General features: G+C 64.7%; 112 protein-coding genes, 2 tRNA genes and 1 other RNA gene (2 of these 115 running past the window's edge). 44 read left to right on the forward strand and 71 right to left on the reverse strand.

Translation table 11 applies throughout. The features are described 5' to 3' along the window. Positions 1 to 1153: the 3' portion of a glycosyltransferase family 4 protein gene (locus CH305_RS24535; RefSeq protein ID WP_094705098.1), read on the forward strand. Its footprint begins 95 nt before the window's first position; only the last 1153 of its 1248 coding nucleotides appear in the window; its start codon lies beyond the left edge, outside the window; its stop codon occupies positions 1151 to 1153. 54 nt (positions 1154 to 1207) lie between these two features. Here the strand turns inward: CH305_RS24535 and CH305_RS24540 are convergent, their stop codons facing one another. Beyond that, positions 1208 to 1969 carry an acyltransferase gene (locus CH305_RS24540; protein ID WP_032403132.1) on the reverse strand — a complete coding sequence of 254 codons (762 nt, stop codon included), beginning with the start codon at positions 1967 to 1969 and terminating at the stop codon, positions 1208 to 1210. Positions 1970 to 2117: 148 nt separating this feature from the next. On the opposite strand from CH305_RS24540, the gene CH305_RS24545 reads away from it, so the two are divergent. Next, complete coding sequence (locus tag CH305_RS24545; RefSeq protein WP_094705100.1) at positions 2118 to 3440, forward strand: PQQ-binding-like beta-propeller repeat protein; 1323 nt, start codon at positions 2118 to 2120, stop codon at positions 3438 to 3440. Here CH305_RS24545 and CH305_RS24550 read toward each other — a convergent pair. The 5 genes from CH305_RS24550 to CH305_RS24570 are packed head-to-tail and all read right to left on the reverse strand — an operon-like array spanning position 3428 to position 8260. Further along, complete coding sequence (locus CH305_RS24550) at positions 3428 to 4600, reverse strand: SAM-dependent methyltransferase (RefSeq protein WP_094705102.1); 1173 nt, start codon at positions 4598 to 4600, stop codon at positions 3428 to 3430. The genes CH305_RS24545 and CH305_RS24550 overlap by 13 nt on opposite strands. 34 nt (positions 4601 to 4634) lie before the next feature. Beyond that, entirely contained in the window at positions 4635 to 5687 is a 1053-nt protein-coding gene (locus tag CH305_RS24555; protein ID WP_094705104.1) for a class I SAM-dependent methyltransferase, read from the reverse strand. A 58-nt stretch (positions 5688 to 5745) separates the two neighbouring features. Beyond that, the gene (locus CH305_RS24560; RefSeq protein ID WP_032403128.1) at positions 5746 to 6525 is read right to left on the reverse strand and encodes an enoyl-CoA hydratase/isomerase family protein; all 780 of its coding nucleotides are present in this window, start codon (positions 6523 to 6525) and stop codon (positions 5746 to 5748) included. 26 nt (positions 6526 to 6551) lie between these two features. After that, the gene (locus CH305_RS24565) at positions 6552 to 7367 is read right to left on the reverse strand and encodes an NUDIX hydrolase (protein ID WP_094705106.1); all 816 of its coding nucleotides are present in this window, start codon (positions 7365 to 7367) and stop codon (positions 6552 to 6554) included. 50 nt (positions 7368 to 7417) lie between these two features. Next, complete coding sequence (locus CH305_RS24570) at positions 7418 to 8260, reverse strand: ABC transporter ATP-binding protein (protein WP_032403580.1); 843 nt, start codon at positions 8258 to 8260, stop codon at positions 7418 to 7420. A 49-nt stretch (positions 8261 to 8309) separates the two neighbouring features. On the opposite strand from CH305_RS24570, the gene glgX reads away from it, so the two are divergent. Further along, positions 8310 to 10457, forward strand: a complete 2148-nt coding sequence (gene glgX / locus CH305_RS24575) for a glycogen debranching protein GlgX (protein ID WP_256983988.1) — start codon at positions 8310 to 8312, stop codon at positions 10455 to 10457. A gap of 672 nt (positions 10458 to 11129) precedes the next feature. Here glgX and CH305_RS24585 read toward each other — a convergent pair. The 3 genes from CH305_RS24585 to ctaD all read right to left on the reverse strand — a co-directional run bounded on the left by CH305_RS24585 (position 11130) and on the right by ctaD (position 15107). Next, positions 11130 to 11951: a peptidyl-tRNA hydrolase gene (locus CH305_RS24585; protein ID WP_094705110.1), complete on the reverse strand. Its 822-nt coding sequence runs from the start codon at positions 11949 to 11951 to the stop codon at positions 11130 to 11132. Then, positions 11948 to 13174, reverse strand: coding sequence for a phosphoserine phosphatase SerB (gene serB / locus CH305_RS24590; protein WP_032403126.1), 1227 nt, complete (start codon positions 13172 to 13174; stop codon positions 11948 to 11950). The genes CH305_RS24585 and serB overlap by 4 nt, the downstream gene beginning before the upstream one ends. Before the next feature lie 142 nt (positions 13175 to 13316). Then, the gene (gene ctaD / locus CH305_RS24595) at positions 13317 to 15107 is read right to left on the reverse strand and encodes a cytochrome c oxidase subunit I (RefSeq protein WP_032403125.1); all 1791 of its coding nucleotides are present in this window, start codon (positions 15105 to 15107) and stop codon (positions 13317 to 13319) included. 313 nt (positions 15108 to 15420) lie between these two features. Here ctaD and CH305_RS24600 point away from each other — a divergent pair, with 313 nt between their 5' ends. The 4 genes from CH305_RS24600 to CH305_RS24615 all read left to right on the forward strand — a co-directional run bounded on the left by CH305_RS24600 (position 15421) and on the right by CH305_RS24615 (position 18202). Then, a complete protein-coding gene (locus tag CH305_RS24600) occupies positions 15421 to 16494 on the forward strand; it encodes an iron-siderophore ABC transporter substrate-binding protein (RefSeq protein ID WP_094610653.1) in 1074 nt (357 codons plus the stop codon). A 4-nt stretch (positions 16495 to 16498) separates the two neighbouring features. Continuing rightward, on the forward strand, positions 16499 to 16972 hold the full coding sequence (locus tag CH305_RS24605; RefSeq protein ID WP_032403124.1) for an NUDIX domain-containing protein: 474 nt from the start codon (positions 16499 to 16501) through the stop codon (positions 16970 to 16972). Between the two features lie 111 nt (positions 16973 to 17083). Next, positions 17084 to 18001: an SPFH domain-containing protein gene (locus CH305_RS24610; protein ID WP_032403123.1), complete on the forward strand. Its 918-nt coding sequence runs from the start codon at positions 17084 to 17086 to the stop codon at positions 17999 to 18001. 3 nt (positions 18002 to 18004) lie between these two features. Continuing rightward, a complete protein-coding gene (locus CH305_RS24615; RefSeq protein WP_094705112.1) occupies positions 18005 to 18202 on the forward strand; it encodes a hypothetical protein in 198 nt (65 codons plus the stop codon). A gap of 24 nt (positions 18203 to 18226) precedes the next feature. On the opposite strand, the gene nrdF is transcribed toward CH305_RS24615, so the two are convergent. The 7 genes from nrdF to CH305_RS24650 form a co-directional block, all read right to left on the reverse strand. Next, positions 18227 to 19192 (reverse strand): class 1b ribonucleoside-diphosphate reductase subunit beta, encoded by a 966-nt coding sequence (gene nrdF / locus CH305_RS24620; protein WP_008717549.1) that lies wholly within the window; start codon positions 19190 to 19192, stop codon positions 18227 to 18229. Between the two features lie 159 nt (positions 19193 to 19351). Next, positions 19352 to 20776 (reverse strand): DUF2252 domain-containing protein, encoded by a 1425-nt coding sequence (locus CH305_RS24625; protein WP_371828257.1) that lies wholly within the window; start codon positions 20774 to 20776, stop codon positions 19352 to 19354. A gap of 66 nt (positions 20777 to 20842) precedes the next feature. After that, on the reverse strand, positions 20843 to 23008 hold the full coding sequence (nrdE, locus tag CH305_RS24630; RefSeq protein ID WP_032403122.1) for a class 1b ribonucleoside-diphosphate reductase subunit alpha: 2166 nt from the start codon (positions 23006 to 23008) through the stop codon (positions 20843 to 20845). Positions 23009 to 23043: 35 nt separating this feature from the next. Then, on the reverse strand, positions 23044 to 23505 hold the full coding sequence (gene nrdI / locus CH305_RS24635; RefSeq protein ID WP_032376963.1) for a class Ib ribonucleoside-diphosphate reductase assembly flavoprotein NrdI: 462 nt from the start codon (positions 23503 to 23505) through the stop codon (positions 23044 to 23046). Between the two features lie 24 nt (positions 23506 to 23529). Next, positions 23530 to 23763 carry a redoxin NrdH gene (locus tag CH305_RS24640; protein ID WP_032403121.1) on the reverse strand — a complete coding sequence of 78 codons (234 nt, stop codon included), beginning with the start codon at positions 23761 to 23763 and terminating at the stop codon, positions 23530 to 23532. Between the two features lie 414 nt (positions 23764 to 24177). Further along, entirely contained in the window at positions 24178 to 24300 is a 123-nt protein-coding gene (gene ykgO, locus CH305_RS24645) for a type B 50S ribosomal protein L36 (RefSeq protein WP_027496600.1), read from the reverse strand. A gap of 43 nt (positions 24301 to 24343) precedes the next feature. After that, the gene (locus tag CH305_RS24650; protein WP_032378164.1) at positions 24344 to 24910 is read right to left on the reverse strand and encodes an NAD(P)H-dependent oxidoreductase; all 567 of its coding nucleotides are present in this window, start codon (positions 24908 to 24910) and stop codon (positions 24344 to 24346) included. A gap of 105 nt (positions 24911 to 25015) precedes the next feature. On the opposite strand from CH305_RS24650, the gene CH305_RS24655 reads away from it, so the two are divergent. Beyond that, positions 25016 to 25615 carry a TetR/AcrR family transcriptional regulator gene (locus CH305_RS24655; protein ID WP_032376961.1) on the forward strand — a complete coding sequence of 200 codons (600 nt, stop codon included), beginning with the start codon at positions 25016 to 25018 and terminating at the stop codon, positions 25613 to 25615. Between the two features lie 10 nt (positions 25616 to 25625). Here CH305_RS24655 and CH305_RS24660 read toward each other — a convergent pair whose 3' ends face one another. Next, positions 25626 to 26414, reverse strand: coding sequence for a fructosamine kinase family protein (locus CH305_RS24660; RefSeq protein ID WP_094705114.1), 789 nt, complete (start codon positions 26412 to 26414; stop codon positions 25626 to 25628). A gap of 61 nt (positions 26415 to 26475) precedes the next feature. Here CH305_RS24660 and nadE point away from each other — a divergent pair, with 61 nt between their 5' ends. Next, complete coding sequence (nadE, locus tag CH305_RS24665) at positions 26476 to 27321, forward strand: ammonia-dependent NAD(+) synthetase (RefSeq protein ID WP_032403119.1); 846 nt, start codon at positions 26476 to 26478, stop codon at positions 27319 to 27321. A 34-nt stretch (positions 27322 to 27355) separates the two neighbouring features. On the opposite strand, the gene CH305_RS24670 is transcribed toward nadE, so the two are convergent. Together CH305_RS24670 and moaA are read right to left on the reverse strand one after the other, a co-directional pair. After that, entirely contained in the window at positions 27356 to 27640 is a 285-nt protein-coding gene (locus CH305_RS24670; RefSeq protein ID WP_080730459.1) for a MoaD/ThiS family protein, read from the reverse strand. Continuing rightward, on the reverse strand, positions 27633 to 28694 hold the full coding sequence (moaA, locus tag CH305_RS24675; RefSeq protein ID WP_373454586.1) for a GTP 3',8-cyclase MoaA: 1062 nt from the start codon (positions 28692 to 28694) through the stop codon (positions 27633 to 27635). The genes CH305_RS24670 and moaA overlap by 8 nt, the downstream gene beginning before the upstream one ends. A 180-nt stretch (positions 28695 to 28874) precedes the next feature. Here moaA and glp point away from each other — a divergent pair, with 180 nt between their 5' ends. The 3 genes from glp to CH305_RS24690 are packed head-to-tail and all read left to right on the forward strand — an operon-like array spanning position 28875 to position 31478. Beyond that, the gene (gene glp, locus CH305_RS24680) at positions 28875 to 30065 is read left to right on the forward strand and encodes a gephyrin-like molybdotransferase Glp (protein ID WP_037155685.1); all 1191 of its coding nucleotides are present in this window, start codon (positions 28875 to 28877) and stop codon (positions 30063 to 30065) included. Beyond that, positions 30053 to 31072, forward strand: a complete 1020-nt coding sequence (gene moaCB / locus CH305_RS24685) for a bifunctional molybdenum cofactor biosynthesis protein MoaC/MoaB (protein WP_094705116.1) — start codon at positions 30053 to 30055, stop codon at positions 31070 to 31072. The genes glp and moaCB overlap by 13 nt, the downstream gene beginning before the upstream one ends. Then, positions 31065 to 31478 carry a molybdenum cofactor biosynthesis protein MoaE gene (locus tag CH305_RS24690; RefSeq protein ID WP_094610582.1) on the forward strand — a complete coding sequence of 138 codons (414 nt, stop codon included), beginning with the start codon at positions 31065 to 31067 and terminating at the stop codon, positions 31476 to 31478. The genes moaCB and CH305_RS24690 overlap by 8 nt, the downstream gene beginning before the upstream one ends. Before the next feature lie 5 nt (positions 31479 to 31483). Here CH305_RS24690 and CH305_RS24695 read toward each other — a convergent pair whose 3' ends face one another. Both CH305_RS24695 and CH305_RS24700 read right to left on the reverse strand, forming a co-directional pair. Beyond that, the gene (locus CH305_RS24695) at positions 31484 to 32557 is read right to left on the reverse strand and encodes a GTP-binding protein (protein WP_094705118.1); all 1074 of its coding nucleotides are present in this window, start codon (positions 32555 to 32557) and stop codon (positions 31484 to 31486) included. Positions 32558 to 32568: 11 nt separating this feature from the next. Next, entirely contained in the window at positions 32569 to 33666 is a 1098-nt protein-coding gene (locus tag CH305_RS24700; protein WP_094705120.1) for an N-acetylmuramoyl-L-alanine amidase, read from the reverse strand. A 519-nt stretch (positions 33667 to 34185) separates the two neighbouring features. Here CH305_RS24700 and CH305_RS24705 point away from each other — a divergent pair. Then, positions 34186 to 34530, forward strand: coding sequence for an Lsr2 family protein (locus CH305_RS24705; protein WP_032378160.1), 345 nt, complete (start codon positions 34186 to 34188; stop codon positions 34528 to 34530). Between the two features lie 120 nt (positions 34531 to 34650). Here the strand turns inward: CH305_RS24705 and CH305_RS24710 are convergent. The 19 genes from CH305_RS24710 to prfB form a co-directional block, all read right to left on the reverse strand. Beyond that, a tRNA-Ala gene (locus tag CH305_RS24710) sits at positions 34651 to 34723 on the reverse strand. 127 nt (positions 34724 to 34850) lie between these two features. Further along, on the reverse strand, positions 34851 to 35597 hold the full coding sequence (locus CH305_RS24715; protein WP_094705122.1) for a DsbA family protein: 747 nt from the start codon (positions 35595 to 35597) through the stop codon (positions 34851 to 34853). Positions 35598 to 35622: 25 nt separating this feature from the next. After that, complete coding sequence (locus tag CH305_RS24720) at positions 35623 to 36780, reverse strand: MFS transporter (RefSeq protein ID WP_052058884.1); 1158 nt, start codon at positions 36778 to 36780, stop codon at positions 35623 to 35625. A 77-nt stretch (positions 36781 to 36857) separates the two neighbouring features. Beyond that, complete coding sequence (pgm, locus tag CH305_RS24725; RefSeq protein WP_094705124.1) at positions 36858 to 38498, reverse strand: phosphoglucomutase (alpha-D-glucose-1,6-bisphosphate-dependent); 1641 nt, start codon at positions 38496 to 38498, stop codon at positions 36858 to 36860. Positions 38499 to 38584: 86 nt separating this feature from the next. Further along, positions 38585 to 39376 carry a DUF1295 domain-containing protein gene (locus tag CH305_RS24730; RefSeq protein ID WP_094705126.1) on the reverse strand — a complete coding sequence of 264 codons (792 nt, stop codon included), beginning with the start codon at positions 39374 to 39376 and terminating at the stop codon, positions 38585 to 38587. Further along, positions 39373 to 40698 (reverse strand): cyclopropane-fatty-acyl-phospholipid synthase family protein, encoded by a 1326-nt coding sequence (locus tag CH305_RS24735; RefSeq protein WP_052077617.1) that lies wholly within the window; start codon positions 40696 to 40698, stop codon positions 39373 to 39375. Before CH305_RS24735 ends, CH305_RS24730 begins: the two co-directional genes overlap by 4 nt. Beyond that, complete coding sequence (locus CH305_RS24740) at positions 40695 to 42008, reverse strand: cyclopropane-fatty-acyl-phospholipid synthase family protein (RefSeq protein WP_256983981.1); 1314 nt, start codon at positions 42006 to 42008, stop codon at positions 40695 to 40697. The genes CH305_RS24735 and CH305_RS24740 overlap by 4 nt, the downstream gene beginning before the upstream one ends. Next, on the reverse strand, positions 42005 to 42784 hold the full coding sequence (locus tag CH305_RS24745) for a DUF1365 domain-containing protein (protein ID WP_094705128.1): 780 nt from the start codon (positions 42782 to 42784) through the stop codon (positions 42005 to 42007). The genes CH305_RS24740 and CH305_RS24745 overlap by 4 nt, the downstream gene beginning before the upstream one ends. Further along, the gene (locus tag CH305_RS24750) at positions 42775 to 44064 is read right to left on the reverse strand and encodes an NAD(P)/FAD-dependent oxidoreductase (RefSeq protein ID WP_373454587.1); all 1290 of its coding nucleotides are present in this window, start codon (positions 44062 to 44064) and stop codon (positions 42775 to 42777) included. Before CH305_RS24750 ends, CH305_RS24745 begins: the two co-directional genes overlap by 10 nt. Continuing rightward, on the reverse strand, positions 44043 to 44702 hold the full coding sequence (locus tag CH305_RS24755; protein WP_094705130.1) for a S9 family peptidase: 660 nt from the start codon (positions 44700 to 44702) through the stop codon (positions 44043 to 44045). Before CH305_RS24755 ends, CH305_RS24750 begins: the two co-directional genes overlap by 22 nt. Before the next feature lie 119 nt (positions 44703 to 44821). Beyond that, positions 44822 to 45192, reverse strand: a transfer-messenger RNA (tmRNA) gene (ssrA, locus tag CH305_RS24760). A 65-nt stretch (positions 45193 to 45257) separates the two neighbouring features. Beyond that, complete coding sequence (locus tag CH305_RS24765; protein WP_052058839.1) at positions 45258 to 46718, reverse strand: SDR family NAD(P)-dependent oxidoreductase; 1461 nt, start codon at positions 46716 to 46718, stop codon at positions 45258 to 45260. A 31-nt stretch (positions 46719 to 46749) separates the two neighbouring features. Further along, positions 46750 to 47604: a DMT family transporter gene (locus tag CH305_RS24770; protein ID WP_094705132.1), complete on the reverse strand. Its 855-nt coding sequence runs from the start codon at positions 47602 to 47604 to the stop codon at positions 46750 to 46752. A gap of 8 nt (positions 47605 to 47612) precedes the next feature. Continuing rightward, the gene (gene smpB, locus CH305_RS24775; RefSeq protein ID WP_032397704.1) at positions 47613 to 48086 is read right to left on the reverse strand and encodes an SsrA-binding protein SmpB; all 474 of its coding nucleotides are present in this window, start codon (positions 48084 to 48086) and stop codon (positions 47613 to 47615) included. Positions 48087 to 48169: 83 nt separating this feature from the next. Further along, positions 48170 to 49075, reverse strand: coding sequence for a permease-like cell division protein FtsX (gene ftsX / locus CH305_RS24780; RefSeq protein ID WP_032403112.1), 906 nt, complete (start codon positions 49073 to 49075; stop codon positions 48170 to 48172). 63 nt (positions 49076 to 49138) lie between these two features. Next, on the reverse strand, positions 49139 to 49828 hold the full coding sequence (ftsE, locus tag CH305_RS24785) for a cell division ATP-binding protein FtsE (protein ID WP_027496574.1): 690 nt from the start codon (positions 49826 to 49828) through the stop codon (positions 49139 to 49141). Between the two features lie 86 nt (positions 49829 to 49914). Then, positions 49915 to 50361, reverse strand: coding sequence for a hypothetical protein (locus CH305_RS24790; protein WP_037155700.1), 447 nt, complete (start codon positions 50359 to 50361; stop codon positions 49915 to 49917). Continuing rightward, a complete protein-coding gene (locus CH305_RS24795; RefSeq protein ID WP_037155702.1) occupies positions 50358 to 51257 on the reverse strand; it encodes a mechanosensitive ion channel family protein in 900 nt (299 codons plus the stop codon). Before CH305_RS24795 ends, CH305_RS24790 begins: the two co-directional genes overlap by 4 nt. A gap of 5 nt (positions 51258 to 51262) precedes the next feature. Beyond that, entirely contained in the window at positions 51263 to 52375 is a 1113-nt protein-coding gene (gene prfB / locus CH305_RS24800; RefSeq protein ID WP_027496571.1) for a peptide chain release factor 2, read from the reverse strand. 215 nt (positions 52376 to 52590) lie between these two features. On the opposite strand from prfB, the gene CH305_RS24805 reads away from it, so the two are divergent. Beyond that, positions 52591 to 53082, forward strand: coding sequence for a carbonic anhydrase (locus CH305_RS24805; protein WP_037155704.1), 492 nt, complete (start codon positions 52591 to 52593; stop codon positions 53080 to 53082). Between the two features lie 59 nt (positions 53083 to 53141). Beyond that, the gene (locus CH305_RS24810; protein ID WP_094705134.1) at positions 53142 to 53933 is read left to right on the forward strand and encodes an inositol monophosphatase family protein; all 792 of its coding nucleotides are present in this window, start codon (positions 53142 to 53144) and stop codon (positions 53931 to 53933) included. A 7-nt stretch (positions 53934 to 53940) separates the two neighbouring features. Here CH305_RS24810 and CH305_RS24815 read toward each other — a convergent pair whose 3' ends face one another. Next, entirely contained in the window at positions 53941 to 54309 is a 369-nt protein-coding gene (locus CH305_RS24815) for a DUF1304 domain-containing protein (protein ID WP_037155706.1), read from the reverse strand. A gap of 142 nt (positions 54310 to 54451) precedes the next feature. Between CH305_RS24815 and CH305_RS24820 the strand changes: the two genes are divergently transcribed. The 4 genes from CH305_RS24820 (at position 54452) to CH305_RS24835 (ending at position 58953) form a co-directional block, all read left to right on the forward strand. Continuing rightward, the gene (locus CH305_RS24820) at positions 54452 to 55861 is read left to right on the forward strand and encodes an acyl-CoA dehydrogenase family protein (protein WP_032403565.1); all 1410 of its coding nucleotides are present in this window, start codon (positions 54452 to 54454) and stop codon (positions 55859 to 55861) included. A gap of 44 nt (positions 55862 to 55905) precedes the next feature. Then, the gene (locus CH305_RS24825; RefSeq protein ID WP_032403106.1) at positions 55906 to 57129 is read left to right on the forward strand and encodes an acyl-CoA dehydrogenase family protein; all 1224 of its coding nucleotides are present in this window, start codon (positions 55906 to 55908) and stop codon (positions 57127 to 57129) included. A gap of 185 nt (positions 57130 to 57314) precedes the next feature. Continuing rightward, a complete protein-coding gene (locus tag CH305_RS24830; protein ID WP_094705136.1) occupies positions 57315 to 57659 on the forward strand; it encodes a YciI family protein in 345 nt (114 codons plus the stop codon). 16 nt (positions 57660 to 57675) lie between these two features. Further along, on the forward strand, positions 57676 to 58953 hold the full coding sequence (locus tag CH305_RS24835; RefSeq protein WP_255182759.1) for an RNA polymerase sigma factor: 1278 nt from the start codon (positions 57676 to 57678) through the stop codon (positions 58951 to 58953). On the opposite strand, the gene CH305_RS24840 is transcribed toward CH305_RS24835, so the two are convergent. Beyond that, positions 58926 to 59471 carry a GNAT family N-acetyltransferase gene (locus CH305_RS24840; RefSeq protein WP_037155710.1) on the reverse strand — a complete coding sequence of 182 codons (546 nt, stop codon included), beginning with the start codon at positions 59469 to 59471 and terminating at the stop codon, positions 58926 to 58928. The genes CH305_RS24835 and CH305_RS24840 overlap by 28 nt on opposite strands. Before the next feature lie 69 nt (positions 59472 to 59540). Here CH305_RS24840 and CH305_RS29200 point away from each other — a divergent pair, with 69 nt between their 5' ends. Further along, positions 59541 to 59711 carry a hypothetical protein gene (locus tag CH305_RS29200; protein WP_165430209.1) on the forward strand — a complete coding sequence of 57 codons (171 nt, stop codon included), beginning with the start codon at positions 59541 to 59543 and terminating at the stop codon, positions 59709 to 59711. Positions 59712 to 59718: 7 nt separating this feature from the next. Beyond that, positions 59719 to 60324 carry a hypothetical protein gene (locus CH305_RS24850; RefSeq protein ID WP_218828614.1) on the forward strand — a complete coding sequence of 202 codons (606 nt, stop codon included), beginning with the start codon at positions 59719 to 59721 and terminating at the stop codon, positions 60322 to 60324. 8 nt (positions 60325 to 60332) lie between these two features. On the opposite strand, the gene CH305_RS24855 is transcribed toward CH305_RS24850, so the two are convergent. Together CH305_RS24855 and CH305_RS24860 are read right to left on the reverse strand one after the other, a co-directional pair. Next, positions 60333 to 60848, reverse strand: a complete 516-nt coding sequence (locus CH305_RS24855) for a putative immunity protein (RefSeq protein WP_094610593.1) — start codon at positions 60846 to 60848, stop codon at positions 60333 to 60335. A gap of 56 nt (positions 60849 to 60904) precedes the next feature. After that, positions 60905 to 60981, reverse strand: a tRNA-Met gene (locus CH305_RS24860). A 502-nt stretch (positions 60982 to 61483) separates the two neighbouring features. Here CH305_RS24860 and CH305_RS24865 point away from each other — a divergent pair. Next, a complete protein-coding gene (locus tag CH305_RS24865; RefSeq protein WP_032376935.1) occupies positions 61484 to 62041 on the forward strand; it encodes a transglycosylase family protein in 558 nt (185 codons plus the stop codon). Between the two features lie 104 nt (positions 62042 to 62145). On the opposite strand, the gene CH305_RS24870 is transcribed toward CH305_RS24865, so the two are convergent. Beyond that, positions 62146 to 65106, reverse strand: coding sequence for a UPF0182 family protein (locus tag CH305_RS24870; protein ID WP_176457632.1), 2961 nt, complete (start codon positions 65104 to 65106; stop codon positions 62146 to 62148). 276 nt (positions 65107 to 65382) lie between these two features. On the opposite strand from CH305_RS24870, the gene CH305_RS24875 reads away from it, so the two are divergent. Then, entirely contained in the window at positions 65383 to 65961 is a 579-nt protein-coding gene (locus CH305_RS24875; protein ID WP_094705332.1) for a PPA1309 family protein, read from the forward strand. A 6-nt stretch (positions 65962 to 65967) separates the two neighbouring features. Here CH305_RS24875 and CH305_RS24880 read toward each other — a convergent pair whose 3' ends face one another. After that, entirely contained in the window at positions 65968 to 66993 is a 1026-nt protein-coding gene (locus CH305_RS24880; protein WP_037155721.1) for a PDZ domain-containing protein, read from the reverse strand. A gap of 190 nt (positions 66994 to 67183) precedes the next feature. Between CH305_RS24880 and CH305_RS24885 the strand changes: the two genes are divergently transcribed. The 3 genes from CH305_RS24885 (at position 67184) to CH305_RS24895 (ending at position 70988) form a co-directional block, all read left to right on the forward strand. Continuing rightward, positions 67184 to 68599: a zinc-dependent metalloprotease gene (locus tag CH305_RS24885; protein WP_032403098.1), complete on the forward strand. Its 1416-nt coding sequence runs from the start codon at positions 67184 to 67186 to the stop codon at positions 68597 to 68599. A gap of 122 nt (positions 68600 to 68721) precedes the next feature. After that, positions 68722 to 69606 carry a hypothetical protein gene (locus CH305_RS24890; protein ID WP_032403097.1) on the forward strand — a complete coding sequence of 295 codons (885 nt, stop codon included), beginning with the start codon at positions 68722 to 68724 and terminating at the stop codon, positions 69604 to 69606. A 71-nt stretch (positions 69607 to 69677) separates the two neighbouring features. Further along, positions 69678 to 70988, forward strand: a complete 1311-nt coding sequence (locus CH305_RS24895) for an AarF/ABC1/UbiB kinase family protein (protein ID WP_032376930.1) — start codon at positions 69678 to 69680, stop codon at positions 70986 to 70988. Positions 70989 to 71022: 34 nt separating this feature from the next. Here CH305_RS24895 and CH305_RS24900 read toward each other — a convergent pair whose 3' ends face one another. The 3 genes from CH305_RS24900 to CH305_RS24910 all read right to left on the reverse strand — a co-directional run bounded on the left by CH305_RS24900 (position 71023) and on the right by CH305_RS24910 (position 74075). Next, positions 71023 to 71283: a WhiB family transcriptional regulator gene (locus CH305_RS24900; RefSeq protein ID WP_170944861.1), complete on the reverse strand. Its 261-nt coding sequence runs from the start codon at positions 71281 to 71283 to the stop codon at positions 71023 to 71025. Positions 71284 to 71511: 228 nt separating this feature from the next. After that, the gene (locus CH305_RS24905; RefSeq protein WP_094705140.1) at positions 71512 to 71817 is read right to left on the reverse strand and encodes a hypothetical protein; all 306 of its coding nucleotides are present in this window, start codon (positions 71815 to 71817) and stop codon (positions 71512 to 71514) included. A gap of 143 nt (positions 71818 to 71960) precedes the next feature. Further along, complete coding sequence (locus CH305_RS24910; protein WP_371828256.1) at positions 71961 to 74075, reverse strand: ATP-dependent DNA helicase UvrD2; 2115 nt, start codon at positions 74073 to 74075, stop codon at positions 71961 to 71963. Between the two features lie 59 nt (positions 74076 to 74134). On the opposite strand from CH305_RS24910, the gene CH305_RS24915 reads away from it, so the two are divergent. Continuing rightward, complete coding sequence (locus CH305_RS24915; protein ID WP_052058841.1) at positions 74135 to 74434, forward strand: mycoredoxin; 300 nt, start codon at positions 74135 to 74137, stop codon at positions 74432 to 74434. 7 nt (positions 74435 to 74441) lie between these two features. Here the strand turns inward: CH305_RS24915 and nudC are convergent, their stop codons facing one another. Both nudC and CH305_RS24925 read right to left on the reverse strand, forming a co-directional pair. Next, positions 74442 to 75344, reverse strand: a complete 903-nt coding sequence (gene nudC / locus CH305_RS24920; protein ID WP_094705142.1) for an NAD(+) diphosphatase — start codon at positions 75342 to 75344, stop codon at positions 74442 to 74444. 24 nt (positions 75345 to 75368) lie between these two features. Beyond that, on the reverse strand, positions 75369 to 76436 hold the full coding sequence (locus CH305_RS24925) for a TrkA family potassium uptake protein (protein ID WP_032378149.1): 1068 nt from the start codon (positions 76434 to 76436) through the stop codon (positions 75369 to 75371). Between the two features lie 105 nt (positions 76437 to 76541). Between CH305_RS24925 and CH305_RS24930 the strand changes: the two genes are divergently transcribed. Then, positions 76542 to 76928: a membrane protein gene (locus tag CH305_RS24930; RefSeq protein ID WP_032378148.1), complete on the forward strand. Its 387-nt coding sequence runs from the start codon at positions 76542 to 76544 to the stop codon at positions 76926 to 76928. Here the strand turns inward: CH305_RS24930 and CH305_RS24935 are convergent. Together CH305_RS24935 and CH305_RS24940 are read right to left on the reverse strand one after the other, a co-directional pair. Next, entirely contained in the window at positions 76891 to 80310 is a 3420-nt protein-coding gene (locus CH305_RS24935) for an ATP-dependent helicase (protein ID WP_094705334.1), read from the reverse strand. The two genes, CH305_RS24930 and CH305_RS24935, sit on opposite strands and share 38 nt — an antisense overlap. Further along, positions 80307 to 83618: an ATP-dependent DNA helicase gene (locus CH305_RS24940; RefSeq protein WP_094705144.1), complete on the reverse strand. Its 3312-nt coding sequence runs from the start codon at positions 83616 to 83618 to the stop codon at positions 80307 to 80309. Before CH305_RS24940 ends, CH305_RS24935 begins: the two co-directional genes overlap by 4 nt. Positions 83619 to 83726: 108 nt before the next feature. On the opposite strand from CH305_RS24940, the gene CH305_RS24945 reads away from it, so the two are divergent. The 4 genes from CH305_RS24945 to CH305_RS24960 are packed head-to-tail and all read left to right on the forward strand — an operon-like array spanning position 83727 to position 87083. Then, a complete protein-coding gene (locus tag CH305_RS24945) occupies positions 83727 to 84503 on the forward strand; it encodes an alpha/beta hydrolase (protein ID WP_094705336.1) in 777 nt (258 codons plus the stop codon). Next, positions 84504 to 84845: an MGMT family protein gene (locus CH305_RS24950; protein WP_094705146.1), complete on the forward strand. Its 342-nt coding sequence runs from the start codon at positions 84504 to 84506 to the stop codon at positions 84843 to 84845. Further along, on the forward strand, positions 84842 to 85288 hold the full coding sequence (locus CH305_RS24955) for a PaaI family thioesterase (RefSeq protein WP_256983982.1): 447 nt from the start codon (positions 84842 to 84844) through the stop codon (positions 85286 to 85288). Before CH305_RS24950 ends, CH305_RS24955 begins: the two co-directional genes overlap by 4 nt. Positions 85289 to 85301: 13 nt before the next feature. Next, a complete protein-coding gene (locus CH305_RS24960) occupies positions 85302 to 87083 on the forward strand; it encodes an NTP transferase domain-containing protein (protein WP_256983983.1) in 1782 nt (593 codons plus the stop codon). Here the strand turns inward: CH305_RS24960 and CH305_RS24965 are convergent. The 6 genes from CH305_RS24965 to CH305_RS24990 all read right to left on the reverse strand — a co-directional run bounded on the left by CH305_RS24965 (position 87040) and on the right by CH305_RS24990 (position 94927). Continuing rightward, entirely contained in the window at positions 87040 to 87771 is a 732-nt protein-coding gene (locus tag CH305_RS24965; protein WP_037155745.1) for a sirohydrochlorin chelatase, read from the reverse strand. The genes CH305_RS24960 and CH305_RS24965 overlap by 44 nt on opposite strands. After that, entirely contained in the window at positions 87771 to 88982 is a 1212-nt protein-coding gene (locus CH305_RS24970; RefSeq protein WP_032403089.1) for a uroporphyrinogen-III synthase, read from the reverse strand. The genes CH305_RS24965 and CH305_RS24970 overlap by 1 nt, the downstream gene beginning before the upstream one ends. Beyond that, a complete protein-coding gene (gene nirD / locus CH305_RS24975) occupies positions 88979 to 89356 on the reverse strand; it encodes a nitrite reductase small subunit NirD (protein ID WP_032376922.1) in 378 nt (125 codons plus the stop codon). Before nirD ends, CH305_RS24970 begins: the two co-directional genes overlap by 4 nt. Before the next feature lie 121 nt (positions 89357 to 89477). After that, a complete protein-coding gene (gene nirB, locus CH305_RS24980; protein ID WP_037155751.1) occupies positions 89478 to 91973 on the reverse strand; it encodes a nitrite reductase large subunit NirB in 2496 nt (831 codons plus the stop codon). Positions 91974 to 92034: 61 nt separating this feature from the next. Next, on the reverse strand, positions 92035 to 93444 hold the full coding sequence (locus tag CH305_RS24985; protein ID WP_094705342.1) for a NarK/NasA family nitrate transporter: 1410 nt from the start codon (positions 93442 to 93444) through the stop codon (positions 92035 to 92037). A 214-nt stretch (positions 93445 to 93658) separates the two neighbouring features. Next, entirely contained in the window at positions 93659 to 94927 is a 1269-nt protein-coding gene (locus tag CH305_RS24990) for a CynX/NimT family MFS transporter (RefSeq protein ID WP_371832134.1), read from the reverse strand. A gap of 54 nt (positions 94928 to 94981) precedes the next feature. Here CH305_RS24990 and CH305_RS24995 point away from each other — a divergent pair, with 54 nt between their 5' ends. Beyond that, complete coding sequence (locus CH305_RS24995; protein ID WP_094705148.1) at positions 94982 to 95671, forward strand: FadR/GntR family transcriptional regulator; 690 nt, start codon at positions 94982 to 94984, stop codon at positions 95669 to 95671. Here CH305_RS24995 and CH305_RS25000 read toward each other — a convergent pair. From CH305_RS25000 to CH305_RS25010, 3 genes are all read right to left on the reverse strand, one after another. Continuing rightward, positions 95661 to 96515, reverse strand: a complete 855-nt coding sequence (locus tag CH305_RS25000; protein WP_032403554.1) for a TIGR02569 family protein — start codon at positions 96513 to 96515, stop codon at positions 95661 to 95663. The two genes, CH305_RS24995 and CH305_RS25000, sit on opposite strands and share 11 nt — an antisense overlap. 60 nt (positions 96516 to 96575) lie before the next feature. After that, positions 96576 to 97742, reverse strand: a complete 1167-nt coding sequence (moeZ, locus tag CH305_RS25005; protein ID WP_094705150.1) for an adenylyltransferase/sulfurtransferase MoeZ — start codon at positions 97740 to 97742, stop codon at positions 96576 to 96578. Between the two features lie 93 nt (positions 97743 to 97835). Then, positions 97836 to 98915 (reverse strand): DUF3152 domain-containing protein, encoded by a 1080-nt coding sequence (locus CH305_RS25010; RefSeq protein ID WP_032403086.1) that lies wholly within the window; start codon positions 98913 to 98915, stop codon positions 97836 to 97838. Between the two features lie 299 nt (positions 98916 to 99214). Between CH305_RS25010 and CH305_RS25020 the strand changes: the two genes are divergently transcribed. After that, positions 99215 to 99868, forward strand: a complete 654-nt coding sequence (locus CH305_RS25020) for a TetR/AcrR family transcriptional regulator (protein WP_032378141.1) — start codon at positions 99215 to 99217, stop codon at positions 99866 to 99868. Positions 99869 to 99945: 77 nt separating this feature from the next. On the opposite strand, the gene CH305_RS25025 is transcribed toward CH305_RS25020, so the two are convergent. Further along, positions 99946 to 100173, reverse strand: coding sequence for a DUF3107 domain-containing protein (locus CH305_RS25025; protein WP_170944847.1), 228 nt, complete (start codon positions 100171 to 100173; stop codon positions 99946 to 99948). 131 nt (positions 100174 to 100304) lie between these two features. Further along, on the reverse strand, positions 100305 to 101024 hold the full coding sequence (locus tag CH305_RS25030) for a ferritin-like fold-containing protein (RefSeq protein ID WP_032376916.1): 720 nt from the start codon (positions 101022 to 101024) through the stop codon (positions 100305 to 100307). 303 nt (positions 101025 to 101327) lie between these two features. On the opposite strand from CH305_RS25030, the gene CH305_RS25035 reads away from it, so the two are divergent. Both CH305_RS25035 and CH305_RS25040 read left to right on the forward strand, forming a co-directional pair. After that, positions 101328 to 102989 carry a DEAD/DEAH box helicase gene (locus tag CH305_RS25035; protein WP_094705152.1) on the forward strand — a complete coding sequence of 554 codons (1662 nt, stop codon included), beginning with the start codon at positions 101328 to 101330 and terminating at the stop codon, positions 102987 to 102989. 9 nt (positions 102990 to 102998) lie between these two features. Further along, complete coding sequence (locus CH305_RS25040; protein ID WP_094705154.1) at positions 102999 to 104252, forward strand: hypothetical protein; 1254 nt, start codon at positions 102999 to 103001, stop codon at positions 104250 to 104252. Positions 104253 to 104274: 22 nt separating this feature from the next. Here the strand turns inward: CH305_RS25040 and CH305_RS25045 are convergent, their stop codons facing one another. Continuing rightward, entirely contained in the window at positions 104275 to 105069 is a 795-nt protein-coding gene (locus CH305_RS25045; RefSeq protein ID WP_094705156.1) for a ParA family protein, read from the reverse strand. Positions 105070 to 105128: 59 nt separating this feature from the next. Then, on the reverse strand, positions 105129 to 106595 hold the full coding sequence (locus CH305_RS25050) for a DHA2 family efflux MFS transporter permease subunit (RefSeq protein ID WP_094705158.1): 1467 nt from the start codon (positions 106593 to 106595) through the stop codon (positions 105129 to 105131). 191 nt (positions 106596 to 106786) lie between these two features. Between CH305_RS25050 and CH305_RS25055 the strand changes: the two genes are divergently transcribed. Next, a complete protein-coding gene (locus tag CH305_RS25055) occupies positions 106787 to 107428 on the forward strand; it encodes an acid phosphatase (protein WP_094610669.1) in 642 nt (213 codons plus the stop codon). Next, entirely contained in the window at positions 107425 to 107901 is a 477-nt protein-coding gene (locus tag CH305_RS25060; protein WP_032403083.1) for a GNAT family N-acetyltransferase, read from the forward strand. Before CH305_RS25055 ends, CH305_RS25060 begins: the two co-directional genes overlap by 4 nt. A gap of 9 nt (positions 107902 to 107910) precedes the next feature. On the opposite strand, the gene CH305_RS25065 is transcribed toward CH305_RS25060, so the two are convergent. Then, positions 107911 to 108342, reverse strand: a complete 432-nt coding sequence (locus CH305_RS25065) for a hypothetical protein (protein ID WP_094705160.1) — start codon at positions 108340 to 108342, stop codon at positions 107911 to 107913. A gap of 162 nt (positions 108343 to 108504) precedes the next feature. On the opposite strand from CH305_RS25065, the gene CH305_RS25070 reads away from it, so the two are divergent. After that, positions 108505 to 109458, forward strand: coding sequence for a diacylglycerol kinase family protein (locus CH305_RS25070; RefSeq protein WP_032403551.1), 954 nt, complete (start codon positions 108505 to 108507; stop codon positions 109456 to 109458). A 266-nt stretch (positions 109459 to 109724) separates the two neighbouring features. Then, a complete protein-coding gene (locus CH305_RS25075) occupies positions 109725 to 109979 on the forward strand; it encodes a WhiB family transcriptional regulator (RefSeq protein ID WP_032366305.1) in 255 nt (84 codons plus the stop codon). Positions 109980 to 110087: 108 nt separating this feature from the next. On the opposite strand, the gene CH305_RS25080 is transcribed toward CH305_RS25075, so the two are convergent. Both CH305_RS25080 and CH305_RS25085 read right to left on the reverse strand, forming a co-directional pair. Next, on the reverse strand, positions 110088 to 111566 hold the full coding sequence (locus CH305_RS25080; protein WP_032403081.1) for a sensor histidine kinase: 1479 nt from the start codon (positions 111564 to 111566) through the stop codon (positions 110088 to 110090). A gap of 21 nt (positions 111567 to 111587) precedes the next feature. Continuing rightward, on the reverse strand, positions 111588 to 111803 hold the full coding sequence (locus CH305_RS25085) for a biotin/lipoyl-binding carrier protein (protein ID WP_008717734.1): 216 nt from the start codon (positions 111801 to 111803) through the stop codon (positions 111588 to 111590). A 119-nt stretch (positions 111804 to 111922) separates the two neighbouring features. Between CH305_RS25085 and CH305_RS29775 the strand changes: the two genes are divergently transcribed. Beyond that, a complete protein-coding gene (locus CH305_RS29775) occupies positions 111923 to 111997 on the forward strand; it encodes a 50S ribosomal protein bL37 (RefSeq protein WP_370878772.1) in 75 nt (24 codons plus the stop codon). Positions 111998 to 112099: 102 nt separating this feature from the next. Here CH305_RS29775 and rsrA read toward each other — a convergent pair whose 3' ends face one another. Then, complete coding sequence (gene rsrA / locus CH305_RS25090; protein ID WP_032376909.1) at positions 112100 to 112396, reverse strand: mycothiol system anti-sigma-R factor; 297 nt, start codon at positions 112394 to 112396, stop codon at positions 112100 to 112102. Continuing rightward, the gene (locus CH305_RS25095; RefSeq protein ID WP_094610605.1) at positions 112393 to 113175 is read right to left on the reverse strand and encodes a sigma-70 family RNA polymerase sigma factor; all 783 of its coding nucleotides are present in this window, start codon (positions 113173 to 113175) and stop codon (positions 112393 to 112395) included. Before CH305_RS25095 ends, rsrA begins: the two co-directional genes overlap by 4 nt. 90 nt (positions 113176 to 113265) lie before the next feature. On the opposite strand from CH305_RS25095, the gene ybaK reads away from it, so the two are divergent. The 3 genes in view from ybaK to rsgA are tightly spaced (at most 6 nt apart) and all read left to right on the forward strand, a layout consistent with a single transcriptional unit that may run on beyond the window. Further along, positions 113266 to 113757: a Cys-tRNA(Pro) deacylase gene (gene ybaK, locus CH305_RS25100; protein ID WP_094610606.1), complete on the forward strand. Its 492-nt coding sequence runs from the start codon at positions 113266 to 113268 to the stop codon at positions 113755 to 113757. A gap of 6 nt (positions 113758 to 113763) precedes the next feature. Beyond that, positions 113764 to 115080: a 3-phosphoshikimate 1-carboxyvinyltransferase gene (gene aroA / locus CH305_RS25105; protein WP_094705162.1), complete on the forward strand. Its 1317-nt coding sequence runs from the start codon at positions 113764 to 113766 to the stop codon at positions 115078 to 115080. Continuing rightward, on the forward strand, positions 115032 to 115343 hold the beginning of the coding sequence (rsgA, locus tag CH305_RS25110; RefSeq protein ID WP_052077613.1) for a ribosome small subunit-dependent GTPase A. 723 nt of this gene lie beyond the right edge of the window; 312 of the gene's 1035 nt are visible here — the first part of the coding sequence; its start codon is at positions 115032 to 115034; its stop codon lies off the right edge, out of view. Before aroA ends, rsgA begins: the two co-directional genes overlap by 49 nt.

Genomic DNA, 115343 nt, shown 5'->3' on the forward strand with positions numbered 1-115343 from the left:
CGGACACGAGGTCGTCGTCCTGTCGCGTCGACCCACCGGAACCGACGCCGCCACGCACCCGACCTCGCATCACATCGAGGACGGCGTGCTCGTCGTTGCCGTCGCGGAGGACCCGGCTCACTTCGTCTTCGGGGAAGACATGCTCGCGTGGACCCTCGCGATGGGTCATGCGATGGTCCGGGCCGGTGTCGCGCTGGGTAAGCCGGGGCTGGGCGAGGGCTGGCAGCCCGACGTCGTCCACGCCCACGACTGGCTCGTTGCGCACCCCGCTATCGCTCTGGCCGAGTTCTACGACGTACCGCTCGTCTCGACCATCCACGCGACCGAGGCCGGACGTCACAGTGGCTGGATCTCCGGTCCCGTCAACCGTCAGGTGCATTCCGTCGAATGGTGGCTGGCCAACGACTCGGATGCGGTCATCACCTGCTCGGCGTCGATGCGAGACGAGGTGACCGCGTTGTTCGGTGTGTCCGAGTCGGCAGTCTCGATCATTCGCAACGGAATCGACGGATCCACCTGGAGCTTCCGAAGACGAGAGCCCCGATTCGAGCCCGCGAAGCTGCTCTACGTAGGCCGGCTCGAATACGAGAAGGGCATCCAGGACGCAATTGCCGCCCTACCCCGTATTCGGCGCAGCCACCCGGGCACCACTCTGCACATCGCCGGTGAGGGAACGCAGTTCGCTTGGTTGGCGGGGCTGGCGCGCACGCACCGGGTGAGCCGGGCAGTGTCGTTCCTGGGCAACCTGGACCACACCGAGTTGCTCGGTTGGCTGCACGGAGCCGACGCCATCGTCCTGCCGAGCCGATACGAACCGTTCGGCATCATCGCCCTCGAGGCCGCGGCCGCAGGCACACCGTTGGTCGCGTCCACCGCAGGCGGACTCGGCGAAGCAATCGTCGACGGTGTCACGGGTCTGTCCTTCGCGCCCGCGGACGTCGCTGGACTGGCCGCGGCCGTGCGGAAGGTGCTCGACAACGCCGACGCCGCGCAGGAACGGGCGGTAGCGGCTCGAGAACGCCTCGATGTCGACTTCGACTGGAAACACGTCGCCGAGTCGACGGCGCGGGTCTACCTGGAAGCCAAGCGTAAGGTTCGCCATCCGCTGGGCCGTCCGCACATAGTCGAACGCGCTCTCCCCGGCCGTACCTGAGCCGCCCGACGTGCACGGAACTTAGTGGGCGACGAAGTTCCGTGCACCTCGGTGTCAGCTCTCCCGCGCCGCCTCGGCCTGACCGAGGGCCTTCTTGCGTGCAATATCCTCCAGCGCCGCAATGTATTTCGCGCGATCTGCAGCACCGGCTTCCCACGCGTCCTTACGGTTGCGGACAACTTTGGCCGGTGCACCGACGGCGATGCTGTAATCGGGGATCTCGCCCTTGACCACGGCATGGGCACCGAGCACGCAGCCGCGCCCGATCCTGGTCTCACGCAGAATCGTCACCTTGGCGGCGATCCAGGTGTCGGGCCCTATTCGCACGGGCCCCTTCACGATTCCCTGGTCCTTGATGGGCATGTTCACATCGTCCATCCGATGATCGAAATCGCAGATGTAGCACCAGTCGGCCACCAGCGTCGACGCGCCGATCTCGATGTCGAGGTAGGTGTTGACGACGTTGTCCTTGCCGAACACCACCTTGTCACCGATCCGCAGCGAACCCTCGTGGCATCGAATGGCATTGCCGTCGCCGATGTGTACCCAGCGTCCGATCTCGAGACGCGAGAGCTCGGGGGTGGAGTGGATCTCGACGTTCTTGCCGAGAAACACCATGCCCCTCAGAATCACGTGCGGATTGGCCATCTTGAACTTCGCAAGTCGGTAGTACCGCACGAGATACCAGGGCGTGTACGCCTTGTTCGCGAGCACCCAATCGAGGGACGCACGCGTCAGGAAACGCGCCTGCTCGGTATCGCGTCGTCTCGACCCGCGCCAGCGTGTCCGCAGCGGCGCGTTCCACATACTCGTCATGGTCGTTCACCCTAGTTTCTCGTTCGCCCGCTCTCTGCCGGCACCCGTCGGCGGGCTAGGGTTGCCTGTCGACTGTTGCCAGTCGGCGCAGGAGAACAGGACGCCCCGGCACCGCGTCGGGCACGGAAGACCTCATGGGGAGCGATCGATGCACGGCGTCAGGGCCCACGGCAGGACCGGCAGAAAGGTCACTGCGTTCGCCGCTGCGGTTGTGCTGGTGACCCTGAGCGGCTGCAGTTCCGACACCGCTGCCATCGAACCGCTCTCACCCGATTCGTGGCCCGCCTCCCACGCGAACGCGCACAACAGTGGATCGACCGCAGTGTCGGTCGACTCTCCCCTCACGTTGGACTGGACCCGGCCCACCGGCGGGACCGTGAGCTCTCCGGTGTCCATCGGCTCGACCGGCCAGATGTTCGTCACCGCAGCCACCGAATCCGGGTGCAACCTCTTCTCCTTCGAGATCGACTCCGCTCGCAAGCGCTGGTGCAATCGCGTCGGACCATCGGTCGTGACGGCAACGCCTACCGTCGACTCCGCGATCAACGTGTACATCGGTGACGACGGCGGCATGAACTCGTACAACGATCACGGGCAACTTCGTTGGCGGACACCGGTGTACGGGGTACCGAAGTCGGCTCAGTTCCTCGGCGACGGGAGCGTGCTCTCGGTGACCCAGATGGGTCAGGTCAGCGTTCTGGACACCCAGAACGGGCAGCTTCGAGTGCCCATCCTCGACCTCGTTCCGACGCCGAACTTCCTCACCGATCCGAACTCCGATTTTCAGCCGGTCGACACCGGGCTCGCCGAGTGCAGTGCGGGAGGGTCGGAGTGCGTCGTACCAGCAGCACCCGCGGTCGACACCGCAACCGGAGCGATCTATCTCACACTGTGGCGTCCGGGTTCGATTGCGCCGCAACTCGTTTCACTGCAGTACAACCGCGATGGCTCCCCCGGACTCACCGAACGCTGGTCCTCGGACCTCTTGCCCGCAGGAGTCGCGTCGTCTCCGGTGCTGTCCGAGGACGGGTCGACGGTCTACGTGGCCGACGTCGACGGCCGGTTGACCGCGTTCGACACCGCGGACGGGCGGCAGAAGTGGACCGAGGGCACCGGACTCGGAGTCGGGGCGTCCCCGTCGATCGCCGCGGACGGCACCATCGTCCCCGCCGGCGGTGACGGCACCTTGGTCGGATTGCGCGACAACGGCGATTCCGTCGAGCGGGTGTGGGTGCGCGACGACATCGAACAAGCGGGAACAGCAGCACAATCCGCAGACGGCCGCGGCCATACCGTCGTCCGCGACGGCGACGGACTGGCACTGCTCACGTTCGATTCGGCTACCGGCAACACGGTGGACTCGCAGCCTGTTCCCGACGTCGTCGGCGGCACCGTCGGCACGTCCATCGGGCCGGACGGACAGGTCGTCACCGCGAGCTACCTGGGTGAGATCTTCACCTACACCGGCTGATCGATCGCCCCGGGCGCGCAGACGAAGGACACCGCGGACCGATCGATGCGGGTGATGACCACCGAGAGTGCGACGCTTCCGCGAAGCTTGAGCTTGGGCCGCAGTATCGCGGGATCCACGTCCACTCCGCGCACGAGCATCTCGACCGAGCCGCAGTCCATCCGATTCAGTTGCTGCCGAAGCACTTTCTCGGAGAACTTGGACTGCTCCAGAACCCGAAAGCCGCGTACCCCCGCCGGTACCGTATCGCCGGTCAGGTATGCGATTCTCGGATCGAGTTGCCACAGACCGAATCTGGCACCGTAGTGACGAACCAGACCGGCCCTGACCACTGCCCCGTCGGGGTCGACGATGTACTGCCCTGGCGGCCGTACCGGAATGTCGTCGGATTCGGCATCGGTGATGTCCAGTGCGCTGCCATCGGAGCGAAGAACTGCCGCACGACGCCGAATGCCCTTCTCGCTGAGCCCTTCCGACCACAGGCAGGCTTCGCGCACTCCCCCGTCGAGCGAGACCACCTCTATCTCGCCGGGCCAATCGACAGCGTCGAAGTCGAGACCGGGCGCGCATTTGACGACCAGATCTCGGCCGCGATAGGCGTCGAACAGTTCCGGTAGCGGAGGTTGCAGCGCTGCCGGATCATGGCGTCGCCGCCCGCCCGCTCGGCGGCCGGGATCGGCCACGACGACGGTCCCCCGCGTCGTCGGTGTCAGTGCGTCGGCCCGCAGCAGGGTGGCAGCAGGCACGTTGTGTGCGGCCATCCGAAGCCGGATCGGGTCGAGATCGCTCCCGACCGCCAGCTCGGCTGATCCGACCAGCACGGCCAGTTCACTGCCGATGGAGCACGTGACATCGTGCACTCGACGACCGGCCAGTCGCTCGGCACGCCTGCGCGCCACGAGTGTCGGAGTGGCTTGCTGGACGGCGTCGTCGGTCACCAGCCAGTGATCGGACTCGAACAACTTCACCCGGGCCTTGCGGCGGACAGTGACGGTTTCGATCAGGGCACTCGCGTGGTCGGGGAAGCGAGTGCGCACCGAGGCTGTGTCGCGCACCGAGGTTCGAGCGTTCAGCTCGAGATGGTCGACCGCAGCAAGAGCTCCGGCACCGGCCTCGCTTCGTAGGAAGTCGAGGTCGGTGCCGGTGAATTCGTAGCCCACTAGCGGTCTCGGAGTCTGCGGCGGTCCGAGCCGATCAAGCGCGAGGAGCAGGTTTGGTGCCGGTGATCATCACGTTGTAGAACAGCCCGCGCGGCACCACGTGCTGCAGCACGTTCTCGTCGACCCAGCTCAGTGTCTTCCAACCGCCGAAGGCGAACTTCGCCCAGTTCCAGCCCAGCTTGCCCGCCGGAACGGCAGCCTCGAAGGTCCGCACCGGCCACCCGAGCAGGGCGGCGGCGAACTCTTCGGTGTTCGCCTGCACGCGCTCGGCACCGGCCGACAGCGCGATGTTCTCCAGGTCGGTGGGATCGAATGTGTGGAGGTCGACGACGGCCTCGAGCGCAGCGGCTCGCGAAGACTCGTCGAGCTCTTCCTGCGGCTTGCGCCAACTCGCCAGGAACGGCAGCTTCGTCACGCGAGTGGTCGTTTCCCAGGTGATGCGTCCGAGCCAGCGAGCGTAGAAGTTACCGACGGTGGTGGGTTCGCCTGCGAAGACGAATCGCCCGCCGGGCTTGAGCACGCGCAACACCTCGCGCAAGGACTGCTCGACGTCCGGGATGTGATGTAGCACAGCGTGTCCGACCACCAGATCGAACGTGTTGTCGTCGTAGGGAATGGTCTCGGCATCGGCAACTCGGCCGTCCACGTCGAGACCGAGGTGCCCGGCGTTACGCAGTGCAACCTTCACCATTCCCGGTGACAGGTCGGTGACCGACCCCTTGTCGGCAATACCCGCCTGCATCAGATTGAGCAGGAAGAAACCGGTTCCACACCCCAATTCCAAGGCGCGGCCGTACGGCAGAGCGGACTGCGCGTCGGCATCCCCGGAGACAGCCTGATCGAACCTTCCGCGGGCGTAGTCGATGCAGCGCTCGTCGTAGGAAATCGACCATTTGTCGTCGTAGGTCTCGGCTTCCCAGTCGTGGTAAAGCACCTGCGCCAGTTTGGTGTCCGATCGCGCGGCCTCGACCTGTTCGGCAGTGGCGTGCGGGTTCGGGGCGGGATCGACCGTCCGGTCGTCGGCCTCGGCCGGGGCCGTCACACTGGAGATCGATCGATTCACACCGTCGTGGGGGCTTGCAGTCATCAGGCGAGCCTACTATCCGGTAGCCGTGAAACAACTCCGTCGGTCGACGGGGATTGCGTCACCGGCCGGTGAAGGTCGCTTTGCCCGGGCCGTCGGCCACGAAGGACTCCATCCCGATCGTGCGATCGTCGGTGGCGAACAGCGCCGCGAACTGCTGGGCCTCGATCCGAAGGCCGTTGGTGAGATCGACGTCGAGTCCCTGGTCGATCGAGGCTTTCGCGGCGGCGAGCGCCCGCGATGCTCCCGTGGTGAATTGCATGGCCCACGCCCGCGCCGCGTTGTACACCTCGTCGGGGGCCACCACCTCGTCCACCAGACCGATCCGCAGGGCCTCCTCCGCTCCGACGAAGCGGCCGGTGAAGACCATGTCCTTTGCTCGACTCGGACCGATCAGCCGCGCGAGTCGTTGAGTGCCGCCGCCGCCGGGAATGACACCGAGGAGCACTTCGGGGACACCGAACTTGGCGTTGTCGCCGGCAATTCGACGATCGGCGCCGAGGGCGACCTCGAGTCCACCGCCGAGCGCGTATCCGGTCACGGCAGCGACGACCGGCTTGGGGATGGTGCTCAGCGAGCCCAGAGCGGACTGCAGGTCTCCGGCGATCTCCGCCATTTCCGCCGCCGACAGCGCCACCATCTCCTTGATGTCCGCACCGGCCGCGAACACCTTCTCGCCGCCGTACACGACGACAGCCTTGACGTCGGTGTTCACGGTCGCTTCCCGAGCCGCCGAACGAATCTCTTCCTGCATCTGACGATCGAGTGCATTCATCGGCGGTCGGTCCAGGCGGATGGTGCCGATACCGTCGGATACTTCGAGATTCACGAACTCAGCCATGGGCCGAAAGGCTACCCGGCGACAGTTCAGCGATCGGCCCAGGGATGTCGCGCTCCGGCGTAGTACGCGTCGTCCCCGTCGAAGATCACCCGGACCGCGCCGTCCTCACGGGTGAGAATCGGCAGGATCGGGGTGATGTCACGTTCGTGATCGACAACGTCGGCGACGGTGTCGAACCGAGACAGTGCGTCCAACTGGCTCCAGGTCGGTGGGAGCAGGATGGTGTTTCCCTTTCGCCAGTCCGCCAATGCATCATCGGTCGAACGCCAACTCACCGATGCTGCTTCGCTGGTTTCCCCGTCCGCCTTCTGGCCTTCCGGAAGCACTGCGACGAAGAACCGGGTGTCGTACCGTCGCGCTTCGCCCACCGGCGTGATCCAGTGCGACCATGGCCTGAGCAGGTCCGAGCGCAGCACCAGGTCGTGTGCGGTGAGAAATTCGGCGAACGAGAGTTCGCGGCGCTCGAGTCGACCTCGCTCGGCGGCGAACGGAGCAGTGTCGGCAACGATGGAATCCGGTGCCGACCCGGCCAGGAGTACACCGCACTCCTCGAACGTTTCGCGCGCCGCGGCGCACACCAGCGCTTGCGCCTTGCCCTCGTCGGTTCCGAGGCGTTCGGCCCACCACGTCGGCGGTGGACCTGCCCATCCCACGTCGGCCGCAGCGTCCGATGGATCGACTCCGCCTCCGGGAAATACCGTCATTCCGCCCGCGAACGCCATTCCGCCCACCCGTTCGAGAAGAAATACTTCTATCTCGGAACGGAGGCGTCCGTCACGGATCAGGATGACTGTCGAGGCGTCACGCGCAGGTACGTGATCGGCAGCACTGTTCGAGCTCATGAAAGGCAACGTACCGCTGAGCAGCTCAGCGAGATCGGGGTGGTCCAGCGCTAGCGTCGGTGCGCACCGGCAGCCCGAGTGCGACGGGCGAAGAAGCGGCCATCGACACGGTCGAGAGCGATCGACTGGCTGAACGCCTCGGTGAGGTTCTCCGCGGTGATGACATCGTCCACCAGCCCCTGGGCCACCACACCGCCTTCCTTGAGCAGCAACGCATGACTGAAACCCGGGGGGATTTCCTCGACGTGATGGGTGATCAGCACGGTGGCGGGGGAATCCGGGTCGGCGGCGATATCGGCAAGACGTGACACCAGTTCTTCGCGACCGCCCAGGTCGAGACCCGCCGCAGGCTCGTCGAGCAGCAGCAGTTCGGGGTCGGTCATCAACGCACGCGCGATCAGAACCCGCTTGCGTTCGCCTTCCGAGAGGGTGCCGTAGGTGCGAGTGGCGAGATGCTCGGCACCGAGACTTTCCAGCATCTCCACAGCGCGCTCGGTGTCGATTGCGTCGTATTTCTCGCGCCAGCGTCCCAGCACGGAGTATCCGGCGGAGACCACCAGATCGGACACGAGCTCGTCGGCCGGAATGCGGTGGGCCAGCGAGGACGACGACAACCCGATCCGTGGCCGGAGTTCGGAGACGTCGGCTTTGCCCATGACCTCGCCGAGAACGTGGGCGACACCCGATGTCGGATGGATCTCGGCTGCCGCGATACGCAGCAACGACGTCTTTCCGGCACCGTTCGGTCCGAGGACGACCCACCGTTCGTCCAGTTCCACCTTCCAGGTGACGGGCCCCACCAAGGTCACACCACCTCGGCGAACGACGACATCGGTGAAATCTACGAGCAGGTCGGGATCCGGTTCAGACACGACGCCTATCTTCCCGCACATCGACCCTGCATTCACGGCAGGATGTGCACGCGTGTCGCCCAATCACGATCTGCCCGCCAGCGCCCATCGAACAGAGGACCAGGAAACTGGCTCCAATCCACCTGGATCGCCGTTCCCCCTCGGTGCCACGGTGATGTCGACTGGCACTCAATTTGCAGTCCACGCGCCCGAGGCCGACGGCGTCGAGGTGTGCCTGATCGATCCCGACGGTGGCGAACGGCGAGTAGAACTGACGACCAGCACGTTCGGAGTTCGACACGGCTTCGTTCCGGACGTTCGACCCGGTGACCGATACGGCTTCCGAGCGCACGGCCGGTGGGATCCGCACGCGGGGCGTCGATTCAACGGTGCGAAGATTCTGCTCGACCCCTCCGCCCGTCAGGTCAGCGGAGAATTCGGAGACCCGTCGGCTCTGTTGGCCTACGAAGACGATCCGTTCGGGGTGCCGAGCACTCGTGATTCGCTCGGGCACCTCCCCCTCGCCGTGGTTCGCGCACCTCTCGCTCACGCCGGCCGACCGGCGCGCCCGTCCGTGCCCTGGGACCGTACCGTTCTCTACGAGCTGCACGTGGGATCGTTCACTGCTCGTAATCCTGCTGTCCCCCAACATCTTCGCGGCACCTACCTGGGACTCGCTCACCCCGCGGTGCTCGAACATCTCGCGCGTATCGGCATCACGTCCGTCGAACTGCTGCCGGTCCACACCACCTTCACCGAGCCCGGTGTACGCGCCCGCGGAATGCGGAACCACTGGGGTTACTCGACGGGGGCGTACTTCGCGCCGGATCCACGGTTCGCCGCCGTTCCCGGCGACGAGGTCGACGAGTTCCGCACCATGGTCGACGCGTTGCACGGCGCGGGGATCGAGGTGATCCTCGACGTCGTCTACAACCACACGTGCGAGTCCTCGGTCGACGGGCCGTCGATCAGTTGGCGCGGCCTCGATGCTCCCGGCTACTACCTTCTCGACGGCCGCGGATCGGACGTCGACCTGACCGGCTGCGGCAACACTCTCGACTCGGCGTCGCCCGCGGTCGTGCGCATGGTGTGCGACAGCCTGCGCTACTGGGTCGACGAGATGGGCGTCGACGGGTTCCGGTTCGACCTCGCGAGTACTCTCGGCCGGCCCGGTGGTTGGCGATTCGATCCTCGCGCACCGCTACTGACCGCGATAGCCGTGGATCCCCTTCTGGCCCAGGTCAAGCTGATTGCCGAGCCGTGGGACGCCACCGGTGCCGGCTACCAGGTCGGAAACTTCGAAGTGGCGTGGTCGGAATGGAACGATCGCTACCGCGACACGGTTCGAGGCTTCTGGGCGGGCCAGCACGGCGTCCGTGAACTGGCCTCCCGCCTGGCCGGTTCCGAGGATCTGTTCGCGGGTAGCCACCGACTGCCGTGGGCGTCGATCAACTTCGTCACCGCACACGACGGATTCACCGCCCGCGATCTGGTGTCGTACGAACGAAAGCACAACGGAGCCAACGGCGAAGAGAACCGAGACGGAACCGACAACAACTCCTCGGTCAACCACGGTGTCGAGGGCGAGACCGACGATCCGTCCGTACTCGACGCGCGTGGTCGCCACGTGCGCGCTCTCCTGGCCACGTTGACCCTCTCGACAGGCACGCCGATGCTGCTGGCCGGCGACGAACTGGGCCACACGCAGTCCGGCAACAACAACGCGTACTGCGTTCCCCAGGACGCACCGATCGAGGACTCCTGGGCAATCGACTGGAACAGCGCCGATCAGGACATGATTCGATTCGTCGGTCGGTTGCTCCGTGTCCGAGCGAGCGCTCCGACGCTGAGACAGCAGGAATTCTTCACCGGCCGCGCCACTCCGACCGGTCGACCGGACCTGGTGTGGTTCGACTCTGCCGGTAGGGAATTCGATACGGATCGGTGGAACGACGACTCGGTACGCACGATCACGGCGTGGGTCGACGGTTCCGACGTCCGCTCCTACGACTCGGACGGCGGGCAGGTCGACGATGCGAGTTCGCTCTTGATCCTCCACTCGGGCGGACCCGCTGAGATCACCCTTGCCTGCCCGAGCTGGTCGACGTCCCGGTTCGTCCCGGTACTCGACTCCTCGTTCCCGGACGGAGTGCCGCCGAATACGGCTGCGCTGGAGGCAGGTTCGACGATATCGGTGGCCGGCTCCACGGTGCTGGTGTTCCGCAGCGCGGGCAGGTAGGTCATGAACAGCTGCACGAGCGGACCGACCCCGAGTGCGTAGAGCACCGTTCCCAGCCCCAGCGTGCCGCCGAGCAGCCAGCCGGTGAGCACGACGGTCAACTCGATTCCGGTACGGGTGAGCCGGATCGACCACCCGGTTCTGGCCACCAGACCGGTCATCAAACCGTCACGTGGGCCCGGGCCCATTCCGGCACCGATGTACAGGGCCGTGGCGAAGGCGTTCACCACGATTCCCGACACCATGGCCAGCGATCGAATCACGAGTCCGTCGAGATGCGGTAACAGTGCCGACGTCGCATCGACGGCCACTGCGATCACCACGACGTTGCTCACGGTCCCCAGACCCGGACGTTGCCGCAGCGGAATCCACATCAGCAAGACGGCCACTCCGGTGATCGCGGTGATGGTTCCGAAGCTGAGCGAGACGTGGCTTTCGAGGCCCTGATGAAACACATCCCAGGGATTGACACCGAGACCACCGGCGATCATCAAGGACATGGACGCCCCGTACAGCCACAGCCCGACGTAGAGGGCAGCCAACCTGGACGGGAGACGACGGCCGACGACTGCGCGAAGTGGTGAGGTGAACATGCTCCCAGTCTCCGGCAGTACTGGATACGTTATGGATAGCCAGTTCCGCGACAGTGGACCCCCAACTGAAACACGCGACTCAGCGAACGGCGATCACCGTCGTCGAGCCCGGGGCCACTTCGGTGAAGCCCGCATCCCGCACCGCGACGGCACGCCCGCCCCGAACCTGGTCCAGTGCACGGGCCCACTGCTGCGGATCGGCCGGACGCACCGAGCACGGGTAGCCTGCCGACGCCCACTCTCGGCACTCCTCCACGCTCATCGCGCCGGCCAGCAACATCGAGGCATGCCCCACCTGAGCGGCAGCCTTGCCCACCGTCATGGACAACGAAGTATCGACCCACAGCACCGGACCCGCAGCGGGCGACGGTGCTTCGTCGGATGGAACGTCGGTGCCACCGATCTGCAGGCGTTTGATCCTCGGATCGAGATCACCGACGCGACCGGGAACCAATGCCCGTGCCGATGCACCGCCCACATCGACCGTGACCCCCGGGACGTCCTGTGCGGCAGTCCATTGCGCACCCCGTGCCCGACGGGCAACTTTGCGAATTCGAGCCGACGTCCATTCTGTGAAGGCATCGTGCCACGAGGCACCCGAACCCACACGCGGGTCGAGGCACAGCATCACCGTGGCCCGGGCGGCTGCCTCGAGCAACTCGCTGCGCAACGGCGAATCCGTCTTCGGGATGTGCAGGACCAACGGCATGGCCAGTACATCCGCCGGGTCCGATGGATCCTCGGCTCCCCCGTACCCACGGGCGAGTTCGGCGTGACGCGAGTCGAACGTGTTCTCGGCCGAGAACACTTCGGCATCGTTCTCGCCGGTCACCTCACCTGTTGCGCCCTCGACTTCGGGATTGCCGACTTCGGGATTGCCCGCCGGGTGCTCGCCGATCATGGGATCGGGACGCGACGGACTCCCCCGTCGACAGCATCCGCAGCTTCGATCTCGTTGCGAGTGACGCCGAGGATGAACAGCACCGCGTCCAGGTACGGATGCGAAATGGCGGTGTCGGCAATTTCGCGCAAGGCAGGCTTGGCGTTGAAGGCGACGCCGAGGCCGGCCGCAGTGAGCATGTCGATGTCGTTGGCTCCGTCGCCGACCGCCACCGTCTGCTCCATCGGTACTCCCGATTGCGCTGCGAATTCGCGGAGTGCTGTCGCCTTGGCCGCTCGGTCGACCACTTCGCCGATCACCCGGCCGGTGAGTTTGCCGTCGACGATCTCGAGAGTGTTCGCCTTGACGTAATCCAGTTCGAGCTCGTGGGCCAGACCTTCGATGACCTGCCGGAAACCTCCGGAGACAACCCCACACGCGAACCCGAGTCGACGAAGAGTCCGAATGGTGGTCCGTGCCCCCGCCGTCAGCTCCAGGCTCTCTCCCACCTCGTCGATGACAGATTCGTCGAGACCAGCCAGTACGGCGACCCGCTGTTCGAGCGACTCCGTGAAGTCGATCTCGCCGCGCATCGCCGCTTCGGTGACAGCCCTGACCTCGTCCTCGCGGCCGGCTCGTGCAGCCAACATCTCGATGACCTCGCCCTGGACCAGCGTGGAGTCGACGTCGAACACGATGAGCCGCTTCGATCGACGCGCGATGCCGGCCCTCTCCACCGCGACGTCCACACCGATTCCCGCTGCGATCGCCGCAAGACCGGTACGGAGTGCGACATCGGCGTCCGGCGACGTGTCGGTTGCAGTCACCTGCAGTTCGAGCCCCGTCACGGGGTAGTCGGCAACTCCGCGAATGGAGTCGATGTTCGCGCCCTGGCGGGCCAACTCGCGCGAGATGGTGCTGAACGCTCGCGCGGTCACGGGTCGCCCGAGAACGACGACGACATGCGTTCCCAAACTCCGACCACCACTCTGCGCAGCGCCGATCTCGACGTCCACATGGACCCCGACCGTGGCCATGGCGTCCTCGAGCTCCTCCTGCAGCGCTTCGGGATCGCGCGGACAGGTCAACAGGACACCGAGGGTCAGCCTGCCGCGAATGACCACCTGCTCGACGTCGAGAAGGCTCACCTCGTGCCGAGACAATGCCGCGAAGAGCACCGAGGTGACGCCCGGCTTGTCGGGTCCCGTCACCGTCACCAGCACTGCGGTGTCGTTCGACTTCACCGGATCTCCCTTTCACTCGGCCACCGGCCGAATACGTCTTGTTGTCACCTCGCGATGGACGGGCGAACCCGACCGCGCCACGAGATTGTCGCAAGCGAAGAGCCCCACCCGGTAGCCGGGAGGGGCTCTCGCTGTGCTGTGACTACCTGGGGTCGGGGTCTCCGGACCCTTCGTGATCGCTGGTGGCGATCGGAGCCCGGCGGGCCTGCTCGAGGACAGCAGTCGTTTTACCGCCGTGTGCACCCGGCCCCACGTGAGCTTCCGCGCGCATCCGCTCGACCATGTGCGGGTAGTGCAGCTCGAATGCCGGACGCTCGGACCGGATACGCGGCAGCTCGGTGAAGTTGTGCCGCGGCGGCGGGCACGAGGTAGCCCACTCCAGCGAGTTGCCGTAGCCCCACGGATCGTCGACCGTGACGACCTCGCCGTAGCGGTAGGACTTGAAGACGTTCCAGACGAACGGCAATGTCGAGGCACCGAGGACGAAGGCACCGATGGTGGAGATGATGTTCAGTTCGGTGAACCCGTCGGAAGGCAGGTAGTCGGCGTAGCGACGCGGCATTCCCTCGTTTCCGAGCCAGTGCTGGACGAGGAACGTGGCGTGGAAGCCGAAGAACGTCAGCCAGAAGTGCCACTTGCCGAGGGCCTCGTCCATCATCCGGCCCGTCATCTTGGGGAACCAGAAGTAGATGCCGGCGTACGTTGCGAACACCACCGTGCCGAACACCACGTAGTGGAAATGCGCGACGACGAAGTAGGTGTCGGTGACCTGGAAGTCGATCGGCGGCGACGCCAGCAGAACGCCCGTCAATCCGCCGAATACGAACGTGATCAGGAACCCGATCGCGAACAGCATCGGTGTTTCGAGTGTCACTTGACCGCGCCACATGGTGCCGACCCAGTTGAAGATCTTCACACCTGTGGGCACCGCGATCAGGAACGTCATGAACGAGAAGAACGGCAGCAACACTGCACCGGTGGCGTACATGTGGTGCGCCCACACCGCAATGGAGAGGGCTGCGATCGCGATCGTCGCGTAGATCAGTCCCGAGTAGCCGAAGATCGGCTTACGGGAGAAGACCGGGAAGATCTCGGAGACGATTCCGAAGAACGGCAACGCGATGATGTACACCTCGGGGTGACCGAAGAACCAGAACAGGTGCTGCCACAGCAGCACGCCTCCGGTTGCCGGATCGAACAGGTGCGCACCCAGGTGGCGGTCGGCCGCCAGGCCGAGCAGCGCCGCCGTCAGCAGGGGGAAGGCCAGCAGGATCAGGATCGACGTCACCAGGATGTTCCAGGTGAAGATCGGCATGCGGAACATCGTCATACCGGGGGCACGCAGGCAGATCACCGTGGTGATCATGTTGACGCCACCGAGGATGGTGCCGAGACCGGCGACGGCCAGACCCATGATCCACAGGTCCGCGCCGACACCCGGCGAATGCAGAGCCGAGGTGAGTGGGGTGTACGCGGTCCAACCGAAGTCGGCTGCGCCACCGGGAGTGATGAAGCCAGCTGTGGTGATCAAGGCACCGAACAGGTACAGCCAGTACGAGAACGCGTTCAACCGTGGGAACGCGACGTCGGGTGCACCGATCTGCAGCGGGAGGATGTAGTTGGCGAACCCGAACACGATGGGCGTCGCGTACAGCAGCAGCATGATGGTGCCGTGCATGGTGAACAGCTGGTTGTACTGCTCGTTGGACAGGAACTGCATTCCCGGCACGGCCAACTCGGCGCGCATCAGCAGCGCCATCAGTCCACCGACGAGGAAGAACGCGAACGAGGTCGCGATGTACATGATCCCCAAGACCTTGGGATCGGTCGTCGTCACCGCTTTGTGCAGGAACGAACCCTTCGGTCCCATCCTCGGCGGGAACGGCCGAGCGGCATCCACCGCGGGAGCGGGCCTAGGCGCTAGGGCAGTCACAGATCCTCCTGATTGCGCGTCCGACCCCGAACCACGAGGCGACGTCATCTAGTCGTGCGCTCCTCGAATCGTAGACCGTCGGACCGACACTTGCCGAACCGGTCCTACCGTGTGTCGTATTGGGCAGATTCGACACCGCCCGGATCGGGCGATCTGCCTGCGCTGTGGGCCTTTCCGCCGCAGCGGGCACGGTGCGAACGCGGTCGATTCCGTGGCCTCGCCGGTGCCCGTTCGAGTGTTCTGCGAGAACGGCCTTCCGATACTGTGTGAGACCACCCGACCCGTCGAAGGAAGTCCCGCGTTGCCACTCCATCTGCGAGTCCCCCGTTCGTATGCACCGCGCAGGAGCGGCGCTGTCGTTGCGGCATGCCTCGCCGTGGCTGTGACCTTGGTCGGCTGTTCCGATTCCGAGGCACAGGACGACGCATCCACCATCGTTCGGAGCACCACGAACATCGCCGGAGCGGGAGTGGTCGGTAACAACCGGGACACCGTAGGACTGTGTCCGGCACTGGCCCCACTGGACCGGACCGGAGTCGAAGGCGATACCCGCCCCGTCGGGCACGCCGAGGGAATCAGCGCCATCCCTGCCGATCCACAGCGCATCGTCGTTCTCGACGCTGCAGGCCTCGACGCCAGCTGCGCGGTCGGGATCTGGGAACGCGTCGTCGGCGCGGCGACGCTCGACCCCGATTTCCGGGGAGACGGAGATCAACCGTTGTACCTGGGTACGGGCTTGGCGTCCGTTCCGTCGGTCGGCCCGGTCGGAGCTCCCGACCTCGGAGCGATCGCCGCGCTCGACCCCGACCTCATCCTCGGTGCCGATTCTCTCGGCACCGAGACCTACGACTCCCTGAACGCCATTGCGCCGACCGTGTTCACCGGGACCGGTCAGGGCTGGAAGGACACCTTTCTGCAGTCCGCGGCAGCATTGGGTCGAGGGCAAGCCGGTTTCGAACAGCTCGCATCGTTCTCTGCGGATGCCGAGCGGGTCGGTCGTGAGATCGACTCCACTCAGACACAGGCGTCGGTCATCCGGTTCGGCGCGGACACCATCGAGGTGGACGGTCCGAACTCCTTTGCCGGCCAGGTCCTCGCCGAGGTGGGTGTCGCGCGACCCCAAAGCCAGCGCGATGCCGATTTCTCCGTAGCGTCGGACGACCTCGATTCGGTCGAAGGCGACATCGTGTACGTGCGATTCGCCGGCCCCGATGGCGAGACCTTCGGCCGCGAGGTGATGGACAGCGACGCATGGCACGCTCTCGGCTCGGTCACCGACGGGCGAGTGTTCGCGGTGAACGACACGGTCTGGTCCGGCAGTGGAGTTGTCGCGGCGCGCGCCATCCTTGCCGATCTGTCCGCTTCCCTGAACGCCTACGTGTCCTGACGCAATGCCCATTCCAGAATTCGTGCAAGCTCTCCGCAGCGTCGTCGGTACGTCACCGCTGTGGTTGTCCGGTGTCAGTGCGGTCGTTCTCGACGACGACCGTCGAGTGCTGCTTACTCTGCGAGCAGACAACAACACCTGGGCCGTGGTCTCCGGAATCCTCGAGCCCGGCGAAGAACCTGCACCGGCCGCGCTTCGAGAGATCCGCGAGGAGACCGGCGTGGAGGCCACGATCGAGCGGCTGACGAGTGTCGACGTGACGGAGCCGATCACGTACCCCAACGGCGACGTCGCGCAGTACCTGGACATCACGTTCCTCGCCCGCTACATCGGAGGCACCCCACATGTCGCCGACGACGAGAATCTCGACGTAGCCTGGTTCGCGCTCGACGGGCTACCCGACAACCTCACGGCCACTTCACGATTGCGAATCGAGAAAGCCATCGCCGACGACCCGTCGGCGTGGTTCAGGCGCTGACTCCCCCACCGCACCGAGGACACCGCACCGAGGACACCGCTCCACCGAACCGCCCCTTTTCGATCCATAATGTGATATCACTGTAGTATCAACATCGAGAGGGAGGTTCTCATGTCCGCACCCGCTACCGTCGCCGAGAAGCCGACGGGTACACCGACCACGACCATCGCCGAGCGCACCGGTTGGGATCTGCCCGGTTGGTCGATGCTCGGCATCGGTCTCGCGCTGTTTCTCGGCGGAATCGCCGCGTTCGCTCTCGGACTCGTCTTCTCCGTGGTGGGGCTTGTGGTCGGCGGAGTGGTGCTGTTCGTGCTCTCACTGCCGGCACTCATGGGATTGACTCTGGTGCAACCCAATCAAGCTCGCGTTCTGCAGCTACTCGGCAGTTCGTACAGCGGGACGCTGCGTACACCGGGGCTACGCTGGACCAATCCGTTGACGTACCGCAGGGCCATCTCGACGCGAATCCGCAACCACGAGACGGGCCAGTCCAAGGTCAACGACGCCGACGGCAATCCGATCGAGATCTCCGCCATCGTGGTCTGGCAGGTTGCCGATACGGCACTGGCGTCCTTCCAGGTCGATGACTACGAGGAGTTCGTCGCCGTCCAGACCGAGTCTGCCGTCCGGCACATCGCCGGCAGCTACCCGTACGACGCCGAAGGCCGAATGTCGCTGCGAGAGAACGCCGACGAAATCACCGCTGCGATGTCGGAGGAGGTGCATGCGCGGGTGCGGTCGGCAGGCGTCGAGGTGATCGAGACCCGAATCAACCGTCTTGCCTATGCCCCGGAGATCGCGCAAGCCATGCTGCGGCGACAGCAGGCGGGAGCGGTCATCGCGGCGCGTCAGCAGATCGTCGAGGGCGCGGTCGGCATGGTGGAGATGGCGCTGTCGAAGCTCGAGGAGAAGCATGTGGTCGAACTCGACGAGGAGCGGAAGGCGACCATGGTGTCGAATCTGCTCGTCGTGCTGTGCAGCGACCGCGACACGCAACCCGTCGTCAATACCGGATCGCTGTACCAGTGAGCCATGACCGTCGAGCGTAAGAAGATACTGCTTCGGCTGGACCCGGCGGTACACGACGCCCTCGCCCGCTGGGCTTCCGACGAACTCCGGAGCACCAACGCTCAGATCGAGTTCCTACTGCGAAGGGCACTGAGCGATCAGGGTCGAATGCCCAAGGAAGCCAAAAACATTCGCGCGCCGGGCCGCCCACCGAAAGTGTGAGCGGCGCGGCGCGCGAAGGTGCCTCTAGAAGTCCCAGTCCTCGTCTTCGGTGTTGACGGCCTTGCCGATGACGTACGAGGAACCCGAACCCGAGAAGAAGTCGTGGTTCTCGTCTGCGTTCGGTGACAGTGCCGACAGAATCGCCGGGTTCACATCCGTCTCGTCCTTGGGGAACAGACCCTCGTAGCCGAGGTTGTTCAGCGCCTTGTTGGCGTTGTAGCGCAGGAACTTCTTGACGTCCTCGGTCAGACCGATCTCGTCGTAGAGGTCCTGGGTGTACTCGACCTCGTTGTCGTACAACTCGAACAGCAACTCGAACGTGTAGTTCTTGAGCTCCTCGCGCTGAGCCTCGCTGACTTTCTCGAGGCCCTTCTGGTACTTGTATCCGATGTAGTACCCGTGCACGGCCTCGTCACGGATGATCAGCCGGATCAGGTCCGCGGTGTTGGTGAGCTTGGCTCGCGAGGACCAGTACATCGGCAGGTAGAACCCGGAGTAGAACAGGAACGACTCGAGCAGTGTCGAAGCAACTTTCCGCTTGAGCGGATCGTCACCGTGGTAGAAGTTCAGCACGATCTCGGCTTTGCGCTGAAGGTTGACGTTCTCCTCGGACCAGCGGAACGCATCGTCGATGTCGCGGGTGGAGCTGAGGGTCGAGAAGATGGAGCTGTAGCTCTTCGCGTGCACCGACTCCATGAACGCGATGTTGGTGTACACCGCTTCCTCATGGGGAGTGATCGCGTCGGGAATGAGACTGACGGCACCGACGGTGCCCTGGATGGTGTCCAGCAGCGTCAATCCGGTGAACACGCGCATCGTCAACTGCTTCTCGACGGCGGTCAGAGTTGCCCACGACGGGATGTCGTTGGACACCGGCACCTTCTCGGGCAGCCAGAAATTACTGGTGAGACGCTCCCAGACTTCGGAGTCCTTGTCGTCCTGGACCCGATTCCAGTTGATCGCGGAGACACGATCGATGAGCTTTACCATGGGTGCCTACCTACAGGTCGATGAGCGAGAAGTGGGGACGAAGCTACGTGAAAAGTCGCTGACACGAACACTACCCGTTGTGTCCGACAGTTAAGGGAGGCACTACAAAGTGTGCTCGGAGTGTTGCCCGAGAACGACGGTGATCTCACCGGTCAACGGTCACCACCCCACCGAGCACGGGACCGTTCCGGCCTCGATGGCACCGACCAGTTGCGCGTGATCGCGCTCGTTCTGATCGGCGTAGGCGTGGGCGAACTCCACCATCGCCCGATCGACGTTGTCTCCGCGGCCGAGGTAGTCGGCTATCGCCTCTGCGTCACCACTTCGAGCGTGCGCCCGCGCGAGGACCTCACCGCATGCCGTGGCGAACTCGGTGAGGTACGGCCCGATGATCTCGCCGTCGGGAATGACCTTCATGTCCCGGAACTGCCGAACGTAGAAATTCATCGACTGCTCCCCCCGACCGGCCTCCGGCCTTCCCGGCACCGACGTCCACCCTACGAACATGTCGGTGGCGCTCTGCAGCATTCGCTGCCCGTTGACCACCCGGGCACCGTGATTGTCGTACGCGCTCGGCTCGAGAAACTTCTCGAACACCGACGGCCCTGCCTGCTTGATCTGCAGGAAGAACGGATCGCGAGTCCGCCGTTCCTCCAACAGGGCCAGATAGACCCGCATTCCGACACTCCCGACGCCGACCACCTGGCGAACCACGTCGAGAACTCGAAATCTGGACAGCAGACTCCAGATGTGATCGTCGACCGATTCGCTGTAGCCGGCGATCACCGCCTGCACCAGATCGATCTGAGAATCTCCCACATGAGTGCGAAACGGGGGGTCCTCGCGAATTCGCCGACGGCCGTCCCTCGTCTCGGTGAATTTGCGGGACGCCCCACGACTGGTGCGACGCTCGGCCTTCGTTTCGATGAGCTTCTCGGCGTGTCGAGCGATGCCCGAGGAGAAATGCCCGAGCAAACCTGCCACGTCGATCCGGTCGTACCAGATGTCGATCTCGGGAATGTTCGCGTACGCCCGCATCTTTCGGCAGTACGACGCCGTCATCGCGGCGACCGCACGATCGGAACGCGGCAAGGCCACACCGTTCTCGCGTCCGAGAACCACAAGGGAAGTGGCAAGTCGTTTGAGGTCCCACTCGAACGGGCCGGGCAGAGTTTCGTCGAAATCGCGGAGGTCGAAATAGAGGTTTCGTTCCGGCGTCGCCCACAATCCGAAGTTCAACACGTGAGCGTCACCGCACAACTGCACCTCGATGCCGGTGTGCGGGGTCGACGCGAGGTCCGCGGCCATCACGGCGGCGGCACCGCGAAAATATGTCCACGGCGATGCGGACATCCGGGCGTACCGGATCGGCAGCAACTCCTGAACTCGTATCGCGTTCTGCGCAAGAACTGTCTCGAGCGCATCGTGGCCGCGCGTGTCGGGATCCCATGCCGCCAATCCGCGTCGAGGTACCCGACGGCGAGCATGTCGACCACGTGGCGATGGCCCGGAAGGAACCGAGTCCTTCCGAGCCATTGTCACGTCGACGTCGGATTCGACTTCGCCGTCCGCTTCGATGCCCATACCTGATTATGGTCCGCATCGCGCCCTGACATCACGGTATCGCCACAGGTCGACCGACCGAATCGCCTACAGCATGCAGGAGACGCAACCCTCGACCTCTGTGCCCTCGAGGGCCATCTGACGCAGACGGATGTAGTACAGCGTCTTGATGCCCTTGCGCCATGCGTAGATCTGCGCGCGGTTGATGTCGCGAGTGGTGGCGGTGTCCTTGAAGAACAGCGTCAACGACAGGCCCTGATCGACGTGTTGTGTTGCGGCAGCATAGGTGTCGATGATCTTCTCGTAGCCGATCTCGTACGCATCCTGGTAGTAATCCAGGTTGTCGTTGTCGAGGTACGGTGCCGGGTAGTAGACGCGGCCGATCTTGCCTTCCTTGCGAATCTCGATCTTCGAAGCCACCGGGTGAATCGACGAGGTGGAGTTGTTGATGTACGAGATGGATCCGGTCGGCGGAACGGCCTGCAGGTTCTGGTTGTAGATTCCGTACTCCTGCACCGACGCCTTCAGCGCGGACCAGTCGGCCTGCGTCGGAATGGTGACATCGGAGTCGGCGAACAACTTCGCGACCTTGGGCGTAGCGGGTTCCCAGACCTGGTCGGTGTACTTGTCGAAGAACTCGCCCGACGCGTACTTGGAATCCGGGAAGCCCTTGAAGTACTGGCCGCGTGCCTTCGCCAGCTGGTTCGACGCCTGAATCGCGTGGAACAGCACGGTGTAGAAGTAGATGTTGGTGAAATCGATTCCCTCGGTGGAGCCGTAGTGGATGCGCTCACGGGCGAGGTAGCCGTGCAGATTCATCTGCCCGAGGCCGATCGCGTGAGAATCGTTGTTGCCCTGCTCGATCGACGGCACGGAGAAGATGTGCGTCTGGTCCGAGACCGCGGTCAGACCGCGGATTGCCACAGCGATGGTCTTACCGAAATCGGGTGAATCCATCGTCTTCGCGATGTTCAGCGAGCCCAGGTTGCACGAGATGTCCTTGCCGACATGGCTGTACGAGAGGTCGTCGTTGAACGTCGACGGCGTCGAGACCTGGAGAATCTCCGAGCACAGGTTGGAGTGAGTGATCTTGCCCTTGACCGGGTTCGCGCGATTGACGGTGTCCTCGTACATGATGTACGGGTAGCCGGACTCGAACTGCAGCTCGGCGAGAGTCTGGAAGAACTCACGCGACTTGATCTTGGTCTTACGAATCCTCTTGTCGTCGACCATCTCGTAGTACTTATCGGAGACGTCGATATCGGCGAACGGCACTCCGTAGATGCGCTCCACGTCGTACGGCGAGAACAGGTACATGTCCTCGTTCTTCTTCGCCAGCTCGAACGTGATGTCGGGGATGACGATTCCGAGGGACAACGTCTTGATGCGGATCTTCTCGTCCGCGTTCTCACGCTTGGTGTCGAGGAACTTGTAGACGTCGGGGTGATGCGCGTGCAAGTACACCGCGCCCGCGCCCTGGCGAGCACCGAGCTGGTTGGCGTACGAGAACGAGTCCTCGAGCAGCTTCATGATCGGGATTACACCCGAGGACTGGTTCTCGATGCGCTTGATGGGGGCGCCGGCCTCACGAATGTTGCTCAGCAGCAGGGCAACTCCGCCGCCGCGCTTGGACAGCTGCAGAGCAGAGTTGATGGAGCGGCCGATGGACTCCATGTTGTCTTCGATGCGTAGCAGGAAGCAGGACACGGGCTCACCGCGCTGCTTCTTGCCGGAGTTGAGGAAGGTGGGCGTCGCGGGCTGGAAACGGCCGGCGATGATCTCGTCCACGAGATCGGTGGCCAGGGCTTCGTCACCGGCTGCGAGTGTGAGCGCCACCATGCACACGCGGTCCTCGAAGCGTTCGAGGTAGCGCTTGCCGTCGAACGTCTTGAGCGTGTACGAGGTGTAGTACTTGAATGCACCGAGGAACGTGGGGAATCGGAACTTCTTCGAGTACGCGTGGTTGATCAGGAACTTGACGAACTCACGTGAGTACTGATCGAGGACCTCGGGCTCGTAGTAGTTCTCCTCGACCAGGTAGTCCAGCTTCTCGTCCAGGTCGTGGAAGAACACCGTGTTCTGGTTGACGTGCTGCAGGAAGTACTGATTGGCAGCCTCGCGGTCCTTCTCGAACTGGATCTCGCCGTTGGGGCCGTAGAGATTGAGCATCGCGTTGAGGGCGTGGTAGTCCATGTCGCCGTCGCCGCGAATGGTTGCGGGCGCGGGTGCTGCGTCGGTGATGGTCGGTGCCACGGCGATGCTCCTACTGGTATGTGGTGGGTGGTGCTCTAGTGCGTGTGGGCGGCGCGTCGGACTTCACGTTCCCAGAAGTCCTCCAGTCCCTCGCGGACTCGCACTACGTCCTCGGGGGTGCCCATCAACTCGAATCGGTACAGATACGGAACCGCACATTTCTGCGAAATGACATCTCCGGCAAAGCAGAACGAATCACCGAAATTGGTGTTTCCGGCAGCGATGACCGCTCGTATCAACGATCGGTTGTGCTCGTCGTTGAGGAACTTGATCACACGCTTGGGGACATAGTTGGTATCTCGCCCGGCGTAGGTGGTCCCTCCCCCGTACGTCGGAACGACGAGAACGTAGGGGGAATGGACTCGAAACGTCCCGTCGGGATCACGGAGCGGAATGCGCGTTGCGGGGATGTCCAGCTTCGAGACGAAGCGATGCGTGTTCTCGGATGCGCTGGAGAAATACACCAGTGAGTGGGAAGACTGCGGTTGCGAACTCACCGCTCACTCACTTTCTCGTTCTGTTCAAGCAGCGTTCGCTGCGAGGGTCTTGATGCGATCCGGACGAAAGCCGGACCAGTGATCGTCACCGGCGACGACGACAGGAGCCTGCAGGTAGCCGAGAGCCATGACGTAATCACGCGCCTCCGGGTCCTGCGAGATGTCGACGACCGAGTACTCGATGCCGGCTTTGTCGAGAGCGCGGTAGGTGGCATTGCACTGAACGCAGGCGGGCTTGGTGTAAACGGTGATGCTCATGGTGTCCCTCTTTCCGTTGTCGCCATCGGGTGCACCGAGGGCGACCGATGTGCTCTGCGTATGGCACCGAGAACATCTCCCGCTCAGGGCGACTTCGACCTGCTCGAACCCGCTTTCGCTGGTTCTTCGAGTTGTGGCCTCTCGGTCGGACAAACACTACACCTAGTGTCCGACATCTGACTACAACACGAGATGTTGCGAACAACATGCTTGGTATTCGCTGGTCACGGCGTTGCCGGCAGATGATCGGCGCGTCACCCCGGCGTGTCGCAGATCACACGTTGCGGGTGTCATCGGTCACTACCCGCCGTCGTACCGACCGTGACGTCCCCCTACGACGACCGCTCCCCTCACGCACGAGAACGGCCCCTCGGAATTAGCTCCGGGGGGCCGTTGTCGTCGGATGCGCGATCGTCAGCGTTGACGCGCCTTGAATCGCGGCTCTTTCTTGTTGATCACGAACACCACCCCGTGGCGGCGGACCACCTGCGCACCGGGCTTGTTCTTGAGCGATTTCAGAGAGTTTCTCACCTTCATGAACCCACTCTACATGAAAACGATTACCGATACCATATAGGGTTCAGGCGCTCACGAGGTCGTTCGAAGCCTTGACCAACTCGGCCACCACGTGTCCGATCTCTCCGGACACCTCGGCGTTCTCGCTCGGGTGAGCCGAGCCGAACTTGTCCATGGTGCCGCCGATGGAGAGCTGGACGTCCTCGAGCACCGACCCACCGGCGATGCGAACGGCCTTGCTCGTGTCCTCGTGCGCCCATTTGGCACCGTTGCCACTGGGCGATGCGCTGATCACGACGACAGGCTTGCCGACCATGGCACCTGCACCGTAGGGACGCGAGAGCCAGTCGATGGCGTTCTTCAGCACGGCAGGAATGGTGCCGTTGTATTCGGGCGTGACCAGCAGCAGGGCCGACGCCTTCTCGGCAGCAGCCCGCAGAGCGAGCGCGGCAGCCGGCACGGAACCTTCGACGTCGATATCCTCGTTGTAGAAGGGGACATCTCCGAGTCCGTCGTAGACCACGATCTCGGCACCGGCGGGTGCCACGGTGACAGCAGTCTCGGCAATCTGCTTGTTCACCGATTCGGCGCGCAGGCTTCCGACGAGAACGAGTACGTGAGCGTCTGACATGAGATCTTCCTTCGAAAGTTCGGATGACGTGATCGTCACGTCAATTCATACCATTCAAACGGACCATGGTCCACTTATGTTCCCCGGCAGGGTAGGCTGAATCCCGTGACCGGCCCGATGCTGCCCATTGCGGGTGAGGACTCCGAACGATGCGATGCAGCACGCAACCGTCGGCTGTTGCTCGACGCCGCGGCGGATCTGGTGGCGACCATCGGAGCCGACGCCATCACCATGGACGCGGTGGCGACCAAGGCCGGAGTGGGCAAAGGCACCGTGTTCCGCCGTTTCGGCAACCGCGCCGGGCTGATGCGAGCGCTTCTCGATCACACCGAGCAGAAGTTGCAACGCTCGTTCATGTTCGGCGATCCACCACTCGGTCCGGGGGCCGATCCGATCGACCGACTCGTCGCCTTCGGCCGGGCTCGGCTCGAGTTCGTCAACGTTCAGGGCGAGGTGTTGCGCGCTGCCGAGACATCGGCCGACGCGCGCTACTCCGCTCCGGCGCACATGGTCAACTTCACTCACGTCCTCTCGCTGCTCCGCGCAGCCGGTGTGGACGGCGATCTCCCACTGCTGACGCACTGGCTGCTCACACCACTCGAAGCCACCCTGGTGCTACACCAGTACCGCGATCTCGGAATGCCGATGGACCGGTTGGCCGACGGCTGGGAAGACTTGGTACGCAGAGCAACTCGCCCTCGGTAGCTCGCCCGACTCAGATGTTCTCGACCGCCACGGCCGCGGTGTGCAACGCCACACCGTAGGAGCGCCCGTGCCCTGCTGCATGGACGGCGAGTGGGTGCAATTGGTGTAGTGGAATCCGCTCTCGCCACCCTGCTCGCAGCGGATGTACCGTCTCGTACCCGTCGACGATGCCATCCATGAACGGGCACCCGAAAAGCGCCAACATCGCCAGATCGGTCTCACGGTGCCCGCCGTGCGCAGCCGGGTCGATCATCACCACGCCTGCCTCGGTCCAGAACACGTTGCCGCTCCAGAGATCTCCGTGAATTCGGCTCGGCGGCTCCGCATCGTCGAAGTCCCCGCCCGCGACGCGTCGGCATGCAGATTCGACGGTGGCAGCCTCCGTAGGCGTCACGGTGCCCGCGTCGACGGCGATTCGCAGAAACGGCAGTACCCGTTCGGCTGCGTAGAACTCACCCCACGTCCGGTGCACCGAATTGCTCATGGGCCGAGCCCCGATGAACAATCGGCCGGGGAACGGCGCACCGTCGGAGCCGACGGGCGGTGCCCCGAATCCGGCAGCTCCACCGTTGTGCATTCGCGCCAACACTCGACCGAATCTTCTTGCCGCAGGCAGCGTCGGATGCGCCGCGATCAGGCGCTCGAGTTCGATGTGCGTCGGCCCGTGCCCGAGGACTCGGACAACGGGCGCGCCCGCCTCGCCGAGCCAGTGGAGCCCGGTTGCCTCGGCGGCAAAGAAGTCGGGATGCGCCTGGGGGCTTCGTTTGACGAACGTATCGGAGGGTCCACTCACGAAGATCGACCCTACGCACGGCGTGTGCGCACGGCCGCAGACCTGCCGACGTCGTTAGTATGAGCTGATGGGATTCATCAACTCGGAAGTGCGCACGAGCATCACGCGTGAGCTGGCAGTGCAATCGACCATCGATCCGGTCACGGAGGTTCGCCGGAGGGTGGATTTCCTCAAGGATTACCTGTCGTCGACCCCTGCAACGGGCTTCGTGCTCGGTATCAGTGGCGGACAGGACAGCACACTCACCGGCAAGCTCGCCCAGCAAGCCGTGACGGAGCTGCGAGCCGACGGCCACGAGGCCGAGTTCGTCGCCGTTCGACTCCCCTACGGCGTACAGGCCGACGAGGACGATGCGTCGATCGCGCTGCGGTTCATCGACCCCGATCGAACCGTGACGGTCAACATCAAGGCTGCTGCCGACGCGTCGGCGGCCGCCACGGCAGAAGCATTGGGCACCACCGAGGTCCGCGATTTCGTTCGGGGCAACATCAAAGCTCGCCAGCGCATGGTCGCGCAATACGCCATCGCCGGAGAACTCGGCTACGTCGTGGTCGGTACCGACCACGCTGCCGAGGCCGTCACCGGGTTCTTCACCAAATTCGGTGACGGCGGTGTCGACTTGACTCCGCTCACAGGCCTGAGCAAGCGTCAGGGTGCCGCTCTGCTCCGTGAACTCGGTGCGCCGGAAAGCACGTGGCGAAAAGTCCCCACTGCAGACCTCGAGGACGATCGTCCTGCACTGCCGGACGAGGAAGCACTCGGCCTGACGTACGAGCAGATCGACGATTATCTCGAGGGCAAGGACGTATCCGACGACGTCGCCGACAAGCTGGAGAAGATGTTCATGGCGACCCGCCACAAGCGTGCGGTGCCGGTGACCCCGTTCGACGACTGGTGGAGGAGCTCCCACTGAGCCGGGCGATCGGACGCCGAGCCGAACCCGACGATCAGCCGCCCGCGAACGGCGGCAGCACGTCGACCCTGCTGCCGATCGCACGGCCCAGATCGCGTGTGAGATCGTCTCCGACGAGATAGGCCGACACTCGCAGGATCGGGTCCATCGGCGCGCCGTGCCGGGACCGAATCACCTCTCGCAGGTCTGCGAGAGTGGCTCCGACGGGCACGGTGACGTACTCCGAGTCGCACCCCGACGCGTCGACCGCGGCGGCGAAGTACCGCACTTCGACCTCGGTCGAGGACCCCGTGTCCCCGTTCGACTGCACGTCAACCACCGATCGCTCCCATACTGCGGGTCGGCGGCACGAACCCCTCTGCGTCGATACCGTGTCCGGCCCATTTGTTCCACATCGCCCCGCGCCACACGGCGGCCAACTCGTCGTCGGTGGCACCGCCCCGCAGCGCCGCGCGCAGATCGGTCTCGTCGTCGCTGAACAGGCAGGACCGAATGGTTCCTTCGGCGGTCACTCTCGTGCGGTCGCAATCCCCGCAGAACGAGCGCGTCACCGACGCGATGATTCCGACGGTGGCGTCGGTGCCGTCGACGCTCCACTCCTCGGCCGGTGCCGACGGATCGGCGCGCCCCACCTCACGCAGGTCGAATTCGGTGGACAGCTCGTCGAGCAAGGTCTGGGCGTCGATCATGTTCGCGCGAGCCCACTCGTGGTCGGCATCGAGAGGCATCTGCTCGATGAAGCGGAGGGCCACCCCTTCGTCGAGACACCAGCGCAGTAGATCGACCGCGCCGGACAGCGTGTCACGCATCAGAACTGCATTGATCTTCACCGGACCGATGCCCGCTCGCTTCGCCGCTCGGATGCCGGCCAGCACCGAGGGCAGTCGGTCGCGTCGGGTCAGTCGCGCGAAATCTTCGCGGTCGACCGAATCCAGGGAGACGTTGACCCGGGTGAGCCCGGCATCGGCCAATGCCGCGGCCCGATGCTCCAGACCCACAGCGTTGGTGGTCATCGACAGCGGTACACCTGCTGCGGCATCGGAGCACAGTCGCAGAATCTCGTCGAGGTCGCGGCGCATGAGGGGCTCGCCACCGGTGAACCGCACGTCGCGTATACCCAGCAGCCGCACGGACACCGACACCACTCGCGCGATCTCGGCCGGCGTGAGCAGGTTCGCAGCAGGAATGGCCGGAAGCCCTTCCTCCGGCATGCAGTAGGTGCACCGCAACGAGCACTTCTCGGTGATGGAGATACGCAGGTCGCGCGCGACTCGGCCGAAGCGGTCGATCAGATGGGGTACATCCGGCCGATCCGCCACGGAATTCACCTGCGGCGACCGATCGGTCGGAGCAGCACCGCCGAACACCGGAATGCCCAGCGAGGTGACACTGTCCACCGTCACCTCGAACCTCACCTTCGTCGATCTCGATCACGCCTGTCGCAGACGTGTCTACCCAGTATGCCGCAGCCCACACTCGCCGGCGTTGTCGGCGTGCTTAGGATTGGCACCCATGACTGCTGAGCACGAGCGCGCGATCACCGGACCAGCGCAGTGAGCGCCGTATCCGTCGAGGAGCACGCCGCCGCGGTCGAGACTCTTCTCGCGGCGCTGGGCACCAGAACTGCGCAGCGAATACCCCTGGCCGAGGCCCTGGGACGAGTCTCGTTCGAGGATGTGCGGTCGCCGGTCGACTTACCGCTGTTCCGAAATTCGCAGATGGACGGTTACGCAGTCGATTCTCGTTCCGTCGCCACGACCCCGGTGACGCTGGAGGTCTCGACGATCATCGCCGCAGGACCTACTGAATCGGCAGTTCTCGCTGCAGGTAGCGCGGCGAAGATCATGACCGGCGCGCCCATTCCCGACGGGGCCGACACCATCGTCCCCGTCGAGGACACCACGATACCGTCGCAAGGTTCGGTGACGATCGAACGAGGCCGCGGCGCAGGTGAATTCGTTCGTGAACAGGGAAGCGACGTACGCGTCGGAACAGTTCTGGTCGAGGCCGGGCGAGTACTCGAACCCCGACACATCTCCGTTCTCGCGGCTGTCGGTTTTGCCGAGGTCGCCGTGCGTTCGCGCCCTCGCGTCGCCGTCGTGACCACCGGTGCCGAACTGGTCGATGCCGGATCGACTCTCACTCCCGGCCAGATCTACGACTCGAACGGCATCACTCTCGCGGCGCATCTGCGGGCCAGTGGCGCGGAAGTGATTGCGGTTACGCGTAGCTCCGACGACCCGAGGCGATTTCGCGAGGTCCTCGACGAGGCAACACGATCGGCGGAACTGATCATCACGTCCGGCGGCGTCTCGATGGGCGACTTCGAGGTGGTCAAGGACGTACTCCGGCCGCTCGGCGGCACCTTCGGGTCGGTCCGCATGCAGCCGGGCGGGCCGCAGGGCATGACATTGTTCGACGGTATTCCTGTGCTCAGCTTCCCCGGCAACCCCGTCAGCACCGTTGTTTCGTACATCATGTTCGCGCGCAACATAGTTCGGCGAGCAGCCGGTCTTCCACCGGTGCTTCCGAGCACAGCGATCTTGCACGAATCCATCGTGTCACCGCCGGGCCGTCGACAGCTTCTCCGTGGCCGATTGCGTGACGACGGCCGGGTACAGCTCGTGGCAGGCCCGGGCTCCCATCTGGTCGCGGCGCTGGCATGGGCCGACGTTCTGATCGACATCGACTCCGAGACAACCGAACTCGCCGAAGGATCCCACGTGGAGGTATGGCCGCTGTGACCACCGACGCCCCGCACACCCATCTGTCTCATCTAGACGATCAGGGCCGCGCTCGCATGGTCGATGTGGCACACAAGAAGGAGACCTCGCGTACGGCCGTCGCCGCCGGTGAGTTCGTCACCACTGCCGAGGTCATCGCGCTCGTGCGCGCGGACGACATGCCCAAGGCCGATGTACTCGCCACTGCCCGCATCGCGGGCATCTCGGCGGCGAAGCGGACGTCGGAGTTGATCCCGCTGTGCCATCAGCTCGCGCTCTCGTCGGTGAAGATCTCGTTCGGTTTCACCGACTCGTCCATCACGGTCGAGGCCACGGCGCGCACCACCGGACGAACCGGGGTGGAGATGGAGGCCCTGACTGCGGTCGCGGTCGCCGGACTGACGCTGCACGACATGGTCAAGGCCGTCGACCCGGGTGCCACGATGAACGGCGTCCGACTGATCACCAAAGACGGTGGCAAGCATGGCCATTGGGAGCGAGACGGGGAACCGGTCACTCCCGCCACCGACACTGCCCCGACGCTCGACACGACGCGATCCGCAGTGGTGCTGGTGGCCTCCACCGGCGGCGCGAACGGAACTCGACCGGACACCACCGGCCCCACCATCGCGTCCTGGTTGACCGATCGAGGCTTCACCGTGCGCGGTCCGCTGGTGTACGCCGACGCCGACATAGCAGTGGGCCTGCAGGACGCGTTGCGCGGCGAACCGTCGTTGATCGTCAGCACCGGTGGCACCGGTGTATCCCCCACCGATGCGACTCCCGAGGCAACTGCAGCTCTCCTGGACATCGACATGCCGGGGATCGCCGACGCGATCCGCACCCGCGGAACGTCCGCGACGCCACACGCGGTGCTCAGCCGAGGCGTTTCGGGGCTCATCGGCCGCACGCTGACAGTCAATCTGCCGGGCTCGCCGGGTGGTGTCAAGGACGGTCTCGCGGTTCTCGATCCACTACTCGACCATGTGTTGGCCCAGATCGCCGGAGGAGGACCCCACGATGAGTGAACTCGTCGCACGAATTTCCAGTGAACCGTTGAGCACCGCCGAAGTGGAGGCAGCCGTACAGGATTCACGCCACGGTGCAGTAGTTCTGTTCAGCGGGATCGTCCGCGACCACGATGGTGGCCAGGCGGTGGAAACTCTCGAATACCGCGCCCATCCCGACGCCCAACGTTTCTTGAACCGATGCTGCTCCGAGGTCTCCGCCGAGACCGGCCTCGAGGTCGCTGCGGTACATCGCGTCGGAGACTTGCGCGTCGGAGACCTCGCGCTCGTGGCAGCCGTCGGATCGGCCCATCGCGCGGAAGCGTTCGAGGCCTGCGCGCGATTGGTCGAACGCATCAAGGCCGAGGTCCCGATCTGGAAGCGGCAGGGATTCGAGGGCGGACGCACCGAGTGGGTCGGACTGTAGGAGTTCTACCCGGCGTCCAGGTAGCGGTGGACGGGGAGCATCGACGACGCATCGCAGTGCTCGTTGGGCGGACGCACACACGCGCGTAGTCGTTTCTCGACGGCCGCTGCATCGAGGTCGGTACCGATCAGCACCAGTGATGTCTGTTCGGCCTCACCGCGCGCCCACGACGTCGCTTCGAACCGAATGTGTCGACCAACGGTGTGCACGATGAACTTCTGCGAATAGCCCGGTACGGCGAAATGCACGACACCTTTGATGCGGTAGAGGTTTCCGGTGGGATTCTCCAGAAACTCGATCATTCGTCGCGGTTCGATGGGCTCGGTGCTGACGAACTCGGTGTGCGAGTACTGGGCATGCAGGTGATGCTCATGGTCGTCGTCGCTGTGGTTGTAGTCGCTGTGGTTGTCGTCGCTGTGGTTCTCCCGTAGGAGCTCGTCGAACGACAACTGAACGGGGATCGCCGATTCGACAGACAGGTCGTCCCGACGGTCGAACAGCAGCAGCGGATCCACTCGACCGAACGCGACAGGGACTACGGGGACCTCCCCCACGATGGACCGCACGGTGGACACGACCGCGGAGCGGCCGGACTCCGAGACCACATCCGACTTGTTCAACACCACCAGATCTGCCAACTGCAGATGCTGGTCGATCTCGGGATGCAGTACCCGGGTCTGCGGAAATTCCACCGCGTCGACCACCCCTACGAGCCCGCCGTAGACGATGAACTCGTTCTCGCTGCCTCGGACCATTCGGATCAGATTGCGAGGTTCGGCGAGGCCACTGGCTTCCACCACGATGACATCGATCGCCGAACGGCGATGCGCGAGGGCGTCGAACATCGCGTCCATGTCGCTGATGTCGACCGCGCAACAGATGCATCCGTTACCGAGGGAGACCATCGAGTCGACCTGTCCCGCCACGAGCATGGAGTCGACATTGATCGCTCCGAAATCGTTGACCACGACGCCGATTCGAATCCCCGCATCGTTACGCAACAGGTGATTGAGCAGAGTCGTCTTGCCCGCGCCGAGGAAGCCCGCGACTATCACCACCGGAATTCTTCGACGCGTCACGGCGTCCGAGACTACCGGGCAGCGAGAATCTGTTTCAGCAGGCCTTGCGCGAAAGTGGACACACTGCTGACGTTCTCCGGGGTCGCGAGCCCCTTCAAACCGTCCACTCCGAACGTCTCGATGTACGGAGAGACGCTTTCGAGCAATCGCGAGAGCGCGCTACGGCCCTCCACAGCGGTCTTCGTTCCGGTGGTCGAAGACGTGCTGGGCGCAGCGGTGTCGGTCGCCTTCGCAGCAGGGGCGGCTGCAGTCGTCGTCGGGGCGGTCGCATTCTCCGCGGCCGGGGTGGACTGAGCCTCTGCACCGAGCAAATAGTCGATCACTCCGGTCGAAATTGCGATCGCGTGCTTCAACTGACCGTCGGAGCTCTCGAGAAGGGCCGCGTCGTCGGGGTTGGATCCGTTGCCCATTTCGACGAACACCAGAGGGACTGTGGTCAATGCCGGCCCGGCCACATCCGAGCGCTCCTGGATTCCCTCGTCCACGCCTGCGTAGTTCGCCGGGGCGAAGCCGGCCCGAACGTACGAGTCTCGCATCAGCTTCGACGCCGAACGTCCTCCTTCGGACTGGGCTGTGTCGGCCGCTGCGTTCGGAATCGGCAACGTGGGCACGATCAGATGAAATCCGTGCTTACCGGTATCGGTTGCCGTGCTCGTGGAGTCCGCGTGAATGCTCACCGCGACGTCGGCTCCGGACTCGCTCGCTGCACGCGCCCTGTCGTCGACGCATCCGCCCCACCCAGAGTCGTCGGCACGGCTCGTCTTCACCGTGGCACCCAGGCTCTCCAGACTGGACCGAACGAGTTCGCTGACCTTCCAATTGATCGTGTGTTCGGGCACGCCGTCCACGGTGGTCATTCCGGTGGTCTGGCAATCCTTCGTCCCGCCGCGTCCGTCGTCCACCTGACGCTGCAGGTTCTCCGAATGTGCGGTGCCCTGGTGACCCGGGTCGAGGAAAACCGTCTTACCCGACAACTCGCTACCGGTAGTCGACGGTGACGGGGTGGACGGGGCAGCCATGGCAGGAGCGGCGACGATCACACCCGCACCGAGCATTCCCGCGCATATCAGAGCCGCTGTTGCCGACCTGGTGATTCGTGCAGATTTCATATGCTCTCGAGCGCACCGGAGTGACTGGTGGCGCTACTCCCCTCTCGGCCCCTCGGTTGCGCTGATCGGAGCGAGTCGCCGACACCACGGGACACACACGAAACAGCAGACACTTGCGCCTCAAGTGAACCAGATGTCGTCATCGACGCGCCTCGGATGATCTTTCGTTAGTGAAATGAGTGCGTTCCGTAATCGATCCGTTGCGAACGCGCCGCCACGTCGTACACCGATACGCCGGCTCCCCCACTCGAACCACCGCGAACCGACTCGGGGATGGAAAAGCGCCTACGAACCGGCCAGTCTGTCTTTGATTTCGATAAGGACCGAGATCGTATCGGGACAATGTTCTCGCCTATACCTCTGCGTTTCGGCGACCGCCCGATCCGATTCCCGACAATTCTGCGAATCGCGTAACAATTCCCCGGCCCGCGTGGATAAGCACATTGTTCGGCCGTATAGTCGTCTCAGTTCGATCTGGACATCCCCGCATCATCCCCTGCACCATTGGAGAGCTTCAGCATGGCCAGAAAAGTCTATGTGCAATTGGTCGACGACATCGACGAAAAACCGATCGAATCCGGTGGCGAACACATAACCTATTCGGTCAACGGGGTCAGCTACGAAATCGACCTGAGCGACAAGAACGCCAAGGAATTTCATCGCAAGCTCGACTATTACATCGAACACTCCACCAAGGTCGGTGGAAAGCGGACGAAGAAGTCGAGTACCTCTGCAACCGGTGCGAAGCGCGACGCCAATCAAACCAAAGCCATCCGAGAATGGGCCAAGGCGAACGGCCACAATATCTCCGCGCGAGGCAGAATTCCCGCCGAGGTCGAGCAAGCCTTCGACGCAGCCCACTAGTCACCGCTGACCTACAGCACCGAAACAAGAAAAAGCGCCGCTCGAGAGCGGCGCTTTTTCGTTTCCTGAAACAGATCACGTCCGTGGAGCTGACGATCTCGGTGGAGCTAACAATCTCGGTGGAGCTAAGGGGACTCGAACCCCTGACCCCCACACTGCCAGTGTGGTGCGCTACCAGCTGCGCCATAGCCCCGAGTTACTGCGTGCGACCGCTCATGCGGTTGCTCGAACGAAGTTACACCATCGGTCGCAACAGCAACAAATCACCTGGTCCGGCCGGTACCGAGAACTCGACCACCGGCCGCACCCACGGGAGTGGATCAGTTGATCGAGGCCAGCCATTCCGAGTCACCGAGCGCGTCGACCACCTGTCCGTCGACCAGTACCCCCGGCGTCCCGCGCGCTCCCGACGCCGCCAGAGCGTCGCGTCCGGTGTTCGCGTCCGCCACCGCGGCATCTCGTTCGGTTCCGCTGGCAATGCACTCCGTTGCCAGCTCGCTCGCTCCGGAGGAACGAGCGAGCTCCGCTAGTTCCGCATCGGTTCTGTCCGAGTCTGCGCCTTCGACCGGGCGGAATTCGGAGTCGAACAACCCGCCGTGAAAAGCGGAGTAGACCCGGGCGTTCTCCGTCGCTGCCACACAGTGGGACGCCGCGACGGCACGCGTCGAATAGTCACCCGAGGCCGACGACGGATCGAGAAAATTGACCAGGTGGTAATTCACCGAGACAACGCCATCGTCGATTTTCTGAGCCAACTCCTGGCCGTGCTTTGCTTCGAGATCGCCGCAGAACGGGCACATCGGATCTTCGTAGACATCGATCACACGCTGCGCTCCCGGACGCGCCAGCTGCACCACGCCGTCACCTGGCAACGACAATTCGACCTCGGGATTCTTCACGGTTCCGTAGCCGTCGTTGCGTGGGGCGTCGCTTCCGCTCTGCCACATGATCGCGACCACGACGACTATCACCACCACCAGGAATGCGATACCGCCCAATACGTAGGTCACTGTGTTGGACGTCGCCTGTGGCGTGTGTTTCGTGCTCGATGTCTTCTTCTGGCTCACAGAGCGAATACTACGGATGTGCGTGTCAGGTGCGCTCGCGCTCGAGGGTGTCGGGTACGCGAGACCACCAGAGTCCGGCCACCAGAAGCAGCGCACCGGTCACGGCGAAAGCCGGGCCGAACGAGACCCGCTCCACGATCATCCCGGCCACGATCGGGCCGATCACCGCACCCACGTCGGACGCCATCTGGAAGGCAGCCAGTACGGGTCCTCCGCGCGCCTTCGAGCCGATCACGTCGGCGACCGATGCCTGCTGGGCAGGGCTCATCAGGCCCGATCCGATTCCGGCGATCAACGACACCACGAGGAACAACACCGGATCGTGCACATAACCCATCACGACGGTGCCCAGGCCGCACACCGCCAACCCGCCCAGCATGAACGGTTTGCGTCCGCGTACGTCGGACAGGCGACCGGCACTGGTGAGAACCAGAGCATTTCCCACTGCGAACACGGTCAGAGCAATACCGACGAACACCTCGGATCGCTGCATCGCCTCGACGACGAACAACGGCACCAACGCCACCCGAACACCGAACACTGCCCAACCGTTGGCGAAATTCGAAGCCAACGCGGCCCGATAAGACGGGATTCGGAGAGCAGCGAGCAGCGACATCGTCGGCGGTGCCGAGCCCTTCTCCGGTTTGACGAGCTCGGAGTTGCCGAGGGTGAAATACACGACGGCGGCAGCGATCACGAGAGCCACGGCATAGATGACGAACGGCACCCGCAGACCGAAACCGACGAGCGCACCGCCGACGAGTGGACCACCGATGGTTCCCAACAGGAAGGCGGTCGCGTACAGCCCGGAGATGCGGCCCCTACTGGTCGGTGGACTGATTCTGATCAGCAGTCCGAGAGCCGACACCGAGAACATCGTCGACCCGATTCCGCCGAGTCCGCGAAACACCAGCAGTTGCCAGTACGTCTGGGCCAGAGCGCACGCGCCGGTGGACACCGCGACGATCAGCAGTCCGATCAGGTACACGGGCCGTTCGCCGAGCCGCTGAACCAGAGCGCCACTGGCCGGTGCGAACAGCAACCGCATGAGAGCGAAAGCACTGATCACTGCCGACGCGGCCGTATACCCGACACCGAATTCTCGGGCGAACTGTGGCAGGGCAGGCGCAACGATGCCGAATCCGAGGGCGATGACGAATGCCGCCGATACCAGTACCCAGATCTCCGGTGGGAGTTTGCTTCCGGGCTGGAATGCCGACTCGGAGGCCGAGCTGTCGTGGTCGGGTTGGGACGAGTCGGTCACGAGCTCTCGAGAGCGGACGACACCAATTCACGTGCTGCATCTTGGACCTCGGCGAGGTGCTCCTTGCCATGGAACGACTCCGCGTAGATCTTGTACACGTCCTCGGTTCCGGACGGGCGCGCGGCGAACCAGGCGCTCTCCGTCGTCACTTTCAGGCCACCGAGGGCAGCTCCGTTGCCCGGAGCCTCGGTCAGCGTTGCCGTGATCGGTTCGCCTGCCAATTCGGTGGCGGTGATCTGGTCGGGCGAGAGCTTGGCGAGAACGGCCTTCTGCTCGCGCGTGGCCGGTGCGTCGACGCGGGCGTACGAGGGATCGCCGAACTTCGCGGTGAATTCCCCGTAACGCTGAGACGGTGTAGACCCGGTGACTGCGGTGATCTCCGACGCCAGCAGCGCGAGGATGATGCCGTCTTTGTCGGTGGTCCAGACGCGACCGTCGTGTCGGAGGAACGACGCACCGGCGCTTTCTTCCCCGCCGAATCCGAGATCGCCGGCGAGTAGTCCGGGTACGAACCATTTGAATCCCACCGGCACCTCGAGCAGGCGACGGCCGAGGCCGGCCACCACGCGGTCGATCATCGACGAACTCACGAGGGTCTTGCCCACCGCCGCCGTAGGCGACCACCCCGGCCGATGAGTGAACAAGTAGTCGATGGCAACTGCGAGGTAGTGATTGGGATTCATCAGGCCACCGTCGGGAGTGACGATGCCGTGCCGATCGGAATCGGCATCGTTGCCGGTGGAGATGTCGAATCGATCGCGTGCAGCGATCAGCGACGCCATCGCGTTCGGCGACGAGCAGTCCATCCTGATCTTGCCGTCGGTGTCGAGCGTCATGAAGCGGAACGTGCCGTCCACCAACGGATTGACGACCGTCAGATCGAGGTTGTGTCGCTCGGCGATGGCGTCCCAGTAGTCGACACTGGCTCCGCCTAGCGGATCGGCACCGATCCGAACACCGGCCGCGCGGATCGCATCGAGATCGACGACGTTCGGCAGGTCGTCCACGTAGGTGCCGAGGAAGTCGTACCGCGAGACGCTGCCCGCGAAGGCCTGCGCCAGCGTCACACGCTTGACGCCCGAGATGGCTTCGCGCAGAAGATCGTTCGCGCGGGCAGCGATGACCGACGTCGCGTCGCTGTCGGCCGGTCCACCGTGCGGAGGGTTGTATTTGAAGCCGCCGTCCCGAGGCGGATTGTGGGACGGAGTCACCACGATGCCGTCGGCCTTCGCCGCCGGGCCCGACTCGTTGTAGCGAAGGATGGCATGACTGACGGCAGGGGTGGGCGTGTACCGGTCCCCCGAATCGACCAGTACGTCGACGTCGTTGGCGGCCAACACTTCCAGAGCAGTCGTCCAGGCCGGTTCGGACAACGCGTGGGTGTCCCGGCCGATGAACAGGGGCCCGGTGATGCCTTGCGCAGCGCGGTACTCCACGATCGCCTGCGTCGTCGCCACGATGTGGGCCTCGTTGAACGCCGAATCCAGGCTCGACCCTCGGTGTCCGGACGTACCGAAGACCACCTGCTGACTCGGGTCCGACACATCCGGAACCCGCGAGTAGTACGCCGTCACGAGTTGCGAAAGATCCACCAGATCCTCCGGCAGTGCAGTGGTTCCAGCTCTCTCGTGCGCCACGATGCGCCTCCTCGTTGTGGTCGAACCGAACTCGATCGATGAATCGAACTCCTCGACAACCCTAGCGCCGCTGCCCCACCCGCGAGCTACTTGCTGGATCCTTTCGGCGGCCGTGGGAGGAAATAGCTGGTCCGCTGCTGGTATTCGCGATACCCCGGACGTTTCTCCATGCTGCGCTCCAGCAACCGTGCACCTGTGGCGAACACCAGGAAGTACGTCATCGCGATAGGAGACAGAAGTGTGAACACTCCCGGCCACGCCGACGCCGAAGCGAGGAACAGCCCCCACCAGACTGCCGAGTCCCCGAAGTAGTTGGGGTGCCGCGTCCAGGACCAGAGACCACGATCCATGATCTTGCCCTTGTTCGACGCGTCGGCCTTGAAGGCTTTCAACTGCGCATCGCCCACTGCCTCGAACGTCCATCCGAGCATCCAGACCAGTACGCCGAGTACGACGACGGTGGGGACCGATCCGTGTGCGACAGCGGATACCTGCAACGGCAGGGACACGAACCACAATGCAATTGCCTGCGTCAGATAGATCTTGCGCAGGGCATACAAGGTTTCGTTTCCGGTGGCCTTGGAGAGCAGTTCGGTGTAGCGCGGATCCTCACCGTGCCCGCGTGAGCGCTGAAAGACATGCAGTGCAAGACGAAGTCCCCATACGCCGACGAGCGCGAGCAGAAGCACTCGACGCCATAGTTCACCTGTTCCGGTCGCAGCCGAGATCAGCGCGATCAGAACGAAGCCGCCGCCCCACGTCACGTCCACGACGTTGTGCCGTCCGATACGCGCGCCGATGAGGGCGGTGACGATCATCAGGACAGCGGTTCCGCCGAGGCTCGCCAGCGATACGGCCAGGAAGTCCGACCAGTTCATCCGGTGGTCGTCCAGGTCGGCCGCACCGGTTCCATGTCGGACGGTCCGTTCTCGGACCTGACCGCCAGGATCTGGTCGACGCCCATCCTGTTGTCGCGGAATGCCATTCCGCCGCCGATGAGATACAGCCGCCACACGCGGGCGACCTCTTCCCCGACCATCCCCACCACGTCGTCGAAGCGCGCCTCGAAGCGCTCGGTCCAGACGTCGACGGTTCGCACGTAATGCTCCCGAAGCGCGTGGACGTCGCGAACCTCGAGGCCGGCCTCCTCGATCATTGCGACGGTCCGCCCGACCGGGCGCATGTACATGTCCGGCGCGATGAACGATTCGATGAATGCTCCGCCGCCGGGGTTGTCGCCTTCCCTCCGCGACATCTGCTGGATCAGCACGCGGCCGCCGGGCTTGACATTGGCATGCAGTGCGGCGGTGTAGGTCGGGTAGTTGGCCTCCCCCACATGCTCGCCCATCTCGATCGACGCCACCGCGTCGAACGGACCGTCCGGAATCTCCCGGTAGTCCTGGATTCGGATTTCGACGTTGCCCTGCAGTCCCCGGTCGGCGATTCGCTTGTCGATGAAGGCTTTCTGTTCGCGCGAGATGGTCACTCCGACGACCTGCGCTCCGTACTCCTGAGCCGCATGCAGGCTCAGGGACCCCCAGCCGCAGCCGACGTCGAGAAAGCGTTGCCCTGCGCGCTTGTCGAGCCCGATCTTTCGACACACGAGGTCGAGTTTGTCGCGCTGGGCGTCATCGAGGGTGTAGTCCGGCGCATCCGAGGTCCAGTACGCCGACGAGTACGCCATGTGCGAATCGAGGACCAGCTCGTAGAAGTCGTTGGACAGGTCGTAATGGTGGCTGATCGCAGCGCGGTCACGGAGCATCGAGTGCAGCCGCCCCTTCACCGCGGCCTGCGACACGGGCGGCGGTAGTGGGCGGCCGAACACTCCGAGATCCTTCGCCAGTCTTGCCAACCGCAGCAGCGACGCCGGCCCCGGTCGGACGGCCGAGAGTCGGCGCTCACGCACCACGCCCCAGACATGATCGAGAGCCGCGGCAAGATCCCCGTCGACGTCCAACTCCCCGGTGACGTATGCCTGCGCAGCACCGAGTTCGCCTGGGCTCCAGAGCAATCGACGAAGGGCGCTCGGGCTCCGCAACAGCACTCTCGGTGCCGAGTCATCGCCTGCGACGGATCCGTCCCACGCCTGCAGCCGAACGGGAAGCGGGCCACCCACCAGGGGTTCTATCAACTCGGCAATCCGATGCGCGACACCGCCACTGCGATGGGTCCGGTCCACGGAAAGTGTCGAGGTGGTCATCGGTTGTCCCTTCGGTCGAGCACGATCTGCTGAACATCGAGGTACCCGGATCGAAATCCGGCCTCCGAGTAGCACAGGTAGAAGTGCCACATTCGCGCGAACACCTCGTCGAAACCGAGATCGGATGCCTCGCTGCGGTATTCACGGAATCGACTGTCCCACAGTGCGAGGGTTCGCGCGTAGTGGTCGCCCATGGACAAGCGCTCGCGAACGCGAAGCGAGGTGTGCTGCTCGGTCACCTCCTCGATGGCCCGCACCGAGGGCAGGAACCCGCCGGGAAAGATGTACTTGTGTACCCAGGTGTACGTGTTTCGGGTAGCCAGCATTCGATCGTGCGGCATCGTGATGGCCTGGAGGGCAACCCGCCCACCCGGCGCAAGCAACGAGTCGATCGTCTCGAAGTAGGTTCCCCAGTACTGATGACCGACGGCCTCGATCATCTCGACCGACACGATCGCGTCGTACTCGCCGTCGACCAAACGATAGTCGAGGAGATCGATCTGAATTCGATCTCCGTAACCCGCAGCGGCACAACGCTTCCGCGCCAGTTCCTGCTGTTCGGTCGACAATGTCACCGACCGTACCGTCGCACCACGAGCGGCCGCACGGATGGCAAGCTCGCCCCATCCGGTGCCGATCTCGAGAACCCGGCTTCCATCGCCGACGCCCGCGCGGTCGAGAAGCCGGTCGATCTTTCGGCGCTGAGCGTCGGCGAGCTCCTCACTGTCGTTGTCGCTTCCCGCTCCGGCGAACAACGCACTCGAGTAGGTCATCGTCTCGTCGAGGAAGAGTTCGAAGAGGTCGTTCGACAGATCGTAGTGCCGTGAGATGTTCGATCGCGTGTTCTTGGTCGTATTCCGCTCGCTCCGTGGAGGTTTGGGAACATAAAGCCCTCGGAGGCGCTGCAGGGACTTCGGAATCAGCGACGCCATTCGCCGGGCGAAGACCTCGAGCACTGCAGTGAGGTCCTCGGCATCCCAGTCTCCGGCCATGTATGCCTCACCGAATCCGATGAGTCCACTGTCGCCGACCCGTGCGGCGAAGTCGTGTGGCCGATAGACGGTCATCAACGGGGCATCGGCCGAGCCGGCCCCGATCACTTCGCCGTCGGGCATCGCGACCCGGACCTGCAATCCCTCAACCGCACGACGGAAGAGGAAGTCGGCGACGGGCGCGGCGGCTGCAACCTTCATGCCACCGGGAACACGGGCGATCTGAGGCCAGACCCGCGCATCGACCGACGGGCGCGGACCGACAGCGGAACCACCGTACGGGTTCGACACAGAATTGGCTTTCGACACAGTTGTCATCTGTGGGCCCCTTCCTTCTGAATTCTTCGTTCCCCCGGAGGGGCAGGTTTCTGCACGATCTTCAGACCCCGCGCCCAGAGCCGAATGCCTTGCCAGCGGATCTGAACCACCACTCGCACGGGCGCAATCGGGATCTCGAGTGCGGTGCGAAGAATCGACCGCGTCGTCACCTCGCGTCGACGGCCGTCGACGGTCGCCACGAACGGAGGCTGACCGGGACGTTCGAGGACGATCGACAGGCGGAGCGCGGCGTCCGGCTCGGGCAGCTGCATGGAGTATTCGCCGTCGACGTCGTTGAACGGCGAGACGTAGAACTCCTTGGTCGTCCGTACTGCGCCGCGCCGATCGGTGTGCAGCAAATACCGGTATCGCTCGCCGTAGGTGTTGTGCACCTCGGCCACCACGCAGCGGAGGTCTCCGGCGCGGTCGTGACACCAGTACACACTCAATGGGTTGAACGTGTGTCCGAACACCCGCGCGCTGGCCAACATCGTGATCCGTCCGCCGCCGAGATCGATACCGCTCTCCGCCAGGAACGCATCGACGTTCTGACGAATGGTGGCGTCGGGGTCGCCCAGGTGATCACGTGAGTCGAACGATGCCAGCGGTCGCAACATCCGCGGCAACTCGGGGAGCGCGTCGAGGTCGACGAACCAGCTGTAGCTCTTGTACGAGAACGCGTTTCGAATCGGCGCGCGTCGCACGTGATCGATCCGAGTGAGATACAGCGCCGCTCCGTGTGCGCGGGTGGTCGGCAGAACGGACGTCAGAGCCACGTGGCCCCCACCCGTTGCGCAGCGCGCGCTCCGGACAACGCACCGTCCTCATGGAATCCCCAGCCGTGGTACGCCCCGGCGAACACAACCGTATCGGTGTCCAATTCGGGCAGACGACGCTGCGCTACCACGGATTCGGGAGTGTACTGCGGGTGCTCGTAGGTCATGTCGTCGAGCACCGTGTTCGGGTCGATGCGATCCGCTCCACCGAGGGTGACCAGCATCCTTCGATCGGTGTCGTCCAACCGCTGCAACCTCGTCAGGTCGTAGCTGACCAGAACTCGATCGGGCCTGGCGCTACAGGACGGGAGGTGGTAGTTCCACGAGGCCCGCGCCCTGGTGTTCTTCGGCAACACGGACGAGTCGGTGTGCAGAGCAGTGTGATTGACCGAGTACGGCATCGCTCCGAGGATGCTGTGCTCGAGCGCAGTGGGTTCCGCGAGCATCTTCAGCGCGGCACCGGGATGGACCGCGATCACGGCGGCGTCGAACGTGCGCAGGTTGTCGTGGGCGTCCCGGATCTGCACGGAGTCCTCGGACCTGTAGACCGCGCGCACGGGGGTATCGAGCAACACCTCGTCGATGTGCGACGCAACCCGGCGAACGTATTCGATGGACCCGCCCGTGACGGTGCGCCAGGTGGGAGATCCTGTGACGGTGAGCATTCCGTGGTGCTGAAGAAAAGAGAACAGGTAGCGAGCCGGGTAAGCGAGCGCAGTGTCCGGATCACACGACCACACCGCCGACACCAACGGCGTCATGAAGTGGGATTCGAAATATGCCGAGAAAGAATGGTCTTCGAGAAATGTACCGAGTGTGATCTCGGAATCCGCCGAGTCCGGGCTGTCCAGAAGTTCGGTTGCCAGCCGATGAAAACGTTTGACATCGAGCAACATCGACACGAATCGTGGTTTGAACACCGCCGTACGTTGCGCCAGGATTCCGCGCATGCCCTGGCCGCCCGAGTACTCGAGCCCGCACCCGTCGCAGCGCACGGACATACTCATGTCCGAATCCTGGGTGGGTACGTCGAGTTCGGCGAACAGCCGAAGCAGCGTCGGATACGTGCGGTCGTTGTGCACGATGAACCCTGTGTCGACGCCTACCGGACCGTTGGGGCCGGGGACATAGTGCGTGTCCGCGTGACCGCCGAGCCGAGAATCCGCCTCGTACAACGTCACCGACGAGTTCTTCGACAGTGCGAATGCGGCCGTCAGGCCGGCGATGCCGCTCCCGACCACGGCAATACGACGGCGCGTCACGACTGCCTGCCCATGCAGTCGGCCTTGGTATCGGCGGCAATGCCGAGGACGAAGTCACGCGTGGCCCTCGACCAGACCCGCGGATTGCGGAGCATGAAATGCCCACCCGGAACGGAAAGGTAGCGAGCAGTCGCCCCTCTGGATGCTGCTCTTTCGGTCGCACGGCGCGAGGTTCTCGGATCGGTCCACTTGTCGGCAGTGCCGTGTACGACGAGCAACGAATGATGCGCGCCGAATGCGTCGGCTTCCACACCCTCCGGCCACCACGGGGCCAGGGCCACCACACCCACGACAGAAGGGTCGTCGATCAGGGCAGCGGCGGTGCGGCCACCCATCGAATGGCCGACGACCACGACATGAACGTCAGGATGCTCCGCGCGGATTCGGTTCAGCGCCCACCGGGCGTCCTCGACCGGAGACCGTTCGGGGGCGTTCCAGCCGCGGAACCGGTACTGCAATTGCTGCACCGAAATGCCGCGTTCGCGTCCCACGCGCCGAAGCATCCAGGTGAACGGCCACATTCGCAGGCCGGCCAGATGCCACGGCCGACTGCGCGCCCGGCTCACGTCCTTGCCGCCGCCGAGGACCAACACGACCAGTGCAGGGTCGGACACCCGCCTGCCGGTGCGCAGTACTGGAGTCGGCTCGTTGCTCATGCCGGTTATTCGGCACCGAGGCCGCTTCGGGTGGGATCGGTTCGGACGGGGCGATTGTGACCTGTCCGACACAGAAAAGAAGACCGGGCCGAGAGTGTGTCTCTCGGCCCGGTCTTCTTCGGTGGAGCTGCCGGGAATCGAACCCGGGTCCTCTGCTGCATTGCCAGGGCTTCTCCGTGTGCAGTCCGCTATGTCTCTACTTGGATCTCCCGATCTCGCGAACAAGTCAGGATGACGATCCCAGCCACTGTTTGATGTTCCTCATCATCCCGCGGCCGGATGAATCGGTGAGCCCTCTAGCTGATGCCAGTACCCGGGCCGAGGGCAAACCCGGACTGACAGACACGCAGTCGCTACTTAGGCAGCGAGTGCGTAGTCGCGCTGATTGGAATCGGCGCTTATAAGGTTGCGATGACGCTTACGGTGGTCTCTCGCCTGCACCGACACGCTTCCCCTGACTCAACATACAAAGTCGAAACCGTTCAGCCCCGTATGTTCCCGAACACTGTGCCCGGGCTGTTCAGTGTAACGCCTCGCATGGACACATTCATCCCATTAACTTCTCGCACGGCGATCCGTGGCGTGCGATGCGGCATCCGCGTCCACCCGCTGCACCACTGTGCGCAGCATTCGGCGCGCCACGACCAACCGTGCCGGCAGTGAGGCGTACCAGACTGCGCGACCGGCCAGTCCACGCGGGAAGAACACCAACCGCTGCTCGATCGTCGGCTGCTTCGCGGTTCCCCCGACCGTGAGGTCCAGCCACGCCTCGCCGGGCAGCCGGGTCGAGGACTTGAGCCGGGTGGTGTGTTCGGTGCCCGACGCCGACGCGTCGGGTCCGGTGGCGTCGCGATGCCAGCCGGTGAGCACGTCTGCGTCGGCCAATCGTTCCAACGCAGGCCTGATCGCACTCGACTCCGCCGTACTTCTGGCGACCCGAGTGTCGGTGTACACCACTTCCCCGGCCCAATCCGGGTCCGACGGAAGTGGATCCGACGGTGCCGCGGTACCGGTGGCGTCGGTCCACCGCGTCTCGACCTCGCCGTCGTCGATCTTGCGCAGCGCCAGCCGAACCGAATCGCGGTAGCCCGTCAGTCCGTTGTCCGGGCGGGGCACGACGGCGTCGATGTCCATCTCGTGACCGACGGCGTCGTACTGCAGCGATTCGATGAGCGGCATCGCCAGCCCGCGCGGAATGGGTGTGACCAACCCGATCCAATGGCCGGCCAATCGAGGTGTCAACACCGGAAGAACGATGATGCGACGCTGGCGCAGTCCCGCGACGTCGGCGTAGATGTTCATCATCTCGCCGTACTGCATGACGTCCGGACCACCGATGTCGAAGGTCCGGGATTCGGCGATCGGTGCGCTCGCGGCCCCGATCAGGTAGTGCAGCACGTCGCGGACAGCGATCGGCTGGATTCGATTGTGTACCCACCGCGGCGTGGTCATCACCGGAAGCCGGTTGGTCAGGTGGCGAATCATCTCGAATGACGCCGAACCCGATCCGATCACGACGCCTGCTTGCAGCACGACCGTAGGTACCCCCGACTCGATCAGAATGCGACCCACCTCGGCGCGGGATTTCAGGTGTGGCGACAGCTCTCCAGTGGGCGGATGGAGGCCACCCAGGTAGACGATCCGGCCGACGCCGCACTCGGCAGCAACGGCCGCGACGTTCTCGGCGCTGTCGCGTTCGGTATCGGCGAAATCGGAATGGCCTGCGGTGCCCATCGAGTGCACCAGGTAATACATGACGTCGACTCCGGTCAGCGCCTCCTTCAGCGACTCCCGATCGCTCAGATCGCCCTTGACGACCTCGACGTCCGCCGCCCACGGCACGTTGTCGAGCTTGCCGGGGGTGCGAGCCAGCACCCGGACCCGGTACCCCTCGTCGAGCAGACGCGGTGCCAGACGCCCGCCCAGGTATCCCGTGGCACCGGTCACCAGAACGCGGGGAGGGCGTCCGTCGTCCTGAGCCACGGGGATGTCGGACGGCGAATCGGAAGCTGTCATAAACGAGGTCATTACCCCCGAGCGGGCCAGTTCAACCTGCGAGGGCGATCATCGCGATCGCGCCGAGCGCCAACGCCATTCCGATCTTCTGCAGGGTGCCGACTCTTTCGCCGAGCATCACCATGGCCAGCAACACCGTTGCTGCCGGATACAGCGAGGCGATGACGCTCACCAAGGAGAGAAGACCGTCCTGATAGGCGTAGATAATGGCGGCATTGGCAACCACGTCGAGCACACTGACGAACGCCGCAAGTTTGAGCACGCTGCCGTGCGGGGGCGAGAAGTGCCCGGACGCCAGAGCTACCACCCAGACCACCGCGGTTGCCGACGCACGCGACGCCGCAAGCGGCCACAGTCCACTGCCGTCGCCGATCCGGTGCAGAAAAATGAACGCAAAAGCGAACGTCACGCCCGAACCGACCGTCAACCAGGCCACGGTTCGGGTGAACTTCATCTCCCGACCGCCTGCCACTTCACCGGTCACCTCGTCCGGGGATTCCTTGCTGACCAGCACCACGGCCACCAGGGCGACTGCGATGCCGACGAACGCGATGATGCCGGGACGCTCGCCCATCGACAGCCCGACCAGTACCGGGATGCCGGCGACCAAGACGGCGGTGACAGGTGAGACCACGGCCATCGGACCGGCGGCGAGGGCAAGGTAGAACCACCACACGGCGACGCCGCCGGCAACACCCGAGGCCAACCCCCACAACATCGCCGACAGTTCGATCGTGCCGCCGACGAATGGAGCCACGAGCAGGACGATCACCAGCGACAGTGGGTACGAGACGATGACCACGCGCAGTGCCGCTACCCGGCGGGATGCGACACCGCCGACGAAATCGCTCACCCCGTAGCCCACAGCGGCTACCAGAGCGAGCAGGACAGCGGTCAGCGCATGCCCTTCACACGACGCCCCAGCTCACGAGTCACTTCGCGTTCGGCGGTGCGTTTGGCCAACGACTGTCTCTTGTCGTAGTCCTGCTTGCCCTTGGCCAAGGCAAGTTCGACCTTGACCTTGCCGTCGGAGAAATACATCGACAACGGCACCAGCGTCAGGTTTCCCTCTTTGACCTTGCTTGCAAGGCGGTCGATCTCGCGACGGTGAAGGAGGAGTTTGCGGTTTCGACGTGGTGCGTGGTTGGTCCAGCTGCCGAGCGTGTATTCCGCGATGTGCAGCCCGCGCAGCCAGATTTCACCGTCGTCGACGGTCGCGAAGGCGTCGACCAGGGAGGCCTTGCCGTCGCGCAGGCTCTTGACCTCGGTTCCGACGAGGGCAACTCCGGCCTCGAGGACGTCGAGTATGGAGTAGTTGTGCCGCGCCTTGCGATTGGTCGCGATGGCCTTGCGGCCCTTCTCTCTCACTGCAGGGCCCTTTCTCGAGCGTTCGCCGCGTGGAGCGGTTCCACGGGCAACCGCTCCAGCATAGAACCGAACGGCAAGCGAATTTATTCGCGCACGTACAGGCGCAGCGTGATGTAGGCCGTCACCGCTGCCATGCCGACTCCCACCAGCGCGAGGAACGGCGAGACGAGGAGCACGTCGCTGTTCGATATCCGGGCCAGAATGTTGGCCTGATACACGTCCGCGAGAACATCGTCGATGAACATGTTCTTCGCGGTGAACAGTCCGGCGATGGCGAGCGCAGATCCGATCAGTGCGGCCACCACCGCCTCGAGCAGGAACGGCAGCTGGGTGTACCAGCGAGTGGCACCGACCAACCGCATGATGCCGACCTCGGTTCGTCTGGTGAACGCAGCGATCTGAACCATGTTGGCTATCAGAAGAATTGCGGCGATCGCCTGCACAGTGGCAATCGCGAAGGCAGCGTTCCGCACACCGTTGAGCACGCTGAACAATCGCTCGACCAGATCGCGTTGGTTGAGCACGCTCTGCACGCCCGGTCGATTCTGGAAGTTGTCGTTGATCACCCCGAACCGCTCGGGATCACTCAGGCGAACCTTGAACGACGCGGGAAAGCTGTCGGCACTGACCAGTTCGGCCAGTTCGGGCTGATCCTTGAACACTCGCTCGGTTGCGTCCTTCACCGCATCCTCACGATTGAGGTACTGCACCGAGACCACCGACGGAGTGTTCTCAAGATCCGATCGCAGGGTGGCGCAGGTCTCCTGTGCGCAGTCGGCATCCGTTGCGGAGATGTCGTCCGTGAGAAAGATCTGGACTTCCACTCTGTCGAGGAAGATCTGCTGAGTCTTTCCCGCCATCTGCACCACGAGCAACCCGCCGCCGAACAGGCCGAGGGAAATGGCGGTCGTCAAGATCATGGCGATCGTCATGGTGATGTTGCGGCGAAGTCCGGTGAGGACCTCACTGAAGATGAAACTTGCGCGCATCGCGGAATCCGAGCCCTTCGATTCGTTCGGTCGAGAAGTCCGATAGGTCCTGGTCGGGTGTCGTCAGCGCCCGACGCCGTAGACCCCGCGGGCCTCGTCACGAACGACTCGTCCGTTGTCGAGTTCGACGACGCGGCGGCGCATCGAGTCGACGATGTGGTTGTCGTGGGTCGCCATCAGCACAGTGGTTCCGGTGCGGTTGATGCGTTCGAGCAGCAGCATGATGTCCTGGCTGGTGTCGGGATCCAGGTTTCCGGTCGGCTCGTCCGCGAGCAGGACCAGCGGGCGATTGACGAAAGCTCGGGCAATCGCCACACGCTGCTGCTCACCACCGGACAGCTCGTTCGGCAGACGATCGGACTTGCCACCGAGTCCCACCAGGTCGAGAACCTCGGGGACGGTGCGCTTGATCATCGAACGAGGCTTGCCGATCACCTCGAGCGCAAATGCCACGTTCTCGACCACGGTCTTCTGCTGCAAGAGACGAAAGTCCTGGAAGACGCAGCCCATGCTCTGCCGCAGCCGTGGGACGCGACGGGCCGCCAATCGGTTCACGTGGAAGTCGGCAACGTGAATGTCACCGGAGGTGGGCGTCTCCTCCTTGAGCAACAATCGCATGAACGTCGATTTGCCCGAACCGGACGGGCCGATCAGGAACACGAACTCACCCTTGTCGATGGAGACCGTCACCTTGTCCAGGGCAGGCCTGGTGGAGGTCTTGTAGGACTTGGACACATTCGAGGTGCTGATCACGGGTCGCCAGTGTAGTCCTTACCCACCGGTAACCGTCGGAACCGTGCGGATACCACGGCGAGTCCCGAGAGACGGTAAAGGCAGCGTCAGCGCGATGATGTCGGTGCAGGCTGGGTGGGTATCAGCGACTGAATCGCCGGCGGAATCGGCACGCCGAACGGCGCGGTGGTCGTCGGCGGAACTGTCGTCGTGGTGGCCTGCTGTCCGGATTCCTCGACGGTTCCCGACTGCTCCGGATCGACGGTGGCCGACGGAGTCGGCGAGACCGTGGTTGTCGAGTATCGCGGCTCGGAGGTCTGGGGCTGGTTGTAGGGGGTGAGCTCGGACGGATCGACAGCGACCGGGCCCTCGATCTGTTGCTTGTCCCTCTCGGCGATATCTGCGCTGACCTGCCCGTAGAGCAGGCCCGTGAGCACAAAGCAGATACCGAAGGCCACGGTGGACGTGCGGACGCGGCCGTAGATCTTGGCCGGAATGCGCCACTGTCGCCAGTTGCGCTGCGGGCGTTCGGTTCCGGTATCAGGTGAACTCACTGGTCTTCCGTCCGATCTCGTCCTGACGATTCGGGTGCGACTCCGGCCGTACTCACGTCGGGGGCAACGTTGATGCCCTCGGGCTGCAGCGCAGCGGCCACTCTCACTCGAAGCTCTCGCCCCACCTGGAATTGCTTGCCCGGCAGTGTCCGTGCGACCAGGCGCACGTTGACCTGCCCCACCTCGATGCTCTCCACGCCCATCACGGTCGGTTCGTCGAGCAGGAGCGGACGCAACCGCGTATCGGCGAATGCGTCACGGCCGACTGCACGGAGCAGCGCGTTGACCTGGGTGAGATCGGCGGTGCTGGGGACAGGAACATCGACGACGGCGCGCGCCCAATCCTTCGACAGGTTGATCGCCTTGACGATCTGCCCGTTGGGGACCGTGATGACCTCGCCGTCGACGCTACGAACCCGGGTCACTCGGAGCGTGACGTCCTCGACGGTGCCCTCGGCGTCTTCGGCTGACCCGTTGACGGCGATCTGTACGACGTCACCGAAGCCGTACTGCCGTTCGGTGATGATGAAGAAGCCGGCCAGGATGTCTTGAACCACGCGCTGAGCACCGAAGCCGAGGGCGGCACCGATGACCGTCGCGGGTGCGACAAGACCGCCGACGCCGAAGCCGAAGCGGCGCAGTACCTCGATGGTGACGAGGATGTAGATGAGAGTGACCAGCACCCAGGTGATGACCTGAGCCAGCGCATGACGGTGTTTCGCGGCCTCGGATCGCACGAGCGCGTCGCTGTGCTGGTAGTTCTGGTCGATGCGGGCAGTGATCCGAGATCCGGTCCAGGTGACGAAGCGCGCGGCCAGCAGTCCGCCGAGGATGTACAGCACGATTCCGAGGCCGTTGAGCTTGACCTCGGGCGTCACGTTGAGCCAGGCCGTCATCGGATCTACTGCTCCCCTCGCATGCGCCAGCGGATTCCGGATTCCAGGAATCCGTCGATGTCCCCGTCGAGAACAGTAGACGGATTGTTCACCTCGTACTCGGTACGCAAATCTTTGACCATCTGGTACGGGTGCAGTACGTACGAGCGCATCTGATTGCCCCAGGAGCTGCCGCCGTCACCCTTGAGCGCGTCCATCTCGGCGCGCTCTTCCTTGCGCTTGACCTCGAGCAGCTTGGCCTGCAGCACTCGCATGGCCGACACCTTGTTCTGCAGCTGCGACTTCTCGTTCTGACAGGTCACCACGATGCCGGTCGGGATGTGTGTCAATCGAACGGCGGAGTCGGTGGTGTTGACCGACTGCCCGCCCGGGCCGGACGAGCGGTAGACGTCCACGCGAATGTCGTTCTCGGGGATCTCGATGTGGTCGGTGGTCTCGACGACCGGAAGAACTTCCACCTCGGCGAAGGAGGTCTGGCGTCGACCCTGGTTGTCGAAGGGACTGATGCGCACGAGCCGATGCGTGCCCTGCTCCACCGACAACGTGCCGTACGTGTACGGGGCCTTCACAGCGAACGTGGCGCTCTTGATACCCGCTTCTTCGGCGTAGGACGTGTCGTAGACCTCGACGCCGTAGCCGTGCTTCTCGGCCCAGCGGATGTACATGCGCATGAGCATCTCCGCCCAGTCGGCGGCGTCGATTCCACCTGCGCCGGACCGGATGTTGACCAGTGCGTCGCGCGCGTCGTATTCGCCGGACAGCAGGGTCCGCACTTCCATGGCTGCGATGTCCTCTCGCAGCGAGGCGCGTTCGGCGTCGGCGTCGGCGGTGGCCGATGCAGCCGCCTCGCCCTCCTCGCCCTCGGCGAGCTCGTACAGAACCGGCATGTCCTCGAGACGCTGCCGAAGCTCTTCGACGCGGCGAAGCTCGGCCTGCGCGTGGGAGAGCTGGCTGGTGACCTGCTGAGCGTGTTCCTGGTCGTTCCACAGGTCCGGCGAGGCCGCCTGATGTTCGAGTTCGTCGATGCGTCGCCGCAGTTCCTCGACGTCGAGAACCGACTCGACGGTGGAGAGAGTGGTGTCGAGCTCGGCGAGGTCTGCAGAAACGTCGGGATGCACGAGAGTCAAGGTTACCGGCACGCGAACCCGAGCCCGACCGCCCCCGATTCCGCCGGCCCGCACGGAGACCGTCGTCGAGGGTTCGAACCGCGGTGATTTCAACTCTCGTCAGGCCACCGGGCGACTGCTAGTTTTCGGCTCATCGACATATTCGCATGTCGACATGCCTGTCACCGCCCGGTGTCGGCCACACCTGCAGTACACAGGAGCGTCGTATGACCGTCACCGATCAGTACCTCGACAACAACAAGGCCTACGCCGCCCAGTTCGACGGTCCCCTGCCTCTGCCGCCGTCGAAGCACGTGGCAGTGGTCGCGTGCATGGACGCCCGACTCGACGTCTACCGCATTCTCGGTCTCGCCGACGGCGAAGCCCACGTGATTCGCAATGCCGGCGGTGTGATCACCGACGACGAGATCAGGTCGCTGGCCATCAGTCAGCGCCTGCTCGGCACCAAGGAGATTATCCTGATCCATCACACCGACTGCGGAATGCTCACCTTCACCGATGACGAGTTCAAGAAAGATCTGCAGGACGAGACGGGCATCAAGCCGAACTGGGCTGCCGAGTCGTTCACAGACCTGGACCGCGATGTTCGCCAGTCGCTCGCCCGCATCGAGCAGAGCCCGTTCGTCACGAAGCACGAATCCATTCGAGGCTTCGTATTCGATGTCGCAACCGGGAAGCTGAACGAAGTCACCGGATAGACCCCGCCACCCATATCGCCGCGTACGAGCAAGCCCGTGTGCGGCGATAGTCTTCTCCGGTGACCGACTACTCCGCCGATCTTGCCCTTGCCCTCAGGCTCGCCGACGAGGCCGACGCCATCACTCGTCGACGTTTTCTCGCCATGGATCTCTCGGTGGACTCGAAGCCGGATCTCACACCGGTGAGCGACGCAGACCTGGCCGTCGAGACGATGATTCGCAGCGAGCTCGGTTCGGAGCGTTCCGGCGATGCCTTGCTGGGCGAGGAGTTCGGCGGCACCGCGACCTTCAGCGGCCGTCAGTGGGTGGTGGATCCCATCGACGGCACCAAGAACTTCGTGCGCGGCGTGCCCGTCTGGGCAACATTGATCGCTCTGCTGGACGACGGCGTACCGCGAGTAGGAGTCGTCAGCGCCCCTGCATTGAACCGGCGATGGTGGGCCGCACACGATGAGGGTGCCTGGACGGCCTCGGCCGGGGGCACTCCGCGCCGCATCACGGTCTCGAAGGTCGATTCGTTGGCGTCGTCGAGTCTGAGCTTCTCCAGCCTCTCCGGCTGGTCCGATCTCGGTATCAGAGACCGATTCCTCGATCTCACCGATGCCGTCTGGCGGGTGCGCGGCTACGGCGACTTCTTCTCGTACTGCCTGGTCGCAGAGGGCGCTGTCGATATCGCGGCCGAACCCGAGGTCTCGCTGTGGGACCTGGCTGCGCTCGATGTCCTCGTGCGCGAGGCCGGCGGCGACTTCACCGCACTGAACGGCACCGAAGGCCCGCACGGCGGCAGCGCGGTGGCCACCAATGGCCTACTGCAGAGCGAGGTACTCGAGCGACTGTCCCCCGACGCCTGAATTACGACTACAGAACCGCAGCGAGAACCAGCGCAATCAGCGGCGTGACGCCCTGAACGAATGCGGCCCGGAAGTACTTGGCACCACCGGTGGCCAGAACCAGAGCCGCTCCGACGATGCTCGCGCACGCGAAGTAGACGATCGCGTCGCCCGCGGATCCACCGACGAGGAGGCCGACCACGATTCCGACGGCGAGAAACAGGTTGTAGAAGCCCTGATTGAAGGCCATCGGTTTCACGACGTCGGCGTCGTGCTGGCTCGCGACTCCGAAGCGGGACCACACAGCAGGCTTGGTCCACACCACACTCTCCATCACGAAGATGACGACGTGAAGGGCTGCGGCGAGGGCGGCGAAGATCTGAGCTGTGAGATGCACGGAAACAGCCTGTCACATCGATACGACGCAGGATACGAACTGCTGTTGGGGTGTCGTGGACCACCGGTACTTACTCGACAGTAGACAGCTAACTTACTCGGGAGTAAGATCTGTGAAGTCCGTGACCGACGCCGAGGAACTGGTGATCATGAGCAAGCAAGACAGTGTGGTCGACGCGAAGCGCCCGAAGGTGCCCCGCGATACTTCTGCGGTTGGCCTCAACCCGTTCAAGAGAGATGCGATCGGAACCGCGATGCGCGTTCTGACCGCCATCACCGGATCGGAACTGGCGGAGAAGTACAACCTCCGCCAGACGATCGACCGGGTGACGTACGAGAGCACCAAGACCGGGTTCAAGACACTCGGTGCGGCCAATCGCACGTTCGCCAAGGTCACCGGTGGCGGCAAGCCCAAGCGTCTCGACGACGGTGCCACCAAGAACCTGAGCTACTTCGACCTGACGCCCGACGACGAACAGCGCATGATCGTCGAGACGGTCAAGGAGTTCGCCGAGGAAATCCTCCGGCCGGCCGCCTTCGACGCAGATCACAACGCCTCCTCACCGGAGGATCTGGTTCGCCGGTCCGCCGAGCTCGGCATCACGCTGATCAACGTTCCCGAGGAGCTCGACGGCGCAGCCACCGAGCGGGGCGCGGTTACCAACTCCCTCGTCGCCGAGGCGCTCGCCCACGGCGACATGGGCTTGGCACTGCCCATCCTCGCGCCCAGCGGTGTCGCCGTCGCTCTCACCCAGTGGGGCACCGACGCACAGCAGAAGACGTACCTTCCCGCATTCGTCGGCGAGAAGGTGCCGAACGCCGCGGTGGTCGTCAACGAACCCCGCGCCCTGTTCGACCCGTACGCGCTGCAGACCAAGGCCGTCCGCTCCCCCAGCGGCTACAAGCTCAACGGCGTCAAGAGTCTCGTGCCTGCTGCCGGAAGCTCCGAGCTGTTCGTCATCGCCGCAGAGCTCGAGGGCCGCCCGGCATTCTTCATCGTCGAATCCGACTCCAAAGGCCTGGTCGTCGAAGCCGACCCGAGCATGGGTCTGCGCGCAGCAGGTCTGGGCCGTCTGATCCTGACCGACGTCGCAGTGCCCGAATCGGCTCTTCTCGGCGACGGTGATGCAGATCAGCGGGCCGCCGAGTACAGCGCAGCCATCGGCCTCGCACGACTCGGCTGGGCATCCCTTGCCGTCGGTACCAGCCAGGCCGTACTCGACTACGTCGTTCCGTACGTCAACGACCGTGTCGCCTTCGGCGAGCCGATCAGCAACCGTCAGGCCGTGGCCTTCATGGTCGCCAACATCGCCATCGAGCTCGACGGCATGCGGTTGGTCACGCTGCGTGGTGCGTCTCGCGCCGAGCAGGGACTGTCGTTCACTCGTGAGTCTGCGCTGGCTCGTCGGCTCGCCTCCGAGAAGGGCATGCAGATAGGTTCCGACGGCGTGCAGCTGCTCGGCGGTCACGGCTTCACCAAGGAGCACCCGGTGGAGCGCTGGTACCGCGATCTGCGGTCCGTCGGCGTCGCCGAGGGCATCGTTCTCATCTAGCTCGCCGCCCCGAATTCCATGGCACTCACCCAAGGACATACACGATGATCAATCTTGAACTTCCCAAGAAGCTTCGGGCGCAGGCGAATCAGGCTCACCAAGTCGCTGCCGAGATCTTCCGCCCGATTTCCCGCAAATACGACCTCGCCGAGCACGAGTACCCGGTGGAACTCGACACGATGGCGTCGATGGTCGAAGGCATGTCCGACGCCGGTGGCGAAATCGGCGGCGCAGCCGGTGGCCGCGAGAAGGACAGCGAGTCCGCTCCCAAGCCGAGCAAGACCGCGAACTCCAACGGCGGCAACATGTCTGCCCTGGTCAATGTGATCGAGACGTGCTGGGGCGACGTCGGCCTCACCCTGTCGATCCCCTACCAGGGACTCGGCAACTCGGCCATCGCCGCGGTGTCCACCGACGAGCAGCTCGAGCGCTTCGGCAAGGTATGGGCCTCGATGGCCATCACCGAGCCCGGCTTCGGTTCGGACTCCGCAGCAGTCACCACCACCGCTGTCCTCGACGGCGACGAATGGGTACTCAACGGCGAGAAGATCTACGTGACCGCCGGTGAACGATCCACCCACATCGTGGTGTGGGCAACGGTCGACAAGTCGCTCGGTCGTGCAGCGATCAAATCGTTCGTCGTCCCGCGTGACGCTCCGGGCCTGTCGGTCGCCCGCCTCGAGCACAAGCTGGGCATCAAGGCGTCCGACACAGCGGCGCTCCTGCTCGAGGACTGCCGCATTCCGAAGGACAACCTGCTCGGTACCGCCGAGGTGAACGTCGAAAAGGGCTTCGCCGGCGTCATGCAGACGTTCGACAACACGCGTCCCCTGGTCGCGGGTATGGCAATCGGCGTCGCACGCGCGGCACTCGAAGAGCTGCGGTCCATCCTCGTCGACGCCGGAGTGGAGATCTCGTACGAGACCCCCGCCTACAACCAGCACGCGGCTGCCGCGGAATTCCTGCGGCTCGAAGCGGACTGGGAAGCTGCCCACCTGCTCGCACTGCGCGCAGCGTGGATGGCCGACAACAAGGAGCCCAACTCCTTGCAGGCCTCGATGTCCAAGGCCAAGGCCGGCCGCTCGGCAGTCGACATCACTCTGAAGGCGGTCGAGCTGGCCGGTACCTACGGCTACTCCGAACGCCCGCTGCTCGAGAAGTGGAGCCGCGACTCCAAGATTCTCGACATCTTCGAGGGCACGCAGCAGATCCAGCAACTCATCGTTGCCCGACGCGTACTCGGAAAGTCGTCGGCAGAACTGAAGTGACGCATCCGGCTCTTAGTCGAGCCACAGGGTGACGAAAGCGGCATCGGACCATCGGTCCGATGCCGCTTTTTCGTGCACTGCGGAAAATTTCGGACGCCGGTGTCGATATCGTGTCTTCTCGGGCGTCGTCTTCGTGAACGGCGACTCACGCCGCGACACCGAGGTATCGAACCCAGGAGCGCACCATGAAGTACATCCTCTTGATCAACGCAAACACCGCACCGGGAGCAGCTCCGGGTTGCAGCAGCGTGGAGGACTGGATGACCTACGAGAAGGAAATGAAGGAGGCGGGCGTCTACGTCTCCGGTCATGCGATGGCGGACCTCACCACCGCCACGGCGGTGCGCGTCGATGCCACCACCGGAGAACGCACCGTCACCGACGGGCCGTACGCCGAGTCACACGAAGTACTGGGCGGCTACGACGTCATCGACGTTCCTGACCTCGATTCCGCGCTCGATTGGGCGACGCGATGCCCCGGATCGAAAGACGGCGGCACCGTGATCGTTCGTCCGCTCGCAGAATTCTGACCCACGGGGTCGTTCGGTGAGCGAGTCCGAGGTTCATCGGGCGCTCGACTCGGTCTTCCGTGCCGAGCGCTCGATGCTGCTCGCGTCGTTGGTTCAGCGCTACCGTGATCTCGATCTCGCCGAGGAGGTGACGTCGGATGCCATCGAGGCGGCTCTGAAGCATTGGCCGATCGATGGCATACCGTCCAAGCCCGGAGCCTGGTTGCTCACTACTGCCCGCCGAAAGGCGGTCGATCGCCTGCGACGCGATCAGACGCTCGCCGCGAAGATCGGAGTGCTGCAGGCCGATTCGGATCGCAGCGAACCACACCCGCCGAGTTCGCTAGACGACGATCTACCCGACGACCGACTGCAGTTGTTCTTCACCTGCGCGCATCCGGCGCTTGCGGCCGGCGACCGCCTCGCGTTGACCCTTCGGTGTCTGGCCGGTCTCACCACCGCAGAGGTCGCGCGTGCACTACTCATCCCTCCGGCCACGGCAGCACAACGAATAGTGCGAGCCAAGAACAAGATTCGCGTCGCGCGCATACCCTTTCGCGTTCCGGGGTCGGACGAGTTGGCCGGCAGAGTGCCGATGGTGCTCGAAGTCGTCTATTCGATCTTCACCGAGGGGTACTCGGCGACGTCGGGCGACCGAGTGGGGCGCATCGACCTCACCACCGAGGCGATCGGCATGGGACGACTGTTGCACGCAGCACTGCCGACAGAGTCCGAGGTGACCGGCCTACTGGCGTTGATGTTGCTGACCGACGCCAGACGCCGCGCACGGATCGACGTGCACGGCGACATTGTGCTGCTGGCCGATCAGGACCGGCGATCGTGGAACGCCGAGTTCGTCACCGAAGGGACCGAACTCGTGGTCGACGCCCTCCGCGGCGGCCCGAGCGGACCCTATGCGGTGCAGGCAGCGATCGCCGCGCTGCACGACGAGTCGCCGAACACCGACAGTACCGACTGGCACCAAATCGTTGCCCTGTACGACATATTGATGGATCGGGGCCCGAATGCGATCGTCGCATTGAACAGAGCAGTTGCTCTTGCCATGCGCGACGGTCCCGCAGCCGGCCTGCACGAGCTGGACCTACTTGCCGACGAGCCGTCGCTGCGCCGCTACCACCCGTACCCGATGGCGAAAGCCGATCTGCTGCACCGACTCGGCCGGCTCGACGAGGCGGCAGAGCAGTATCGACAGGCTCTGGACCGCGCACGAACCGCACCGGAGAAGCGACTGCTACAGCGTCGCTTGGCCGACGTGAACGGCATCGCTCAGGCAGACAGAACGGAGTCGACCTGAGTCGAGCTCAACGGCCGATCGGCGTACACCAGGCGAACTGCGTCGGCGTCGGGATTGCCGACGTCGGGTCCACGGGTGATCAACTCCAGGCCCGCGCGCTGGGCCACTCGGGCCGACGCGACGTTGTGTTCGAGGAGGTACGCCACGATCGGCAATTCGGGCTCGGTTCGGTGCGCGCGCTCGACTGCGATCTCACACATCTCCGCGGCGTACCCGTTTCCTTGCGCGTCGGGATGGAGGCGATAGCCGAGATTCCAGAACGCGTTCTGCCGCTTCGAGCACCCGCCGTAGCCACTGATCGTCCAGCTGCCGCGCTCACGAATGATCCACGTGGCCAATCCATCCCGCCGCCACTGCTCCACCCAGCCCAGCAACATTCGTTCGGTCGCGCTGGGATCGGTGTGCCGCAGGCTGGGAAAGTGGGTCCACGACTGCGGATCGCTGCAGATCGCGTACAGCGCATCGAGATCCGTGACGACCGGCTCGTCGAGATCGAGACGCGAGGTTCGTGTTCGCACACCGTGGATCCTAAGGGAGCGAAGTCTGGTAGACCGGTGGTACACGATCGAGCGAAGGGTGTGACCGTCATGGCCGAGTGGGTCAAGAAAATCGAAGAGAACGCGAAGGGCCTCATCGCAGAGGCAGAGCAAGAACTGACGGCACTCGAGGGTGTGGACACGGTAGACCTCACCGCCGATGACGCCGACGAGTCCGAGACGGTCACCAGTGACGATGGGCGCGAGCAGGTTTCGGACTGAACCGTCGATGTCCAGTCGACACACGTGGTCCACGACAACCCACGACTGGTCGGTGGACGTCGATCGAGACCATCTCTCGAACATCAGAGCTCGGCCCGGCGAGTACGCGCCGGGTGGAGTGCTGCATCTGATCCTCGAGGTCCTCGCGTACGCGGTAGACGAGGCCGAGGATCAGGGAGGCGGCCACGCGACCGTCACGTTCGGCTCGGACGGGACGATCGAGGTGACGGATTTCGGTCGAGGCACCGACACGCGATCCGACCACGGAGTCGCGGTGCGCAAGCCTGTTGTGAGCACGAAGGACGTCCGCTTCTTCGACCGTCCGCAACCCGTCCTGTTGGCCGACGGATATGCCCGCCGCGGGATGTCGACCGTCGCGGCACTGTCCGAGGCACTCGAACACACCAACCGACGAACCGATCATTCGTGGACCGGACGATACGAGCACGGGGTTCCCGTCACCGAGCTGCTGTCCACGGCACCGACCGACCACACCGGCACAACCATCCGGTTTCGACCCGACACGTCACTGATTCCCGCGTCACCGCTGACCGCTGACGATGTACGCGCCACGATCGCACCGAACAAGTTCCTGACGGTGTCGGTGAGATAGTCGGCCGGTCAATCGTCGAATACGGACCAGCAGATACTGCTTCTCTTCTTCTGGTCTTCCAGCACCAACTCACGCACGCTGTCCGGCAGTCGATCCCGCTGCCACCGGAGTTCCTCTCGCCCGGCAACTTTCTCTCTGCCGGTAGGTGCGGCGGCCCTGGCCGCCTTGATCGCGTACGCAGCCGCTCCGAGGTCGTGTTCGGGTACGTGTGCCACACACGCGGCCTGGCCGGCGGCGTAGGCGGCGAAGCGTGCAGCGCCGCTCTGGGGCCGTGCCGCACCCATGCTGTGGCCGCCGAGGGCGCGGGTCGCCATCATCGCGAGTTCACCGCGTATCCACGCCCGAATGCCCTCGATTGCCTCACGCGGCCGCGAATCGGACGGCTCGGCCCCCTCGAACAATCCGAGCACGTGTTCCGCACACTCGGCGGCCCACAGCGCGAGACTTCGATGGTCGGCGTCGGACAACAAGCCGCCGCGGTGCACCGTGATCAGCCGTGGGTCTCTGACGGCCGGGAGAATCATGCCTCGATGAGAACACGAAAGAGGCCCGAGACAACAGTCTCGGGCCTCTTTCGTAGTGGTAGCGGGGACAGGATTTGAACCTGCGACCTCTGGGTTATGAGCCCAGCGAGCTACCGAGCTGCTCCACCCCGCGATGCATCTACGAAGTTACTCCCGCGCGTACGGCCAATGCAAATCACGTGACAATCGCGTGCCTCCACGCCCGCCGAACGCATGCATTCGAGGCAGTCCTTCTCCGCGTCTATCACGTCGAAGCCCACAGAAAATAGTGCTCCGCGTCTCTTTTCATGCATGTTTCACGTCACATAACAGTCGGGTTACGAAGGGGAAACATTAGCGCCACGAGCCCGGCTGAGCTGGCAAAAGACCCCCAACCGTCCCACCATGTGGGCATGCGTCGTCCCATTTTCGCTCCGTGACGATGAGTGAATCCTCGACTACCTTCACGGACGGCCCTAAACCGCTGGGCATGCACCACCCCGCCGCTCCCTTCGCTCTGCCCCGCGGGTGTGGTCCCCAAGACGTACGGGGGCAGAGCCGCGACGATACGAAGTGCCTGGTCATTCTCGCCATAACGCCGGCGAAACGATTGCAGGCCAGTCGCGCCAGTCGAGCGCGGAGAGGATTCACCCCGAATGACCACACAGAACAATTTCGGCAAGCGTGCACTCGGATTGGCCGCCATCGCAGGTGCCGCCGTAGCAATCCCCCTCGGCCTCTCTGCCGGAACCGCCAGCGCAGCCACCCACAACTGGGACGGCGTCGCACAGTGCGAAAGTGGTGGCAACTGGAGCATCAACACCGGAAACGGCTACTACGGTGGCCTGCAGTTCTCGCAGAGCACCTGGACGGCCAACGGTGGATCCGGATCGCCGGCCAACGCATCCAAGGCAGAACAGATCCGCGTAGCGGAGAACACCCTGCAGAGCCAGGGACCGGGCGCATGGCCCGTATGCGGGCAGCAGCTGACCACCGGCACCTCGACGCCCGCACCCGAGGCCGCTCCCGCGCCGAAGGCCGCTCCGGCTCCGGCACCCGCACCGGCCGTCGCACCGGAGGCTGCAGCCGCCACACAGGCTGCGCAGGGCGCATTCGATGCAGCATCCAAATTGGCCGACCAGTACGGCCTGAGCACTCAGTTCCAGCACCTCGTCGCTGCGAACTCCCCCGTGCTCGCGCCCATCGGACGCTGATCCCGAGCAGTTCACACGAGCTGCAGCTTCACAACGAAAGAGCCGCCTCACCGTATCGGTGAGGCGGCTCTTTCGCTCATGTCAGCGAGACCCGACCGAACAGATCAGCTACCTGCTCGGTTGTAGGCGTCGACGGCGGTCTGCAGATTCTCGAGTGCAGTGCCGAGATCCGCCAGGTTTCCGCTCTGCTGCGCGGTGCGCACAGCGGAGAGAGCAGAATTCAAACCGGAGACAGCCGCATCCCGGGTCGTCGAAGAACCGGTGGCCGGCGCCGGAGTTGCCGAAGGCGTGCCGCCGTCGGACGGCGTCGTCTCGGGCACGGCACCCGGCTGGGTGGTGCCGTCGGTCTCACCGGGTGCGGTGACGGTCCGTCCGGCGCCCGCTCCGAACACCTGCTCGATGGCTTCGGGCAGGGTCGCGGCATAACCGACTCGACCCTCGTACGAAACCAGCACTCGAATCAACTGCGGGTACGCCGATGCCTCGTTGGTACGCGAGGCGTACACGGGCTCGACGTAGATCAACCCACCGTTGCCGACCGGAAGGGTCAGCAGGTTGCCGAACTCGACGGTGTTCTCACGGCGCACGATGCCCAAGCTCTCGGACACGTCCGTCGTCGTCGTCATCTGGTTCTGCACCTGATTCGGACCCTGAGTGGATGTATCCGTCGGCAATCTCAGCACGGTGATCTTGCCGTAGTTTTCCGGATCGGAATCTGCACTGACGTACGCGCCGAGAACTTCACGCCGGTAACCGACCAGCGCACTGGTCAGCTGGAACGACGCCTGGTTCTCCTCGTTGGAGACATCGGACGCGACCACGTAGTACGGCGGCTGCTTGGCCGAGGTGTTCTCCGCCGTCGGGTCCGTCGGAACTTCCCAGAAGGCGTTGTTGGTGAAGAACTCTCGCGGATCGTTGACGTGGTACTTGGTGAGCAGCTCACGCTGGACCTTGAACAGGTCCTCCGGGTAACGGAAGTGATCGCGAAGTTCGTCCGACACCTGATCCTTCGGGATGACGGTTCCGGGGAACACGCCTTCCCATGCCTTGAGCACAGGATCGTTCTCATCCTGTTCGTAGAGCTTGACGGTGCCGTCGTAGGCATCGACAGTGGCCTTCACCGAGTTCCGGATGTACGACACTTCCCGGCTCGGCAGCGCACGCGTCGTAGTGGACTCGATGCTGTCGGCGGTGGCGTCTTCGAGCGACATCCGCTGGGCATACGGGAAGTTGTCCAATGTGGTGTAGCCGTCGATGATCCAGACGAGCTTGCCCTCGACGATCGCCGGGTAGGTCGATCCGTCGGTGGTCAACCAGGGTGCAACCTTCTGGACCCTGTCACGGGGATCGCGATTGAACAGAATCTTCGACTCGTCACCGATCACACTCGAGAAGAGAATGTTGCGTTCGGCGTACTTGCTGGCGAACACCAGACGGTTGAAGAAATTGCCGATGTTCACCCCGGCCGCACCGTCGTAGGTGTAGCTCTTGCTGTCGGTGTCGTACTCGCGAGGCTCGCCGGTGGAACCGACGATCGAGTAGTCGGCATCGGAGTTGGCGATGACCGGTCCGAAATAGATGCGCGGCTGATCGAGGTCGCCGGGGCCGTCCTTGCGAATCGAGCCCTCGGCATCGTTCTCGATCCAGTTCACCTGGTAGTTGGGGTAACCGCCCCGTCCGCCGCTGGATTCGTCGGCGACGGCTTCGTCGACGGAGTTGGCAGGTGCTGCCACGAAGCCGTTTCCGTGGGTGAACACCGTATGGCGGTTGATCCAGTCGCGCTGGTTCGCGTCGAGCGTCTGCGGTGAGATCTCGCGCGCGGCAACGACGTAATCGCGTAGGTTGCCGTCTGCATCCGGATACCGGTCCACGGCCAGCGTGTCGGGGAACCCGTAGAAGTTTCGGATCTGACGCTGCTGGGTGAAGGTCGGTGCCAGGATGTTCGGGTCGAGCAGACGGATGTTGGACATGGTCGCCGACTCCGACGCCACCTCACCGGGGCTCAACGCCGCTTCGCCGGAGTAGTTCCGATAAGTGACCACGTCATCGGTCAACCCGTACGCGGCTCGGGTGGCCGCGATGTTGCGCTCGATGTACGTGCTCTCCTTGTCGGCCGCGTTCGGACGCACCGAGAACTGCTCCATCACCAACGGCCAGACTGCACCGATCAGGATCGACGAGAGCACCAGCAATGCCGTGGCCAACGCCGGAATTCTGAGGTCGCGCAAGAAAATTGCCGAGAAGAACGCGATCGCACAGATCACTGCGATGGCCAACAGAATGAGTTTTGCCGGCAACACGGCATTGATGTCGGTGAATCCGGCTCCGGTGAATGTCGGCTCCTTGCGACCGCTCGACAGCAACGTGTACCGGTCGAACCAGTAGGCAACGGCCTTGAGCAGAACGAAGCTGCCGGCGATGACAGCAAGTTGAATTCTCGCCGAGCGGGTGAGTGCACCTTCGCGCCCGGCGAGCCGGATCCCGCCGAATACGTACTGCGTCACCAGGTTCGCGAAGAAGGCAACCAAGATGGCAACGAACAGCCAGTTGAGGATGAATCGGTAGAAGGGCAGGTCGAACGAGTAGAACCCGACGTCGAGGCCGAACTGCGGATCGGTCTGGCCGAAGTCTCCGCCGTGCAGGAACAGCTGCACGGTCACCCAGTTGGTCTGAGCGATCATGCCGGACAGGAATCCGAACACGACCGGAATTCCTATGCCGAACAGGCGCAACCGGCTCATCACCGTGGTGCGGTACCGCGCGATCGGATCGTTGGGACCGGCCACCGGAACGAACACCGGACGGTTGCGGTACGCCAACAACAAGGCGGCGAACACGATGAGTCCGACGACCAGAGCGACGACGAGGAAGATCACCAAGCGCGTCAGCAGCGTAGTGGTGTACACGCCACGGAAGTCGACTTCGCCGAACCACAGCCAATTGGTGTACATGTCGATCAGACGGGGACCGATGAGTAGCAGACCTGCTGCTACCAAGGCCAGTACGAGCAAGATCCGGCTTCGCCGCGACAACGACGGCATACCGGTGGGGGGCCTCATGCCCACGAGCCACACTCCAACTTCGGGCGGCGCCGACGGCGCCGCAGATGACTTAGGCGGTGCACATTCCGTGCACCGCATGTCCGTTTCGCCCTACTGTACGTACGTTGATCCTACGGCTGCGACGCCCGTACTGCGGCCACTGTCGACCGCAGGTCAGGAGGGTCGGCATCCATAGAACCATCCGGATGCGAGGATAGTGCCGTGAGCAACGACAGCGACGGACTGCCCGGCCGAGACGATTTCGGTGACGAGTTCGACCCCGAGTCGGGTGGACAGGATGTGGCGCAGGCTTTGGCCCGGTGCGCGCGTGAAGTGGCGGACTTCGTCGACGCAGGCGGATGGCACCAGGCGCCTCAGATGTTCGCCTTGGTACCCACAGCGACTCTTGCAGCAGCGGAACCCGGTCTGCTCGACGACTTGGCCGACGGCGCAGCTCTGACTCCGATTCAGCAGCACTCACTCCCCGATGACATCACCGGCGGCTCCCCGGCCCTGGACGAATTCCTCGCCACCTCGACGTGGCCCGAGGGTGTCGTCGGATGCGCTCTGGTGCAAGAGATCGTCGTACTTCCCCCGGCCGCCGAGTCGACCCTCGACGATGCCTTGATGCCGTTGCTCGCCGATCCCGACGCAGCGGACCGAGCGGCGCGCTCGGCCGCCGAGAACCATCCCGAGAAGCGGGATGCCCGGTTGATCGTCGCGGTCCTCAAGGACGGCCCATCGCTGACACTGCTGCAGTTGCACCCGGACGAGGACGCAGACCCCTTCGCGCCGATCGACCTTCGCGTCGCAGAAAATCTGGCACCGAACGTCGTACACGGGCTCTACGCCACCTTCGACACCGTCGAAGACGACTGAGCCGGGTCAGCTGCAGGACGGCGCGTCGGCACCTGAGCCGATCGCCTGCAACGCCTCGACAGCACTGTCCAGTGATTCGACGCGCACCAGGCGGAGTCCGTCGGGAACGTTCTGTAGCGCCTCACCGCAGTTCGCGTCCGGAACCAGGAACGTGGTGGCTCCCGCTTCACGGGCGGCGATCAGCTTGTACGGAATGCCGCCGATCGGGCCGACCGTTCCGTCGGCATCGATGGTTCCGGTGCCTGCGACGAACTCTCCGTTGCTCAATTCGCCGGGACTGAGTTTGTCCACCACTGCGAGGCTGAACATCAGTCCGGCCGAGGGTCCGCCGACGTCGGCGAGGTTGAACTTGACCTCGAACGGGACCCCGGGCTGCTCTTCGGGAGTGACGCCGAGGTAGCCCTTGGATGCGTCGTCGGGCCGCGCGCCCAGTACCACCGCACTCGTCTGCGTCGTACCGCCTCGCACGTACTCGATGTCCAGCGAATCGCCCGGCGCTCGGGCGCTGACGGCCTCACGCACTGCCGCCGCGGTGGCCACCGGGCTGCCGCCGACCGAGACGAGCGTGTCCCCCACGTTCAGCACCCCGGCGGCGGGTCCATCCTCGGCCACACTCGCCACAGCCAGCGACACAGGCAGATCCAGGTGGTGCAGGGCGGCAAGTTCGGCGCTGGACTCGGACTCCTCGAAATCCGCTTGGTTGCCCTCCTGCACTTCTTCCTTCGACTTGTCCGGCGGATAGACCTCTTCGCGCGGCACGAGGCCCTGACGACCGCTCGCCCAGAAGCCGATGGCCTCGAACAGATTCAGCTGGTCACGCACGGCCACGGTCGTCATGTTCAGATGCCCTGCCGTCGGATCGACGTCGGTTCCGTCGATCTGCACCACGGGCACTCCGTCGACATCACCGAGGGTGTTGTATGTGGGGCCGGGGCCGAGGGCGGCGAACGGAACGGTGACGACCGATCCGGTGACGCCCAGCACCACCACCGGTACCAGCGCAGCGACAAGAGTGGCGATCCTTCGGTTCACTCGGTAGACACTAGATCCGAACGCGCGGCGCTGTGGATACCGCCCCTGCCGGAGCCCGTTGCGCGCAGCGCCGAGTTCGTTCTGCGCGCAGCGCCGAGTTCGTTCTGCGCGCAGCGTCGAGCTTCTTCTGTTCGCCGTCAGCGTGACGATCTTTCGCGCTCCCCGTGCACATGGCTTGTACCGTTGAGACATGAGCAATTTTGGTTTCGGTGCTTCCGACGACGACCCGGACAAGAAGAAGGATCCGGACGGTTCGGGCAACCCCGCCGGTTTCGGCTTCGGTGCAGAGGGCTTCGACCCTGCCCAGCTGGGCCAGATGCTCACCCAGTTCGGTCAGATGCTCAGCGGCATGGGCGCTGCCGGTGCCGGTGGGGCCGGTTCCGGACCGGTGAACTACGACTTGGCCAAGCAGCTGGCTCGTCAGCAGATGGGTGATTTCAGCCCGGTGTCGGCGGGCGAGCGAGAGGCGATCACCGACGCCGCGCACCTGGCCGAGCTCTGGCTGGACGGGGCGACGACACTGCCTGCCGGTGCTACGAAGACCGTTGCATGGACGCCGGTCGACTGGCTCGACAACACGATCGACACGTGGAAGCGACTGTGCGACCCGGTCGCCGAGCAGATTTCGGGTATGTGGACATCCGGCCTCCCCGCCGAGGCCCAGCAGATGGCCGGGCCCATGATGGGCATGCTGACGCAGATGGGCGGAATGGCCTTCGGCTCGCAGCTCGGTCAGGCCCTCGGGCAACTCTCGAAGGAAGTACTCACCTCGACCGACATCGGCCTACCGCTCGGACCGTCGGGCACGGCGGCGTTGTTGCCGTCGGCCATCGCGTCGTTCAGTGAGGGTCTCGAGCAGCCCGAGCGTGAGGTTCTGGTGTTCCTCGCGGCGAGGGAGGCTGCACACCAGCGGCTATACAGCCACATTCCGTGGTTGCGGCAACGGGTTCTGGCCACAGTCGAGGAATACGCGCGCGGGATCCGGATGGACTTCTCGGCTATCGAGGAGGCAGCAGCGGGCCTCGACCCGTCCGCGCTGACCGATCCGTCGAAAATCGAAGCAATCCTGCAGCAGGGTGCCTTCGAGCCACAGACGACGCCGGAGCAGAAGCATGCGCTCGAGCGTCTGGAGACACTTCTGGCCCTGGTCGAAGGATGGGTCGAGACCGTGGTCGCGGCTGCGCTGGGCGACCGGCTGCCCGGGGCTGTGGCACTCGGCGAGACCATCCGCCGACGTCGGGCGTCGGGTGGCCCGGCCGAGCAGACCTTCGCCACGTTGGTCGGCCTCGAACTGCGACCACGCAAGGTTCGCGAGGCAGCCGAGCTGTGGCGCCAACTCCTCGCCGCAGCCGACATCGAGGGACGCGACGGAGTGTGGGCCCACCCCGACCTGCTGCCCGACTCCTCGGACCTGGACAACCCTGCGGCGTTCATCGACCGCGTCGTCGGTGGTGGAACCTCGAACTTCGACGACCCGATCGCACAGCTCGAGGCGATGGAGGCCAAAGAACGCGCGGAAGCCGAACAGGCCGCGGGCAAGGACGACGAGAGCAAGGGCGACGAGAGCACCGACGGTGATCCCGAAAAGGGTTCATCCACAAGCTGACCCAGTAGATTTCGGACGAGTTCCACTTCTCGGTCGAACGCCTGCTCGGAGGCACAGCCACCCTGTGGATAACGTGCCTCGGGCGGGCGTTCACGGGAGTGTTCGCTGTCAGAGTGTGTTCCATGATCACACCGACCGTTCGACTCGATCCTGCGGTGGCAATACTGCCTCGACGGGACGGCACCGTTCAACTGGGCTGGAGCCCCGAGACCAGCGTTGTCGTCACTCCGCCTCCCGGTGCCGAGCCGGGTTCGATACTCGAGCTGCTCCGGCTCCTCGCCGCAGGCCGTTCGAGGCCTCATATCGTCTGTCATGCAATGACATTGGGGCTGTCCGCCAATCGAACATCGGCGATGCTGGGCGAGTTGGAGGAGTCCGGGTTGCTGATGCACGGCACGAGCGGGCCCGCCGGGTCGCAGCACAGTACGCCGGACCGGCCGGGGACGGTACGGACCATCCACCTCGTCGGGCGGGGTCCGCTGTCGGACGCATTGGCCTCGGGCCTGAGTAGGACCGCCGCCGAGGTGAGCCGGTCGAGCCTGACGCCGACGCGTTACCCACAGTCGGCGGTGAATTCGTGGACCTACGACATCGTCGTACTCGCCGACGATCTGGTCGCCGAGCCTCGGTTGGTGACCGATCTGGTGCGTATCCGCATCCCACATCTTCAGGTGCGGCTGCGGGACGGGAAGGGTGTGGTCGGCCCCTTCGTACTGCCCGGCCGAACGAGTTGCCTGCGCTGCGCAGATCTGACTCGCTGCGACCTCGATCCCGAGTGGCCGCATCTGTCGGCTCAGCTCCTCGGCACTGTCGGCCAGGCCAGCAGCGCGACGGTGCTGGCCACGGCCGCGTTTGCGTTCGCTCAGCTCGAACCCCTCATCGGCCGTTCCGACGCGTCGATGCCCGAAACCGCCGACTGCACGATGGAGCTGGATCTCGCAGCACGTGCAACCACGGTGCACAAAAGACTGTGGTCCAAGCATCCGCACTGTGATTGCTGGCATTGACCGGACGCGGTCACCTCGGCCGATACGGGCCGGTCCGAGCAATTGTCGGAAGGTTCAGCCATGATGGAGTTGTGTCTGACATACCGCGCCGTGGATCGACTCGTACTGCAAAACTGGCCAGCATTCCACTGGGAATGGCGGGCCGTGCCGCTGTGGGCTTCGGCAAGAAGCTTGCCGGCGGAAATCGCGACGAGATCGATGCGGACATGGCCGCCAAAGCTGCAGAACAGCTCTTCTCCGTTCTCGGGGAGCTCAAGGGCGGTGCCATGAAGCTGGGGCAGATGCTCTCGGTGATGGAAGCCGCCGTTCCCGAGGAGTATTCCGAGCCGTACCGGGAAGCGCTGACCAAGCTCCAGGCGCAGGGTCCGCCCATGCCGGCAAAGACGGTCCACAGAGTGTTGGATCAACAACTCGGAACGGCGTGGCGATCACGCTTTCTCGATTTCGACGACACTGCGATCGCCTCGGCGAGCATCGGCCAGGTGCACCGGGCCACGTGGTCGGACGGACGGGACGTCGCAGTAAAAATTCAGTACCCGGGTGCGGACGATGCATTGCGTTCCGACCTCAAGACTCTGTCGCGTTTCGCGAACCTGTTCAGCACTGTGCTCGCGGGCACCGACGTCAAGCCGGTACTCGAGGAGCTCACTGCCCGCACCGAGGACGAGCTCGACTACCGTATCGAGGCCTCGAATCAGCGGGTGTTCAGCAAGGAGTTCGCGGGCGATCCGCAATTCGCGATACCCAAAATTGTTGCCAGTGCGCCCAAAGTCGTTGTCAGCGAATGGATGACGGGTCGACCGTTGGCCGACGTCATTGCAAACGGAACGGCCGAGGAACGTAACCGGGCAGGCGAGCTACTTGCCCTGTTCGCGTTCGTGTCACCCGCTCGGGCGAAGTTGCTGCACGCCGACCCGCATCCAGGAAACTTCATGATGCTCGAGGACGGGCGCATGGGCGTCATCGATTTCGGTGCGTGCGCTCCGATGCCCGACGGTCTTCCACCGGTTCTCGGCCGGATGGTCTCCCTCGCGCGCGACGAGAAATTCGACGAACTCGTGGTGTTGTTCACCGAGAGCGGTTTCGTGGTGCCGGGCCGAACGGTGACAGAGAAAGAAATCGCGGACTACCTGCGTCCCTTCACCGACCCGATCCATACCGAGTCGTTCCACTTCACCCGCGCGTGGCTGCAGAAGGCCGCGGGTACTGCCGCAGATTTCAACAGTGCTCAGTTTCGCACTGTTCGAGCATTGAACATGCCTGCCGAATACGTGATGATCTTCCGCGTTCTCGGTGGACTGGTGGGAATCTGCGCTCAGCTCGACGCCTACGCGCCGTACATGGCAATCCTCACCGAGTGGATGCCCGGCTTCACCGACTGAACGATTCGGTGACGCCGGGCATCCGTTCCGGAGATCATGCTGCGTTCTTACGTGGTCGTCCGCGAGGACGCTTGCGGGCGATGACCACTCCTTGATCGAGGATCTCCCCGCCCCATACGCCCCAGGGCTCGGCACGGTCCAATGCCGCATCCAGGCAGGTACGCCTGATGGGGCATTGAGCGCACAGCGCCTTTGCCTGCTCGAGTTCGGCAGGGGTGTCGGCGAACCACATGTCGGGGTTCGCCGCTCGGCAGGGTACGGACAGCTGCAGCTCGGCCAATTCGGTCGAGCCCAGCTCGGTGGAACACCTTGCAGCGTAGGCACTTTCGGACTCTGTTCGGCATGTCGTCCGGATCGTGGCGGTTGACACGTCGGTCTCCTCTACTTTTCGTGCGGCGTCGTTGTCGGTTCGAGGGGTGATGCGAACCATGTCGGCCTCACGTTCGGATAGAGGTACTACCTGAACGACAAAGGCCACGGTCCGCGTTGTGCGGGTCCGTGGCCTGGTGGGCTTTCGAAGCGTCTACCTACTGTGAAGTCGGTGTCTGCTGTCGAGCACGGACGCGCCTGGTGCGCGGTGACGTCGGGCTGCCTGAGCAACGGCTTTCGCTCCTGGTGCCAGGGCAACCTGGGCGGAATTCGACCCCGAGGCCGCGTAGGCGGACTCGTCGATGGGGCCGAAAGCGGAGGAACGAATCCACGTCTGCGCAACAGAGCCTGCGGCGGCGGCATGAGTGCCGAGGGGGGCAACTCCGACAGCTGCCGTGCCGAGGACAGGGCTGAACGCGACGGTTGCATCGGCAACGGCGGCGTGGAATGTGTTGATCATTTCTTTCAGCTCCTGTTCTGGTCTCGTTGGCGGATTGGACAGTGCGCGATCTCCCGCGGCACGTGAAACAGACTAAGCCCCCTGCCGATATCTGCACAAGTTATTTTTGACCAGCAGTTTCTCGGCGTTTTATACCCGCCCGGTCAGCTGTCCGTAGCGCGCACGACTGCGAGTACGTCTTCGCCGAACCGCTCCAACTTCTTGGCTCCGATTCCGGGGATGGCGACGAGTCCCCGCTCGTCCTGCGGCTGCTGCTCGGCGATGGCAGTGAGCGTGTTGTCGCTGAACACCACGTATGCCGGCACTTTCAATTCACGGGATTTGTCCAGTCGCCATGACTTCAGGGCGTCCAGCAGGGCGATGTCGACGTTCGACGGGCAACTCTCGCATCGACCGAGCATGGTCGCAGACGTCCCGATCAACGGCTTTCCGCACAACCGGCACTTGGGTCCGGACTTCTTGGCAGCGGGGGCCGCGATACGCGAGGCGGGCGAATCCTCGGGCACGAGACCGATGAGAAACCTGGACCGCCGGCGGGACTTGCGCCCACCCTCGTTGCGGGCGAGCGCCCAGGACAGATGCAGGTGGACCCGGGCGCGTGTAACACCGACGTAAAGCAGTCTGCGCTCCTCCTCGATCGCGGCCTCGTTGTTGGCGCTGGGGTCGTTACCGATCGCGTGCGAGATCGGCAGAGTTCCGTCGGCGAGGCCGACGATGAACACCGCGTCCCACTCCAGCCCCTTCGCCGCGTGCAAGGACGCCAGCGTCACACCCTGCACAGTCGGAGGATGCCGCGCTTCGGCACGTGCAGCGAGCTCCCCCAGCAGTTTCTCGAGGGTCAGGTCCGGCTCGTGCACGAGAAGTTCTTCGGTGAGTTGCACCAGGCCGCCCAACGAGGCCCATTTCTCGCGGGCCTGCGCACCGGTCGGCTCGGTTGCCGTCAGGCCCAGCGGTGCGAGTACAGCCCGCACCAGAGCCGTCAGACCGTCGCCGGACTGCGCGCCGTCGGGTAGATCGTCCCGACCGGCCGCCTGCCGCAGGGCGTTGACGCCCTGCCGCACCTCGGGTCTGGTGAAGAAGCCCTCCCCGCCGCGCACCTGATACGGAATCTTCATTTCGGTCAACGCCTGCTCGTGTGCCTCGGACTGAGCGTTGATGCGGTACAGAATCGCGATCTCGGCCGGCTCGACCCCCTTGGAGATCAACCTCTTGACCGCCCGCGCCACGCCGTCGGCCTCCGCCGGCTCGTCGTCGTACTCGAAGAACTCCGGCTCGGGCCCTGACTCCCGCTGACCGATCAATTGCAGACGGGTGCCGGCGATACGCCCGCGAGCGGCTCCGATGACACGATTCGCCAGCGACACCACCTCCGGCGTCGACCGGTAGTCACGTTCGAGCCGAACCACGGTGGCCTCGGGGTACTTGCGAGAGAAGTCCAGCAGATATCGAGGAGACGCGCCGGTGAACGAATAGATCGTCTGGTTCGCGTCGCCGACGACGGTGAGATCGTCGCGGTCGCCCACCCAGGCGTCGAGCACCCGTTGCTGCAGTGGTGTCACGTCCTGGTATTCGTCGACGACGAAGCAGCGGTACCGCTCGCGGAATTCGTCCGCCACCGACGAGTGCTCTTCCAGAGCTGCGGCCGTGTGCAGGAGGAGGTCGTCGAAATCGAGCAACATGCCGTCACCGCCTCGGGACTTGAGCTCCTCGTACCCGGCGTAGACGGCCGCGACCTTGGCGGCATCCATCGGCACGTCGCGGCGATTGCTGGCCGCGATACGCGGATAATCCTCGGGCGCGATCAACGATCCTTTGGCCCACTCGATTTCACCTGCGAGATCGCGGATCGCGTCGGTCGAGGTCGACACTCCGGCGCGATTGGCCGCCTGCGAAACAACGGCGAACTTGCGATCGAGTAGCTGCCAGCCGGTGTCTCCGACGACCTGCGGCCAGAAGTATTTGAGTTGCCGCATCGCCGCGGCGTGGAACGTACGGGCCTGCACGGGAGGTCCGTCTCCCCCGACCCCGAGCTCGCGCAGGCGGCCGCGCATCTCGCCGGCAGCGCGAGCGGTGAACGTCACCGCCAGTACCTGCCCCGAGGACACATGCCCCGCCGAGACGAGGTGCGCGATGCGTCGAGTGATCGTGCGGGTCTTGCCCGTGCCTGCACCGGCGAGAACGCACACCGGGCCACGAGGAGCCAGTACGGCCGCGGATTGCTCCGGATCCAGTCCGGTGGTCATCGCGTCGTCAGCCATGTGGTCCATTGTGTCAGTGCGCACCGACAGTTCCGCCCGGGCCTGAACCTGCCGGAACAATGGGGTCGGTGCTCCTGTTGACTCTTGTCGTGACCACTACCGAGAACACTCCGCAGACCCCAGCCGCACTCACCGTCTACTCCACCACGTGGTGCGGTTACTGCCGCCGACTCAAGACCCAGCTCGACGAGGCGGGAATCACATACGCCGAGATCGACATCGAGCAGAACCCGGAAGCCGCCGACTTCGTCGGAAGCGTCAACAACGGCAACCATGTGGTGCCGACCGTCCTCTTCGCCGACGGCTCGACTGCAACCAATCCCGGTCTGGCCGAAGTCAAGCGCGCGCTGTCGCTCTGATCGAGCGTCAGACCGTGGCCGCCCACGCTTCGAGCATTCCGCGCGCGATCGAGATCGAACCGGGGAGCAGCAATCGGGAGGTCGAGTCCGATCCCCAGTCGCCCAGCTCCAGCGCCGCGACAACCTCGGCTCGATCGAACCAGTGGGCTTCGGCGATCTCGCCGTCCTGGAAAAGCAACGGCTGTTCCGGGTCGGCGACAGCCGAGAACCCGATCATCACCGACCGCGGGAACGGCCACGGCTGGCTACCCAGGTAGTCGATGTCGGAGACGTCGAGGCCCACTTCTTCCTTGATCTCCCGTGCCACACACGTTTCAAGGGATTCGCCGGCCTCGACGAAACCCGCCAGAACCGAGAATCGCCGCTCGGGCCAGGCCGGTGCGCGTGCCAGCAGCACTCTGTCGCCGCCGTCGTGGACCAGACAGATCACTGCGGGATCGGTGCGGGGAAATTCCTCGTGGCCGGTGGACGTACTGGTGCGAGACCACCCCGCGTTCGACGGAACCGACGGAGCGCCGTCGAGCGAGCTGAACTGCGCGCTCCCATGCCAATTGAGGATCGCCAGCGCACCGGTCACCATCGACAGTGCAGTGCTGTCCAGGCGATCACCGTCGGTACGCAGGTCGCCGAGCGTGCCCTCCAGGACCTCCACCCGCCTGGTCCATACGTGCCGGTCCCCGTGGATTCCGAGAAAGACCGCATCAGCGGTGGGTTCCGGTGCAACATCGACGGCGGGAGTGAGGATCAAGCTGTCCTCGTCCACGCCGAATCTGCCTCTGCCGTCCACGTTCAGTAGTCGGCCGGTCGACCAGCCTGCTGCGAGTGCGGCGGTGTCTCGGCGTAATTCCTCGGCCCTGTTCAGCGGTGACCGGGAGAGGCGAGGTGGGTGAGCGAGGTGGAATGTCGGCACGCTCGGAACCCTACTCGGACTTCGTTACTCACCCACACGACGGATGTACAGCAGGCGATCGGACGCCTCGACGGCATCGACTTCCGGGGTGCCGACCCGGAAGAGTTTGCCGCCCCGCACGACTCCGAGCACGATGTCGGTGAGGTGCCGCGGCGAGCCGCCCACCTCGTCGCGCTCGACTTCGCGCTCGGCGATCGCGAAGCCCGCCTCCGGCGTCAACAAGTCCTCGATCATCTCCACCACGGACGGTGTGGAGGTGGCGATGCCGAGCAAGCGGCCCGCGGTCTCGGAGGAAACGACCACCGAATCTGCACCGGACTGACGCAGCAGGTGGGTGTTCTCCGCTTCCCTGATGGCCGCGACGATCTTGGCCTTGGGAGCGATCTCGCGGGCGGTCAGAGTCACCAGCACGGCGGTGTCGTCTCGGTTGGTCGCCACGATGATGGCCGACGCATGCTGGGCCCCGGTGAGTCTGAGCACGTCGGACTTGGTCGCCGAGCCGTGAACGGTGACCAAGCCCAGAGCCGACGCGGCATCGAGCACCGTCTGATCGGTGTCGACAACGACGATGTCGGACGCCGGTACGCCGTCTCCGAGCATCGCGTCGACTGCGGTTCGGCCCTTGGTGCCGAAACCGATGACCACGGTGTGATTGCGCACGCTGCGTCTCCATCGCTGAATTTTGAATGCTTGCCTGGACCGCTCGGTGAGAACCGACAGCGTCGTTCCGACCAGCAGAATGAGGAACAGGACCCGAAGTGGTGTGATGACAAGAATATTGACCAGCCGCGCCGACGGGCTCATCGGCGCGATGTCACCGTATCCCGTTGTCGACAGCGATACCGTCGCGTAGTAGAACGCGTCCAGGAAGGACAGCTCGCCGTTCTGGTTGTCGCTGTAACCGTCACGGTCGAGGTACACGACGAACGCAGCGAGAAACAGGATGCCGAGCGCCATCAGCACCCGCTTGTAGATCGCGCTCCACGGACTCGATTCCAGCTCCGGGACTCGGAGCACTCCGACGAGCGCGAAGTCGGGCTTGTCGGTCAGCGCGCCACTGTCGCTCAGGCGCGCACGCAACCTACCTGCCACGTCGCCCACCGAAGTGTGCGCAGAAGTCGAGATCATTCACGGCACGCAGCGTAACCCCACACAACGAATCTGTGCCGACGACTCGGGATGTGGCACGGTAAGTGCATGACACAGCGACCAAGTCAGGCAGCCGCACTGCGCCTCGCCGGACTGCTCACCGGAGCCGGCATTCTCCATTTCGTCACCCCGACGTTCTTCGACGCGCAGGTTCCGACGGCACTGCCGGGTTCGGCTCGCACGTACACCCAGGTATCGGGAGTCGCCGAGCTCGCGGTGGCCGCAACACTTGCCACGCCTCGCACCCGCCGACTCGGCGGCGCACTCGCGGCCGCTCTGTTCGTTGCCGTCTTCCCCGCCAACATCAACCTCGCATGGAAGTACGTGCAGAGCTCCAAGACTTCACCGGCGCTCAAAGCAGCCATGATCGCCCGTCTGCCGCTGCAGATCCCGCTGGTCACCGAGGCTCTGAAGGCTCGTCGGAACGCGCAGTAGCGTCGATCGGCGTCGACACGGCCGGACCCTCCAGAAGTTCGGCCAAAGCTGCTGCGTCCGGGAGGTTCTCGGGCGAGATGGTGTGGCCGCTACGGACATAGTGGAACGCCGCGCGAACGCGGTCCAGCGAAACCGGTTCGGCCTGCCCGATCGACATCAGCTCGGCCCACGCCAATCGGTAGGCCGCGAGTTGCATCGCCACTGCCTGCTGTTCCGACGCCGTCGGCTCTGCACCGGTTTTCCAGTCGACGACGGTCCAGCCGCCGTCGGGGTCCGCGAACACGGCGTCGATTCGACCGCGCAGCACCGTGCCCGCCACGGACGTCTCGAACGGGACCTCCACCTCGACGGGGCTGCGCAGCGACCATTCCGAGTCCAGGAACGCCTGCTGCAACGTTTCCAGGTCGACGTCGGCCGACGCACCGGTATCGGCCGAGCCCGGCAACTCGTCGAGGTCGAGCAACCGGGTTGCACCGAACCGCCGCTCGACCCAGGCGTGAAATGCAGTTCCTCTGCGCGCCAATGGGTTCGGAGGAAACGGCAACGGCCTGCGCAGTCGCGATGCCAGGCCATCGGGATCTGCGGCCAGGTCCACCAACTGCGTCACCGACAGGTTGCCCGGTAATGCCACGTCGACTCCCGCGACCGACCTTGCTGCCCGCTCCGCCAGCAGGGTCTCGACATCGGCAGCCCAGTTCTCCGGGTCGGTCAGGGTTGGGTCGTCCGTGTTCTCACTCGAATTGCGCTGCGCCGCATCGCCATCTGCCAGTGCGCGTAGCACCTCCCGCGCACCGCTCTCGACCGCACCACGTCTGGATCCGAGCGGGTCTCGCGGCCAGGACGCCGTGTGCGGCACAGCCCCGAGTGGGTTCTGCACTCCGTCCTCCGGAGCCGGGGCCCACTGCTCGATCACAGCCGCGGCGTCATCGGATCCGCTGACCTGCCTGTGCAATTCGTCGAGAAACTCCGATGGCCCACGCGACTTCGTCGACGTCTGGTCCCAGTGGTGCGCGGACACCAACAGCACCCGTTCGGTTCGGGTCAGCGCCACGTAGAACAGCCGCCGGTCCTCCGCGAGCCGGCGGCGGGCGAGCGCATCCTTGTGGTTCTTTACTGCATCCTCCAGGTCCTTCCGGTTGTACAGCTGGTCGAGCTCGAGAACCGGAACGCCCTCGGAGCCCTCGCCGTCGAGCGCGCGATCACCGCGCAGCGACGGCGGTAGTTCGGCCATGGCTCCGAGCCACGTCGAGGACGCGTTCGAGGACGGGAACACGCCTTTCGCTACGTGCGGCACGGCCACGACCTCCCATTCGAGTCCCTTCGCGGAGTGGACAGTGAGCACCTGAACTCGATGTGGGGCGACCTCGACCTCGCCTGGAGCGAGGCCGTCCTCGACCGTCTCCGCAGCAGCGAGGAACGACAGAAATCCGGTCACCGTGGCGGTGGGATTGTCGGCGTAATCGGCCACCACGTGGGCGAACGCATCCAGATGTTCGCGGCCGACTGCCCCGTCGGTACCGATCGGTGTGCGGGCTTGCGCTTCGACACCGATGTTCATGATCCGCTCGATGTCGCCGACCAATTCCGTCAGCGGTTGCCCGATTCGGTCGCGCAGCAGGTGCAGTTCACCCGCCAGCGCGACGATCCGCCGGTAGCCGGCCTCCGAGTAACGGTCGTCCGGACCCGGATCGGCTATGGCGTCTGCCAGGCCCGCCTGCTCGGATTGCTCGCCGGGCAGTGCGCTGCCGAGTGCGGCGTCCAACGCCTCGGGGTCGTCGACCCGACCCGCGGTGCCGTACCCGCTGCGGATCTCGAGTTCTCGGGCGCGCTGGGAGAGTGCCCGAAGATCCGTCGGGCCGATCTGCCACCGAGAACCGGTGAGGATGCGCATCGCGGAACTGCCGGCAGTCGGGTCGGCGACCAGTCGCAGCATCGCGATGATGTCTGCCACCTCGGGAACGTGCAGCAATCCGCCGAGCCCGACGACCTCCACGGGTAACCCACGGCTGCGCAGTACCTCTGCGATGGGTTCGGCATCGGCGTTGCGTCGCACCAGAACTGCAGCGGTGGGCGGCGGCCGATCCTGCTCGAGGGCCGAGCGGTACTCCCCCGCGATCCGGTCGGCAATCCACTCGCGTTCGCCCAGAACGGTCTCGGTGACGGCAATTCGGACGTCTCCGGGAACAGCTCCGGGACGGGCCCGCAGAGTCGGCACCGGAACACCGACGCGGCGCAGAGGATCGGTGATCAGGTTCGCCAGAGTCAGCGCCTCGGGCGGATTTCGCCAACTGGTGAGTAGTTCCAGTCGAGGGGCTGGACCACCGTCGGCCTGCGGAAAGTCGGTGGCGAACCGTGGCAGGTTCGCTGCCGAGGCACCGCGCCAGCCGTAGATCGATTGCATCGGATCGCCGACCGCCGTCAGCGCCAACGTGGGGTCGCCGCCCGATCCGAACAGTGACGACAGCAGGACGCGTTGAGCGTGCCCGGTGTCCTGGTATTCGTCGAGCAGTACCAGCCGAAAACGTTGCCGTTCGGCTGTTCCCACCTCAGCATGCTCGGCCGCGACCCGCGCCGCCATCGACATCTGCGAGCCGAAATCCAGAGCGCCCTCTCGGCGCAGAGTCTGGCCCAGCCGTTCCACCAACGGCAACAACCCGATTCGTTGATGCTGCGCGTCGAGGATGTTCAGCAACTCTTTGGTGGGGCCGCCGCGTTGTCGCGGGCCGGGCCCGAGCGTGTGCACCAGCTTCTCCAACTCCACGTGTGCCTGGCGCAGCTCATCGGGATCGACGAGATGCTCGGCCAACTGGCCCGAGAGCGCCAGCACCGCCTCGGTCACCGACGTGGGGTTTCGGTCGGTGTCCAGATCGCCGTCCCAGGTGCTGACGACGCGGTGCGCCAGCTGCCACAGTTCGGTTTCCGAGAGCAGTGTCGCGGACGGTTCGATCGGCAGCAGCAATCCGTGCTCGGTGAGCAGTCGGCCTGCGTAGGAGTGATACGTGCTCACTTCGGGCTCGGCACCGAGAATCCGTTCACGCAGTGCCAGACTGGGATCGAGTGCGCGCACCAGATCGGATCCGGCCAGCCGAGCCAGCCGCGCCCTGATCCGAGACGTCAATTGCTGCGCAGCCTTTCGCGTGAAGGTCAGGCCGAGCACCTGGTCCGGGTCGACGAAACCGTTGGCCACCATCCACACCACACGGGCGGCCATCGTCTCGGTCTTGCCCGCCCCCGCTCCTGCCACCACGAGCATCGGGCCGGGCGGGGCCGCGATCACCGCAGCCTGCTCGTCGGTCGGCGGATGCTTCTGGCCCAGTGCCCGGGCGAGCTCGACCGGCGACACCCGCACCGAACCGGTCCGTTTCTTCGTCGGTGTCGTCACTGCTCGGTCACCTGCCTGCCGGTCTCGTGTGCCGGGCAACTGGACTTGACCGGGCAGTGCCTGCAGCCGTCGTTCACGCGCGCCTCGAATGTCGGCCCCTGCGTGGCCGACGCTGCCTGGTGCACGGTGTCCCGCCACTCCTCGAGTTTCTCCGGTGTCGGAACTTCCTGTACGCGCTGAGTCGCCCCGTCCTTGTTGTGCGGTTTGGCAACGAACACCAGCCGGGCCCCGCCGGGTTCGCTCGCAGGCTCGCCCTCGATCGCACCGGCTGCAGCTGCAACTTGGTAGGTGGCCAGCTGATGGTGGTTACGTGCGTCCTCCTTCGACATGACGGTCTTCGCCGTCTTGACGTCGATGATCACCGGCCGACCGTCCGGGTCGTGTTCGAGTCGATCGATACGTCCACGCAACGCGACCGCCGGCTCGTTCTCGGACCGCGCTTCGAGGACGCCGTCGACCTGTACTTCCACTCCGGCCTCGGTGAGCTCGCCTCGACTGCCGTGCAGCCAACTCTCGAATGTCTCCAGCATGGCCCCGGTTCGATCCAGCTCATGCCGCGAGTACCACTGCGAACCGAGATCAACTGCATCCCATGCTGTTTCGAGAGCACGACGAAGTTGCTCCGGTGGCATCCGACCGGCCACTGCCTGGACGAGAGTGTGCACGAGAGTGCCGGTGACCGCATGGGTGTTGGTGCCGTCGTTGCCGCCGTGACGTTCGAGCATCCACCGCAGCGGACAGGTGGTGAGTTGTTCCACCGTCGACGGCGACAACGGCACCGGACCGTCGCCGAGCTGCCACAACGGCGCGTCGGTGCTGAGCCCCGCCACGCCGAACCACTCGTCCGGATGCGCGCCTCGGACACCGGCGTCGGCGAGAGTGGCCAGATGGCGAGCAGCTCGGGCTCGCTTGTCCGGATCCTGCTCGGCAACGACTGGATCGCACACGACACTGCGCAGCTCGGCAACCAGCATCGGCAGCGCCAACACCCGATGTGCGGACTCGGGCGCTTCGAGCGGAAGGAGGGACTCGCCGTCGACGTCCACCCCGCGCAGTTCGTCGACGAAGCGGGAACGAACGAGGTCGGCATCGCCGGTACTGGAATCGACGGCAGTGACGAGCAGAGTCGATCGAGCGCGGCTGCACGCCACCAGAAACAGCGTGCGCTCCTCGGCGAGAAGGGGTGCCGATTTCGACAGACGCCCGTCGAGTGCTGCTCCGGCGTCGAACGTTCCGGACACGAGGTCGACCAGTGTGTCGGTTCCGAGGAGGCTTCCGCGCGCTCGGAGCCCCGGCCACAGACCTTCCTGAACCCCGGCCACCGCAACGAGCTCCCATTCCCGACCCGCAGCAGAGTGCGCACTGAGCAGGGTGACGGCGTCGGCCCGAACCGTGGCGCGATGCGAGTTCAGAGTCGGAATCTCCTGCTGCGCAATGTAATCGAGAAACCCGCCGATCTGTGCCCGCGGCAGTCTGTCGACATATGCTGCCGCCGCATCGAACAACGCAACCACTGCATCGAGGTCACGGTCCGCCTGGGCACCGGCCGAGCCACCCCACGCGGACGCGCCGGCCCACCGACGTTCGAGACCCGATGCCTGCCAGGCTGCCCACAACACGTCCTCGACACCGCGACCCGTCCGGGCAACCGCCCTCGCCTTTCGGATCACGCCGAGGGCTTTGCGCAGTGGCGCGGACTCCACATCCGACAGTCCGCCGATCCAACCGCTCTTTCCACGAGAATCGTCGGTGAGGACGCCCCTGAGAAGTTCGGCCGAGTCGCGTTCACCGCCCGACGCGAGCTCGAGTCTTCTCATGCCCCTACGCAGTCGACGTAGACCAACCGGATCGGCTCCGCCGATCGGCCCGGACAGCAATGCCAGTGCATCTTCACCGTCGAAGGTCGGATCTGAGATCGCACGCAGTACCAGCAGTAGACCCACCGCGCCGTGCTGGCGATGCAGCGGAAGCTCGGAAGTGGGCGTGACCATCGGAACACCTGCTGCGTGCAGTGCCCGGCGCAACGGTGCAACGGTCCTCGGCACCGACCGCACCACGATGGCCATCTCGGACCACGGCATACCGTCGATCAGATGGGCTCGCCGCATGGCGTCGGCGATGATCGCGGCTTCCTTGGCCGGCGAGGACGCGACATGCACCCGCCCCGCAGGGTTGCCGAATCGGGCAACGGCCACCGGCTCGGGACACCGGTGCCGACCCAGCCCGGGCAGACGCCTCGCCACGATGTCGGTCAACTCGGCAACCTCCGGCACGGACCGGTGATTGCGCGTCAGCACCACTCGCCGTGGCGAATTCACCTCGACCAGGTCGGCCACGAATGTGGGATCGGCACCACGAAAAGTGAACACGGACTGATCGGGGTCCCCCGCGACGACGGTCGATTCGGTGTCGGTACCGATCAGCCGAACCAATTGTGCTGCTTGCGGATCGAGGTGCTGAGCATCGTCGACGACGAGGTGGCGGATGCGGGCACGTTCACTGCTGAGCAGTTCCGGGTCGGTGGCGAACGCCATCAGCGCGGCACCGATGAGCTCGGCGGCATCCAGACCAGGTGCCGTGGCTCCCGCAGCTTCGACGCCCACTGCCCCGCGCAGCAACATGGCCTGCTCGTACCGAGCGGCGAACCGCCCGACCGCAACCCACTCGGGTTTGCCGTGCTTGCGACCGAGTTTGACGAGGTCTTCCGGCCCGATTCCGCGTTCGGCGGACCTGAGCATCATGTCCCGCACCGCCGTCACGAACCCCGAGGTGCCGAGCGCCGGACGCAACCGATCCGGCCATTCCGCGGCACCGTCCTCGAGGTCGCCGCGCAGCATCTCGCGCACCACGGCGTCCTGTTCGGCACCGGTCAGCAGCCGCGGTGGCGGGTTGCCGTAGAGAGACGCCTGGAGCCTGAGCACCGCGAAGGCATAGGAGTGCACCGTCCGTACCAACGGCTCACGTGTCGCTCTCAGCGCGTGGTCTCCACTGAAGAGGCCGGAGGTGATCACCTCGCGCACCGCGGTTGCCGCCCGTTTGGACTGTGTCAGCACCAGAACCGATTCCGGGTCCCCGGAGACGATGCGCGAAACTGCGTAGTCGGCGACGAGCGATGTCTTACCCGTTCCGGGGCCACCGAGTATCTGCCACGGATTCCACCGGGGTGCGCCGTGCGCCGCCTCCGCCGCCGAATCCGGTCGTGACGACAACAGCCGAGCAGCCGCGCCGACCCACGTGCGGGCGGGCCGAGCCACCTTGGGTGCACGGACGAGGGTGACCGTCGCGCCGTGCCTGCCGTCCGTGCTCATGAGTACAGATGCAATCACGGACCACCGACAACGCTCGCCTCAGTACCGAGGCGCCCGCACCGGACCGGCAGAATCCGCGGCGGCACGCCATGCGGCATAGTGGTCGACGTGCCCGAGTTGAATCTGCATACGTTCGGACCCGCAGACGGTCCTGAAATCCTCGCCGTTCACGGTGTGACCGGTCATGGTGCCCGCTGGTGGGATCTCGCCGAGAATCACCTGCCCGAAGCTCGAATTCTGGCTCCTGATCTGATCGGCCACGGCTATTCCCCGGCCACGCCGCCCTGGGACATCGACGCGCAGGTCACGGCTCTCAAAGCCGTACTGGACGCCCACGCGCGCGGCCCGGTAGTGGTGCTCGGACATTCGTACGGCGGCGCGTTGGCCGTCCATCTCACGCAGAGATTCCCGGACGCGGTGCGGGCGCTGGTGCTGCTCGATCCCGCGATCGCTCTGCCACCGGAGGAGCTGCTCGAGGTGGCCGAGGCCACCGCGAAGTCACCCGATTACACCGACGCCGACGAGGCGCGATCGGAGAAGATCCACGGGGCGTGGGCGGACGTACCCACCGAGTTGCTCGACCGCGAGGTCGCCGACCACCTGGTTCCCGCCGACGGCGGAAAGGTGGCGTGGCGCATGTCGATTCCGGCGATCGTTGCGACGTGGGGCGAGCTCGCTCGTCCGATCGTGGTACCCGCCGAGAGCGTCCCGACCATCGTGGTTCGGGCCATGCGCGTCGAACCTCCCTATGTCACCGACGAGTTCCTTGCTGCACTGCGAGAGAAACTCGGTGAGAACCTGCGCACCGTCGAACTGGACTGCGATCACATGGTCGGCCAGGCCAAGCCGGTCGAGGTGGCCGAGCTGGTGCGATCCGTGCTCTAGATGGCCCCGATCACCGAAGACCAGGTCGAGCGAGTTCGCGCATTGGTCGCGTCCATTCCCTCGGGATTCGTCGCCACGTACGGAGACATCGCGGCCGCTGCCGACCTGTCGAGTCCACGCATCGTGGGATGGATCATGCGCACCGACTCCGCCGACCTCCCGTGGCATCGCGTCCTCGGAGCCAGTGGCAGGCCCGCCCCGCACCTCGCCACCCGGCAGCTCGAGACGCTGCGCAGCGAAGGAGTGGCAGTCCACGACGGCAGAGTGCCGCTGAAGTCGATTCGATTCGACTTCGGGGCGCTCCCATCGCCGCTCGAGCCGACCACTAACCTCGGAGGATGAACATCAGACACGGGCTCGGGCAATTCGATCCACGCCCCACGGCGAAGTTCGCACTGTCGAAGGCGAGCACCTTCGTCGCCTCTGCCGGACTGGTCGTCGACGAGGTCTCGGGCACCCGGGTGGCAGGTCACATCGACTTGACGGACGAGCACTTCACCCCGTGGGGAGTCGTACACGGCGGGGTCTACACGACCGCTGTCGAGAGCGCCGCGAGCATCGGTGCAAGTGAGGCGGTGAAAGATCGCGGTGAGTTCGCGGTCGGAGTGCACAACGGCACCGACTTTCTCCGCGCGAGCAAGGGCGGACGCGTCGACGTTCTCGCAGAACCGTTGCAGCAGGGCCGTGTTCAGCAATTGTGGCTGGTCACGATCACCGCCTCCGACAGCGGAAAGATCATTGCACGCGGGCAGGTTCGGCTACAGAACGTGCCTCTGCCGACATGACAGCGCTCGCACCGTGACGCCGGTCTGCGATGCGATCGTCCTCGCCGGCGGTCGCGGATCGAGGATGGCCGATCCCGAGCACTCGACGTCGCCGCAGGAGGTCGACAAGCCGGCCTTGACCGTCGGCGGCCGTCGAATGGTCGACATCGCGGTGGACGCCGTATCGAACTGCCGCAGAACGGTTCTGGTGGGTCCACCACGCGCCGGGGTGGCGGACCACGTTGTCCAGACCCGTGAGTCGCCTGCCGGCGGTGGGCCCGTTTCGGCCCTCGCCGCGGGACTCCGATCCCTCGATGACAGTGCAGACTCGGAACACACTGCAGATCTGGTGGCCGTCGTCGCGGCGGACATTCCACGTCTCGACTCCGCCGCGATAGGATCCCTGATCGATTCCATCGCACACTCCGCAGCACATGCAGTATTCGCTCGCGACAGCGCGGGGCGCACACAGTTCCTGCTGGGAGTGTGGCAGCACGCCGCACTGCGTTCCGCTGTGGCACAGCTGGATTCGGTAGAAGGTGCACCGATGCGCCGGATCGTTCCGATCGATCATCAGGTCATCGCACTTCCCGATATCGAGGACTGCGACACCCCTGCCGACCTTCTGGCCGCTCGCCTCGCCGCGCAGCCGTCGCAGACGCTCGAGGTCGCCGACGCATTGGAGCGCATTCGAAGCAGCCTCACTCCCCTACCTGTCCGTCGAATTCCGCTGCAGGACAGTGCCGGAACCGTCCTCGCGGAACCCCTCGTGTCCCAGACCGCGTTGCCGGCAGTCGACATCTCCGCGATGGACGGTTACGCCGTCTGCGGCTCCGGGCCGTGGACGCTGCGGCCCGACATCGCGTACGCAGGAAGTGTCGACATCGCCGGACTCACCGCCGGAACAGCGGTGCGCATCGCGACCGGTGCTGCGCTTCCGCCCGGAGCGACGTCGGTGGTGCGCGACGAGCACGTGACACACGATCCGGACGGGTCGGTGCGTCGACCGTCGACCGCACCCGAGTCCGACGACACACGTCGACGCGGCGAGGACTGGCTGCCGGGCACCGAGCTGGTCGCCGCGGGAACTCCGATCGATGCGGCGGTACGGTCTCTCGCCGCCAGCGCGGAAGTGTTCGACGTGACGGTGCGCGGTCCAGTTCGTGGTCGAATAGTGATCAGCGGCAACGAGATTCGATCGAGTGGACCGCTTGCCCCCGGCGAGACCCGAGACGTTCTCGGATCGGTGTTGCCGGAGTACCTGTCGCACTGCGGCATCGCGGTCGTCGATGTGAGACTGCTCGACGACTCGGCGACGGAATTTCGAGACGTCCTGACTCGCACGCAGGGCCTGGACGTCGTCGTCGTGGTCGGAGCCACCGGAGGCGGTGCCGCCGATCAACTGCGCTCGACACTCGCACTGCTCGATGCGAAGCCCATCGTCGGCCGGATGCGTGTCCGACCCGGTGGTTCCCAGATCACTGCGGCGCTGCCCGACGGCACAGTGGTACTCGGATTACCCGGCAACCCCCTGGCGGCCGTCGGAACGGCACTGCTGACGGCTCCGGCGATCGTCGACGCATTGACCGGCAGAACGGTGCGTCCACCACGAATGGGTCTGTTGTCCAATGCCGCGGACGTTCGATCTGCAGTCCCTCGCCTCGTCCCCGTCACCGTCGACGGCACGCGTTGGCGGGCAGATACCGAGGTACGCACTGCACATCTGGCTCACCTGGTCGGCCGGGATGCGCTCGCACTGGTTCCGGCCGAGATCAGCGCCGACGAACCGGTGACCATCCTTCCGTTGCCGTACTGAGCGATCCGCTCTCCAGCGATCGGACGCCCTCGAAGTAGCGGGCCACCACCAGATCCACGATTGCTGGATGGACCCCCAGCGGCTCACCGACGCCGTCTGCACCTGCGTCGGCCAATCGATTGTGAAAGAGCCCGCGCGCCAACAGATACGATGCAACGAAGATTCGAGTATGTCCCTCCTCTCGGAGAGCCGACACCGCCTCGGACACGGTGGGGACAGCGGTGGCGACGTACCCGATGCGTACCGGGACCCCCGCGACGTCGGCCAGCATCGCTGCTGCTCGAACGTGTTCTGCCAGCGCTCGGGGGTCGGACGACCCTGCGGCGGCGAGCACGATCGAATCGCCTGTGCGCCAACCGGTGTCGCGTAGCCGATCGAGCATGACCTCCGCGAGTACGGGGTCCGGTCCCAGAGCACGGGTGACCGCGACCGAGCTATGAGCGCTTTCGGCAATTTCTCGCGGTACGTCGGAGTGGACGTGATAGCCCGACGCCAGGAATGCCGGAACCACGACCGCCGACCCGGGGGTGTCGCGCAGCACTTCGGCCGGGGACGGTCCGAGTACGTCGACGAATGCCACGCGAGTGGCACCGATCTGCGTCGACACGGCATCGGCAAGTGCGGCGATCATCTCGACACCACGGGGGTTTCGGGTGCCGTGTGCCACCAACACCGGAGTCGGAGTCATCAGTACTTCCCTCCTTCGACGACGGCCACACGCGCGTGCACGGCAGGCTCCTCGGAATCGCAGTCCGATTCGGTTTCGACGTGATCGAGTGCGATCCGATACCCACGCTTGACCACGGTCTGGATCGCCTTCGGCGCGCCGAGAGAGGACCGGAGTCTGGTCATCGCTGTTTCCACCGCGTGGGTGTCACCTCCACCACCGGGCAAGGACGCAAGCAAGTCTTCCCGGGAGACGACGCGTCCAGGATTGCGAGCGAGTGTCTTCATCAACGCCATTCCGGCCGGCGACACCGGTCGCACTTCACCGTCGACCACGACGCACCGGCCGCGCACACTCACCACGTGTCCGCCTGCATGAAGACGACCGGTCCGCCTCGGCAATTCCTCGGCGATATGCCGCGCCAAAGCGCCCAAACGCGCTCTCGCCGGCTGCGTGGTGGCCACGTTCAGTTGTTCGAGGGGTGCTGCCGTCACCGGCCCGACGCACACCGGAAGCACCCGCGTACGCATCGATTGCAACAGGGGTTCGAGCACCCCGTTCTCGTCGGCGCGCATCAGCATCGAGGCCACCGCAGGCGCGGAGGTGAAGCTGAGTGCGTCGAGATCGCCGACGACGACGGCTTCGATCATGCGGTCCATCGGACCCTGGTCGTCGGGGGCCGTCCAGCGATACACCGGCACCGGAACCACTTCGGCTCCGGCACAGCGCAGTACCTCGCAGAAGTCCGGGATCGGCTCCCATTCGGTCGTCGCGCCGTGCAGTTGCACGGCGATACGTTTGCCCTCGACCCCTTCGGCGAGTAGATGCTCGAGTACCTCCGCGGAGGATTCGGAGGCGGGCGACCAGTCCTCGCGGAGATCGGCGGCCCTGATCGCACCCGTTGCCTTGGGACCGCGGGCCAGCAACCGGGACGCCCCGAGCGCAGACCCGAGTTCTTCTGCCCGCCCCCATCCGTCTGCGGCCTCGACCCAGCCTCGGAATCCGATGCCTGTTGTGGCGACGGTAATTTCGGGTGGATGCGCGATGATCGCCGCGGTCACGCGTTCCAGCTCGGCATCGTCCGCGAGCGGGATGATGCGGATCGCGGGGGCATGCATCACGGTTGCTCCCCGCCGCTCGAGCAGAGTTGCGAATTCCTCGGCCCGACGCGACGCCGTGATCCCGACGGTGAACCCGGCCAGAGGCGTTCCTGCCCCGGCGATTTCGCTCACGTAGAGCCGCCGCGGACGAGCACGACACCCTCGACGCAGGAGACCTCGAAGGATCCGAGACCGACCTCCGCATCGTCGAGGCAGCGCCCGTCGACCAAGGAGAAGACCTGCTTGAGCAACGGTGATGCGACCGTGGGCTCGCCACCGCGGTCACCCACGAGGCCGCGCGACATCACCGCTGCGCGTCCGTACGGATCGATGTTGCCCACCGCGAACAGTCGTCCGTCGTCGAGCAGAAACAACGCCGCCTGCGTGCCTCCGCGCAGGAGCACCGCTACCCCGCGCCCCGGAATCAGCGTGTCCAGCGTGCAGGCCGGGGTCCAACTACGAGCAATGTCGTTCGGTACCGCTGTACGTGAGTCGATGACAGTCATGGCGTACCTCCTGGTCAGCTATTCCACGTTGTCAGTGTTTCTGGGCCGTTAAGTCGCGATTACTCACCTGTGCACATGCACTCAGTTTCGTGACCTGGCGTATGTCAGGCCGGGGTCGGTCCTAGGCACCGACGCGCGGCATTCCCATCAGCACGGGGATCTTGCGTGCTCCGGAGTCGTCGAACGCAATGGTGGGATCGGCCTCGGCCGGTGCGTTGACGAACGAGACGAATCGACCGAGCTTCTCGTCGTCCTCGAGCACGCCGGCCCACTCGTCCTTGTAGCCGGCGACGTGGCGCTCCATGTCGGCTTCGAGTTCTGCGCCGATACCGAGGCTGTCGTCGCATACGACGGCTTTGAGATGATCGAGTCCCCCGTCGAGCGATTCGAGCCACGGCGCGGTGCGCTGCAGTCGGTCTGCGGTGCGCACGTAGAACATGAGGTACCGATCGATGTAGCTGACCAACGTGGTGTCGTCCAGATTCGAGGCCAGCAATTGGGCGTGCTTGGGTGACTGCCCGCCGTTTCCGCCGACGTAGAGGTTCCAGCCACCCTCGGTCGCGATGATTCCGACGTCCTTGCCGCGGGCCTCGGCGCACTCACGCGCACAGCCCGATACCCCGAACTTGATCTTGTGCGGGGACCTCAGCCCTCGATAGCGGTTCTCCAGGTCGACGGCCATCCCCACCGAATCCTGGACACCGTACCGGCACCAACTGGAACCGACGCAGCTCTTGACCGTGCGCAGCGACTTCCCGTATGCCTGGCCCGATTCCATGCCTGCGTCGACGAGGCGCTTCCAGATAGCAGGCAACTGCTCGACGCGGGCACCGAACATATCGATGCGCTGTCCGCCCGTCACCTTGGTGTACAGCCCGAAATCGCGCGCGACCTCGCCGATGACGATCAGCTGCTCGGGCGTGCACTCGCCGCCGGGCATCCGCGGCACCACAGAGTACGTGCCGTTCTTCTGAATATTGGCCAGGAAGTGATCGTTGGTGTCCTGCAGCGAGGCCTGCTCGCCGTCCAGAATGTGATCCGAAGACGTCGATGCGAGGATCGACGCGACGACGGGCTTGCAGATGTCGCAACCGGTTCCGCTGCCGTACTTGGCGATCAGCGACGAGAAGGTGCGTGTGTTCGTTGCCCGAACGATCTCGAACAGCTCGGCCCTGGATTGAGAGAAGTGCTCGCACAACGATTTCGAGAGCACTACCCCGGATGCGGCCAGCAACGACTTGATGGACGGCAGACATCCGCCGCAGGTGGTGCCCGCGGTGGTGCAACTCTTCACGGCCGCCAGATCGCACGCTCCGTCGGCGATGGCCGAGCAGATGGCACCCTTGCTCACGCCGTTGCAGGAGCAGATCTCGGCGTCGTCGGGCAGCGCACCGATACCGACCTGTTCGGCTGCCGGTGAGATCAGGGCTCCGGGGTCGCCGGGCAATTCTCGTCCGACGAGCGGACGCAGCAGCGAATACGCGGAGGCGTCGCCGACGAGGATGCCGCCGAGGAGGGTCTTCGCGTCGTCGGTCACGACGAGCTTGGCGTACGTTCCCTTGGGCGCATCGCTGAACACCACCTCGAGAGCACCCGGAGTGGCCGCCATCGCGTCGCCGAAGCTCGCGACATCGACGCCCATGAGCTTGAGTTTGGTGGACATGTCGGCACCGGGGAATTGCGCTGCGCCGCCGAGCAATCGGTCGGCCACCACCTCTGCCGTCGAGTATCCAGGGGCAACGAGGCCGTAGCATCGGCCCTCGACCGCGGCACACTCGCCGATCGCGAACACGGCGGGATCGGATGTAGTGCAACCGATGTCGACCATGATGCCGCCGCGCTCGCCGACCTCGAGGCCACTCTCGCGGGCCAGCCGATCCTGGGGACGCACACCGGCGGAGAACACCAACAGAGCGGCGTCGATCGTGCTGCCGTCGCTCAGCTCGACCGTCAGGCCGGCGCTGTCGTTCTCGGAGATTGACGATGTACCGACTCCCACATGGACGTTCAGCCCGAGTTCGGTGACGAGACGAGCCAACAGCGCGCCTCCGCCCTCGTCGACCTGCAGCGGCATCAATCGTGGAGCGAACTCGATGACGTGCGGGGTCATGCCCATCTTCTGCAGTGCATTGGCCGCTTCGAGACCGAGTAAACCTCCGCCGACGACGACCCCCACGGCACCGGGGCCCGCTGCGTCCGCTCGGGCCCGGATCTTGTCCAGGTCGTCGAGGGTCCGGTAGACGAAGCAGCCAGGTAGATCGTGCCCGGGGATCGGCGGCACGAACGGATAGGACCCGGTGGCGAGCACGAGCGCGTCGTACTCCACCGAGTCGCCCGCGGAGGTCTCGACGGTCCGGTGATCACGGTCGATGCGATCGGCACGCACTCCGGTGCGCATCTCGACGAGAAGGTCACCGGGGTAGTCGTTACCCGCCAGCGCCAGTTCCTTGTGGTCCCAGGCACCGACGTAGGACGACAGGCCCACTCGGTCGTACGCCGGCAACGCTTCCTCGCAGAGGACCGTGACCTTCCACTCTGCCGCCTCGTCGCGCGCGCGCAACGCTTCGACGAACCGGTGCCCGACCATTCCATGACCTACCACTACCGCGTTCTTCATTGCGGGTCCTTCCGAATTTGCGTTGTCGTGCAGAGCTTTTCGTCCGTTCAACCAGAGCGCGTCAGACGGCTACCGAAGCGTCGGCAGAGCTGGTCTTGCGCAGGTAGATCGCCCAGGTGACGATCGCGCACACGATGTAGAAGCCGAGGAACACCCAGAACGCGGTGGTCGCGGACTTCGCAGTGCCCGAGTACGACGCTCGCAGAACCAGATTGATTCCGACGCCGCCCAGCGCGCCGATCGCACCGGCGATACCGATGAGAGCGCCGGACATCTTGCGCGACCAGTGCTGCTGCTCGTCGACCGTCATGCCCTGAAGCTGAACCGACTTCGCGGCGAAGATCGCGGGGATCATCTTGTAGACCGATCCGTTGCCCAGACCCGAGAGCAAGAAGAGTGCAATGAATCCGATGACGAAGAGCACCATGACCGTGCCGCTGGCCGCTCCGGGCGTCGAGTCGTCCCAGGTGCTGGCCGCGACCAGAATTCCGGTGGAGAAGGTCATGGCCACGAACGTGTACAGGGTGATCTTGCCGCCGCCGATCTTGTCTGCGAGCTTGCCTCCGAAGGGCCGCGACAGCGATCCCAGCAATGGACCGAGGAAGGCGATCTGAGCAGCCTGCAGCGACGCCTGTGCCTGCAGCGCGGGGGTTGCCGGGGCCCCGTCGGTGAGTCCGGCGAGGAAGTTGATCTGCAGCACCTGACCGAACGCGAAACTGAAGCCGATGAACGAGCCGAAGGTACCGATGTAGAGGAAGGCGATCCACCACGCATCGGAGAACTTCAGCACGTCGATCATGGAGCGTCCGTTGGTCTTCTGGTTGTCGAGATTGTCCATGTACAACGCGGCACCGACGGCGGCGATCGCGATGAACACGAGATACACGGCGCAGACGATCTCGGGCGCGGTGTTGCCGATGGTGGCGATGACGAGCAACCCGATGAGCTGGATGACGGGCACGCCGATGTTGCCACCGCCTGCATTCAGGCCGAGCGCCCAACCTTTTTCGCGCTGGGGATAGAACGCATTGATGTTCGTCATGGAGGATGCGAAGTTGCCACCGCCCACGCCGGCGAACGCCGCCACGATGATGTACGTGGTGTACGACGCCGGGTTCAGCATGAAGTACATCGTCAGTACGGTCGGGATCAGCAACACCAGAGCGCTGAAGATGGTCCAGTTCCGCCCACCGAACTTGGCCGTGGCGAAGGTGTACGGGATCCGAAGGATTGCGCCGACGAGAGTGGGGACGGCCACGAGGAAGAATTTGCCCGCCGCGTCGATGCCGTAGACCGACAACGGCATGAACAGCACCATCACCGACCAGATCGACCAGATCGAGAAACCGACGTGCTCGGCGACGACCGACCAGATCAGATTGCGCTTGGCGATCTGCTTGCCACCGGCCTCCCAGGCCTCGACGTCCTCGGAATTCCAGTGCGCAATGTGATGGTTCACGGAAACGGGCACTGTTCCGGGCGGAACCGTCGTGGTGGTGGCTGAGCCGGCGTCTGCCGAAGCGCTGCGAGAAAGGCTGGTCACGTTGTGGCCTCCTGATCGGTGTGTGAACCGAACATAGGAAAGCCATGTTGCCGCGGCGCTGCGCGCGATGACTCGTTGATTAACTTGGTCTCACGCGCCGTCGAGCACCGACGTGAGCTGAAGCGTCGACGTTCGCCGAACGTCACCAGGTGTCTTCGAGCATCCTCGGTCGACAGCACAGAAATCCTCCGACGAGCAGAACCGCTACGCACCCGGTCAGCAGCACGAGCGGCAGTCCCCATCCACCGGACAGCGTGTGCAGCTGCCCGAACAGGATCGGACCGGTCGAGGACACCACATAACCCAGCCCCTGGGTGAACCCCGACAGCGAGGACGATCCGACCGGGGTGCGCGTCCTGAGGTTGATCAGCGTCAGCGACATCGGGAAGGTCATGGTGCCGAGCCCGACGAGGCACACCCACACCACGGTTCCGGCAGCCGGAGACCAGTGCAGTCCTGCGAAGCCACCGAGGTAGCACGCGGCCGCGACGACCACGATGCCGTACGGATTCTTCACGCGCGCACAGAGAGTCGGAGCGGCCAGCGAGGTGATCAATCCCATTGCACCGAACGCGGCAACGGACGCACCGGCCAAGGCTTCGCCGATGCCTGCGTCGATCAGGAGCGTCGGCAGCCACGTCAGCATCGCGTAGGTGATCAGCGACGTCATCGCGAACATCATCACCATTCCCCACGCCAGCGACGATCGATGAATTCGGCCGCTCGGCGGCGCGTGCACCGCCGAGGATCCGGCCTCGGCCGAGATGTCCTTCTCGTCATGGCCGCGACGGGCCACCACCACACCGAGCCACGGCACGGCGGCGGCCACTCCGACGACAGCCCAGACACCGATGGACACGCGCCAACCGTGGGCGTCGGCGACGGGAACGGCCAGTAGAGGCGGGACCATGGTGCTGACCTGCAAGGCACAGATGTAGATGGTGCTCACCACCGCCAGGCGGTCGGAGAAGTACCGCTTGACCAACGGCGGGATGACGACGTTTCCGATACCCATGCCTGCGAGGGCTATTGCGGACAGCGCGAGCAACGACGCGGTGTTCGGTGCGAACGCCCGAGTGGCCATACCGATGGTGGTGAGAGTCATGGCGAGCAGTGCAGCTCGCTCGAGCCCGGTCCGCTTGGCGAGAAACGGCGTCGCCAGACCGAACACGGCGAACATCGCCGGCGGCAACATACCGACGAGGCCGATCACCGTGGAGCCGAACTGGAGGTCGGTGCCGATCCTGCCGAACAGCGGGCTGATCGAGGTCACGGCGGCGCGCAGTGTCAGCGCAGACAGCACGATCGCAGAGAAGACGAGAATTCGACCGCGCACGAGCGAGGTACTGCGGAGGCGGGTATCGGGAACGGTAGGCGCACTCACCGCGTAATCATAGGATGACCGGATCATCGGGTGCAAAGCATTACTATCGACGGCGAAACGTTCACAGTCCGAGGAGCCCACGTGCGGCAGGTCCAGCGATCGAGCCTGATAACCCAGGTCACCGCACAGTTGCGTGACGAGATCACGTCGCAGAGATGGCCGGTGGGCACCCGCATCCCCACCGAGCCGGAATTGTGTGAAATCACCGGGACCGGTCGCAACACTGTTCGCGAAGCGGTCCAAGCTCTCGTGCACGCCGGCATGGTCGAGCGCAGGCAGGGTTCGGGCACCTTCGTCATGACCTGCTCCGACCTCGGCGGCACCCTGGGCAAGTACTTCTCGGACGCCCGGCACCGCGACGTCACCGAACTCCGCCAGACCCTGGAGGTCACTGCAGCTGCGCTCGCCGCCGACCGACGCGACGACGAGGACATCCGAGTCATGCTGGGCGCGCTGAAGGATCGCAACGCGGCGTGGTCGAACGAGACCCCACTGGCGGACGCCGTCCGGATCGACGCGCGCCTCCACCGCGCCATCGTCGCAGCCAGCCATAACGCGATCTATCTGGAGTTCTACGACTCACTGCTGCCGGTGATCCATGACGCCATGCGCCACCATGCCATCGAACACGACGACGACTACGTCGCCGAGCACACCGCACTCGTCCATGCCGTCATCGACGGAGACGCCGATCGTGCGTCGGATGCAGCTCGATCACTGTTCCACGAACTGTCCGAACCACTCGCTCGCGCATCGGAATCTACAGAATGAGGCGCACCAGGTCTGCTGTTCGTGCGAGACCCGGAAAGGCCTCGGACGTCGAACGCGGATGGAGCGCGTGAACAGCGAGACGAAACATCAACGCGCGCAGCAACATCTGTGGCCACTCGGGTAGATCGTCCCAGCGACCCACCAGACCGTCGTCGGCGTCACCCCAGGACAGGGCATCCACCACCGCTACTCCGGCGGCCCACGGCGCGGGACGCCAATACGGCGTGATGTCGCTGATTCCGGGTGCGTCGCTGCCCGAGAACAGCACCGTTCCGAACAGGTCGCCGTGTACCAGTTGATCCGGCGACTCGACGGGTTTACGCAGTGTCGCAAGCTGTTTGACCAACTCGAGACTGCTTTTCCCGTCACTGGAGGACGGCTCGGGTGCGCCTGCTCCGCGCGCCGATCGGAGGGGGACGGCCTCCCACGCCGCTCTGTCGGCTGCGACGAACACGTCCACATCTGCCCACGGCGCAACGGGCGGCTGAACCAAGAATCGGGGACGCTCCAGTTGCGCCGTCGCCGAGTGCAGACGCAACGACAACGAGACCACCTCGTCGTGCCGGGGCTCGGGTTCGCCGGCCACGAACGTGTCTGCGCGCCAGCCCGACACGACGTACCGACCGTCGGTGGAGCGCACCGGGCGAGCGAGTCGAACTCCATCCACCGTCAACGTCTCGCGTACCTTGGCCGACCAGGCCGCGCGGGCGTGGTCGGCCACCGGAGACAGCACGACGTCACCCAGACGCCACCCTCCGTCCCAGTCCGCGCCGAGGGGTGCCGGCTCGACATCGCGCAGCCCGAACGTAGAGATCACGTGCTGAGGGGGTTCGACAGAGCTCACGCTCGCCACGCTACCGCCGATCGCTGCATCACTGCGGACGACGCGCACACACGCACGGCTTCAGTAGATGGGCAAACCAGGGTCTATTTGCTTGGCCCACTCCACTATTCCGCCCCGCAGATGGGACGCGTCGGCAAAACCGGCACCGACGACCGCGCTGAGCACTTCCGCGGACCTGATGCCGGTTTTGCAGTACAGCACGATCGGCACGTGCTGCGGCAACTCGGCCATGGCCGCACCGGAGAGGATTCGATCCTTGGAAATCAGGCGTGCGCCGTCGATGCGAACGATGTCCCACTCGACCGGCTCACGCACATCGATCAGAGCAACCTCGCGCCCGGACTCCATCATTGCCCGGAGCTGAACCGGGGTAACTTCCTCGCCGACGGATTCGACTGCCGGAACAACTCCGCAGAATGCCTCGTAGTCGATCATCTCGGTGATCGGGATCCGATGCGGATCGCGGGTCAACCGCACCGTTCGATAGGTCATTGCCAGTGCGTCGTAGATCATCAATCTGCCCAACAGCGTCTCGCCGATGCCGGTGATCAACTTGATGGCCTCGGTCACCATGACCGAACCGATCGAAGCGCACAACACTCCCAGCACGCCACCTTCGGCACACGACGGCACCATTCCCGGCGGCGGAGCCTCGGGGTACAGGTCGCGATAGTTGATGCCCACTCCCCCGGGTGCTGCATCCCAGAACACCGAAACCTGGCCCTCGAATCGATAGATCGAACCCCACACGTACGGAATGCCGACCAGGGCAGCTGCATCGTTCACGAGGTACCGGGTTGCAAAATTGTCGGTGCCGTCGAGAACGAGATCGTACTGTGCGAAGAGTTCGAGCGCGTTCGAGGAATCCAGTCGAACCTTGTGCAACGTCACCTCGACGCCGTCGTTGAGTTCGAGAATCGAATCTCTGGCACTGTCGGCTTTCGCCCGGCCCACATCGGAACGACCGTGGATGATCTGCCGTTGCAGATTGGACAGTTCGACATCGTCGAATTCCACGATTCCCAGAGTCCCGACACCTGCGGCTGCGAGATAGAGCAATGCAGGTGAACCCAACCCCCCGGCACCGACGACGAGTACACGGGCGTTGCGCAGGCGCTTCTGGCCGTCCGTTCCCACGCTGGGAATAATGAGATGACGGCTGTATCGCGCTACGTCCTCGGGCGTCAGTTCGCCCGCGGGTTCGACCAGGGGAGGTAGGTGGACCACGATGCAGCGACGCTCCTCGACTCGACACGGCGGCCGGTGACCCCGATCGCCACGTTCGAATCTAATCCCCCAGCTGGTCCGAAACCCAGCCGGTCACGCTCGCGGGTACGGCCACGGATTGAATCGACATGTCTTGCCGTCCATGGGGACTACACCCTCCGGATCCAGTCGTGCGATGTCGTCGTTGGACGTGCCGAACGTCTGTTGCATCATCACCGGCGCCAGGCCGCCGTCGGCCTCGCACGGCTGGTGCTGCTGGTAGCCGATTGCGTGTCCCACCTCGTGGTTGATCTGATACTGGCGGTACGAGCCGATGTCTCCTTGGAACGAGATCGCCCCGCGAACCCACCTCGGCTCGTTCAGGACGACTCGCTCGATGCCCGGGTTGTAGCAGGAGACTTCGAGCTGAATGTCGTAGCCGCACGCCTGCCGGATGGACATCTGCGACGTCAGCGAGATCCTGAAGTCGGGGTCCCCCTGGTCGATTCGCCGAAACGCGAAACGCGGGTCGTTCGTCCAGCTCTTGGGATTGGCGAGTGTCTGGTCCACCAGACGGCCGAACGACTCGTCGCCGCCGAATCCGACCGTGTCGACACCGTCCTCCACCTCGACCGTGTACGTGAACACCCGCTCGGTCCCCTGTCCCACCTGCTCGGTGGAACCGGCCACGGTGTGCCACGTTCCGGCACCCTGGACCGCGAAGGGGCCCCCGTCCGGCAGTTCTCCCGAGGAGATCGACGACGCGAAATTGCCGTCCGCCTGTGGCGGTACACCGATGATTCCGGTGCCCGAGGTCGTATCGGAGCTCAGAGCGCCGAAACCGGGATCGGCGTTGGTGGACTGCGCCGCGGTGCCGGTGACCGGGTCGCCGGTGCGCACGGCATCGAATACCACGAGCGCAGTGACCACGATCAGAACTGGAACCGCGTACGCCCGCCAGCCGTACGTCGAGGCGAACTTTCCGATCTTGCTCTGCTTGCGGACATCGCGGTCGGGTCGACGATTGCGTTGCTTGACCTCGCGCTGCGTCGGATCCCACTGCGCGCGCAATGGTTGATGAGAACCGCGACTACCCACCGTGCGTGGAAACTCGTCCGACCGATCGTCGTACTCGTCGTCGACGCCGCCCGACTGCACACCACCGCGGATACGCGGCCCGCCTCGGTCAGTCACTCGATCACGATCTCACAATCCTCACCGCCCGCTGCTCGGCACGCCGACAACGAGACCGGAACTATCGGGTTCTCGGTACGGAAACATCCTACAAACAAACCGTTCGACGTGATCCGGCTTCGAGCAATTCGTTCCTGGTCCCCCAGGATCCCGACCGTGCCGGACGCCACGAGTATCGTTGCCCGTGATCTGCGCTACGAGTGATCCGAACCGATGGCTACCCGCCGGAAGTTCACGACGGATCGCTCGCTGTCGAACCAAGACGAGCGCAGTTGTCGACGCGGATGGGAACGGAATTGATGACAGATCTCGACGACCGGAGGTCCTCGGACCGGCCGGCCACCACCGGCAATCGACGCAGCGCACGGCTGCCGCGCGATGCCCGTCGGGCGCAGCTGCTCGCCGCTGCGAGCGAAATATTCGTGACCCGCGGCTATCACGCGTCCGGAATGGACGAGATCGCCGAATGCGCAGGCGTCAGCAAACCGGTCCTCTACCAGCACTTCCCCGGGAAGCTCGAGCTGTATCTGGCGGTGCTGCAGAGCTACGTCGACACGTTGATCGCGGGCGTTCGCCAGGCCCTTCGCTCGACCACCGACAACCGACAGCGCGTGCGCGCCGCGGTACTGGCGTTCTACGACTTCGTCGACACCGACACTCAGGGCTTCCGCCTGGTGTTCGAGTCCGATCTGATGGGCGATCCCCAGGTCAACTCACGAGTCGAGCAGGCGACCGAGGCGTGCGTCGACGCCGTGTTCGATCTGGTCGCGCACGACTCGGGACTCGACCCGTATCGGGCCCGCGTGCTCGCCGTCGGTCTGGTCGGAGCGAGCCAGTTCACCGCCCGATACTGGCTGGAAGCCGACCGGCCCATATCCAAGGAAGACGCGGTGGACACCACCGTGTCGCTGGCCTGGGGCGGTCTGTCGCACGTTCCGCTGCAAGCCCCGTAGGAACCTCTTCCCGTTCAACGCCACACGCCCCTCACTCGACGTCGAGTGAGGGGCGTGTGGTGCGTTTCCCGGCCGTGTCAGGAGGTCGCGAATCCGACCTTCCGAGCATCGGACGGACCGATCTCGACGTACGACACCTTGGCGGCCTGGATCAAGAACTTGCGTCCCTTCTCGTCCTCCAACGACAGCACTCCATCCTTACCGGCGAAGGCGGTCGACACGAGCGCTTCGACCTCGGCCGGGGACTGCGTGCTGTTCACGACGAGCTCACGGGAACTCTCCGAAACACCGATCTTGACCTCCACGGTCAACCTCCGAACTCTCGACAACTCTGCTCACGCCAGGCTAGTGCAGCGGGGTCGGCCCAGACGGCCGACGCCCTGTGCTGTCAGCGAACACCGCCGTGTGTTGTCGGCGAACACCGGCGTCGGACGGGTCAGTCCAGGCCGAGCGAGGACATCCGCTCCGAGTGCTGTTCCTGCATCCGATCGAACAGCGCGACCACTCCGTTGAGGTCGCCCGAGGCGGTGATGACGAGATCGGTCAGCGACTCTCGCTGCGCGAGCACGAACTGAGCTTGGGTGATGGCTTCGCCGAGCAGGCGGCGACCCCACAGCATCAGCCGCGCCTTGTCCTGCGAGCTCGCCCGAACCCGCTCGGATACTTCGTGGACCACGAACTCCGAATGCCCGGTCTCGGCCAGCACGTCTCGCACGATCTCCGCGACGTCGGGATCGAGGCTGTGCGCGATCTGCCGGTAGAAGTCCGCTGCGATCCCGTCGCCCACGTAGGCCTTGACCAGGGACTCCAACCACGTCGACGGAGTGGTCGATGCGTGGTATTCGTCCAGAGCGCGCACGAACGGAGCCATCGAGGCATATACGTCGAGACCCCGAACGGACAACGCTCGCTCCAGCGTCTCGAAGTGGCTCATCTCCGCCGCCGCCATGCTGGCCAGGGCCACGCGCCCCTCCATCGACGGCGCCATTCGCGCATCTTCGGCCAGGCGATAGAAGGCCGAGATCTCACCGTAGGCGAGTACCGCGAACAGGTCCGGAACTCCCGGATGATCGTGCGCGATGGCCGGCTCGGCCGGCTCGACGAGCGTGGTGGATGCATCTATGGACGACGACGACTCCGGCGAGTGGGCTCCCATGGGTGGCAATCGTAGTCCCGTGCGCGACGCCCCGCCGCGGCGCGCGTCGTACCTGCCGTGACCGGCCGACCATGGTGAATTCGGCTCGGCAAGCTACCATGGTGCTCGATCGTCGCTCGCGGACCGATGGAACGGACCGAAGAACATGTGACGGTCATCGATAATGTGCGCGCACCTGATCCGGGTCGCCTCGACAGCTTCGCCGCAGCGGACATCGCAGTCCGTGGCCGCGCTGAGGCTGACGGCGACATCACATCGGATTGAGGGCATCGACTTCGGCCGGCAATAGGCCTGTGCCCTTCCTTGTGCGCGCGTTCGGACACGAGGAAGGCCAGTCCCCTGAGCAAGATAGTCATCGACCAAGAATCCGAGACCGGCGACACGACGTTGTCGGCGCAACTCGACGACACCCACGTACCTCCCACGTTCGCGGAACTGAACGTCGACGCGGCCATCGTTCGCGCTCTCTCCGAGATGGGAATCGAGCGCACCTTCGCCATCCAGGAGCTGACGCTGCCGCTCGCCATCGCGGGCGACGACCTCATCGGTCAGGCACGTACCGGCATGGGCAAGACGTTCGGCTTCGGTGTTCCACTTCTGCACCGGCTCGCCACGGACAACTCCGGCACCACCCCGCTCGACGGCACTCCGCGTGCCCTGATCATCGTGCCGACCCGTGAACTGTGCGTCCAGGTCAGCTCCGATCTCGAGAACGCCTCCAAGTACCTCAGCGGTGCCAACGGACCCGTCAAGGTGCTCTCCATCTACGGTGGCCGCCCGTACGAGGCTCAGATCAGCGCGCTGCAGAACGGGGTCGACGTCGTCGTCGGAACTCCCGGCCGTCTGCTCGACCTCGCCAAGCAGAACCACCTGATTCTGGGCAAGGTCGGCGTACTCGTTCTCGACGAAGCCGACGAGATGCTCGACCTCGGGTTCCTTCCCGACATCGAACGCATCCTCGGCATGGTGCCCGACAAGCGTCAGACGATGCTGTTCTCAGCCACGATGCCCGGCCCGATCATCACGCTGGCGCGCACCTTCCTGACGCAACCGACGCACATCCGGGCCGAAGAAGCGGAGTCCTCCGCCGTCCACGACCGCACCGCCCAGCACGTGTACCGGGCGCACGCACTCGACAAGGTCGAGATGGTGGCCAAGGTCCTCAAGGCCGAGGGCCGCGGCGCGACGATGGTGTTCACTCGCACCAAGCGCACCGCTCAGAAGGTCGCCGACGAGCTGGCCGAGCGTGGCTACTCGGTCGGTGCCGTGCACGGTGACCTCGGTCAGGTCCAACGCGAGAAGGCCCTCAAGGCGTTCCGCACCGGGAAGATCGACGTTCTGGTGGCCACCGATGTCGCAGCACGCGGTATCGACATCGACGACGTCACCCACGTCATCAACTACCAGTGCCCCGAGGACGAGAAGACCTATGTGCACCGCATCGGTCGCACCGGCCGCGCCGGACGCACCGGCATAGCAGTCACCCTGGTCGACTGGGACGACATCCCCCGCTGGCAGCTGATCGACAAGGCGCTCGATCTCGGTATGCCGGATCCGGTCGAGACCTATTCGAGCTCACCGCACCTGTTCACCGACCTCGGTATCGCCACGGACGCCACCGGCACTGTGCGCAAGGCACCCTCGCGCGCCCCGGAGAAGGCGGAGGAAGACAACGAGACCGACGCGGCAGCGCCAGCCGCGGACGCATCGTCGGCAGCGACCAAGCCCCGCCGCTCGCGCAGTCGCCGTCGCACTCGTGCAGGGCAGGGCGGCGAGACCGCAGGCTCGGCCGCGGCGTCGAACGATTCCCCATCTGCCGCGACTTCGGTTGGCGAACAGTCGGATACGACCGATACGGCGTCCGCCGACACGGCCACGAAGACTGCCCCGCGCCGCCGCAGGCGCCGTCGCTCCGGTGGATCCTCGGCCGATGCCGGACCGTCGACTGCGAGCGCTTCGGAGTAGTCTCCCTTCGTGCTGGCTCCAGAACGTCGGACGAGAACCGACCTCGTCGTCGCCGCCGTCATCGCAGTTGTGGTGGTCGTGGCCGCGAGCATCGCCTGGTTGACCGGCGACGCCCGCGGTACCACGTCGATTTCCGCCGCGGAGCCACTGCCTCAGCCCGAGCCGGCAGCGTCGGTGCCCACAGCTCTCACCGAATTGTGGCGTGCGCCGAGCGCAGCAACGGATCCCGCGCGTACCCCGGCTCCCGTCGTCGCCGGATCCACGGTGGTCACTGCCGATGGCGGCTCCGTCCTCGGCCGTGATCCGCGGTCGGGAGAGCAGTCCTGGTCCTACACACGCGATCTCCCGCTGTGCTCGGTGGTCGCAGCTTGGAACACGGCAATCGCGGTCTACCGCGACGATCGCGGTTGCTCCCAGGTGACCGAACTCGACGGATCCACCGGGCAGCGCAAGGCACAACGCACGTCCGACGCCGACGATGCGGTTCGCCTGTCGTCCGACGGCACTTATGTGACGTCGAGGGGCGACACCCGCATGGAGTTGTGGCGATCGGACATGGTGCGCACCCTCGAGTACGGTCGCGTGGATGCTCCGGTCAATCCTGGTAGTCAGCCGAGAACCGGGTGCACCCTGCTGTCCTCGGCGTCGACGAACTCGCGGACAGCCGTGCTGGAGCAGTGCCCGGGCGAGGCTGCTGCGCGCTTGTCTCTGATCAACCCTGCTCCCAAGGACGCGAGTGAACCCGAGGAGTACGGGTCGACGGTGGTGCCCGAACTCGTTCCCGGGCCCGACTCCCCTACTGCCGGACGCGTCATTGCCGTCACCGGAAGCGTTGTCGCGCTGTACCTTCCAGCCGAGAACGGCGCGCCCGATCGGATCGGACTCTACGACAACACGGCTTCGCGGATATCCGAATTCGACCTCGCTTCCACCCTGTCCCCCGAGCAGGACTCACCGAATTCGCCTGCGACGAAGGCAGGCTCGGTGTTCACCTGGTTCACCGGTACCGGGGTGCAGGCGCTCGATTCCACCGGCTTGTCCCCCGTGTGGTCCATCCCCGGAGCCCTCGGAAGCGGAGCCGTCATGGCCGGCCGGCTTCTCGTCCCCGTGCCCGACGGTATCGCGGTGGTCGATCTCACCACCGGCGCGTCGATCGACGAGTTACCCGTGGACCGAGGCGACTACATCGGTCCGGTGCAGACGTCGGTCATCGGCGATGTGATCGTCGAGCAGCGCGGTGACGACGTGGTCGCTCTGGGCTGATCAGGCCGTCGTTCGCCCGGTGCTACACAGCCGGCGCGTAAGTCTTCAGCTCGGCTCCGTCGTTCCAGTGCGCCAGCAGGTTCTCGGCAAGTTCTCGATACGCCTGCGCGCCCTTGTTCTTTCGCCCCGACAGTACCGTCGCGCCCGATGCGCTGGCCTCGGCGAAGCGAACGGTCCGCGGGATCGGCGGCGCGAGGACCGGGAGCGAATATCGGTCGGAGACATCGCCGAGCACGTCCCTGCTGTGGGTGGTTCGAGCATCGAACAGGGTGGGGAGCGCACCGAGCAGCGTCAGGTCGGGGTTGGTGATCTGCTGCACCTCGGACACCGTTCGCAACAGCTGCCCCACTCCCCGATGGGCGAGGGTTTCGCACTGCAGAGGTACCAACACCGACTGCGCGGCAGTGAGCCCGTTGAGGGTCAGTACCCCCAAAGACGGCGGGCAATCGATGACGACGACATCGAAGTCGTCGAGTATGGGAGCGAGCGCGCGCTTGAGTGCGAATTCGCGACCCGCCCGCATCAGCAGTAGGGCTTCGGCACCGGCGAGATCGATCGTGGCCGGCAACAGGACGATTCCTTCCGCCGTTTCGATCAGCACGTCCTCCACCTTGGCGTCCCCGGTCAACACCTCGTGTACGGAGGAATCGAGCTTGTCGGGGTTGTGCCCCAGAGAGAACGTCAGGCAACCCTGCGGGTCGAGGTCGACCACCAGGACGCGTCGGTCGAGCGCGTGCAGCGCTGCTGCGAGCGAGGCCACCGTGGTGGTCTTGGCCACGCCGCCCTTCTGATTCGCTACCGCAAGAATTGTCGTCACGGCTTTGATCCTTGCCTACATTCTGCGGATGAGCGAGAGTTCGGCACCTCTCGGGCGCGTCAGTGCAGGACGATCGGTGCCGCCGCCCCCTTGCTCACATGCTTGGTTCGGGGCAGGAAGAACGCGGGAACGAACGTGGCGACGATGAGAACCAAGGCAACCATGAAGGTGGTACCGAAGGCTCTGGCCGAGATGTCGAACGCATCGGCCTGGTTGGTGGCGGTCAGTGCGGGCTTCTGCTGAGCTGTCAGCACCACCGACATCAAGGCGGTACCGATCGAGCCGGCGGCCTGCTGAACGATGTTCATCAAAGTGGAGCCGCGAGCGACGGTTTCGTCGGTCAGTGTCTGCAGGGCCGCCGTCATGATCGGCATCATCGTCGATCCGAGGCCGAGGCCCATCACGAACAGGGCACCGATCAGCAGCGTGTAGGACGTGCTGGTGCCCACCTGCGTGAACACCGCCATACCCGCGGTGATGAGCACCATGCCCACGAGCACGATTCTGCCGGGGCCGGTCTTGTCGGCGATCACCCCCGCGATCGGCATCGCGATCATCGCGCCGATGCCCTGCGGGGCGAGCAGGAGCCCAGCGGACAGAGTCGATTCGCCGCGCAGCAGGAAGTAACTGGGGAACAGCAGGCCCGCGCCCATGAAGGCCACCATGAACAGCGTCGTGGTGATGACCGCTACGGACAGCGATCGGTTTTTGAACAGTCGCAAGTCGATCAGCGGGTGCTCCACACGGAGCGCGTGGAAGACGAACAGGACGATCAGTACCAGGCCGACGAGAACCGGAGCCAGCACCTTCACGGCAAGGACGGTTTCGGTTTCGACGACCGAGGACGCGCCGTAGAGAAACAGTGCCAGACCGGGCGAGAGCATCAGCATGCCGCGGAAGTCGAAGGATTCGGACGGAGTCGGGTTGTCCTTGGGGAAGATGGCCACAGCGGCAACAAGCGCAACGATGCCGATCGGCAGGTTGATCAGGAAGATCCAGTGCCAGCTTGCTGCCTCGATCAGCCAGCCGCCGAGAATGGGGCCTGCGATGGGGCCGATGAGCATGGGAACACCCAGCACGGCCATCACTCGGCCGATGCGCTCGGGACCGGCAGCGCGGGTCATGATCGTCATGCCCAGCGGCATCAGCATGCCGCCCCCGAGCCCTTGCAACACTCGGAACACGATGAGCGAGGTGATGTCCCAGGCGAAGCTGCACAGCACCGAACCGAGTACGAACAGCACGAGCGCGGTGATGTAGAGGCGTTTGGTTCCGAAACGGTCGGCGGCCCACCCGGTCAGGGGTATGACGGTTGCCAGCGCGAGCGTGTAGCCGGTCATCGTCCACGCGGCGTTGGCGTACGTCGTATCGAACACGTCGGTGAATGTCCGGAGAGCAACGCTGACGACGGTGACATCGAGGATGGACATAATCGCGCCGAGTACGACGACGCCGGCAATTTTCAACAGCGCTCCGTCGAGCTTCTGCGGTGCGTCGGTCGCCTCGGGCTTGCTCAGGTCGGTCATGGTTCTCCAGATCGGTGATCGAAAGCTACGAGGCGTCCCGAGGCCACGCAGGCTCGGAGCCGAGTCGCACGACGGCGAAGATTCAAGTGAGAGTAACCGGCCGGTAGGTCTGTGCTCAATGGAATTTTCGGACACATATCCGGCGTGACTATGACAAAGGCCACATCGCGGTTACAGGCATGATCGTCTTCATGACCACACACGGCGGCGTCGAGGCCGGCAGAGTTGTCCTCCTACGGCATGGGGAAACCGAATGGGCCCTGGCCGGCAAACACACCGGAAGTACCGACGTCCCTCTCACGAGCGTCGGCGAGCAACAGGCTGTCGACGCCGGCTCACTGTTGCAGCTGCTGAAGTTGCGCGATCCGCTGGTGATCTCGAGTCCGCGGGAGCGCGCCCGTAGAACCGCCGACCTGGCAGGCCTACATGTCGACCGAACGTGGGATGCGTTGTCGGAGTGGGACTATGGAGACTACGAGGGCATCACGTCGACGCAGATCCACGAGACGGTTCCGCACTGGACCGTGTGGACGCATCCGTGCCCCGGTGGTGAGTCGATCGGTGACATCGCGGTGCGGGTGGAGCTGGTGCTCTCGGTCGTCCTACCACTGCTCACCGACCGTGACGTCGTATTGGTCGGTCACGGCCACTTCTCCCGCGCGCTCATCGCCGGCTGGACCGAGGCTCCGATCACCGAGGGCAAGCGGTTCGCGCTCTCGCCTGCCGCGTATTCGCTACTCGGGTTCGAGCATTCGTTCCGCCAGCTCGTCGCGCACAACGTGCACCCCTCGATTCTGACCGCAGCGTCCGCTCGAAAGGAAGACAGTCGATGATCCGCCGCGCCACCGAGGCCGATGTTCCCGCCATCACCGGTTTGGTCCACGAGCTCGCTGCGTACGAGAAGTCGTCGTCACTGTGCACCGTTCGAGACGAGCACCTTCGTCGTGCGCTGTTCGGTGCCCAGCCATCGGTGTTCGCACACGTCGCCGAGCAGGAGGGGGTCGTGGTGGGGTGTGCACTCTGGTTCCTGAACTTCTCCACTTGGGACGGCGTCAACGGTATCTATCTGGAGGACCTCTACGTGCAGCCCGCCGCGCGCGGAGGAGGCTTCGGACGAGGGTTGCTCGCCGCGTTGGCCGCCGAGTGCGTCGCCCACGACTACACGCGGTTGACGTGGTCGGTTCTGGACTGGAACACCCCGTCGATCGGCTTCTACCGATCGTTGGGTGCGCAGCCGCAGGACGAGTGGACCACGTACCGGTTGACCGAGGATGCGTTGGCCGAGTTGGCCGCGACGGCGCGGTGACGGTTCGGTTCAGCCGAGCTCGTCGTCGACGTCGCTGTATTCGGCTGCCATCCACCGCGACGAGGGCGGGCTGAACAGCAGAACGAGCACACCGGTCACCACAATGCCGAGAACGACGCCGTAGACGGTCTGGTGCGACCCGGTCAACAGCGACCAGACGACGGGCAGCAGCAGCAGCTGCACGACGGTGGCAATGGCCCTGCCCCAGCGTTTGCCGAGGATGAGTGCGACGCCCGCAGCCCCGACTCCGACACCGAGGACTCCGAACCAACCGGCGGTGCCGTAGCCATTGGCGACAGCGTTGTCTCCTTCGCCGGAGACCGCCCGAACGAGTAGAACGAACGCGGCAATCAACGAGGCCGCGCCCTGTGCTGCGACGAGGACCCCGGCGGATCGGAAGGTGGCCGGAGGAGCGATGCTCTCGGGTGTTGGGGTGGGCACGCGACCAGCCTAGGACCCGGGAGTGGAGCCTGCGGAACGACCCACTCGAGGCGGGAGTGGAGCCTGCGGAACGACCCAGGAAGAGGGCAACTGGAGCCTGCGGAACGACCCAGGAACCAGGCAAGTGGAGCCTGCGGAACGGCCCCGATAGTGTTGGATCTCGTGCGTGCGCTGTTGATCGTCAACCCCAATGCGACTTCTACGACGGCTGCGGCTCGGGATCTGCTGGCCCATGCGTTGTCGAGTCGTGTTCGAGTCACTGTTGCGCAGACGACTCATCGTGACCATGCGTCGGAACTCGCGCGCAGTGCCCGTGAGGACGGCATGGGTCTGGTGATCGTTCACGGTGGTGACGGGACGGTCAACGAGGTGATCAACGGTTTGCTCGGGGTGCCGTTACCGACGTCGATGCAGGCGGTGACGATCGGCGCCATTCCGCCGATCGCCGTCGTTCCCGGCGGCAGTGCAAACGTGTTCGCGCGATCACTCGGTATCGCGGCAGATCCGGTGGCGGCGACCAATCAGTTGATCGGCCTGCTCGATGCGCGAGCTCGGCGAACGATCGGCTTGGGCCACTGTGACAATCGCTGGTTCACGTTCAATGCGGGTATGGGTTTGGATGCCGATGTGTGCCGGGCGATCGATGCCGGTCGCAAGGACGGCAAGCCGGTGTCCGCGACGCGGTATCTGCGGTCGGCTGTGCAGGAATTCTTCAAGCACAAGCGTCGGCCTGCCCGGTTGACGGTGGAGGTTCCCGGTCAGGATCCCTTCGAAGGGGTGCACTACGCGTTCGTGTCGAATTCGAGTCCGTGGACCTATCTGAACGAGCGGCCTGTGCACACCAATCCCGGCACGGGTTTCGATTCGGGTCTCGGTGTGTTCGGGATGCGTTCGACTGCCCTGTTCCCTACGCTTCGGGTGTCGCGACAGTTGTTGGCCAAGGGCGCGGAACCCAAGTCGCGCAAGCTGATTCGAATCGACGACGTCCCCAGTGTCCGCATTTCTTCCACCGAGCCGGTGGGGTTGCAAATGGATGGGGACTACTTGGGCGAACGTACCGAAGCGGAGTTCTTCGCCACTCCCGATGCGTTGGAAGTCGTCGCTCCGACCAGGTGATACGCGGTCGTTCCTCGCGCACAGGGATGTCAGAAGGGCAGTTTCCTGCGAAAAGACGAGCGAAATCCGGCAGCTCGGGGTACAAAGGAGCGCAGAAGGCTAAAGCGAGCCTAACAGAGTGAGCTTGACCACGGTCACGCGCGTATCCCTTGACTTCACCTGAGTTCGTGAAAGCATTCACAAGCAACAGTGCGGAAACATTGGTTACCCACTCGTGAACAGAAGAGAAACGAAACGGCGCTTCGGCGCCCGGTAAGGAGCAGAGGATGGACTGGCGCCACAAGGCAATTTGTCGCGATGAAGATCCGGAACTATTTTTCCCGGTGGGAAACAGTGGCCCGGCGCTCGCGCAGATCGCCGATGCCAAAGTCGTCTGTACTCGGTGCCCCGTCACCGCTGAATGCCTGTCCTGGGCACTCGAATCCGGCCAGGACGCAGGAGTATGGGGCGCAATGAGTGAAGACGAGCGCCGTGCACTCAAGCGACGCAACGCACGTACGCGCGCACGCAGCTCCGTCTAGGACGCATACGCAGCAACTCGGAGGGCCCGGTACCCGCGCAAGCGGATACCGGGCCTTTTCCATGCCACGGGCCACCGACCGCGTAACGCAATGTTCACCGACGAGGCGTCATGCACGCGGTGCGCGACGCCCCAGAGGGACTCTCAGCATCGCGTCGGTTCCGCCACCCGATGCCGGATGCAGGCCGAGCGAACCGTTCAACTCGACCGAGACCAGAGTGCGCACGATCTGCAGTCCGAGACCGTCCGAGCGTTCGAGGGAGAACCCGCTCGGTAACCCGCGCCCATCGTCATGGATGACGACGTCCAACCATTTCGCGGAGCGATCGGCGCTGATTCTCACCACTCCGGCAGATCCGGCGTCGAAACCGTGCTCCATCGCGTTCTGTACCAATTCGGTCAGCACCATCACCAGCGGTGTTGCTCGCTCTGCCGAGAAGACTCCGAGCTTGCCTTCTCGTGCCACCCGGACCCGCGGATTCACCGTCGCGATGTCGAGCATGATCGGCACCAAGCGGTCGACGATCTCGTCGAGGTCGACCTCCTCGTCCACCGACATCGACAACATTTCGTGCACCACGGCAATGGACGTCACCCGACGGACCGATTCCGCCAGCGCTGTACGTGCTTCCTCGTTCTCCAGGCGACGGGACTGCAGCCGGAGCAGGGCCGCGACGGTCTGCAGGTTGTTCTTCACCCGATGATGGATCTCCCGGATGGTCGCGTCCTTGCTGAGCAGGGCGCGATCGCGTCGTTTCACCTCGGTGACATCACGGACGAGCACAGCAGCACCTGCCGACCGCCCACGGGGCTGAAGCGCGAGGGTGCGCACGAGGACGGTGGCCCCGCGGGCATCGACCTCCATTCGATGGCCCACGTTGCCGCTGAGGGACGACCGAATGTGGTCGGCAACCTCTTGTGAGTCGAACGGATCGGTGACCAGCGATCGAGTGACCGACGCGAGATCTCGGCCGGACAGTTCCGTCGTCAGTCCCATCCGGTGGTAGGCCGACAGCGCATTGGGGCTCGCGTAGTCCACCCGGCCCTCGGTGTCCACGCGAATGAAGCCGTCGCCTGCTCGGGGAGACGAGTTCACGTCGGTGCGCTCCTCCGGTGTGGGAAACGTTCCTTCGCTGATCATCAGACACAGATCGTCGGCGCATTCACGGTAGGCCACCTCGAGCGCACTGGGCGGTCGAAGCTGAGCCGGGTTGGTGTCGCGCGTGAGCACCGCGATCACGTGCTCTCCGCAGCGCACCGGAATGCTCTCGCTTCGCGTCAGGACGCCGCCCTGGACGATCTCACGTTGCTGCAGGGCGACCATCACATCCGGATGCTCGGACTCGGAAATCGTGGTGCCCACGATGTCGTGTGTGAACACCGTCGGCGCAGTGGTCGGCCGACACTGGGCAACACACAGCACGTCGGCGGTTCCGGTGGACACGTCGTCGGTACCGACCCACAACAACACGTCCGCGAACGAGAGGTCGGCCAACAGCTGCCACTCCCCCACGACACGTTGCAGGTGGTCGACCGCAACGCCCGGGAGGTCGGTGTGCTCGGCCAACAGGTCACTGAGGGTCGACACGAGATATCGGTCGGCCGTGGCTCAGGACACGACGGCGATGAGGTCGCCCTGTTGAATGACGTCGCCGACGGCCACATCCACGGACGTGACCGTGCCCGCCGTCTCGGCCAGCACCGGAATTTCCATCTTCATCGACTCCAGGATGACCAGGGTGTCACCCACCTCGACCGCGTCACCTCGAGCCACGACCACCTGAAACACCGTGGACACCATCTCCGCGCGAACGTCCTCGGACATCGGCGAACCCCTCTCTCACGTCACCACGAACCGCGCTGGACACCCACCGGAGACCAGGCCCGTCACAGTAAGCCAATCACACGTGGGAGACTGTACTGAACAAACGAGAGGAGCCCATCATGGGAAAGCGTGGACGTAAGAAGCGTGCTCGTAAGGGCAACAAGGCCAACCACGGCAAACGTCCGAACAGCTGACGGTTTGCCACAAGCCGCGAGGGGCCGAGAAGCAGATGCTTCTCGGCCCCTCGTCGTTCGGTGAGTCGTCGTTCGGTGAGTCGTCGTTCGACCCGTCTTCGGCTACTCGGAGTCGACCTGCCGAGTGAGCACGGTCCGGCGGATCTCGATACTCAGCCGTTCACGGAGACCGGCCGGTGCCTGGTCACCTCCGCACTTGCGCGAGATCAGTCGCTTGACCTTCTCTTCGATTCCGTAGGCCTCGAAGCACGACCCACACTCGTCTATGTGCTTCTGCAGGCGCGTTCGGCTGGCCTCGTCGCACTCGTTGTCGAGCATGATCCACACGTCCGCGATGACTGCCGAGCAGTCGAGTCGCTCGAACTGCTCGTCTCCGTCGGTGTTGCCGGTGCCCGTCATTGGACTACCTCCTGCTCGTGCCGGTCGACTGCGCCGTCCCGGTTGAATCCACGCTCGCGTGCCACGTCGGCCAGCAGTCCTCGGAGTTGTTTGCGTCCGCGATGCAGACGCGACATCACCGTTCCGATGGGCGTTCCCATGATCTCGGCGATCTCCTTGTACGGAAAGCCCTCGACATCGGCGTAGTAGACGGCCATTCGAAACTCTTCGGGAAGGGACTGCAACGCCGCTTTGATGTCGTCGTCCGGCAACGCGTCCAGCGCCTCCACCTCGGCGGAGCGCAGGCCTGTCGACGTGTGCTCGGCGGTCGCAGCGAGCTGCCAGTCGCTGATCTCGTCGGTGGGGTACTGAGCGGGCTGACGCTGCTTCTTGCGGTAGGAGTTGATGTAGGTGTTGGTGAGAATCCGGTACAGCCAGGCCTTCAGGTTTGTACCCTCACGAAACGACCGGAAAGCCGAGTAGGCCTTCACGAACGTTTCCTGAACCAGGTCCTCGGCGTCGGCGGGGTTGCGCGTCATCCGCAATGCCGCGCCGTAGAGCTGATCGAGCATCGGCAGCGCGTCGCGCTCGAAGCGCTCGGTCAACTGCACACCGGTCTCGGCTGCCCTCTGCTCCGCGATCGCCTTCTCGTCGTCTACTGGAGCGACGGGATTGCTGGCTTCTGTCACGCTGATCCCTTCGATAGCTTCCACCGCCCAGGCTACCGCGCCCGAAGTCGACTTCTGCGAAGAGATCACCCCCTTCAACACGAGGGGACGTCCCGCGGTCAGCACTGCCATTCGTCTTTCCTTCCGCCTGCATCCGTATCTGTGGTTACACAACACGGGTTGGCACCGCCATGTTCCCGCGCTGGAACTAGAGTTCAGCGGATGGCTGCGTCGACCCCCGCTCTTGCGCTGCTCACGGCACACAAGGTGGCGCACACCGTGCATTCCTACGAGCACGATCCGCAGGCGCAGTCCTACGGCGAGGAGGCGGCTCGGGTGCTCGTCGACCGACTCGGGGTTCGACCGGAACAAGTCTTCAAGACCCTGATCGTCGAACGGGCGGACCGGTCGCTGGCCGTCGCGATCGTTCCCGTCACGACGATGCTCTCGCTCAAGTCCGCGGCGACCGCTCTGGCCACCAGAAAGATCGCAATGGCCGACAGGGCTGCCGCCGAACGTTCCTCCGGCTACGTCTTCGGTGGAATTTCACCTCTCGGCCAACGCAAGTCCCTCCCCACAGCCATCGACGACTCCGCTCTGAAGTTCGAGACGATTCTGTGCAGTGCAGGCCGCCGTGGCCTGGAAATCGAACTCGCCCCGGCCGACCTCGTCCGGCTCACCCGCGCCACAACCGCTCCCATCGCCGCGCGCTGATCGCGAATGAGCGAAGATGGACGCGTGAGCAATTGGACAGCACCCGCCGCGGCCGCACCCGTCGATGCGACAGTCACACTGCCCGGATCGAAATCCATCACCAATCGCGCACTGATCATCGCCGCCCTCGCATCCGGCCCGTCGACGATCGTCGGTGCCCTCCGCAGCCGTGACACCGACCTCATGATCGACGCTCTGACGACTCTGGGGATCGACATCACCGCCGCAGACGACGACAGGACGACACTGCGAGTCACTCCGGCACCGCTGCACGGCGGATCGGTGGAGTGCGGGCTGGCAGGCACCGTCATGCGCTTCGTGCCGCCTCTCGCTGCACTCGCCGACGGCGAAGTATCGTTCGACGGCGACGAGCAAGCACGCATCCGCCCTCTCGACACGATCCTCGATGCACTGCGCGCCGTGGGTGCCGAGATCGAAGGCAGCGCGCTTCCGTTCACGATGCGCGGTACGGGCTCGCTGCGCGGCGGGACCGTCGAGATCGACGCCTCGGGATCCTCGCAGTTCGTCTCCGGTCTGATGCTGTCGGCGGCGGCGTTCGACGACGGAATCGAGATCCACCACATCGGTAAGCCCGTTCCGTCCATGCCGCACATCGACATGACCGTGGAGATGCTGAGGCGAGCCGGAGTGCGCGTGGACACTCCCGAAACCGGTGGCGACGCGAACACCTGGCGTGTGTACCCGGGTCCGATCACACCGATCGAGTGGATCATCGAGCCGGATCTGTCCAATGCCACCCCGTTCCTGGCCGCCGCAGCCGTCACGAGAGGCAGAGTGCGCGTTCCGAATTGGCCACAGTCGACCACCCAGCCCGGTGACGCGATCCGCGAGATCCTCGCGCTGATGGGCGCTCGGGTCGACCTGACTGCGGGCACCCTGACGGTGGAGGGTCCGGATACGTTGCGCGGCATAGACTTCGATCTCCATGACGTCGGCGAGCTGACACCGACGGTCGCGGCGCTCGCAGCCCTCGCCGAGGGACCGTCGATTCTCCGCGGCATCGCCCACCTGCGCGGTCACGAGACCGACCGACTCGCGGCGCTCACCACCGAAATCGTCCGGCTCGGTGGGCGTGCAGTGGAAACCGACGACGGCATCAGGATCGATCCGGTACCGCTGCACGGCGGCAGCTGGCGCGCCTACGCCGACCACCGGATGGCCACGGCCGGCGCCATCGTCGGATTGCGTGTCCCCGGCGTCGAGGTCGACGACATCGGCACCACCGCCAAGACCCTTCCGGGCTTCGAGAAGCTTTGGGACGCAATGCTGTCCACCACCACATCGAGCGAGGTCGGCTCCTGACCGCCCGTCGATACGACGAATCCGACGTCCGCATTCGACCGGGTAAGAGTTCTCGACCCCGCACCAAGACTCGACCCGAACACAACGACGCCGAAGCAGGAATGGTCGTCTCGGTCGACCGAGGCCGATGGGGCTGTGTGCTCGGCGGCGACCCGACCCGACCGGTCGTGACGATGCGCGCCCGCGAGCTGGGCCGGACCCCGATCGTGGTGGGCGACGAAGTCGACATAGTGGGAGACCTGTCGGGCAAGGTCGACACCCTG

Origin of the sequence: Rhodococcus sp. 15-649-2-2 (assembly GCF_002258645.1) — a bacterium.
Classification (GTDB): domain Bacteria; phylum Actinomycetota; class Actinomycetes; order Mycobacteriales; family Mycobacteriaceae; genus Rhodococcoides.

Bases quoted from the DNA above. Each gene is read 5' to 3' on its own strand.
- CH305_RS24765 (WP_052058839.1), bottom strand. From the start codon at position 46,718: ATGACAGCTTCCGATTCGCCGTCCGACATCCCCGTGGCTCAGGACGAC.
- ftsX (WP_032403112.1), bottom strand. From the start codon at position 49,075: ATGCGCGCAAGTTTCATCTTCAGTGAGGTCCTCACCGGACTTCGCCGC.
- CH305_RS24615 (WP_094705112.1), top strand. From the start codon at position 18,005: ATGACCGTCGAGCGTAAGAAGATACTGCTTCGGCTGGACCCGGCGGTA.
- CH305_RS24565 (WP_094705106.1), bottom strand. From the start codon at position 7,367: ATGAGCTCGAACAGTGCTGCCGATCACGTACCTGCGCGTGACGCCTCG.
- CH305_RS24640 (WP_032403121.1), bottom strand. From the start codon at position 23,763: ATGAGCATCACCGTTTACACCAAGCCCGCCTGCGTTCAGTGCAATGCC.
- CH305_RS24755 (WP_094705130.1), bottom strand. From the start codon at position 44,702: ATGAGCAACGAGCCGACTCCAGTACTGCGCACCGGCAGGCGGGTGTCC.
- aroA (WP_094705162.1), top strand. From the start codon at position 113,764: ATGAGCGAAGATGGACGCGTGAGCAATTGGACAGCACCCGCCGCGGCC.
- CH305_RS24825 (WP_032403106.1), top strand. From the start codon at position 55,906: ATGATCAATCTTGAACTTCCCAAGAAGCTTCGGGCGCAGGCGAATCAG.
- CH305_RS25085 (WP_008717734.1), bottom strand. From the start codon at position 111,803: ATGTCCGAGGACGTTCGCGCGGAGATGGTGTCCACGGTGTTTCAGGTG.
- CH305_RS24990 (WP_371832134.1), bottom strand. From the start codon at position 94,927: ATGATCCGGTCATCCTATGATTACGCGGTGAGTGCGCCTACCGTTCCC.
- CH305_RS24700 (WP_094705120.1), bottom strand. From the start codon at position 33,666: ATGAAATCTGCACGAATCACCAGGTCGGCAACAGCGGCTCTGATATGC.
- CH305_RS24625 (WP_371828257.1), bottom strand. From the start codon at position 20,776: ATGGGCATCGAAGCGGACGGCGAAGTCGAATCCGACGTCGACGTGACA.
- CH305_RS24585 (WP_094705110.1), bottom strand. From the start codon at position 11,951: ATGATCGGCGAGCACCCGGCGGGCAATCCCGAAGTCGGCAATCCCGAA.
- CH305_RS24915 (WP_052058841.1), top strand. From the start codon at position 74,135: ATGGGGTCGGTGCTCCTGTTGACTCTTGTCGTGACCACTACCGAGAAC.
- CH305_RS24795 (WP_037155702.1), bottom strand. From the start codon at position 51,257: ATGACGGCCTGGCTCAACGTGACGCCCGAGGTCAAGCTCAACGGCCTC.
- CH305_RS24955 (WP_256983982.1), top strand. From the start codon at position 84,842: ATGAACATCAGACACGGGCTCGGGCAATTCGATCCACGCCCCACGGCG.
- CH305_RS25075 (WP_032366305.1), top strand. From the start codon at position 109,725: ATGGACTGGCGCCACAAGGCAATTTGTCGCGATGAAGATCCGGAACTA.
- nirB (WP_037155751.1), bottom strand. From the start codon at position 91,973: ATGAAGAACGCGGTAGTGGTAGGTCATGGAATGGTCGGGCACCGGTTC.
- nirD (WP_032376922.1), bottom strand. From the start codon at position 89,356: ATGACTGTCATCGACTCACGTACAGCGGTACCGAACGACATTGCTCGT.
- CH305_RS24865 (WP_032376935.1), top strand. From the start codon at position 61,484: ATGACCACACAGAACAATTTCGGCAAGCGTGCACTCGGATTGGCCGCC.
- CH305_RS24850 (WP_218828614.1), top strand. From the start codon at position 59,719: ATGTCCAGTCGACACACGTGGTCCACGACAACCCACGACTGGTCGGTG.
- CH305_RS24905 (WP_094705140.1), bottom strand. From the start codon at position 71,817: ATGATCAACACATTCCACGCCGCCGTTGCCGATGCAACCGTCGCGTTC.
- CH305_RS24690 (WP_094610582.1), top strand. From the start codon at position 31,065: ATGAGTGAACTCGTCGCACGAATTTCCAGTGAACCGTTGAGCACCGCC.
- nadE (WP_032403119.1), top strand. From the start codon at position 26,476: ATGGGATTCATCAACTCGGAAGTGCGCACGAGCATCACGCGTGAGCTG.
- nrdF (WP_008717549.1), bottom strand. From the start codon at position 19,192: ATGGTAAAGCTCATCGATCGTGTCTCCGCGATCAACTGGAATCGGGTC.
- CH305_RS24855 (WP_094610593.1), bottom strand. From the start codon at position 60,848: ATGATTCTCCCGGCCGTCAGAGACCCACGGCTGATCACGGTGCACCGC.
- CH305_RS24705 (WP_032378160.1), top strand. From the start codon at position 34,186: ATGGCCAGAAAAGTCTATGTGCAATTGGTCGACGACATCGACGAAAAA.
- rsrA (WP_032376909.1), bottom strand. From the start codon at position 112,396: ATGACGGGCACCGGCAACACCGACGGAGACGAGCAGTTCGAGCGACTC.
- CH305_RS24965 (WP_037155745.1), bottom strand. From the start codon at position 87,771: ATGACTCCGACTCCGGTGTTGGTGGCACACGGCACCCGAAACCCCCGT.
- ykgO (WP_027496600.1), bottom strand. From the start codon at position 24,300: ATGAAGGTGAGAAACTCTCTGAAATCGCTCAAGAACAAGCCCGGTGCG.
- CH305_RS24570 (WP_032403580.1), bottom strand. From the start codon at position 8,260: ATGTGCGGGAAGATAGGCGTCGTGTCTGAACCGGATCCCGACCTGCTC.
- CH305_RS25050 (WP_094705158.1), bottom strand. From the start codon at position 106,595: ATGACCGACCTGAGCAAGCCCGAGGCGACCGACGCACCGCAGAAGCTC.
- CH305_RS24950 (WP_094705146.1), top strand. From the start codon at position 84,504: ATGGCCCCGATCACCGAAGACCAGGTCGAGCGAGTTCGCGCATTGGTC.
- CH305_RS24940 (WP_094705144.1), bottom strand. From the start codon at position 83,618: ATGAGCACGGACGGCAGGCACGGCGCGACGGTCACCCTCGTCCGTGCA.
- CH305_RS24735 (WP_052077617.1), bottom strand. From the start codon at position 40,698: ATGACCACCTCGACACTTTCCGTGGACCGGACCCATCGCAGTGGCGGT.
- moaCB (WP_094705116.1), top strand. From the start codon at position 30,053: ATGGCCGCTGTGACCACCGACGCCCCGCACACCCATCTGTCTCATCTA.
- CH305_RS24545 (WP_094705100.1), top strand. From the start codon at position 2,118: ATGCACGGCGTCAGGGCCCACGGCAGGACCGGCAGAAAGGTCACTGCG.
- CH305_RS24805 (WP_037155704.1), top strand. From the start codon at position 52,591: ATGACCGTCACCGATCAGTACCTCGACAACAACAAGGCCTACGCCGCC.
- CH305_RS24555 (WP_094705104.1), bottom strand. From the start codon at position 5,687: ATGACTGCAAGCCCCCACGACGGTGTGAATCGATCGATCTCCAGTGTG.
- CH305_RS29200 (WP_165430209.1), top strand. From the start codon at position 59,541: ATGGCCGAGTGGGTCAAGAAAATCGAAGAGAACGCGAAGGGCCTCATC.
- CH305_RS24650 (WP_032378164.1), bottom strand. From the start codon at position 24,910: ATGTCAGACGCTCACGTACTCGTTCTCGTCGGAAGCCTGCGCGCCGAA.
- CH305_RS25060 (WP_032403083.1), top strand. From the start codon at position 107,425: ATGATCCGCCGCGCCACCGAGGCCGATGTTCCCGCCATCACCGGTTTG.
- CH305_RS24830 (WP_094705136.1), top strand. From the start codon at position 57,315: ATGAAGTACATCCTCTTGATCAACGCAAACACCGCACCGGGAGCAGCT.
- CH305_RS24740 (WP_256983981.1), bottom strand. From the start codon at position 42,008: ATGACAACTGTGTCGAAAGCCAATTCTGTGTCGAACCCGTACGGTGGT.
- CH305_RS24610 (WP_032403123.1), top strand. From the start codon at position 17,084: ATGTCCGCACCCGCTACCGTCGCCGAGAAGCCGACGGGTACACCGACC.
- CH305_RS24890 (WP_032403097.1), top strand. From the start codon at position 68,722: ATGATCACACCGACCGTTCGACTCGATCCTGCGGTGGCAATACTGCCT.
- CH305_RS24930 (WP_032378148.1), top strand. From the start codon at position 76,542: ATGACACAGCGACCAAGTCAGGCAGCCGCACTGCGCCTCGCCGGACTG.
- CH305_RS24730 (WP_094705126.1), bottom strand. From the start codon at position 39,376: ATGAACTGGTCGGACTTCCTGGCCGTATCGCTGGCGAGCCTCGGCGGA.
- CH305_RS25095 (WP_094610605.1), bottom strand. From the start codon at position 113,175: ATGGCAGTGCTGACCGCGGGACGTCCCCTCGTGTTGAAGGGGGTGATC.
- CH305_RS25030 (WP_032376916.1), bottom strand. From the start codon at position 101,024: ATGGGAGCCCACTCGCCGGAGTCGTCGTCGTCCATAGATGCATCCACC.
- CH305_RS25055 (WP_094610669.1), top strand. From the start codon at position 106,787: ATGACCACACACGGCGGCGTCGAGGCCGGCAGAGTTGTCCTCCTACGG.
- CH305_RS24540 (WP_032403132.1), bottom strand. From the start codon at position 1,969: ATGACGAGTATGTGGAACGCGCCGCTGCGGACACGCTGGCGCGGGTCG.
- CH305_RS24885 (WP_032403098.1), top strand. From the start codon at position 67,184: ATGAGCAATTTTGGTTTCGGTGCTTCCGACGACGACCCGGACAAGAAG.
- CH305_RS25020 (WP_032378141.1), top strand. From the start codon at position 99,215: ATGACAGATCTCGACGACCGGAGGTCCTCGGACCGGCCGGCCACCACC.
- ybaK (WP_094610606.1), top strand. From the start codon at position 113,266: ATGGCTGCGTCGACCCCCGCTCTTGCGCTGCTCACGGCACACAAGGTG.
- CH305_RS24560 (WP_032403128.1), bottom strand. From the start codon at position 6,525: ATGGCTGAGTTCGTGAATCTCGAAGTATCCGACGGTATCGGCACCATC.
- CH305_RS24910 (WP_371828256.1), bottom strand. From the start codon at position 74,075: ATGGCTGACGACGCGATGACCACCGGACTGGATCCGGAGCAATCCGCG.
- CH305_RS24605 (WP_032403124.1), top strand. From the start codon at position 16,499: ATGCCCATTCCAGAATTCGTGCAAGCTCTCCGCAGCGTCGTCGGTACG.